The following is a 115,343-nucleotide window of genomic DNA, read 5'->3' as shown; positions in this document are numbered from 1 at the left end:
ACATCGAAAAATTACAGAAGCCGATTTGATTGAACCACCAATTGGAATCATTACTGAAAATGGCGTTCGAAAAAATATAAATGTTGGAGTATTGTATTTGGCTTCATGGCTGAACGGGCAAGGTGCCGCCGCATTGCACAATTTGATGGAAGATGCCGCAACGGCCGAAATTTCGAGATCGCAATTATGGCAATGGCTTCAAAATAAAGTGATTTTGGATAATGGACGAAAATTAGATTTGGCTTATTATCACAAATTGGCTTTAGATGAATTCAGAAAAATCAAGGAAGAAATAGGAGAGAAAAATTATGAAAAACAACAATTTCCACTAGCCGAAAAAATGCTGGAAAGATTAGTAGTAAACCTGCACTTTGTGGATTTCTTGACGATTCCGTGCTATAAATATTTATAATTTATTTGAAACACATAGAAACATAGATTTTAATTTTTTCTTTAAAAAGGAAAAAGAAAAAAACTAGTTTTTCACACATAGTCCCGAGGCTTCGAGATGTATTGAAACAAGTGAAACGCCTTTAGCCACAAGGATTAACTATGTTTCTATGTGTTTAAAAAACGTATCCGGTTAAAAACTGAAAACTTTTAACTGTGAACTGAAAACTATTCTTTACTAACCACTTAAACTATACTTATGAAAACAACAGAAGACAGAATTCAGGAATTGGTTAATGATTGGATTACGAACCCGAGATGGAAAGGAGTTGAGCGTCCTTATACTGCGAGCGAAGTAGTAACGCTTCAGGGTTCTTATAAAATTGAGCATTCTATTGCAAAAATGGGAGCTGAGAAATTATGGAGAAAGTTAAAAAGTCAGGATTATGTTGCGGGTTTGGGAGCGTTGACTGGAAATCAGGCGATTCAGGAAGTTGATGCAGGTTTAGAAGCGATATATTTAAGCGGATGGCAGGTTGCTGCTGATGCAAATCTGGCCGGAGAAATGTATCCTGACCAATCGCTTTACCCAGTAAACAGCGTTCCGATGGTGGTAAAAAAGATCAACAACGCTTTATTGCGTGCCGATCAGATTCAGATTGTAAATAATATTGGAGATAAAAAAGATTATTTAGTTCCGATTGTAGCTGACGCTGAAGCAGGTTTTGGCGGGAACTTAAATGCTTTCGAATTGATGAAATCTATGATTGAAGCAGGAGCTTCTGGAGTTCATTTTGAAGATCAATTAAGTTCTGCTAAAAAATGCGGGCACTTAGGCGGGAAGGTTTTAGTTCCAACGCAAGAGGCGATTAATAAATTAATTGCGGCACGTCTGGCTTCAGATGTTATGGGCGTTTCAACTTTAATAGTTGCTCGAACAGATGCCGATGCAGCTAATTTACTAACAAGCGATGCGGATCCAAGAGATAGAAAGTTTTTAACTGGAGAAAAAACTGCCGAAGGTTTCTTCTATGTAAAAAACGGAATTGATCAGGGAATTGCAAGGGGTTTAAGCTATGCACCTTATGCTGATTTAATTTGGATGGAAACCAGTAATCCAGATTTAGATTATGCAAGAAAGTTTGCAAAAGCAATGAAAAAAGAATTTCCAGATAAAATGCTGGCTTATAATTGTTCTCCGTCTTTCAATTGGGCAGCAAAATTATCAATTGACGAAATGGAAACATTTAGAGAAGATTTAGCAGCAATGGGATATAGTTTCCAATTCATTACTTTGGCAGGATTCCACGCTTTGAATACAAGTATGTTCGAATTGTCTAAAGCGTACAAAGAACGCGGAATGGCTGGATATTCTGAATTGCAGGAACGCGAATTCGCTTTACAAAAAAATGGATTTAGAGCAGTAAAACATCAAGCTTTTGTAGGAACTTCTTATTTCGACGCCGTTCAAAATACAGTAATGTTAGGAAAATCAGCCATAACAGCAATGAAACATTCTACAGAGGTTGAGCAATTTTAATTCAAAAGAAAAGCCACTTCATTGAACTGGCTTTTTTATAGCCACAGATTTCACAGATTAAAAGGATTAAAAAAATGTTGCCACGAATTACACAAATTTTCACAAATTAAATTAAAATGAAATTCGTGAAAATTTGTGTAATTCGTGGCGAAAAAAAATCCTTCTAATCTGTGAAATCTGTGGCTAAACCTTTTATTTCTTCAAAAGCCTAGCTTTCATTTTGCTGAAAAATTCGGGCGTTACGCCAATGAAAGAAGCGATTTGTTTTTGAGGAACTTTGTGAACCAATGTTCCGTATTTTTTAGTGAATTTTTCAAAGCGTTCTTCCGCAGGTAAACTCAAATTATCCATTAATCTCTGCTGATTTGCAACCAATGAATTTTCAATTAAAATTCGAAAAAATCGCTCCAATTTTGGAATTTCAAGATACAATTGTTCTTGATTTTCTTTCGATAACGAAACTACTTCGGCTTCTTCCAAAACTTCAATAAAAAGCTGTCCTGGTTTTTGCGAAAAAAAGCTGTACATATCGCTCATCCACCAGCCTTCGCAAGCAAAAGAAAGAACATGTTCTACAATATTATCGTTGATATTGAAGCTTCTCAGAATACCTGAGTTTACAAAATACGAATGTTTACAGACTTCGCCAGCGTTCAGTAAAAGTGTTTTGGCTTTGTAAGTATTGGTTTCTAGTTTAGATAAAAAAAGTGCCTGTTCTTCTGGTGTCAGAGAAACGTGTTTAGCAATGTTTTCAAGAATTAATGCCATTATTTTTTATCATCGATTAAAGTGAATGAAGTAGCGATAAATCGGTTTCCTTTGATTTCTCCCGTTACCGAAGCTTTTCTGATAGCATTGCAGAATCCATCTTCAGCATGTGCGTCACCATGTTCGTCAATTTTTGTTCCATCAACGAAATACGATTTTCCATCAATACGAACTGCTAAATCACAGCTTTTGCCTTTCATTCCAAATTTACATTCTCCGCAAGAAGCTTCTACAATGGTTGGTTTGTCAAATTTCTTTTTGGTCTGAGCTTGTACCGCGATTCCAATAAAAAGGAATGTGGCTAATATTATATTTTTCATAATTTAAGAATTTACAGTTATTAATTTTGCTGTTTCTTTGGCGCGTTCTGTTACTTCTTTAATTGGGGTTGAAAGTACATCATGACTTAAAACAACACCCATTCTGCGATACGGTCTAGAAGTTGGTTTTCCGAAAATTCTAAAATCAGTTTTGGGTAAAGCGGCTACTTTTTCGATTCCGCTAAAAGTTGAATTTGTTGAATCTTCCAATGCTAAAATTACAGCACTTGCTCCAGCTTTTTCTAAAGTAATTTCGAAAATAGGAAGACTTAAGATTGCTCTTAAATGCAGTTCAAATTCGTTGAAATTCTGCGTTCCTGCCAAAGTTACCATTCCGGTATCATGCGGACGTGGAGAAAGTTCAGAGAAATAAACGCCTTCTTTGGTTAGGAAAAATTCAACACCAAAAAGTCCGGCACCGCCAAGTGCTTCGGTAATTTTTTCGGCCATATCCTGAGCTTCGTACAAATCTTTTTCTGAAACTAAAGCAGGCTGCCAGCTTTCCTGATAATCGCCTCTTTCCTGTCTGTGTCCGATTGGAGCACAAAATAAAGTTGGATTATTATTTTGTGTAATCGTTAAAAGTGTAATTTCAGAATCAAAATCAACAAAAGCTTCAACAATCACTTCAATAACATCACCACGCGAACCTGCAACGGCATATTGCCATGCTTTTTCGATATCGCTTTCTGTTTTGATTGTTGATTGTCCTTTTCCTGATGAAGACATTAAAGGTTTCACTACGCACGGAATTCCAACTTCCTGAACAGCTTTTTGTAGTTCTTCTGCGGAAGTTGCGTATTGGTATTTGGCTGTTCTTAATCCGAGTTCTTTCGAAGCCAAATCGCGGATTGCTTTACGATTCATAGTAAAGTTTGCCGCTTTCGCTGAAGGGACAACAGTAATTCCCTGTTTTTCGTAATCGTAAAAACGCTCGGTACGAATGGCTTCTATTTCAGGAACGATAAAATCTGGTTGGTGTTTGGCTACGATTCGGTCAAGGGCCTCGCCGTCAAGCATGTTGATGACTTCAAATCCGTGTGCAACTTGCATTGCCGGTGCGTTTTCGTAACTGTCAACTGCAATTATGGTTTGTCCGATTCGTTGTGCGGCAATGACAAATTCTTTGCCCAATTCGCCTGAACCTAGGAGTAGTATTTTCATTTTGGAGTGTTGTAATGTTTGAGTAGTAAAAGTAGCGAAAAAGCTTTTTTTAACCGCAAAGTTCGCAAAGAATTACACGAAGAACGCAAGTTTTTTGTTCTTAAGTTAAAAAAGGAGCCCAAAGAATTTCTCACGCAGATTTTGCAGATTCGGCAGATTTTGATCTAATTGAAATTTTAATTTTAAGATAAAGTAACCGCAAAGTTTGTCATTTCGACGAAGGAGAAATCTCCACAAGTGGCTCTACAAAGATTGGCTTATTGGAACGGAGCTACTTGCGAAGATTTCTCCTTCGTCGAAATGACAATATTGAGGAAATTGTAATAGCAAAAATTCTTATGGAACCGTTTGCTTGAGGGATAGAAGTGGAAATCCCACAGCCTGACGAAGGAAGTGCGAGGACTTGTAACGGATGGCCCGATTCGCCGCGGCGAAACACGCCCAAAATAAAAAAACCGACACTTTAAAAGTATCGGTTTTGTATATTAATGAAAATGATCTTCTTCAATCTCAAATTCAGCATCTTTTTCCCAGATTTCCATTTCGCAGGGTTTGCAGTTGAATTTTAGTTTGTATTCCAATTCTCCCTGTTTTAATACTAATGGTTCTTTTACCTTAACACCTACGATGTCTTTCTGGTGTATCGGACATTTTTTCAACTCGTATTTAATGCAATATTTGGTTGTCATTACACGAGATTTTCCTGGATCCCATTGTAATTCGAATGCTTTTTCGATTTCGGTTACACCGTGGCGTTCGTAGAATTTACGAGCCGTTTTGTTCGAAACGTTGTACATGAAATCCAGTTTGGTTTCTGGATACGGATGTGACGTTTTTACCAATTGATGTTCTTCACGAACGTAATTTGCCAAACGAATTTCTGATAATTGTTCGAAAACATTTCTTCTCATTTCGTTGATTTTTGAAATAGGAAGGAACCAGTTTTCAGAGAACATTATATTGATTTCATCGGCGCTGTAAGGTGTAAAACCTGTTTTTGCCAATTGAACTTTGATGTTTTCTTCGATTGACTCACCTGTTTTCGTTTTCTCTTTCGGGTGCTCTAATTTTATTGTACTTACGTTTCCGTCTTCGTCGGTTGCAATTAATTCAAAACCGTTTTCGTTTTCGGTAAGTAATAAAGTTGTTCCAATTTTACGGATGGCACTGTCTTCTCTTTCTACAATTTTAATGAAGGCAGCGTCGTTATTTCTATAGATGAAAGTTCCGTCTTTTATTTCTTTAAGAACGTTTGGATAAACTTTTCCGTTTTCGGCTTTGTTTACATAGATTCCATCAGCTTCATTATTTTCGTTGATGAAGCAAAGTCCGTCACCGTTATTTAATAATTCACCGTTTTCGATTTCGTAAGCATTTCCAACAGTTCGGATTAATTTTCCAATATATTGACCTTTTGATTTCGGACTTTCCCAAGAACCAATAGAACTATGTCTTTCGTTGACGAAATAATCCGTGTAACCGCGGTTGAAAGTTCTGCTTAAAGTAGAATCAAAAGTATACGTACATTTTCCAGAAGAAGCTTTTGTGTATTTATCACTTCCTTCTAAATAACTGTCTAATTTTTGACGTAAATAAGAAACGTTGTTTTTAACGTAAGCAACGTCTTTTAGCCTTCCTTCGATTTTGAAAGAAACAATTCCAGCTTCAATTAAATTTGGGATCTGATCAGAAACATCTAAATCTTTAATCGAAAGCAAATGACTATTTCTGATTAAAGTATCTCCGTTTCCGTCAATTAAGTTATAAGGCAAACGACAGTTTTGTGCACAAGAACCACGGTTGGCGCTACGTTCTCCGTTTGCTACACTCATATAACAGTTTCCGCTGAAAGAAACACATAATGCTCCAGTTACGAAAAACTCTAATTCAACATCAGCGTGGTCGTATATTGTTTTAATTTGATGCAGATTCAATTCGCGTGCTAAAACGACACGCTTGATTCCTGCATCTTTAAGGAATTTAATTTTATCTGCATCACGGTTATTAGCTTGTGTACTGGCGTGAAGTACGATGGGAGGTAAGTCCATTTCCATAATCGCCATATCCTGAATAATCAATGCATCAACACCAATATCGTACAACTCCCAAATCATAGCGCGGCAAGTTTCTAATTCGTTGTCGTACAAAATGGTATTCATAACCACAAAAACCTGAGCATTAAATAAATGCGCGTATTTTACAAGCTCAGCAACATCTTCGATTGAGTTGTTGGCATTAGAACGTGCTCCAAATTGTGGTGCACCAATATATACTGCATCGGCACCACTATTAATGGCTGCGATTCCTCCAATTAAATCTCTAGCAGGAGCTAATATTTCGATTTTCTTCTTCATTTCTAAAACTTTAGACTTTTGTGGTATTCCCGAAAAAAAGTGTGCAAAGGTCTAATAAATTATTCGAGTTTGCTAGTGATGAAGCGATTTTTTTGAAATTGTTAACTTAATATGGAATGATGATAATTTATTTAAGATATTTTATAGTTCGCGACGTTTCGGATTGTTTAGTGAGTTTGCCATCTCTTATTACGGAATATTTTTCTTTAATCCAGTTTCCAAATTTGTCGTATGATATCTCTTTTTCGTAGTTATCTGATTTAATTATATCGCCATGTTCGTTTACAATATCATTAGGGTTCATTTTTGATGAATCAATAATGCTTGTTTGTGAACTAACTAATTCATCATTTTTATTGAAGTATTTAGTAATCACTTTATTTTTATCGTAATCATATTCGTTTTTTTCTTTTCCAATAATCTCTTTCCCGTTGAAATTTATTATCTCAATAGGATCTCCTTTATCATTATTAATGAAATTAGTGCTCCTAAAATTTTGCCCTTTTTGATTTTTGTCTGAAGCATTTGTTAAGAAACCTTTAGAGTCGTAGGTATAAATTGCTGTTTCGATTGAATGACCTAAATACCTGTGCCAATTCTCTAATTTTCGGGCTAAACAAAGTGTTCCAGTGCTGTCATAAATTCGAGTTAAGCGTTGTTTTAAATTATTGTCTTCATCATATCGAAGTTCAGCAATAACGTTATTTTGAGTATTATAAGATGTTATTTCTTTGGTGCGCTCTATAGTGCCACTGCGATTATAAAAAGTTCTATTTGTGACAGTTTCAGAAACTAGTTTGCTTGAATGAAAATCAGGATTTTTTTTATTTAAAGAAGTTTGAGTGCTCTGAGAATAAGTATTAATCTTAAAAGACAAGAGTATAATAAAAAGTAATTGTTTCATATTTTGTAAATTTTAAAATAGTACTGGACTTTATTTAAGATTTATTTTTAAACTAATCTAAAGGAAAGTTATATCCAACTGCAAATACTCCAGTTGATTGTTTTGCACTTGGATGAAAATACCCTGAAATCCCGATTTCAAAATTATTATGCCTGCCTACTGCCAATCCGATACTAAATGGAATATGTAATAAAATAGTGCTTTTACTAAAATTAACTTTTGGTGTAAAGGTTTCGAATTTGCCTATTGAAGTTCCAATACCTCCTTCTATAAATGGTGCAACCCATGGAATTGGAGCGCAAAAACGAACTTTTCCTCCCATTAAAAAAGCATTAGTTGTTACTTTATATTGAGGTTGATTTTGTATATTTTGATTTTTGTCAACAGATTCAAAAATGCCACCAGCGTAAGGTCTTATACTAAACCACGATTTTAGTCCTATAATATACTCACCCTGAAGATAAAGTCCTCCTCCCATAACATCAACTTCATCTTGACTTCCATAATCTTCAATGTAGTAAGAACTGCTAGATCCATAACCTATTGAGGCTTTGATGAAATTGCCAGATGTTTGTGCTTGTGTTAATGAAGAAAATAAAATTGCGAATAGTAAAATAATATAACAGCGTAAAGTTAATGTCATATGGTTTTTTAGTTTTTTGGTTGCGAATTGGTTGAAACGAATGTAAGATTTATTTTCAGTTTAACAAATAAAAAAAACTGCTCAATCCGAAGACCGAGCAGTTCTCAAAAAAAAAGCATGAATCGATCGATCGATTAATTCACTCTCATTTTAATTTGTGATAAAGTATTTTGAATACTGTTTAATTGTTTAGAAACAACATAAACTTGGCTGTGTTCCAATTCATTTTCTTCGAGTGCTTTTTTGTATTTTTCAATTGCAGCTTCTTCTCCTGTAATGCAGGCATTAATGATAGCTTCTGTATCGCCTCCTGTAAATGATGATTTGATATCAATCCAAGTTCGGTGCAAAGCTCCAAGTGGTCCGCCACCAGAAGTTTCTGTTGATTTCCCGAGTTTATTGATTTCGTCTTGTAATTCAACAATAAATAAAGCTCTTTCTCGTGCATATTCAAGGAAGTCAGTTTTCATTGCTGGGTTTTCTACATGCTCGGCTGCATTTGTATATCCTAGTTTTCCATCTTCAAGAATTGAAATTAATCCTTCTAGAGTTTTAACTGCTTCTTTTGTGGTTTCATCTGTATGTATCATGACGTAATAGTTTTTAAATTAATACATTACAAAGTTGGTGATTTCTAAAGCATTATGTCTTACAGGATTATAGTTGAGGTTTTACAATATTGTAGAATGGGAATTTTGTAATTTTTTTGTTTCACGCAGATTTAGCAGATTTTAGCAGATTTATTTCTTTTGAAAATGAATTTTTCTTGTTTAACGTTTTGCGTGAGGGATAGGAGCGATATCCTTTTATGGCGGGGTTCGCCATAAAAGATATAGCGGATAGCCCGGCCGAAGGACACGCCCATAAAAAAAACAGCTTAAAGTATAAAAGTGATGAAACTTTTGAACCTTAAGCCGTTTTTATAAAAACTTAGAATATTGTTATGCAGTCAAAGCTTCTTTGATTCTGCGTAATGCTTCTTTTAAAATATCGTTGCTTGTTGCGTAAGAGAAACGAATACAGTTTGGATTTCCAAAAGCGTCACCCGTTACTGTTGCAACGTTTGCTTCTGCCAAAAGATACATTGAAACATCGTTTGCATCTTTGATTTCGTGTCCTTTTAAAGTTTTTCCAAAGAAAGATGAAACGTCTGGGAATACGTAAAAAGCTCCTTCTGGAACGTTGATTTTTACTCCTGGAATTTCTTTTAATAATCCGACAACTAAATCTCTACGTCCGTGGAAAGCTTGAACCATTTCGTTTAATACGCTTGGATCTGCATCTACAGCTGTAATTGTAGCTCTTTGTGCAACTGAATTTGCTCCAGAAGTTACTTGTCCTTGAATTTTTGTACACGCTTTTGCGATGAATTCTGGTGCTCCAATATAACCAATTCTGTATCCTGTCATGGCAAATGCTTTTGCAACTCCGTTTACTGTGATTGTTTTTTCTAACATTCCTGGGATAGAACCGATACTGCAGAAAGTTCCTGAGAAATTGATGTGCTCATAAATTTCGTCTGCAACCACGTAAATATTTGGGTGTTTTTCTAAAACTTTTGCAAGTGCTGTTAATTCTTCTCTGCTGTAAACAGATCCAGATGGGTTACATGGAGAAGAAAACCACATCATTTTTGTTTTAGGTGTGATAGCCGCTTCTAATTGTTCTGGAGTAATTTTGAAATCTGTTTCAACAGAAGTTGGAACTTCAACAGGAACTCCGCCAGAAAGTTTTACGATTTCGAAATAAGAAACCCAGTAAGGTGCTGGTAAAATAACTTCGTCACCGTCGTTTAACATTACTTGTGCAATGTTGTATAATGATTGTTTTGCTCCTGTAGAAACTACAATTTGAGATGGTTTGTACTCTAAATCATTGTCTCTTTTGAATTTTCTGCAGATAGCTTCTTTTAAATCTTGGTATCCATCAACTGGAGAATAGGTGCTGTAATTATCGTCGATTGCTTTTTTTGCAGCTTCTTTAATAAAGTCTGGTGTATTGAAATCTGGCTCGCCTAAACTTAAGCTGATAATATCTTTTCCTTGTGCTTTTAATTCTCTTGCCAAAGCGGCCATTGCTAATGTTTGCGATGTCGCAAGATTGTTGATTCTGTCCGAAAGAATATGATTCATTATAAAAATTTTGAATGTCCTTAAATTTGCTGTGTTGTTTAAGGAAGGTTATTATTAATAGATTTTTTTTTAGTTTTTAAACTGATAACTCTGGTTTCATTCCCAATTCACGTAAATGTTTGAAGTGAGCTACAATGGCACTTCTCATTGTTTTGTATTCGTAATATGGTAAATTGCATTCTTTTGCAGTTTCTTTTACGATTTTTGCAATTTTACCATAATGAATGTGACTAATATGTGGGAAAATATGATGCTCGATTTGATGGTTTAATCCGCCAGTGTACCAATTTACGATTGCATTTTTTGGTGCAAAATTAGTTGTAGTGTACAATTGGTGAATAGCCCAAGTATTATCCATTTCGCCTAAATCATTTGGAGTTGGATTTGTGGTATGATCAACAACGTGTGCCAATTGAAATACAACACTTAATATTAAACCAGTTGTATAATGCATTACAAAAAATCCAAGAAGTACTTTCCACCATGTAATTCCGATTAACATTGGTAAAACAATCCAGATTGAAACATAAATAATCTTGGTAATTATTAAAGTTGTCCAAAGAATTTTTGGGCTTTTTGGTTCTCCGTAAGATAATTTTCTTTTTAGGTAATTACGCATTTGTTTGAAATCGGTTGTAATTGCCCAGTTGAAAGTTAAAAGACCATATAAAAATACAGAATAATAATGCTGAAAACGGTGAAAACTATGCCATTCTGCATGTTCTGTAAAACGGATAATTCTCCCTGCGTCTAAATCTTCATCGTGTCCAGGAATATTTGTATAAGTATGGTGTAATACATTATGTTGTACTTGCCAGTTATAAACATTTCCAGCCAAGACATAGATAGTGCCTCCCATAAATTTATTAATCCAGTTTTTATTAGAATAAGAACCGTGATTTCCATCGTGCATTACGTTCATTCCAACGCCTGCCATTCCGATTCCCATAACTATAGATAAAAGTAACATTACCCAAAAAGGCATATTAAGTGTAAGAATCAAAAAGTATGGCGTAAGGAAAACCGCAAAAAGAATAACAGCTTTTAAATGTAACTTCCAGTTTCCAGTCTTCTGAATGTTGTTCTCCTTGAAGTAATTGTTTACCCGTGAGTTAAGTGTTCTGAAAAACTTCAGATTGTCTTGCCTAGCAAAAATTGGAGCGTTGTTATTCATAATTAATTTAAATAGTTTTCAAAGGTAATTATTATAAATTTTCAATTTGCAAAATTGAGTTAAATATTTCAATCGTAAAGTAGTACTTTTGTTAAAAATTTACAGCAATGGATGAGATATTGAAATATTTTCCTGATTTGACCGATCTTCAAATCGAACAATTTCAAAAATTAGACTTTTTATACCACGATTGGAATGAAAAAATCAATGTGATTTCACGCAAAGACATTGATTCTTTATATACAAAACATATTTTACATTCGCTAGGAATCGCTAAAATTATGAAGTTCGAACCTGGAACAACTGTTTTAGATGTTGGAACTGGAGGCGGTTTTCCAGGAATTCCGTTAGCGATTCTTTTTCCTGAAACGCGTTTTTATTTGATTGATGTTATCGCAAAAAAAATAAAAGTAGTGCAAGGTGTTGCTGATGCATTAGAATTAAAGAACGTAAAAGCAGAACAAAAACGTGCAGAATTGGTAAAAGGTGACTTCGATTTTATTGTAAGCCGTGCTGTAACCAATATGCCAGATTTTGTTTCTTGGATTAAAGATAAAATCAAAAAACAGCATAAGCATAAACTAAAAAATGGAATTCTTTATTTAAAAGGTGGTGATTTAGCCGAAGAATTAAAAGATTTTCCAAGCGCTACTTTATACAATTTGACAGATTATTTTGAAGATGAATTTTTTGAAACTAAAAAAGTGGTACATCTTCCTTTAAAGTTTAAGCCTTAGATTTTATATAACAACCCGATCATAAATTTTTTGATCGGGTTATTTTTTGAATTAAAATAAACAATTGCAATTAAGATGCTTTTTTTGAAAAGTTTAAAAAAGAATTTGCTTTATGATCTAAATTGTCAATGAAATTATGAAGCGCATTTTCTGAGGCGTCGATTGTATAATTAAATTCAGAGTCAAAGAAATATTCGCGAGAGATTACAGGTTCATTTGACGAATCATAGATAGCTTCGTCAGTTTCATCCAATTCGCTATTTTTATATGAATTTGGATGTGTATGCATTAAATCTGAAATAATTTCGCTAAACCAATTATCAAATTTTTTCTTTCTAGGTGTAATATGTCTAGCTAACAAAACCAATCCCACAAGTTCATTTTGTAAATAGTGAGAGCCTTTTCTGTATCTCACATCAATCATTCTTACATTCATTAAAGCAATCCATAAAGCTCCATTTACAGAACCAGTAGCTGGTGTCTGAAAGTCTGTGTCAAATAATAAAGGATTTGTTTGTTCTTTGTTGTTAATAGAGCACCATAATGCTTCGATACGTTTTTGAGTATCGTTTGTAGCTTGAGTGTATCCTGTAAAGCGCCAGTAAATCCATTCTAACAAAGCAGCCGTTAAACCTATAGAACCTTTATGGTTAATTTGCTTTAGTATATTTTCTAAATCGTCATTTCCTTCAATTGGATCTAGCAAATCATTTATTTTCTTTTTTGTCCATTTATAGTTAATTGGATGTCCAATACTTTTTGATTCCATTATTACTTTTGGAACATTGTTTAAATTTCTCATGTCTTATATTATTTTATTTTTTTCAACTTATTTAATAAGACAAAATTATAACGATGAGGTTATCAAAATGGGAACTAAAAGTCTAAAAAATAACAGAATAAGGTTTTTGATTTACCTAAAGTATTGGTTTTTAGTAATATAAGAAAAGTATTACAAAATATAATCATAAGTGCATGGAATATAAAAGCAAAAAGCCGAATCTAATGAAAGATTCGGCCTTTTGTATGTCGACAGGTCAAAAAACTTGAAACCTGAAACTTCAAACAAAATTATCCTAAGAAAGGATATCTGTAATCTTCTGGAGTTACAAAAGTTTCTTTGATAGTTCTCGGAGAAGCCCAACGTAATAAGTTCAATGCAGAACCTGCTTTGTCGTTAGTTCCAGAAGCTCTTGCTCCACCAAATGGCTGCATTCCAACAACTGCTCCAGTTGGTTTGTCGTTGATGTAGAAGTTACCAGCAGAGTTTTGCAATTTAGTTGTAGCAACTTCAATAGCATAACGATCTTGGCTGAAAACTGCTCCAGTTAAAGCATACTCAGAAGTAGTATCAACTAATTCTAAAGTTTCTTCCCATTTAGCATCTTCATAAACATAAATAGTAATAACTGGTCCGAACAACTCAGTTTCCATTGTAGTATATTTTGGGTTTGTAGTTACAATAACAGTTGGCTCAACAAAATATCCAACAGATTTATCGTAATTTCCTCCAATAATAATTTCTGCGTCAGCATCTTTTTTAGCTTGGTCGATATAACTTGCTAATTTATCAAAAGAACCTTCGTGAATAACTGCTGTAATAAAGTTTCCAAAATCTTCTGGAGAACCCATTTTCATAGATTTTACATCAGTAATCAATTGTTCTTTTACAGCTGGCCATAAACTTTGCGGAATATAAGCTCTAGAAGCAGCAGAACATTTTTGTCCTTGAAATTCAAAAGCTCCACGTGTAATTCCTGTAACTACTTGTTTTACGTTTGCGCTTGGGTGAGCAATGATAAAATCTTTACCACCAGTTTCACCAACGATTCTTGGGTAAGTTTTGTAATTGTGAATGTTAGCTCCAATTTTTGCCCAAATATCTTTAAATACGTGAGTTGAACCTGTAAAGTGAACACCAGCAAAATCACGGCTTTCTAAAACAGTATCTGTAATCATTAATGCGTCTCCAAAAACTACATTGATAACTCCATCAGGAACTCCAGCCTCTTTGAATACTTCTAAAATAATTTTTGTAGAAAATACTTGACTATCACTTGGTTTCCAAACCACAACATTACCCATCATTGCGGCACTTGCAGGAAGGTTAGCAGCGATAGCTGTAAAGTTAAAAGGAGTAATTGCATAAACAAAACCTTCTAAAGGTCTGTATTCTACACGGTTCCAAACAGTAGAATCTGATTTTGGCTGATCGTTGTAGATTTGAGTCATAAACTCAACATTGTAACGTAAAAAGTCGATTAATTCACAAGAAGCATCAATTTCTGCTTGGTGAATATTTTTAGACTGACCGATCATTGTTGCTGCATTAATACGAGCTCTATATGGTCCTGCAATAAGTTCAGCAGCTTTTAAGAAAATAGCAGCACGTTGTTCCCATGCCATATTTGCCCATGCTTTTCTTGATTCAAGTGCATTTGCAATTGCTTTTTCAATATGTTGTTTTTCAGCCAAATGATATTTTCCAACAACATGCTGGTGATCATGTGGCGCGGTAATGTTTCTTGTGTTTCCAGTTCTAATTTCTTCGCTTCCAATATGTAATGGAACGTCAATTTGAGAATTCCACATTGTGGTGTAAGCTGCCTGAACAGCTGCTTTTTCTGGCGAGTTCGGTGCGTAGCTTTTTACAGGCTCGTTTACCGCTTTTGGTACATGAAAGAATCCTTTTAACATGGGATAAATTATTTTAAAATTACGATTTGTTTAATTTTTTACAAAAGTACAAATGATAATTTGAATATATCACAATACAATATTAAAAAGTTGTATTTTATTGTACAACAAGTTTATGTTGACTATAAATTAACAAATTGCTTATACAAAAGATTACTCTTTTTGAAAAAAGTTAAGATAAACGGAATAATAAAAAGAAACTGCTGCTTAACTAAAAATTAGTTTAAGGCAAAAGGAGCGCACATTCTAAAAGTAGGCACAATTACTTTGAATATTTTTGTAGTAGTAAAATTGATCATATTAAAATGACCTTTCATTGCTCCATAAGGAGATGATAATAAACAGCCAGAACTGTAAGTGTGATTTTCTCCAGGTTTTAAAACTGGTTTTTTGCCAATTACACCTTCGCCATCTACAACTTCTAAGTCATTAAGAGAATCGAAAATTTCCCAATGACGCGATGTTAACTGAACAGAATCTTTACTATGATTTTCGATTGTAACTACATAACTAAAAGCAAAATGAATCTTGTAGTTTTTGAAGTAAGTGCCTTCAAAACTAGTCAAAACTGATATTTTTATGCCTCGTGTTATCTGAGAAACCATACTAACGCAGTATATATGTGAGTGTTATAGTGGCAAAGCTACAAAAAAAAATCATTTAATCTAGAACCTTAACATTTGTTTTAGTTGACTATATTGATAGAGTTTGCATTTCCTTTTCCGATTACGCGCTGGTAGCGGTCTGTTGCCTCTTTATAATAGACCAAAATGGTGTATTCATTTTCAGTTTGATAGAAGTTTCCATCAATAGCATTTTCATAATCAATAACTCCTTTTTTGTCGGCAACTGTGTACTGAAAATTGGTAAAACCTTGTTTAATCATAATCGCTTTTTCAAAAACGCCTTTATCAGTATTATAATCCATTTTATATTCTGGCGACAGACTGTAATTGTTAAACATTCCTGTAATATAAATGTCTTTGTTCAGCCTGAAAGCGGGTGCAGAAAGCGTAAAATAAATCCAAGCATAATCTGCTTCAATATCGTTGTTTGAACCATTGATGTTTTTAACGACAAAATTTCCGTTTACATCTTCATACAATGTGTAAATCTGATTTCCTCGCGCCGCATTTGTGTACAAATATGCATTATAAATGTCATTATTTGAACCTATACGCGCTACAAAATTATTTGCTGCTCGAATGTCTTTATTTTCAAAATATAAAAATTCATTTCCAGCCCAAAACTGTGTTTCTTGATCGTATTTGTAAATCAGCTGATTGCCAAGTGTGTATTGCGGAACAACATTTTTTATTGCAGAATTAAAGTTTCCGTTTTGCAGCAAAAGCACTTTTACATTTTGCAAAGGTGTTTGAAAAACGATATCATTTGAAAATATTGCAAAATCAAGATTTTGTTTAAAATTGATATTGTTTAAATTTCGCGTTCTTTTTACTTGGGCTGTAACGGTTGAATGATTTTCATACAAAACAAATTTTCTTGAAAGAATTACTTCCTTATCTTCATTTAGAATTCGAAGCATATAATTTCCTGAGAGTCGCAACTGAGTCGTAAATTGATTCGGAAAAGAAAGATTGTAATGAGAATAAACTTGTAAAGTGTTAAATGAATTAGAATAGTCCATAATTCGTTGATTATCCTGACCGTAAATATAATCTGTTTTCGGAATCTCAGTTGGTTTCCAATTGTAATCGCAATGAATTACCTCAAAATAATAATTTGCTTCACTTCCAAATAAATCATCAAACTGAAATGTAAAACTAGAACCTAATTCGAAAATTGGAACTACATTACTGCCATTCTGAACAAAAGAAACGGTTTTAATATTGTAAGGAGGATCAATTTCTTTTTCTTGCGCTTTCGCGAAAGTGATAATAAAAAGAAAAACAAAGCTTGTATATAAAAATTTTGACATCTTATTACGTTGAAAGATTGTAAATATAACAATTTTATATAACGAAAAAGATGCCAAACTATTGGATTTAACTATTAAGAACCCAAAATATATTCCAGATTACTTTCGATTTCATCGTTAATATAACTTTCTTCTAAAAGCGAATCTGATAACAATTTTTTGTTTTCCTGCAGTTTAATGATTTTTTCCTCAACCGTATTTTTCGAAATAAAACGAATCACATTTACTTTATTCATTTGCCCAATTCTATGCGCTCGTCCCACTCCTTGTTTTTCTGCGAAAGGATTCCACCACGGATCTAAAAATAAAACGTAAGAAGCTTTCGTAATATTTAAACCGACTCCTCCCGCTTTAAGCGAAATAAAAAATAACAACGGATTTTCTTTTTCCTGAAAACGCTTTACTTCTTGTTCTCGTTTGCTTGCAGGCGTTTCTCCAGTAATTTCACAAAAATCAATTTTATTTTCTTTACACCAATCGGTATAAAAATTAAGATTGGTAACAAACGAACTGAAAATGATTACTTTTTGTTTCGCTTTAATCAAATTTTCAAGATAATTTGTAACCGCAATATATTTTCCAGAATCAATTTCTGATTCTGCATCTACCATTTTTGGGTGATTACTCAACTGACGCAATTTCATCAAAGTATTAATAATACTGATTTTATCAGGAGATCCGTCAGTTTTAAGCAAGAAATTACGAGCCTTAGATTTTTCTTTTTCGTATAATTTCTCCTGTTCTGGATCCATATCGCAATAATAAATCTGTTCGGTCAATTCTGGTAAATCTTTTAAAACCTGTTCTTTAGTTCGTCGTAAAATATAAGGTTGAATAAGATTTTTTAATTCCTTTAAAACTTCTTCATTTTGCTTTTTCTCAATCGGATTTTTGAAGTTTTCCATAAAAAAAGCATAACTGCCCAAGATATCCGGATTTATAAATTGCATTTGCGACCATAAATCGTCAAGCGAATTTTCGATTGGCGTACCGCTTAAAGCGATTTTATGACCTGTACTAATTTTATTTATGGCCTTAAAAATCTTAGAATTTTTGTTTTTAATGTATTGACTTTCGTCTAAAATCAGATAATGGAAATCGTATTTTTCTAAAATGGAAATATCACGATGAACAATACTATAACTTGTAAAAATTAAATCGGTTGAATCTAATCTGCTGGCCAGTAATTTTCTGTCGTTGCCAACATATTGCATTCTAGAAAAGTGTGGCGTAAACTTTCCAGCTTCGTTAAACCAGTTAAAAACCAATGAAGAAGGTAAGACAATCAAAGCTTTAAGAGGTTCTCTTTCAATCGTAGTTTCGTTTGCAAACAAATCAAAATTGGTTGTTTTGGTCGTGAAACCCAATTGTTCTTGCACAGAAACCAGAACAGACAAAGTTTGAAGTGTTTTTCCAAGTCCCATATCATCGGCAAGACATGCGCCCATATTGGAATTGAAATGACCTAACAGCCATTTTACGCCATCAATTTGATAAGGTCTTAAAGTTGCTTTTATAAGATCTGAAGCGGTAAATTCAGCTTTGTGAATTTGATCTAAATCATTGTCGATTTCTGAAATTCCGTCCAAAGCAGTAAAATTGCTTTTGCGTAAAAGTAATTCGCCATTTTCGATTTTAGCCAATTTAGCCAAAGAACCGTATTTGCTAAACCATTCTAACGGAATTAAAAAGTAGTTTCCGTCGGGCAATGCAAAAAGCCTTTCTTTACTTTTTATGTTCGGAATTATTTCACTGAAATTAATCTTATAATTGCCAACCGTAATTATAATTTTAATATCAAACCAATCTGCTTTTGTCTCTTTTGCAATCGAAATTGTATTGCTTTCTGTAATGATTTCCTTGCTTTCGAGTTTTAAATTTTGAATGGTAAAACCTAAACTTTCAAGTTTTTCTTTATGATCAATAATCAATTGTATATTAACGTAAGGATCAGAGGTTTCTAAATCAGAATTTAATCCAAATAATTCATTTTTGATTTTTTCTAAACCAATTTCAACTAATTTTTCGATATATAAATTCTCATCAGCATTTCTCTTAAACTGAATAATTTTAGGTTCATTCGCTATCGCGAAATCAACAAACGAATGTGTTTTTTTGCTTTTGCTGGCATCAAAAATATAACCGTTATAATCAAAATAAAGATTGAGATAATAACAGTTTTTAAAGAAATCAAAAAAAGGCTGAATTGTACAGGAAACAATTTGGTCGCGAAGTTCAATTTCAAAACCATTTGCTTCAATATCGATTTTTTTGGCTATAGCTGGAATAAAATTTTTAAAATAATCATCGACTAATTTTGAAGGAATTTCGATCGATTTTTTCTTCAAAAAAGGAGTTAGTTTTTTAGCATTCAATTCTTTTAATCGGCCTAATTTCTTGTCGATAATTAACCAGCCAGGTTCGTCTAAAAGAATATCAGCAGTTTTATTCATTGGAAGAAATGTAGTTTCATTTTCTTTTAATGAAAGGGTATAAGTGATTCCTTCAGCATGTTTGTCAAATTGAATCTGAGGTTCAAAATCCAACGGATCGATGCTAATTCTAGAACGATAAAAATCCTTTTCGGGTCCTAAATTTAAAGAAAGCGGAAATTGTTCCTTTACAATCAAATCGTAAAACGGACTTAAATTAAATTGTAAATGCTGGCGAATCGCAAAATCAATTTTGGAATCTTTTTTTAAATCGGCAATCGTTTTAGCCGATTTAATTTTTGCACCAAATTTTTTAAAAATAAATTCAGGTTTTAAAGATTCGCAAATAGTGAGAATCCTTTTAGAATTAGAATCTAAATTTTCGAAATCAATTCCGAAACTTTCAAGCACGCCTTTTGTTGCTTTTTTGTCTAGATATTTGATTTCAATAGTATTTTCAGCAATATACGCTGTGGGAATATAGGCATTCAGATTTTTTTCAAAACTGATATCAAAACAGAACTGAAATGATTTTGTAGGTTGCAAAATTTAAAAATTTGGTTAGGCTTATAATTTAGATTTGGGCAAAAAATAAAAGGAGTTTTCAAAATAATAATAATTTGAAAACTCCTTTTAAATGAACTTGTATCACTTATATAGTGAAAAAATTAGTTTTCCTGTTTAAAGCAAAGCGGAATAATTTCGCCTTTTGCCAAACAGTATTTTTCTACCAATTCTGGTGTAATTTTGTTAGTGTAATCTTCTTCAATAACAATAAAACCTATGCTTCTTAATTTATCAAAATAATCACGGCCGTAAACACGAACGTGATCGTATTGTCCGAAGATTTTTGCGCGTTCTTTCTGATCTGTAATCGAGTCATCTGCAAAAGTAACTTCGCGAGATAAATCTTGTGGAATTTGAAGAATTGCCATTCCGCCAGGTTTTAAAACACGATATAATTCCTGCATCGCTTTTGTATCGTCTGGAATATGTTCTAAAACGTGATTACATAAAATAACGTCATATTCATTGTCTTTGAAAGGTAAATTACAGATGTCTGCTTTTACATCGGCCAAAGGCGAAAGTAAATCGGTCGTGGTGTAATCAAGATTTTTCTGTTTGCGAAATCTTTTGTAAAAAGCTTGTTCTGGAGCAAAATGCAATATCTTTTTTGGTGCAGTAAAAAAATCTGTCTGATCTTTTAAATATAACCAAAGTAAACGGTGTCTTTCTAAAGAAAGTGTACTTGGTGAAAGTACATTATTGCGTTGTTTTCCGTATCCGTAAGGTAAAAAAGATCTAAAACTTCTCCCGTCAATAGGATCAGTATATTTGCTTCCTTTTAGAGATAATGCTAAAATCGGACGCGCCACATAACTCAAACGAATTAATAATGGACGTGGTATTGTATTAAGGACTAATTTAAATAGTTTCTTCACAGTTAAATAAATTTGAACACGAATTTCACAAATTTACACGGATTAATGTTGTGGTGAAATTTCACGAACTTTTGATTTGGTTTAAAGTATTATTCTTTTGTATTTAAGGCTGTCTTCTCCAAAATTGACTAATAAGCCTAATTTATTTTTTGATGCCGCTAAATAATTTAATGTTTGCTTGATTTCTCCTGTTGTTAATGTTGCAATTGCTTTTAGTTCTAATATAATTTCACCAAAAATAACAAAGTCTGCAAAATAATAACTTGGTAATATGATGTCTTTGTAGGCAATATTATATCTTAATTCTCTATTATAAGGAATATGATTTCGTTGAAATTCATATTCTAAAGCGTCGCCATAAACTTTTTCACTATGTCCTTTTCCTAATATTTTATGGACTTCCATACAAATCCCAATAATTTTATAGGACTCTTCTCTTAAATACAATTCACTCATTATTTTTATTTCGTTTTAGTGTAATTTTTACTGTAACACTAATCCGTGATAATTCGTGAAATTAGTGTTATAGAATAAGTGGTATTTGTCTGAATTCGTCTTCTTCGTTGCTTTCGATTCCTAACGCTTTGTAGATGTATTGGAAAGTCGATAATAATTCTGGTTTTCCATCAACTAAAGCTACATCGTGCTCAAAATGCGCGCTTGGTTTTCCATCAGCGGTCAGAATTGTCCAGCCGTCTTTAAGTTGTTTGATGTTTCTTGTTCCCATGTTAATCATAGGTTCGATGGCAACCACCATTCCTTCAACAAACATTTTTCCTCGTCCGCGTTTTCCGTAGTTTGGCATTTCTGGTTCTTCATGCATTTTTTGCCCAACACCATGTCCAACCAATTCACGAACAACTCCGTAACCGTGAGCTTCGGTATATTTCTGAATCGCATTTCCAACATCTTCCACGCGATTTCCAGCTTTAAATTCTCTAATTCCAACGTAGAGAGATTCTTTAGTAACACGCAAAAGTTTTTTAACTTCTGGTGCAACTTCTCCAATTTCGAAACTGTATGCGTGATCTCCGTGGAAACCATTTTTAAAAGCACCACAGTCAACCGAAATAACATCGCCACTTTTAAGAGGAACATTATTAGGAATACCGTGAACAACCTGAGCGTTTGGACTCATGCAAAGCGAATTCGGAAAATCGTACAATCCAAGAAAACTTGGGACAGCACCGTGATCACGAATAAATTCTTCCGCTAATTTGTCAAGATATAATGTTGTAACTCCTTCTTTAATTTCAGAAGCAATCATTCCTAATGTTTTTGATACGATTAAAGCACTTTCGCGCATTAATTCGATTTCCTCTCTAGTTTTTTGGATAATCATATTTTTTCCATTTTTCAGTTCGCAAAAGTACAATTTTTAATTAAAATTTTTCGCCACGAATTCACGAATTATCTCGAAACAAAAATTTTAAAAAAGATATTTCACAAATCAATTAATTAATTTTTGAAGAAAATTCGTGAATTCGTGGCTATCAAAAGAATCAATTGAGTTAAACTGTTTCAGAAAAAAGCCATAAATTAGTAGTAAAAACGTTTATAATCATGGAAACTATTATAGATCACGATATATCTAAAGTTAAAGCTCTGAAGAAAATGAAGAGAAATGCTTTGGCTCTTTTAGGTTTTGCGGTACTGTTGTTTATCATCGCAATTTATTTTAAAATCTCAATACTTCAGGCTTTTAGCGAAGCAGCGATGGTAGGCGGAATTGCCGATTGGTTTGCTGTTGTGGCTTTGTTCCGCCATCCGATGGGAATTCCGATTTGGCACACCGCAATTATTCCAACCAAAAAAAATGAAATAGGAGAGAATCTAGGAAATTTTGTTTCTGAGGAATTCCTGAATCGAGAGAAATTAGAAATTAAATTGGACGAATTCAATTTTGCAACTAAAGCTTCAGATTGGCTTTCGCAAAAAGAAAATGCCGATAAAATTGCGAATGCTGTCGCTGTAAATATTATTCCAGGAATTTTAAGAACGATAAAAGATGAAGATGTTAAGAGGTTTATTCAAGTTCAATTCAAAGAAAAAATGGAAGGAATAAACTTTGGAAATTGGGTTGCAGTTGCGTTAGAACCTTTGCAGAAAGGCGATTTGAAAAATCAAATGCTGACCAACCTTCTTGAAGTAATGAGTGCAGAATTGACCAATAATAAAGATTTAATCAGACAGAAAGTGAAAGCTTCAACTCCACTTTTAAGCTTTGGATTGGCTGATAAAAGCATTACAGAAGGCGTATTTAATGGTTTACAGGATTTCTTAAACGAAGCTAAAAAGCCAGAAAGTGCTGTAAGGCTGAAAATTGATGAGTATATTTTTAATTTCTTAGAAAAAGTAAAAAACTCCGAAGAAATGAGAGTTAAAATCAACGATATGATTTTAGGTTTTGTCGGAAAAAAAGAAGTTCAGGATTACATTAACGGAATTTGGGACGAAATAAAACTTTCAATCTCAAATGATTTGGATAAAGGAGAAGAATCTTCAATAAAAAATAGTATTTCAAATTTAATTCAAACTTTTGGAAACGGAATTAAAGAAGATTCTGTTATGATTGACAAAATCAACAATTTTATTAAAATTGATTTGTTGTCAGTTCTTCTAAATAATAAAAAAGTAATTGGAGATTTAATTTCGTCAACTGTAAAATCTTGGGATGGAAAAGAAGTTTCAGAAAAATTAGAATTAGAAATCGGAAAAGATCTTCAATATATTAGAATCAACGGAACTTTGGTTGGAGGTTTTATTGGACTTGTGATTTATGGAGTTGAACAGCTTTATCATTATGTTTTTTAAACCATATAAGTGATATAAGTAAATATAAATTCGTAGTTTTTTCTTTGCGAAAATAAAATCACAAAAGAAATTATGGGACTCGAACATTTTTAAGCTTTACAATCTGCTACAAAATAGTTCTCGCAAAGTCGCAGAGACGCAAAGTTTATAAATTTCTTTGCGACTTAGCGTCTTTGCGAGATTTTTTTAAGTTCTATTTAAATGAACTTATATCACTTATATGGTTTGAAAAATTATAATAAAGAATGACAAGTCATTGCATTTGGCTGCTGAACGCCCATCAATTCTAAAATTGTTGGAGCAATATCACCTAAAACACCATCTTGAATGTTTTTCAATTGTTTGTCAACTAAAATAATCGGCACTGGGTTTGTGGTGTGCGCTGTATTTGGAGAACCGTCAGGGTTGATCATCGTTTCACAGTTTCCGTGATCGGCAATTACAATTGTTGTATAATCGTTTGCAAGAGCGGCTTCGATAACTCGTTTTGCGCAAGCATCAACAGCTTCACAAGCTTTAATGGCAGCTTCCATAATTCCGGTGTGACCAACCATATCTCCGTTGGCAAAATTCAAACAAACAAAATCAACTTCGCCTTTGTTTAATTCAGGAACAAGAGCGTCTGTAAGTTCGTAAGCGCTCATTTCTGGTTTTAAATCGTAAGTTGCAACTTTTGGAGAGTTTCTCAAAATTCTTTCTTCACCAACAAAAGGAACTTCTCTTCCGCCAGAGAAGAAGAAAGTTACGTGAGGATATTTCTCCGTTTCAGCAATTCTGATTTGTTTTTTGCCTGCTTTTTCTAAAACTTCACCAAGCGTTTCTGTAATATTATCTTTGTTGTAAACTACTTTTACGTTTTGGTACGTTTCGTCGTAGTTCGTCAATGTTACATAATACAAGTTTAATTTGTGCATGTTTTGCTCGTGGAAATCATGCTGAGAAAGTGCTTCTGTAAGTTCACGACCTCTATCTGTTCTAAAATTAAAAAAGATAACAACATCGCCTTCAACAATTGTAGCAAGCGGTTTTGCATTTTCATCAACAATAACAACGGGTTCGATAAATTCGTCGGTTACATCTTTTGCATAGCTGTCAAGTACACTTGCAACAGCATTTCTTGATGGAGTTCCAACACCGTTAACAACAAGGTCGTAAGCTAATTTTACACGCTCCCAACGTTTGTCACGATCCATTGCATAGTAACGTCCAACGATAGAAGCAATTTTTACTGGAGTATCTTTAATATAGTCTTCTAAATCGTGAATGTATTTTCCGCCAGATTTAGGGTCAACGTCACGTCCGTCTGTAAAAGCGTGAACATACACCTGATCTAAACCATATTCTTGAGACGCATCAATTAATCCGCGAAGGTGTGAAGTATGTGAGTGAACACCACCGTCTGAAACTAATCCTAAAAAGTGTACTTTTTTATTATTGTCTTTAGCGTAAGTAAAAGCATCAATTAGCACTTGTTCCTTTGCAAGTGTTTTATGTTCTACTGCTAAATTTATTTTGGCTAAATCCTGATATACAATTCTTCCGGCACCAAGGTTCATGTGTCCAACCTCGCTGTTTCCCATTTGACCTTCAGGCAAACCAACATTTAATCCGTCGGTTCTAAGTTGTGCACTTGGGTAATTTTTGTATAGACTGTTTATAAAAGGAACATTTGCATTGTCTATTGCAGATACTTTAGGGTCGGGAGATTTTCCCCAACCGTCTAAAATCATAAGGATAACTTTTTTGTTCATTACTTTTTGTTTTCTACAAATATAAGGCATTTCTAAACTTTGAAGAGAAAGCTTTGTGACATTTATATTTTATAAAATGAAGTGTAACAAAAAATATTAAATTAATTATAGAAATCTTTATTTTTTAAAATTTATTCACGCTAAACTCTTTTTCTGACTTTATTTTTGACGGCGTTATAGTCAATAAAATATTTTACGCTGATAGAAAAAATGTGTTTTAGAGCGTCATTATTTAAAAGCCCAGAAACATTGTGTTTAAAATCTTTATCTATAATTCGTTCAAAATTAGCAGCATTATTTCTGTACAAAGCAGAAAGCTGACTTCCAGGTGCAAACCACCAAGAATAAGATAAATCTGCATTCCAGGAATAAAAGCTTGAGTTTTTATTGTTTGTATATTGCGGATAAGAACTTAAATCGCCATTTGGCTCTAACATTAAAATATCTTTATTATCTGCATACGACCAATATTGGCGAATAGCAAGATTAATTGTCATAGTACTATTTACAGCATATTTTCCGCCTAAAGTGTTAGAATAGGTAATTACATTTCGGTTGGCAAAAATTATATCATTTGGTGTGTTTGAATTATTGTCATCGTCTATTTGATCGATATAACCCTTGTTATTGTTTTTTCTAAAAAAGCTAAAGAAATAGGTTAGCAATAATTTGTCGCTAAAACGGTATCTCGGCCCAATATCAAAACCGTATGAAATTCTTTCAGATTCATCAAAAACATTAAAAGTTCCGTTTAAGTCTATTGCAAATGCGTGATTATAGTTGGTTGAAATACTTCCCCAAGTTTCTATTCTTCTCGGAATCGCAACATATCTGTTGTCGGTACGAGGCTCATAATAATCATAGGTCTCAAAAGGGTAAAAAGTGATTCCAGTTCCGTAATAATTGTTTTTTATGGTTGTTAAATTCAAATTTGCATTAATACTATTGTCTTGTAATTTTCCAGATTCTTTATTGAATTCCGTATACATATTATAGTTTACCCGAAAAGTATTGAAACGCTTAGTTGGATTAAGAATTCTATAGTTGGCATTTCCGTAAAAGTTGTAATAATTAGTGTAGAAATTAATTCCCAAATCATTGGGATCGAAATCTTTAGTTACAAAATCAGTTCCAAAACTATATCGGTAATTTCCGCTAGTTTCTGCAAAAGTTACCGTAGAATATAAACCGGTTTTGTCTTGAACATCATTTATGAAACTGTATTTTACGTTTCCAAACAAACTATAAGTATTGGCTTTTGTGTTTAAATCCCAAGCCAAACCAGTCACATTTGCATCTCTAAAATGACCGTTTCGGCTAACATTTGTATTAATTAAAGTAACCGAAGAATTTTTTCGAAAACGCTGATCCAAAACCAAAACATTATAATTGGTAAGTGGTTCTACAACTTCTCTTCTGGTTTCTCCGGAAATAGTGTCTTTTATAACGGCAAAAGTTTTTTCGGTTACAGCATTTAAAATCCCAATTCCTAATCCGCCTTTGGTTCTGCCTGATAATTTTAAAGCGTTTAAAAGATTAACAGCTTGTGGCATTTCGCTGATTTCTTCGTTTTCGTTTAATTCCGGATCTACCGAAGGCACTCCGCCAATTCTTCTAGAATAGAACATTTTTCCTTTGCTGAATAAATCGGTTCCTTCTGTAAAAAAGGCTCTGTTTTCATTAAACTGCTGTTCAAAAGGTCCAAGATTTAATATTTGATCGTCATATTTTGTTTGTCCAAAATCTGGAATTAAAATCGCATCTACGGTAAAAGCATCATTAATTCCGTATTTAATATCAATTCCTCCCTTAATAGTTCCGTATGTTTTTTGGCCGTCAGCTGCGTTCAAATAATACGATGCATAAGGCATTAAAAACAATCGAGTAGGAGGTTTGATGTTTTCAATTCCTTGTAAAATTCCTGCTTGTTGTGTAAAACTGCCTATTTTTCCGTCTACAAAATTCCAAGTGTATTTGTAACGTTCGCGTTTTATTTCTCTAAAAAAATTAATCCCCCAAGTTTGTTTGTTTTCTGGCGAAAAACGTAAGGCAGAATACGGAATTTTAATTTCAACAATCCATCCGTTTTCAGTTAATGAAGCTTTGCTAATCCAAACGGCGTCCCACGAATAATCTTCGCCATTTGCGTCTGTCATAATGCAATCTCCTTGAACATCGGCGGCAGAAACATAAAACATAAAATCCTGCTGTCCGTCGTTAAATCCGTTTATGAAAACGCCAAATAAATCTGCCGTACCAAAATTGTCCCGTTGCGAAATTTCTTTTAATATTTTAGAAGGCTCGTTATCATACATCATCGCACCGATATAGACCGCATCATTATCATATATCACTTTAACTTCTGTTCTTTTTTCTTGCGGAATTGCTTTTCCATTGTCTGGATCCAACATCACAAAATCTGTAGCAATTGGCGCATTTTGCCAAGCAATTTCGTCTAGTTTTCCGTCAATAGAAATGCTTTGTGGAGTTAGTGTGGCCTGAATTGTTTTTTTCTGGCCGTAATTCCAAATTGAGAATAAAATAAAATAAAAGACAATTACTTTTTTCATTAAAGTTTTTGATGCAAAATACCTTCACAGGCACATTAATTTATGAAATATAGACTTGATTTTGTTTTACTTGTTACAGTTTAAGTTTCAAAATTCCCACTTTTTTTTGAATTTCTTAAGAAAATTCCTCAAAATGTTAAGTTTTTAACCATAAGAAAAAATCTTACAGAATCGGCATATTTATGTTAATAATGTTAAAGTTTAGGCAAAAAACGCCTGAAAATCAGGGTTGTATTTTGCAAGGGACGAATTTTTTCTACTTTTGCCTTACCCAAATTTTTGTTTAACCTAAAGAATTTCAATGATTTACAAGATTTATCCGTTATTTGTGTTTTTGCTGTTATCTTTTGCAAAAGATTCTAAAAACACTGCCGATCTAAAAAAGAACGCGACTGAAAAAACGATTGCTAAAGTTGAAAAAGTAACTGTTGATTCAAAAATCGAAAGCGTTTACAGTGCCCTAAATTCAAACAATTTTAAAATGCCAGAACTTAAAACTTTTTCGGAAGCTTTAAAGGGATTTTATTTGTTGAAAGAGAGAGGAGTTATCAAGAAAAATATCTTGACTCTTATTGATTTTAGTTTGTCATCAAATACAAAACGTCTGTGGGTTATTGATTTGACAACAAATACCATTTTATACAATTCGCTTGTTGCACACGGTAGAAATACTGGAGAAGAATTTGCTTCAGCATTTTCAAATCTTAATTCTTCTTTCAAAAGCAGTTTAGGATTTTATGCAACGGGAGAAATCTACCAAGGAAAACATGGTGCATCTCTTCGTTTAGATGGTTTAGAAAATGGTGTAAATGATAATGCTCGCGAAAGAGGTGTTGTAATGCACGGTGCAGATTATGTATCTGAGTCATTTATTAGAGATCATAAAAGATTAGGAAGAAGTCAAGGTTGTCCTGCGCTTCCGGTTGAGTTGACAAATGAAATCATTCAATTAATAAAAGATAAATCGTGTTTATATATTTATCATCCATCAAGAAGTTTCGCGATGGAAGAGAGGCTAATTTCTTAATTTAGCATATAAATCCGAATCTAGATTATAAATATCAGCTCTAAAAAGGAGCTGATTTTTTTTGCTCCAAGCTGTCCAATACCACTGATATAATGCATATTTTTTAGTGATTTTAAAGCTCATTGTTTTTTTAGTCGCTATGATGGTGTCAATTCTATCTTGTGGCCAGTTACCATCTACATCCAAAATGTGTTGCGCCAATTCTAGCGGATTTTCAACACGTACACATCCAGAACTCATAGAACGATTATTTCGTCCAAAAATGTTACGATGATTGGTGTCGTGAAGATAAACGCTATGATGATTTGGAAATAAAATTTTCATTAAACCTAACGAATTAGAATACCCAGGACTTTGGACGTAGCGATAATTGTTTGGTTTGTTTTCGTTCCAATTAACAGGATCGACAACATTTCCAGAAGAATCATAAATAGTGATATTCTTTTTAGATAAATAATTTCGATTTCGTTTCATTGCAGGAACAACATCTTCTTTCAAAATTGTTGGAGGAACTGTCCAAGTCGGATTAAAAACCACTGTTTTTAAAACCGAAGTAATAATAGGTGTTCTTCTTTTGCTTGTTCCAACCACAACATTTCGAACTAAAGTAGTGTCTTGATTTTCTACAACATTAAGGCTGTAATCGGGAATATTTATAATGAAATAATTCTCTGCAAATTCATTTGGGTACCATCTCCAACGCTCTAAATTGGCAATAATCTGTTCTTTTCTTTGTTCTTTCGAATAATTCAATGCTTTAATTGTTCCAACTCCAATAACTCCGTCTGCGGCCAAACCGTGTCTTTCCTGAAATTTTTTAACAGCTTCAAAAGTTTTGCTGTCATATATCTTTGTAAGGCTATCTCTTCCGGTAAGATCGTTCCAATAGCGTAATCTTTTTTTAATATTTATTAAAGCGGAATTGGTATCGTTTAAAACAATTTTTTCTACCGATTCGATTGTTTTGATCTCATCGTCAGGAAAAGCATTGATGATTTCAAGTGCTTTTAAAAGCTGTTTGTAAGTTTGGGTTTTTGGCTGAATATTGTCAACAATGCTGTCTAATTTGTTTTTATTAAAAGCTTTAATTAAAACATTATTTACATCAAATGCCTTTTCATCGAGATCCCAATTACCATAAAGTTTCTTAGGATCTAGTTTTCCTCTGTATAAATCATTTAGGTATTTTTCAAAATTATAAGTCAGCAAAATATCATAAGTTGCTAAATCTTTATCGCTTAGAGAACTTATTCTAGTTTCAAATTTTTTCAGTTGAGATGCCTTATAATCTTCAGGATTTAAACCTAATTCTTCTGATTTTTCTAATTGAGCTAAAACGTATTTTCTCTTCTGAAGATTGCCCCAAACGGTTTGGTTTTCAGAAGCGATATAAAATTGTTTCAGAGTTTCGCTTTTATAAGCGCCAATTATAGCGGTATCAATATCTACTTTTCTTTCATCAGTAAGTATAATTGCTGGTGCTTTTTTAGGGGCAGCAGGAACTGGTTTGGGCGTGTCTTTTTTACAACCCATAACAATACATATTACCAATAAAAAGTAAAGTTTTTTCATTCTTGTAATTTTTTAAACATCAAATAATGTTCGCCGACGTCCTTAATATCAAATGATTTATCTGGGGGTTGATAATTCAATTTTTGATAAAAGCCAACAGCTGCCGTTCTGGCGTTAAACCAAATCAAATCAACTTTGTTTGCATTGCAGTAGGTTTTGCAATGTTTGACGAAAGTCTCTCCAAATCTCATTTTTGATGCGTTTCTAAAACTGGCATTCCAAGAATTTGGTCTTGATTTTGCTCGGCAAATATAGTGTTGATTTTTTGAAACAAGGAAGTAATTCCTATTAATTTTTTATTAACAAATTATCCGAAAATAATGTATTGTTTCTAAATCATCTCCTTCGAAGATACGGCTTTCTATTGGTTTTTCTGCTTTTAAAAATAACTAACGAACAATAAAAGTTTCTTTTGATGTAATTTCTTTAATTGTAATCATGATTTTTTTTGAAAAATATTACTTTTATAACTTTTTAATTTTAAATAAGTTATAAATAATTGTTGTTTTTTCTTGAATTTTTTTGCGAAAAAGCTTGTTTTGAACTGAACTTTCTTTTTATATTTGCACCACCAATGCGAAAGTAGCTCAGTTGGTAGAGCTCCAGCCTTCCAAGCTGGTTGTCGCGAGTTCGAGCCTCGTCTTTCGCTCTAAAAATAAATAATTTTTAGATTTTTATTTTTTTAAAGATTAAAATTGTTTATATTTGCACCCTGTTAATGCGAAAGTAGCTCAGTTGGTAGAGCTCCAGCCTTCCAAGCTGGTTGTCGCGAGTTCGAGCCTCGTCTTTCGCTCTTCAAAAGCCTCAAACAATGTTTGAGGCTTTTTTGTTTTTATTCTTTTTTTAAACCATGTAAGTTATTTAAGTAAATTAAGTTTTGGTTCAAACCTTTTTTAAATGAACTTATATAACTTACATGGTTTAGATATTAGTTCAGGTTGCTTAAATCACTTTCAGCTTCTAGTTCAATTGGAGTTTTATTTTGTTGGAATAAACGCGCTGACAAATCTCCTTTCAAAGTGATTTTTTCTCCTTTAACTTCTAGCCAGCTTCCTTCTCTTAAACCTAAAACGGGAATCGAATTAAAAGCATGAAATTCTTTAATTCTAGTTTCGCGGGTTTCTCCCATATGTTTAGATTGCAAATCTGCGTCTAAATAATGCGGATTTAAGTTGAAAGGGATTAATCCTAAAGTCTGGAAACTTGGCGGATAAATGATAGGCATATCGTTTGTGGTTTGCATCGATAATCCGCAAATATTGCTTCCGGCGCTTGATCCTAAATAAGGCGTGCCATTTTTTACAGTTTCAGAAAGTAACTGCATGATATTGTTTCTGTAAAGCTGAGTAACCAATAAAAATGTGTTTCCTCCGCCTGTAAAAATTCCTTCTGCATTTTTTACAGCATCTTGCGGATTTTCAAATTCGTGAATTCCTTTAACTTCGATGTCTATTTTTGCAAATGCTTCTTTAGCTTTCTGTGTGTATTCGTCGTGCGAAATACCGCTAGGACGCGCGTAAGGAATAAACAAAATGCTTTTGCAATTTTTAAAATGCGATTGTAAAACAGGTAAAATGTATTCTAAATATCCACCTCCGTGCAAAGTTGAGGTGCTTGCGATGATAATGCTTTTCATGATTTATAAAATGGTAATTTGTTTGTTAAAGGTATTAAAAAGTCTGTTTTTATGTGGATTTTCAAAATTTTAATTAACATTTTTTTACCAAGTCGTTAATATTAAATTTGGAGCGTATTGAGATATTTTTACCGTTTTAAGAATATTTTTAATTTATTTCATTTTGATTCAGAAAATTACTTTCTTTTTAGTTGTTTTAGTGGCGCAAACTTGTATCTCTCAAGTACAAGATCGATCTGTTATAAATGGAAAAGTCGAATCAAATACTTCAGATTTGAGCGGTATCTATGTAATTAATGCTCAGACAGAAGAAACTGTTACAACAGATACTTCTGGATCTTTTTCGATTTTAGCAAAACCAGATGATGTTTTGGTTTTTTCTTCTATAAGTTATAAAGAAAAAAGAGTTTTATTAAAATCAGAAGATTTTTCGAATCTTAATTTTGCTGTAAAACTAAATATGGTCATGTATCAGCTGCAAGAAGTTGTTATTAAAAAATATGATAATATCAGTGCAGAAAGTTTAGGTGTAATACCTTATGGTCAGAAAAAATATACTGAAGCAGAAAGAAAATTGCATACGGCAACGGCATTGAATGCAACTGCAAATGGAGGCGGAATGGTGGGTGGATCTATTTCTGCTGATCCTTTGCTTAATTTTTTCTCAGGAAGAACAGCGATGTTAAAAAAGGAAGTGGCTGTAGAGAAAAAAGAGTTTTTAATGAGGCTTTTAGAAAATATGTTTAGTTTGGAACATTTTATTGACAGATTAAAAATTCCTGCGGAATATGTAAAAGGATTTGAATATTATGCAATAGAAAACGACAAGTTTACAGTAATTTTAAATTCGAAAAATAAAACTTCGACAGAATTCTTGTTGGGCGAGTTAGCGGTAAAATATAAAGAAATGCTTGCCGTTGGAAACAAGTAAAGCCATATCTGCTGTTTTTTTTCTGTTTTTTGTTCAAACTGGTTTTGGACAGACAGAATTAAAGCTGTTGCATGGAAAGATAGTTTTAAGTTCTAAACCAGTTGAAGGGGTTAATGTAATCAATAATAATTCGCAAATATCTACGATTTCAGATTCGCAAGGTGATTTTTCAATTTCAGTAAAAGAAAATGAAATTTTGGTTTTTTCAGCTGTTAATTTGAATCCTTTAAAAAGACGAATTACAAAAGATGATTTAAGATCTTCAGAATTGTTAATCGAAATGACAATAAAAGAGCTTGAATTGCAAGAAGTTATTGTTGACGAAAATACTGCTATAACGGCTGAAAATTTAGGTATAATTCCTAAAGGACAGAAAAAATATTCGCAGGCAGAAAGGCAATTAGCGACAGCGGGAGATTTTAAACCGATAATGTTATTAGGTCTTTTAGGAGGATCGATGCAGCTTGATCCGTTAATCAATAAAATTAATGGAAGAACAAAACGATTAAAAGCAAATGTAGAGATTGAGAAAAAGGAAAAAAATCTTCTCAAATTAGGTTATTTGTTTGATGATGTCTACTTTGTTCAAAAGTTGCAAATAGCCAAAGAAAATGTAAATGAATTTAAACTTTTTGTGATTGAAAACAACGAATTTTGCACGGTTTTAAATTCAAAAAATAAAACTTCGACGGAGTTTCTTCTAGGAGAATTGGCTGTCAAGTATAAAGAAATAATTTCTAGTGAAAATAAGTAAAAACATATCTATAATTGTTCTGGTTTTATTAGTTCAAATCTGTTTTGGACAAAAAAATGATTTAAAACAGCTGGTTGGGAAAGTAGTAGAACATTCTACACCAATTGAAGGAATTAATATTATCAATAACGCGACTCAAGTAGCAACCGTTTCAGATTCTGAAGGTAATTTTTCGATGCAGGTTAAAGAAGGAGATGTTTTGGTTTTTTCTGCTGTAAACCTTGAACCATTGAAACATAGAGTTGTATCTGGCGATTTTTATCCTAATATTTTAATTGTTAAAATGACAGCGAAAGAAGTCGAATTGAAAGAGGTTGTAGTTAATGAAAATGCAAATATCACAGCTGAAAATTTAGGAATAATTCCATACGGACAAAAAAAATATACTCCAGCAGAAAGAAAAGTTTATACGGCAACTTCTACTTCGGTAGATAAACTCTTGAATGCCATTTCAGGTCGAACTACTATGCTGAAAAAAGAAGTAAATGTGGAGAAAAAAGAAGCGCTTTTTAGAAAACTAGAATATCTTTTTGAAGAGAATTATTACACGGATAGATTGAAGATTCCGGTTGCTGATATAAAAGGATTTCAATTATTTTGTGTGGAAGATGCCGATTTTGCTGTATCTTTGAATAGTAAAAACAAAACAATGAGTATGTTTTTAATCACAGATCTAGCAAGAAAATATCTAACAATTCTCGAAAATGAAAAATAAATTAGGAATACTCGTTGTCTGCTTATTTTGTCAAATTGTATTAGGGCAAAACGGTTCAAGGAAGCCATTACATGGTCAAGTTTTAAATGACTTTTTAGCCATTGAAAGTGGTTACGTAATGAATATTAATGCCAATGTCAGAACATTTATTGGTTCAGGTGGTTTATTTGATATTATGGCGCGGCCAAAAGATACATTGTTGTTTTCTGGTTTGGCATTTCAATCAAAAAAAATCATTTTAACAGAGAAAGATTGTGCTGAGGTGCTTTTTAAGGTAAAATTAGATTTAGTAAATAATCAGCTTAAAGAAGTTGTTGTTCATAAAGAATTAAAAGTCAAAGCGCTTGGAGGCGGTTCGCAAGGTATTGTAGATATGCAGTTTGAAGATGATAAGCAATCTACAGCAAAAAACAATGCGATGATGTCAGATCAAACGATAAAATACGGAATGGATTTTGTTCGTATTTTTAAAGATGTCAAAAAACTTCTTAAGAAAAAAGATGACATAAAAGACGAAGAAATAACGGATATCGCTTTTGTGGAATATGCGAAAGATAATTTTACAAAAGACTTTTATACCAATACATTAAGTCTTAAAGAAGATGAAATCGAATTGTTTTTAATGTATTGTTCCAACGATCCGCACTCAAAACAAATGGTTGATCCAGATCAGAAATTCCAATTGATAGATTTCATGATTAACAAGAATAAAGAATTTAAGAAAGCGGCTTCTGCTCAAAAATGAAAAATAAATTAGTTTACTGTTTTCTTGCGGTTGTATTTGTATTGTCTTCCGCATTTACTTTTCACAAATTTTATGTCGGAGTTTTTCAGGTAAATTATGTTGCCGAAAAAAAGATGATTCAGATAACTTCGCGCATTTTTATTGATGATTTGAATAATGCGATGGAAAAAAAGTACCATAAAAAAACTTTTGTAGGTACCGAAAAAGAAACACAGGCAGATCTCGATTTATTCGAAAAATATCTTTCAGAAAACTTTTTGATAAAAGTAAATGGTCAATCAAAAAAAATAACTTTTTTATCTAAAGAAGTCGAAGCGGGCGATGTTCTGGTTTGTTATTCTAGAATTAAGGATATTGATAAGTTTAAAACATTAGAAATTTCGAATACAATCTTAGTGGATTGGAACTCAGAACAGCAAAACATTACACATATTTCAGCATTTGATACCAAAAAGAGTGTTCTTTTTACACAATCTTCAAGGAAAGAAGTGTTAAAATATTAAATGAAGTCGTGAAATTATGTATTAATTACTATTTTCACAGCCTGACAAATTACCATTTAACTTTTTATGAAAAAACTTTCATTATTATTGCTTTTTCCTGCATTTTTAGTTGCACAAGAAAACGCAGGAACTGCCCCTGTTAGACAACAAGGAAAATACGATACCAACAAATTTAGCCAGATGTACGATTTATTGGCTACTCCAAATATGTTTCGTACCGCTTCTGGTGCTCCAGGACCAGCTTATTATCAGCAACAAGCCGATTACAAAATTGATATTGAATTAGACGATAAAAATTCAAAATTAAGCGGATCTGAGGTTATTACATATAGCAATAATTCTCCAGATTCTTTAGAGTATCTATGGATTCAATTAGATCAAAATCAGGCTAGAGCCAATACACAAACTTCACTAGCAGAAAGTGATAAAATTAGTCAGGTTTTGCCACTTGATGGGTTTTCTTCTAAATATTTAAAGAAGGATTTAGAACGCGGTTTTAATATTGAGCAGGTAAAAGATGCAAAAGGAAATGCGATGTCGTATACGATCAACGAGACAATGATGCGTATTAATTTGACTTCGCCTTTAAAACCTGGAGAAAAAATTTCTTTTTCAATAAAATGGTGGTACAATATCAATAATTACAGAAAAGAAGGCGGTCGTTCTGGATATGAATTATTCGAGAAAGACGGTAATAAATTATATGTAATTGCGCAATTCTATCCAAGAATGGCAGTTTATAATGATGTTGAAGGATGGCAGAATATGCAGTTTTGGGGAAGCGGAGAGTTTGCTCTTCCTTTCGGAAATTTTGATGTAAACATTACAGTTCCTGCGGATCACGTAATTGATGCGACTGGAGAATTGATGAATAGAAGCGAAGTTTTTACAGCAGAACAAGTAAAAAGATACGAACAAGCTCAAAAATCATTTGATAAACCAGTTGTTATTGTAACGCAAGCAGAAGCAGAAGCGGCTGAAAAAGGTTTTTCTGAAAAGAAAAAAACTTGGAAATTTAGTGCTAAAAATGTTCGTGATTTCGGAATTGCTTCTTCAAGAAAATTCATTTACGATGCAATGGCTGTAAAAATCGGAAACAGAACTGTTATGGCAGAATCTGTTTATCCGAAAGAATCAAATCCGCTTTGGGGAGAAACGTCTACAATGGTTGTAGCGCATACTTTAAAAAGCTATTCATCTCATACTTTTGATTATCCTTATCCAAAAGCAGTTTCAGTTTCTGCAGAAGATCAAGGGATGGAATATCCAATGATTTGCTGGAATTATGGTCGTCCAGACGAAAATGGCGTAACGAGTAAAGAGGTTAAAAACGGAATGATTGGCGTTGTTATTCATGAAGTTGGACATACTTTCTTTCCTATGATTGTAAATTCAGACGAGCGTCAATGGACTTGGATGGATGAAGGTTTAAATTCATTTTTAGAATATTTGGCAGAACAAGAATTAGATTCTAATTTTCCTTCTAGAAGAGGACCGGCAAAAAATATTGTTCCATACATGAGTGGTGATCAAAAGTTCTTGGAACCAATTATGTCGAATTCAGAAACAATTCACCAATTTGGAAATAACGCTTACGGAAAACCAGCTACAGGTCTTAATATTTTGAGAGAAGTAGTTATGGGGAGAGAATTGTTTGATCACGCTTTTAAAACGTATGCAAACAGATGGAAGTTCAAACATCCAACTCCAGAAGATTTCTTTAGAACGATGGAAGACGCTTCGGCAGTAGATTTGGATTGGTTTTGGAGAGGTTGGTTCTACTCAACAGATTTCGTAGATATCGGAATTAAAGAAGTAAAACAATACTATGTTTCAGAAACGCCAACTGCTGATCTTAAAAATGTAAAAGTTAGAAAAGGCCGTTTTGGTTTTGAAAAAGGACCTTTTGTTTATTTAGTTGCTGGAGATAATGCAGAAGTAAAAGCCTCTTCTAAAAAGGCATTACAAGTTGAAGAATTTAAAACTTTAGCTGATTATGTAGATCAGACTTTTACAGCTGAAGAAAAAGCAAGTATCAAATCGCCTAAATATTTCTATGAAGTAGAGTTTAATAAACCAGGCGGAATGATTATGCCAATTTTAGTTGAAATTACATACGAAGACGGTACAAAAGATAATTACAAATATCCAGCGCAAATCTGGAGAAAAGGGAATGAATCTGCTAGAAAAGTATACGCTACAACTAAAGCAATTAAGAGTATTCAAGTTGATCCAAAATTGCTTACGGCAGATATTGATGTAACAAATAATTCTTGGCCAAAAGTAGAAACAAAGTCAAAATTTGACTAAATAAATAAAAAGTTAGAGAAAAGTTCATTGGGTATAAAAAGCCTAATGAACTTTTTTCTTTTTTAATAAATGCATTTTAAAGGACTTTTTAAGTTAATTTTAAAACTCTAAGGTGCAAAATTTAATATCTTTGCGTCAACAAAAATAAAAGTTATGTTTGGTATAGGAGGAGGAGAATTAGTTTTTATACTGTTTATAGTACTAATGCTTTTTGGTTCAGATAAAGTTCCAGAAATTGCTCGTACAATGGGAAAAGCTATGGCTCAGTTAAAAAATGCAACTAATGATATTAAAAGTGAAATTCAAAAAGGAGCTGAGGCCAACGGTCTCGATTCTAAATCTTTGACTGATATCACAGGAAATATTAATGCAGAAATTAATAATGCAAAATCTAATTTACTCGGAGATACAGGAAATCTTTTAGGAGATACAACCAATGAAATCGAAAAAGTAAAAGAAGATATTGATACACTTTCTGGACCTATTAAACGCCAAAGATAATGCTTGAAACAATAAAGGAATTAGATAAAAATCTCTTAATATATCTTAACGGATTAGGTTCTGAAACTTATGATAAACTTTGGCTGATTATTACTCAGCAGTTGTATTGGACACCATTTTTTCTATTGCTTTTTTATCTTATTTATAAAAAAATAGGAGGTAAGCAGACTCTGTATTTATTGCTTTTTATAGCAGTTCTGATTGCTTTTACAGATCAGACTTGTAATTTATTTAAACATACTTTTCAGCGTTTACGACCTTGTAATGATCCAGAAGTAAATACAATTATCAGAGTTGTGGATTCTAGAAAATCGTTTAGTTTTTTCTCTGGACACGCTGCAAATACAATGGCAGTTGCAACTTTCTTATTTTGGGTTTTAAGACGTTATTTTAAATATATTGGCTTCTTGTTTTTATGGCCTTTAATATTTGCTTACAGCCGAATTTATTTAGGTTTGCATTTTCCAGGAGATATTCTTGCTGGATATTTCTTTGGAGCACTTTTCGGATCGCTTATTTATTTAGTGTACAGAAAATTGAAACCGCAATATTTTCCGGGATAGATTTTAAAGGAGCTAAGTTTCTGAGATGCTAAGCTTCGAAGGTTTTTCTTTTGGATTTTAAAAAATTATATAATTGAATTGGCTCCAGCTTTAGCTGGAGTTTTTTTATTATAATAATGTTAAAAAGGCTTTAGCCAAAATACAAATGAGTATTTGGCTAAAGCCTTATCTTTTATGAAAAACCATTATCTCCAGCTAAAGCAGGAGGCAAATCAAAATAAGTTTAAATCAATTTATACCTTAGAAGCTTAGCATCTCAGAACCTTAGAACCTCAAAAAATTAAAGAACTCTACTAACCGTCAATCCATCACGAATTGGCAGAAGAACAGTTTCGACTCTTGGATCATCTTTTAAAAGCTGATTGTATTCTAAAAGTACTTTTGTGCTAACATCATTTGGATGAACTGGCTCTAAAATTTTTCCGCTCCATAAAACATTATCCGATAAAATAATTCCGCCTTTATTCATTTTTGGAACAATCATTTCCCAATAATTGAGGTAGTTTTCTTTATCCGCATCAATAAAAACCAAATCAAATTTTACGTCTAAATCTGGAATGATATTTACAGCTTCACCCAAATGCTGAAAAATTTGTTTTCCCCAAGGCGATGCATCAAAATATTTTCTTTGGAAATCAACTAATTCTTCTTTGATGTCAATTGTGTGCAATTGCCCGTTTTCCTGCATTCCTTCACATAAACACAATGCTGCGTAACCTGTGTAAGTACCAATTTCTAGAATATTTACAGGACGAATCAATTTAGATAACATACTTAAAACACGACCTTGGAAATGGCCGCTTAACATTCTTGGTAAAAGTATTTTTTGGTAGGTTTCTTTATTGAGTTTAGCCAACAATTCTGGTTCATTTTCCGAATGCTGTTCGATGTAATCTTCTAATTCTTGTGATATAAAATGCATGTTGTAGTATCTTGTAATTTGAAGACAAAAATACAAAAAATATTGGCGAACTATTTGGCATAAAAAAACCATTCGTTTATGGCGAATGGTTTCCGTTTGTTAGTTTTTAATTTGCTTATTTTTTCAAAGCTTCATTTACTTCTTTAGCTGTTTTTACAGTTCCGTCTTTTGCAGCTTTTGCAGCATTTTCAACTTTTTCTGCTCCTTTTTTAGTCGCATCTTTTACGTCTTCAGCAGCTTTTTTAGTAGCGTCTTTAACGTCTTGAGCTGCAGTTTCAGTCGCATCTTTAGCTTTAGTCGCAGCGCTTTCAGCTTTACTTACAGCACTATCTTTAACTTCTTCAATATCCGTTGTCAATGAGTCAACTTTGTTTCCAAGAGTTAATTCGTCTTCAGCAGGTTTTGTTTCTTTTTTCTCGCATGACTGAACAGCGAATGCTAATAAAGCGATAACAGCTAAACTTAAAATCTGTTTTTTCATAATTTCAATTTTTTTAGGTTGATAAAACTTAAAGGTTAATGGCTGAAAAATAAAAATACAAATTTTAAAATGATTGAGCTCTTTGTAAGATTATTTTTCTTTCGAGAGCAAGACAATTCTTATGCCAAAATTTTTCAATTCTGAATAGAGAAGATAATTTTTTTTAATTTTTATATAAACTGAAATTTATAATAATATCATCTTTTACTTTTATAAGACCAGCCATTTTTACCGGAGCTTCTAATTCGATATCAGAGAATTTTAAATTTAATGTTCCTTGAATCTTATCGTCGGAATTGTATAAGATGAAATCTTTGTATTTCAGTGTTTTGTCGGTAATGTAAAAGTTTAGCGTGCATTTGTAATTTTTACCATCTTTTTTAATATCAGTAATACTTACTGTGCTGTTTGGAAATTTTTTCACCTTTACAGTTCCTTGCAAATCCTTTGTCATTATTTTGTTGCCACAATCGAAATTTGACATTTTAATATCGGTATTGAAAGTGTTCTTTTTAGCACAATTTACATAAACGGTGTCCTTTATATTAAAGGTGTTAGAGCAATTGTACTTGCCAACTGTAGATAGTCCTGTGATTTCTATTTTAATTTTATTTATTACCACAGCCGTATCTTCTGGTAAAAAAGTGGGTTTAGCACTTCCTAAGAAAAAGAAAATTGCTAAACCCATAATTAATATTGAAAATCTCGTTTTCATTTTTTTATATATTAGAATGCAATTACTGCTTCGAATACTAAACCATTAAACTTACCACCATAAAAGTTATTTACATTTCCAGTAGCAGGATCTCCTGTAAATTGTGAGTAGTTTTTATAGTTTTGATTAACGTAGTTTAATTTAGCTAAGATGTTTTTAGTCATAAACCAACCAGCACTTGCTTCAAATTTATCTACAGTAACTTCTTTAGCATCGGCATTAGATAATTTTCCAGATACTGTATTGTATTTTCCTCCTAGATAGAATTGTTCTGTTTTTCCAAATCTGTAAATAAGCTCTGAAGCATATTGATTAGCAGTACGTTTGTCATCAGTTCCTGCTTTGTCTCCTCCTGAAGCTAATTCGATCGTTCCGAAGAATTCAAGTCCTTTATATTTTATAAAAGGGTTAATCATGTATGTTGTAGCCCAATTTTTGAAATTAGGATTGAACGTTGCCTCTGGAGTAGATGTTTTGCTAAAACTAGTAGCAACATCAGTAGTAGTTGTAGAAATAACATTTCCGTTAGCATCGGTCTTAGTAATAGTATTTTTATAAGCATTATTATTCAAGATACCCCAATAACCAAATCCTGATCTATTTGCAGAATAGATGTTTGCGTTACCAAGATTTGCATTATGGTAGTAAGAACCAGTTAATCTTATTCTTAAATCTTCATTAATCTGTTTGTCATAACCAAATTTAGCTAAGATTGAAGGGCTATGTGTTGTATTTGCGTTCGGACCAGAAGGGTAAAAAACTTCTTCATTACTTTGATTTAAATTACCATTTGTAACACCTAACATACTTACCCATCCGCTTCTGTTGTAGTAAACCTCCATACCCATTTCTGTAGAGAAAGAATACATAATATTGTTTCCAACAAATGCATTTTTGATTGTGTTACCATTATCAGAACCTCTAAAGTGAGCATCACCAAAATTGTTCTCCATTTGTCCAATTTTAATTGTAGCATATTTCATTACATCAGCCAAGAAATCTTTTTTGATGAAGTCTAACTTGTCAATTTGTAAGTAGCCACCTTTTACATAAGAATCATTGTGGTGTCTTGACGCTAAATAAACATCTAAATTTACTCTTACTCCGTCAAACAATTGAGCACCAATGTACATATCTGCAGCAGGTAGCGTAAAATTGTTTTCAGTATTCATTAAACGATATCCTGTAATTGTTCTAGTTGTAGTCCCGGTAGGTGTTGTAGTGATAGTAGTAGAACTAGCAGGCTGGTCGTTGAATGAATTTGTTGCTTGAAAATCCATATTGAAAGCCCCACCAAAGTCAATGCTAAGACCTTTAAATTCTCTGTTGTCTTTTTGTACGTCGAAAACGTTGATACCATCTTTTCCTCTAGAAATTTGGTTTTGCATGTTTCCAAAACTAACTTGTGCCTCAACAGCAAACGTACTTATTAATGTAATAAATAGGATATAAATCTTCTTCATGGCAATTATAAATTAAAGTTTAAATTAAATTTTATGGTTAGGTCTTGTCCTGTTTTAATGGTGCCAAGCATTGCAGTTGGCGATTTCATTCCGAAATCTGTAAAAGTGATTTTGTTTGATCCTTGCAGATTTAAACCATCTTTTGTAACAGCTGTTTTTACAGTCGTTTTGTATACTTTGCTAACTCCAGCAATGGTATAAGTTCCTGTAAGTTCCCAAGTTGTTTCGTTTACTTTTTCAGCAGATTTTAGAACGTATTTGATATTTTTGTTTTTATCAGTTTTTAAAGTTTCATAAGCTACTTTATCCATGCTCTTTTTCTCGCTTTTTACAGTTTCAGCAGGAAGATTTATTGTTAATGCTTCGATATCTGTTAGTTTTCCGTTAGCGATATTAAGTGAAGCAGTTCCAGTTCCAGAAGCCGACTTCATTTCCCAGTCATGAAGTGTTGAGGTTCCAGCGACTGAGAAAGTAGATTTGTCTAAAGCGTAAGATTTTTGTGCTGTAGCAATTGTTGTAATTCCTAAAAATGCAGTAACAACGGCTAAAAATTTTAAGGTATTTGTTTTCATTTTGTCATGTTTTTATTTTAAAGAATGAGTTAATGTGTCGGCCAGTTTCTAATTAGTACTAAGAATGTTGTTTTAATTTGTATCAAAGATCCTTCTATATATCAATTCAAGACATGATAAAAATCATTGTTAAAATTTTATTAAATAGGTATTTAATAACTACAACGTTTTCATTTTTTGTAAAACCGATCACTAAGACAAAAAGCGGTGTCGAATTTTATTAAATTGTTAGTTTTTAACATTTAGTTAGAGAAAATAAAAACTTAAAAAGTGTATTTATTTTAACATTAGAATTGATTCTTTTTAGCTTAAAATGATATTGAAAATCACTGTTAAATCTTTGCCCGCTTTTACAACTCCAAGTGCCGCTTTTGGAGGAGTCATTTCAAAATCGCCAAACGTGATTTGGTTAGAACCCTGTAAAGTCAAAGTTCCATTAGAGAATGTTATTCTTACTTGAGTTACAAATTCTTTACTTACGCCAGCAATAGTATAAACTCCAGTTAAGTTCCAAGTTGTTTCGTCTGCTTTTACTGCTGATTTTAAAGTGTATTCAATAGTTTGATGATTTTCAGTGTCAAGAGCTTCATACGCTACTTTATCCATACTGGTTTTGTAGCTTTTTAAACTTTCGGCTAATAATGATATGTTTAAGCTGTTAATTCCTACCAGCTTAGAATCTTTGATGGTTAAGTTGGCTGTTCCGGTTCCTTCTGTAGATTTCATTACCCAATCGTGTACGGTAGAAGTTCCTGCAACTTCAAATGTCGAATTTGCAGTTACATTGTAAGTTCTTTGTGCATTTATTTGTAATGAAGCGGTTGTAAAGATTACCGTTAATAGGATTGATTTAATTGTTTTCATCTTGATTATGTATAGGTTAATTTTAATCAGGTGAGTTCGATAGTGGTTGAGAACTAACCTTGGTTTCTTTGATCAAAATTATTGTTCACATTAGCCAAAAGGAATGATAAAAATCATGGCAAAAGTTTTATTAAATCTTTACTGTAAAGGATGAATAGATTAATTCAAACTCAATTCAATTTTTTTGTGAAGAATAATTCGATTGTAAATATTTGTCTATTATTATGTTATGTGTTTTTTGCGAAAGCTTTAATAATTCGTCTTTTTTCAAGTAGATTTTAAGAATGTATTTAAAAAGCTAAGAAAAATGACAAAAGTGATTAACTTTGCAGCATGCAAATGGAGAAAAAAGACATACGCGCCTTATCAAAAGACCAGCTTCGCGATTTTTTTGTTGAAAATGGAGATAAAGCTTTTCGCGGAAATCAGGTTTATGAATGGTTATGGAGCAAAGGAGCTCACAGTTTTGAAGACATGACAAACGTAGCAAAGTCTACGAGATCAATGCTTGAAAATAGTTTTGTAATCAATCACATTAAGGTTGATACAATGCAGAAAAGTAGCGACGGAACTGTAAAAAATGCCGTAAGACTTCACGACGGACTTGTGGTTGAATCTGTTTTAATTCCGACTGAAACTAGAACTACTGCTTGTGTGTCGAGTCAAGTCGGGTGCAGTTTAGATTGTAATTTCTGTGCGACTGCAAGATTAAAAAGAATGCGTAATCTAGAACCAGGCGAAATTTACGACCAAGTTTTAGCTATCGATAAAGAAAGTCGTTTGTACTACAATCATCCGCTTTCGAATATTGTTTTTATGGGAATGGGAGAACCTTTAATGAATTATAATAATGTCATTAAAGCGATCGATATGATTACTTCTGAAGAAGGTTTAGGAATGTCTCCAAAACGAATCATGGTTTCGACTTCTGGAATTCCGAAAATGATCAAAAAAATGGCAGATGACGATGTGAAGTTTAAACTAGCCGTTTCTTTACACTCGGCAATTGATGAAACTCGCGCACGTATTATGCCTTTCAGTAAAAACTTCCCATTAAAAGATTTACGAGAAGCATTAGAATATTGGTATAGAAAAACAAAAAGCAAAATTTCTTACGAATATGTAGTTTGGAAAGGAATAAACGATGATAAAGCTTCGGTTGATGCCTTAGTGAAATTCTGTAAATATGTACCGTGTAAAGTCAATTTAATTGAATACAACCCAATTGATGACGGTGAATTCCAACAAGCTTCAGAAGAATCGATTATGGCTTACATAGAAGCATTAGAAAATATCGGAGTAGTAGTAAAAGTGAGAAGAAGTCGAGGAAAAGATATCGATGCCGCTTGCGGACAATTAGCCAATAAAGAAGCAGAATAAAAATTTACCACAAATATTCCGTTAGGAAGTTTAAACTATAAGCTCGGCAGAAAAATTATCAGAATATATTCCGTTAGGAATATCTCATCGGTAGAAAATAATATTGACAATGTTGATACATGTCCCTTCGGGACATTTGAATATTACAAATAAAAAAAAGCATTAAAAACGAGAATATTTCTGGTTTTTAATGCTTTTTTCTTGGGCAAAAAGGATATTATTTTTTCAAATCTATTTCTTCTGTAACTCCGTCTTTTGTTACTTTCGCAAGCGTGTCGCAATCTCCGTTTCCGTAATCTATGGTTGCCGAAGCACCATTTTTGGTAATAGAAACAATTCCTTTTACGGCAAAAGATTTTCTGCAAGAAGCATTAAATTCTAAAGGAGTAGTAATTTCTGCCGAAAAAGTATCTCCATTCGGGAAAGTTGTAGAACCGCTTCCAGTTACTACAAAAGCATTATCATCCCAATCAAACCAAGTATCGTAACCAGATGTCATTTCTTTTATCAAAGTTCCCTTTCTGGTATAAACACCACCGTCGTCAAAAGTAATGGTCAAATCTATCGAAGCCGTTGAAACCGGATGCGCAGTTACCAAAATATTAGTTTCTTTAATTGTTCTCACAATACTTTTGCTTCCCTGAATTTTTTTACCATTATGATAAAATCCTTCAAAAGTGTAGCTGATTGTTTGTGTCGAAGAACTAAAATCATTCGAAAAAGAAACGACCATTTTTCCTTTTACTGTATTTCCGTTATTTAAAGTACAGCCTTCAACGCCAAAATCCACCGTTTTTGTCCAAGTATTATTGGTTAAAACTGTTGTAATTGTAGCGCAGCTTGGCAAGAAATTCTTTATTGGTCCGCCTGGTTTTGCATTTACATTGAGTTGTGCACTAAATTGATCTTCAGCAATATTTGTCACATCTTCTACAGAAGCGTCGATTTTGGAATTGGTTATAATTTCTTCGTTCGTAATCGCTTTTCCTGATCCATCATTTGTTTTTTCATCAGAACTACAGCCGATAAAAAAAGACATAGTAATAAAAGTACCAATTAATAAAAATTTTGTTTTCATATAATAAATAGTTTGGGTTAATGAATTCAAATCAGTATTAGTTAGAACTATTTTTGGTGTTTTTTTCAGGTTGAAGGATAAATTATTTAAATCCTAACCTAAAATACACAACGTTTTTTTATTTAAAATAGTATATTTGGTGTTTAAATGAATATTACGTCTCAAATAAAGCAGCCTATTTTTAACGAAATGGAACTTTTCGAAAAAAAGTTCCATGAATCGATGACTTCAAAGGTTGCATTACTAAACCGAATCACTTATTACATCGTAAACCGCAAGGGAAAACAGATGCGTCCAATGTTTGTTTTTCTTACTGCAAAAATGGTTTCTGGCGGTATTGTAAACGAAAGAACCTATCGTGGAGCTTCGGTAATCGAATTGATTCATACCGCAACTTTAGTTCATGATGACGTAGTAGACGATAGTAATCGCCGTCGCGGATTTTTCTCCATCAACGCGCTTTGGAAAAATAAAATTGCTGTTTTAGTTGGAGATTATTTACTTTCAAAAGGTTTATTGCTTTCTATAGATAACGGCGATTTCGATTTATTGAGAATTATTTCTGTTGCTGTTCGCGAAATGAGCGAAGGTGAATTGCTTCAAATAGAAAAAGCCCGCCGACTTGATATTACCGAAGACGTTTATTACGAAATCATCAGAAAGAAAACCGCAACACTTATTGCAGCTTGTTGTGCGCTTGGCGCGAAAGCCGTAATCGAAGACGATATTCAGGTAGAAAACATGCGTAAATTCGGTGAACTAATCGGAATGGCATTTCAAATTAAAGACGATTTATTCGATTACAGCGAAGAAGCCATCGGAAAACCAACCGGAATAGATATTAAGGAGCAAAAAATGACTTTGCCTTTAATTCACGTTTTAAATACTTGTACTCCGCAAGAAAAAAAGTGGTTGATAAACTCCATCAAAAACCACAACAAAGACAAAAAACGCGTAAAAGAAGTTATTGCCTTTGTAAAAAACAATAATGGTTTGGCTTACGCCGAAAACAAAATGGTCGAATTCCAGCAGGAAGCACTTGCATTACTTCAAAACTTTGAAGATTCTGAGTTTAAAGATGCTTTGACTTTGATGGTAAACTACGTAATCGAAAGAAAAAAATAATCTTTTTAAATTAGATAATAAGAAAATGTGTCAATTAGATAATTGGTTATACTTTGTTGTAAATCAATTATCTAATTGGCTAATTTTCTAATTGTTTAATTATTTTTTTTCTCCCGTGCAACCATTTTAAATCGACAATCGTCTATGCTAATAGAAGTCTGTTTCTAAAACCAAAACCGAAAAGCTTATTAATGAAAATTATCCAGTTACATCAAGAAGAAACCAAAATCATAAAGCTGGCTGTCGAAAATAATCGTCAGGCGCAGCAGCAGATTTATAGTAAGTTTTCTTCTAAAATGTTGAGTGTATGTCGACAATATATAAAAGACATTCAATTGGCCGAAGATGTAATGATAACCGCTTTCATGAAAGTGTTTACGAATTTGAAAAACTTCGAACACAAAGGAAGCTTTGAAGGCTGGATCCGCCGAATTATGGTTAACGAATGCATTTCGTATTTAAGAGTTCAGAAAAAAGTAAAATTTGCCGAAGATGAATTTTTTGTTGAAGAAAGTTTTAATGAAATTGACAGCCAGTTTACGGTAGAACAGATTCAATATTTAATTGATGCTTTGCCCGACGGCTATAAAATGGTTTTCAATTTATACGCCATTGAAGGTTACAAACACAATGAAATTGCCAAGATGTTAGGCATTAATGAAGGAACATCGAAATCGCAATTATCGCACGCTAGAAAAATGCTGCAAACACAAATTACTATTCTAAAAAAACAAGATAATGGAACCGAATAATTTTGAAAAGGATTTCCGTGAAAAACTAAACGAACGTAAAATTGAACCAAGCAACAAAGCTTGGGATCGATTGGACGCTATGTTGAGTGTAGCCGAAGAGAAAAAGCCAATTAAACTTGATTCGAAGAAATCAAAAAGAAAATGGCTTTATATCGCCGCAAGTTTTATCGGTTTTTTATTGGTTGGAACTATTTTTTTCAATCAAAATAAAAATACTGCAGAACCAACAAAAACAATCGTTGTTGAAAAGGAAATCGAAAAAGAATCAACGACTAAACCAATTTTAAACGAAGTTGATTCGAAAAAAAACGAAACTGTTGTTGCTGAAAAAACTTCGGAAGAAACTTTAAATAAAAAAGAAAAAGTAGGGAATCAAATTTCAAATAAATCTATAAAAAATGAATCAAATCAAATAGCGGAGTCTTCAGTCATCATCAAAAACAATCAAGAAAAACAATCATCAAATAATGAAGCAGTAATTGCAGAAATTTCTAAAAAAGAAAATGTCGATCAATTACTAGAAACGGCTGAAACTAAAATTTTAGCAGAAAATACGGTTAAATCAAAACCAAAAGTAAAAATTAATTCTAACGACTTATTAGATCAGGTAGACGGAGAATTGGAACTTTCATTTAGAGAAAAAATGATTGCAAAAATCAACAAAAGCTATCATACGGTAAAAGTGGCAGTAGAAAATCGAAATGTTAAAAATTAAATAATCATCAATCAAATCAATCAAACTAAAACAACAATCATGAAAAATTTTACCATTTATTTATTTCTCTTAGTTTTCTTATTCGTCACTAAAGTAGTAGGGCAAGAAACTTTTGAGAACAAAGCGAAAACAATTGCTGTTGCTATTGAAAATATAACAAATGAAGAGAAAGCAGCTTTAAAAAAGGAAGTTGATGAGGTCAATAATCAATTAGTCGAAGGAACAATTTCAAAAGAAGAAGCTGAAAAAAGGAAAAAAGAGTTTGCGGAAAAAAGAGCTCGTAATATTGAAAATAGAGTTGCCATCGAACAGGAAAAATTACAAGAATTGGTTCAAGAAAAAGTAGACGGCAAAGTGAATTACAATAAAACAAAAGAAGGGACGGTTTTGGTAATTGGCACTAGCAGTGACTCAATCAATCCGCATAAAAGGGAAATAAATATTCCTGCAATGAAGGTCTATAAAGGAGAAGATGACAAAGTAAAAAGAGAATCTAAAAGAACGACTTCTCAATTTGTATTTGCAATGGGTTTAAATAGTACAATGATCGATGGTGAACTGCAGGATTCAAATTATAATTTTATCGGATCGCATTTTTACGAATGGGGTTTAACTTTTAATTCCAGAATTTTAAACGATAATAATTTACTGCATGCCAAATACGGACTTTCATTAATGTACAACAATCTTCGACCAACAGATAATCGCAGTTTTGTTGTAAATGGTGACCAGACAGATTTAGTGACCAATCCGATACATTTAAAAGAATCTCGTTTTAGAAATGTGTATTTAGTGGCGCCAGTTCATTTAGAATTTGATTTTTCGAAAGATGGTAATCATGACGGGAAAACATATTTTAGAACGCATAGAGGATTCCGAATGGGATTTGGAGGATATGCGGGAATCAATGTAAAATCGAAACAGATTTTGAAATTTGAAGACAATGATTACAAAACCACACAAAAGACCAAAGGCGATTATAATGTTAATAATTTTGTTTACGGATTAAGCTCTTATATAGGTTATAAAGAAATAAGCTTGTATTTGAAATATGATTTAAATTCAGTTTTCAAAAATAATACTGTTGATGAAAATAATATTTCGTTAGGTATTCGCTTCGATTTCAATTAAGAATGAAATTAAGTTTAGTTAGTGAAAAAGGCATCTCCATCGAGATGCTTTTTTGTTTTAAAAAGCTGCAAAATTACGATAGGATTTACGTATTTTTGCAAGCTCTCAACTTTTAAAACCGCACACACATTGATTTCGCAAAATACCATTGATTCTGTTTTTGAAACTGCTCGAGTAGAGGAGGTTATTGGCGATTTTGTGAATTTGAAACGTGCAGGAAGTAACTTTAAAGGTCTGAGTCCGTTTTCCGATGAGCGTTCTCCTTCGTTCATGGTTTCTCCAGCAAAAGGAATCTGGAAAGATTTTAGTACTGGAAAAGGAGGAAACTCGGTTAAGTTCTTAATGGAGCATTCGCAATTTACTTATCCGGAAGCGATTCGATATTTAGCGAAAAAATACAATATCGAAATTGAAGAAACCGAACAATCGGAAGCAGAAAAAGCAAATACAGATATTCGAGAAAGTATGTATCTGGTTTCTGAATTCGCGGCCAAATATTTTCAAGATGTTTTGATAAACTCTGAAGAAGGAAAAGCAATTGGATTATCTTATTTTAAAGAAAGAGGATTTACAAACGAAACCATCAAAAAATTCAATTTAGGATATTCGCCAGAAACTTGGGATGCTTTGACGAAAGAAGCCTTAGGAAAAGGATATAAATTAGAATTTTTAGAAAGCACAGGTTTAACAATCGCTAGAGAAGATCGTCCGTTTGACCGATTTAAAGGCCGTGTAATGTTTCCAATTCAAAGCATGTCTGGTCGTGTTTTAGGTTTTGGTGGACGTATTTTAACGAATGATAAAAAAGCGGCAAAATACCTGAATTCGCCAGAAAGTGATATTTACCATAAAAGTAAAGTGCTTTACGGAATTTATCATGCTAAACAAGCTATTGCCAAACAAAACAATTGTTATTTGGTAGAAGGTTATACAGATGTTATTCAGTTCAGTCAAACCGGAATTGAAAATGTTGTAGCTTCTTCTGGAACAGCTTTAACGCCAGATCAGATTCGTTTAATAAACCGTTTGACAAGAAATATCACTGTTCTTTTTGATGGAGATGCGGCTGGTTTGCGTGCTTCTATTCGAGGAATCGATTTGATTTTGGAAGAAGGGATGAATGTGAGAGTTTGTTCTTTTCCTGATGGAGAAGATCCTGATAGTTTTGCTCGAAAAAATTCTCATGAAGATTTAGTTGCCTATTTAGAAAATAACAGTAAAGATTTTATACAATTTAAGGCTTCGATTTTAATGGGCGAAGCCAAGAATGATCCGATAAAAAAGGCAGATCTGATTCGTGATATGGTTACGAGTATTTCTAAAATTCCAGACCGTATTCAGCGTGAAGTTTATATTCAGGAATGTGCTCGAATCATGGATATTTCGGAGCAGGTCTTGACGAGTACTTTGGCGCAATTGATTCAGAAAGATATTGCTGAAGCAAATAAAAAACAGAAACAAGAACAAAGACCTTTTGAAGTCCATAGAAATCAGCCTCCGCAAGCAGGTACATTTTCTGGAGGAGATCCAGAAGATCCAAGAAATGGTCCGCCAGATGATTATCCAGGTGATCCAGGATATTATCCGCAAGAGCAAGCTCAAAAAGTAGATATTTTATATGGTTTCGAAAGAAAAGTCATTGAGGTTTTACTTTTGTACGGAAATCTAGTAGAAGATTTTGAAGATGTTTTCTTGAAAGCAGATGAAGAAGGAAATGTAAAAGAAGTTTCGGAAAAAAGACAGTATAAAGTATTCGAAAAAATATATTTAAGCCTTCAGGAAGATGAGATAGAATTGTCGAATGTTTTATTTCAGAATATTTATAGTAATCTTATCGATTTTTATAATCAGAATGAGACTTTTAGTTTAGATAAGTATTTGATGCATTTGCAGCCTGAATTTGCTCAGGAAGTAACCAATATCTTAATGGAAGATGAAAGATTAACCATTCATAATTGGGAAGGGCAGAATATTTTTCCAAAACAAAAAAGTGAAACGATCGAGCAGAATGTTTCGGAGACCATATTTGCTATGAGATGGTATTTGGTGTCTGCAATAATTGCGGAATTAAAGAATTCTTTATTAACAGATCCGCAAGAAGATAATTCGGAAGTTTTGAGTATGGTTATAGATTATTCAAAATTACTAAATAATTTTTCTAGGAAATTAGGTCGTGTAGTTGTGCCGTATCACTAAAAAGGAAAAAACTCTATCTTATCTGATAAATCAAAAAAGATAGAGTTTTATAGTTTCTCGAATTTCTTAAAGATTAAGATTTTCGAATTGTAATTAAATAATTTCTAAAGTCTTCGCTTTGTTAACCAAGTCAACTAAATTAGTAACATTCAATTTAGTTAATAATCTCAGTTTGTAAGTACTGATCGTTTTTTCGTTCAGATTTAAGATTTTAGAGATTTCATTATTTTTCTTACCATCACTTAAATAACGTAAAACCTCGATTTCACGGTTAGAAAGTTTTCTGTACAGACGCTCGCTTTTGCTTTGTTTCGCAATAAGTGCCATGTTTTTGCGTACTGTTTCGTTGATGATAATTTTTCCTTCGTGTACTTTAATAATAGAATGACCTAATGTTTCAAGTTTTTCTGTTTTGTGTACATACCCAGAAACTCCTGCTTTAATTGCGTTTGGAGCGTACATTTGCTCAGCAAGATCACTGAAAATAACAATTTTTGTTTTTGGGAAATTTTTTAAGATAGATTTAATTTCAAAGATACTTGAAAGGCCTTCTAACTCTAAATCTAAGATTAGAATGTCGATTTCCTTCGTCTGAAGAATATCTCTAACCATTGAAAAATTGCCTACGTTGGCAACAATTGAAATTTGATCGTGGTCTTTGAAATAAGACTTAACGCCAAAGTGCGTAACAGGATGATTGTCTGCTAGACATACTTTAATCATAATTTTTACCTTTTTTAGAATTGTTCATGTTTTTGGAGTGGTAAAATTAATAAATAAATTCTGTAATATCTTTCTTAGAATGTTAAAATCTTTTATTTTAACGTTTTTGGTATCAAACAAACCGGAATTGGGTCCATTTTATGCTTGTTGCTGGTGTTTAATCGTTTATAAATTTCGAAGACAGATTTTTCTCTCCCGTCGAAGTCAGTTGCCGTATTTCCTGACTCCGCAGCCAACATTGCCCACTCTAATTCGTCATAACTAGCTCCTAATTGGTCTTCATCTGTACGGTTATCTCCAAATAATCCATCGGTCGGTGCAGCTGTTAAAATTGATTGTGGAATTTGCAAAAAATCTCCTAAAGCATAAACGTCAGATTTCATTAAATCTGCAATTGGACTCAAATCGACACCGCCATCTCCATATTTTGTATAAAAACCTACGCCGAAATCTTCCACTTTGTTTCCAGTTCCGGCAACCAATAAACCATGAATTCCAGCTAAATAATATAAAGAAGTCATTCTGATGCGCGCACGAGTATTGGCTAATGCTAAATTTACTTTCGCTTCATCATCTGTTTTAGGAACAGCACTTTTGAAAGATTCAAAAACAGCAGTTAGATCTGTTTGAACATCAGAAACATTTGGAAAACGCTTTTTCAGCTGATCAATATGTTCTTTCGCTCTGCTAACTTGGCTTTCTGCCTGATGAATAGGCATTTCAACACATAAAACTTTCAGTCCTGTCTGCGCGCATAAAGTTGAAGTTACAGCAGAATCAACTCCTCCTGAGATTCCTATTACAAAACCGTTTACTTTTGCATTGTTAGCGTAATTTTTTAGCCACTCTACAATATGCGTATTTACTTTTTCTGTCTGAATTGTGCTTTTTTTAGCCATAATAGTTTAAGTTTTAAAGTACAGGGATGTATATTTGCAGAATTATTTTGAGTATACAACTACTTTAAATTCTGATAACACAAATCTAATTAAAATAAAATGAAAATTTATCGCTTTGCAGTGGTTCTATGCCTGTTTTTTTTGTCCTGCAATCAAAAAAGTAAGGTCGAAAAAGCAGTAGAAGAAATCCCTGTTGATATTAAAGTAGAGCGTTTTGATAAGGTGTTTTTCGAAACTAAACCCCAAGACCTCGCACAGGTAAAAAAACAATATCCATTCTTTTTTCCTGCGGGTAATGATGATAATGTCTGGTTGCAAAAAATGAACGATCCTATTTGGAAAGAACTTTATGATGAAGTACAGAAAAAGTATGGTAATTTTGAACCTGTTCATAAAGAGTTTGATGCGCTTTTTCAGCACGTAAAATATTATTTTCCTAAAACTAAAATTCCAAAAGTAATTACCGTAATTGGAGAAATGGATTATAATGCAAAAGCAATTTACGCAGACAGTCTTGTGATTGTGGCGCTGGAATTGTACTTAGGAAAAGATCATAAGTTTTACGAGTTTCCGAATTATCTAAAACAAAATTTTGAAGAAAGACAGATTATGCCAGACGTGGTTTCTAGTTTTTCTTATCGTAATATTCCAGATTCTCCAGATAGAAGTCTGGTGGCGCAAATGGTTTTTGAAGGAAAACAGCTTTACGCTAAAGATTTATTGCTTCCAGATTATACAGATGCAGAAAGAATGGGATATACTCCAGAACAAATAAAGTGGTGTGAAGAAAATGAAGCTTACATCTGGAGGTATTTTATAGAAAACGAAATGCTTTATAGCGATGATCCTAAATTGAGAACTCGATTTATGACACCAGCACCTTTTTCTAAATTCTTTCTAGAAATTGATAACGATTCTCCAGGCCGAATTGGAGCTTGGATTGGCTGGCAGATGGTACGTTCTTACATGAAAAATAATAGTGAAGTTTCTTTGGCAGAATTATTTAAAATTGATGCAAAAGAAATCTTCGAAAAATCAAAATATAAACCCAAGAAATAATGGCAAATATAAACTCAGAGATAAGATTCAATGTTGAATTAGATGAAAACCGTGTTCCAGAAAAATTAACGTGGAGCGCGCAAGACGGCGGTGTACAAGCTGAAGAAGCAAAAGCAATTATGCTGTCTATTTGGGACAGCAAAGCGAAAGAAACAATGCGTATCGATTTATGGACAAAAGATATGCCTGTAGATGAAATGAAGATTTTCTTTCATCAAACTTTAGTTGCGATGGCGGATACGTTCAAGCGTGCAACAGATGACGAAAAAATGTCTGATACTATGAAAGATTTCTGTGACTACTTCGCAGAAAAATTAGAGCTTACTAAGTAAGAAGAAGCTTAAAAATCAATAAAAAAAGTCCCAAATTTCATCCTTAAAAGTGAGATTTGGGATTTTTGTGTTTTATTTGCAATATCATCCCCAAAATTAATAACATGCTATTTCCTTTTCTGGTAAGCCTCGTAGGATTGTTTTTTTTACTTGCCAATGCAATTAGGTTTTATATTACTTGCAAAAAGAGAGATGTGCTATATCGCATTGTTACAGCATATTTGGTTCTTTTGTTTTGTGTGGAATTACTTTGCAATATTATCGGATTTCTCTATCCGAATTCCAATTTTTTTCTTTCGCATTATTATTTCAATTTTCAGTTTATATCATTGAGTTTCTTTTTCTATAATTCCTTTGAAAATAAAATATTAAAGAAAACTATATTGGCAGTGTTGATTTCTGTTTTACTTTTTTTAAGCATTCAATATTATAGAACTCCGTCACTTTATTGGGAATTTAATTTGATTGAAATAGCAATAACTTCGATTCCGTTGCTTCTTTATGCTTTTTATTATATTGTTTCGAATTTGAAAAATGTTAAGCACGACTACTTCTATTTTTGCAACGGACTCATTATTTACTTAACAAGTAGCGCGAGTATTTTTTTATCTGGAAATACAGATTCGGTAATTTTTACGGAACCTTTTATACTTGATTTGTGGTTTTTTAATTCTCTGTTCTATATTCTTTATCAGGTTTTAATTTATAAAGAATGGAAATCTTTAAACTTTAGAAGAACAGCAAAGAAAAGTATTGAAAGTAAAATGGCAGAGTAAGAAAAGCCCAAAAATAAAAAATCCCAAAATCCAATTGTAGTTGGAATTTGGGATTTTTTTATTGCTTTTTTATTTTTTAAAAACCTGAATTGTTTTTAAATACTTCCTGATTTACTTCGTCAATATAAGATAGAACTTGTTCTTTTCCAGTTAATTCTGTAGATGAGGTTACAAAATATTGTGGCATTTCAGCCCAATTATTAGCGTACATTTGTTTTTTGTAAGCAGCAATATGAGAGTCAATTTTTGTTCTGCTAATTTTATCAGCTTTTGTAAAAATAATACAAAACGGAATTTCGCTTTCTCCCATATAAGACATAAATTCAATGTCTATTTTCTGCGCTTCATGACGAATATCAATTAAAACAAAAGCACAAACTAATTGTTCTCTATTTTCAAAATAATCAGTAATAAATTGCTGAAAAACAGATTTTGTTTTCTTAGAAACTTTCGCATAACCATAACCAGGCAAATCGACCAAAAACCAATTGTTATTGATTTTAAAATGATTGATTAATTGTGTTTTTCCAGGTCTGCTAGAGGTTTTTGCTAAATTTTTATTGTTGGTAAGCATATTAATCAAAGATGATTTACCAACGTTTGATCGGCCTATAAATGCATATTCCGGCAAGAATTCAGTCGGGCATTTTGAAGCATCAGAATTACTGATAATAAATTCGGCGGTATTAATTTTCATGTCTTTTGTTTTTAAAACCTCCTTAAAATCGAAAGTTTACTATAATTTCTGCTCAGTAAGCCATTTCTCCAGAATTTCGTTAAATTCATCTGGATGTTCCATCATTGCAGCGTGTCCGCATTTGTCAATCCAGTACAAAGTAGAATTTGGCAATAATTTATCAAATTCTTCGGCAACATTTGGCGGTGTTACAGAGTCGTTTTTACCCCAAATAATGCAGGTTTCTACATTCATTTTTGGTAAATCTTTGGCCATATTATGACGAATTGCACTCTTGGCAATCGTCAAAGTTTTGATTAATTTTATTCGGTCATTTGCTGTTGCATAAACTTCATCAATCAATTCAGGAGTAGCGATTTTAGGATCGTAAAATACATCTTCAGCCTTCTTTTTAATGTATTCGTAATCGCCTCTTCTTGGGTAACTATCGCCCATTGCGCTTTCGTAAAGTCCAGAGCTACCAGTTATTACAAGTCCCGCAACTTTCTCAGGGTAAAGTTTAGTGTGATACAAAGCGATATGTCCTCCAAGAGAATTTCCTAAAAGAATTACTTTGTCAAAACCCTTAAAAGTGATAAAGTCTTTTACGTATTTCGCGAAACTTTTTACGTTCGTTTTTAAAATGCTTTGCGTGTATATTGGCAAATCAGGAATAACAACTTTATATCCTTTTGTCGGGAAATATTGTGCTACACCATCAAAGTTACTAAGACCTCCCATTAATCCATGCAGAATAACAATTGGAGTTCCTTCTCCAGCTTCAAAATAGCTGTATTTGCCTTCTTTTTTATAGTGTTTGTCCATCTAATCTAATGCCAATTTCAATTTCGACAAATATAGGGTTAAATAAATAAAAATGAATTTTTGCTGCCATTTTTTAACTAGATAATTTTAGTAGAAGTTGTAAGCGGTTAAAAATCAGTAATTAATGTGGTTTTTGGTAAATTATGTAAATGTTAAGAAAACTGCATTATAATCAAATTTTTAAGAAAATTAGCGCATTATTTTTTTGAATGATTAATGTATTTGTAAATCTGTTAATTTATAGTTAAGGTATTGATTGATTGTGAATTATAGAAAGTGGTGGCGAAGTGGTTAAACTTATTAACAAAGTGGTATAAAGTGGTAAAATGTGGTATTTTTTTTTATATTTTTGCTGTATAACATGTTAACTAGTTTTTTTTGAACACAATTGTTGGAACATATGAGTGTAAAGTCGATGCTAAAGGAAGGCTAATGATGCCTGCGCCTTTAAAAAAGCAATTGACGGCTTCTCTTCAAAGCGGATTCGTTTTGAAGCGTTCTGTTTTTCAGCAGTGTTTAGAATTATATCCTATGGAAGAATGGGATTTAATGATGAAAAAAATCAACAAGCTTAATCGCTTTGTGAAAAAGAACAACGATTTCATTAGAAGGTTTACGGCTGGTGTTAAAGTGGTTGAGGTTGATGCATTAGGGAGATTGCTGGTTCCAAAAGATTTGGTAACGTTTGCGAGTATTTCTAAAGATGTAGTTTTTTCATCTGCGGTTAATATAGTAGAAATCTGGGATAAGGATTTATACGAAAAATCAATAAGCGGCGAAGATATGGATTTTGCAGATTTAGCCGAAGAAGTAATGGGAAATATTAATGACGACGAAGATGGAATATCATAATCCGGTTTTGCTTTATCCAACTGTAGATGGTTTAGATATTAAACCTGATGGGGTGTATGTAGATGTTACGTTTGGAGGCGGTGGTCATTCAAAGGAGATTTTAAGAAGATTAGGGCCAAACGGAAAGCTGTTTGCATTTGATCAAGACGAAGATGCGCTTGCTAATGCTTTGCCAGACGAAAGGTTTACTTTGATAAACGAAAATTTTAGGTTCATAAAAAGATTTTTACGTTTTCACGGAGTAAAAGCAGTTGATGGAATTTTAGCTGATTTAGGCGTTTCATCACATCAGTTTGATGTTCCGGAAAGAGGTTTTTCTACAAGATTTGATGCCGAATTAGATATGCGGATGAGTCAAAAAAATGATTTGAGTGCTTATCGAGTGGTTAACGAATATGAAGAACAGGATTTACGTCGCGTTTTTTTTGATTATGGAGAATTGAAAAACGCGCCAGTTTTAGCAAGAACAATTGTTGAGGCGAGAAAAGATTATCCGATCAAAACGACAGATGAATTGAAAGACGTTTTGAAGAAATTTTTACCTGAGAAAGTTCGAAATAAAGTATTGGCTCAAATATATCAGGCAATTCGAATTGAAGTAAATCAAGAAATGGATGTTTTAAAAGAATTTATTGAGCAATCGTTAGAGATCTTAAAACCAGGCGGAAGATTTTCGGTGATCTCATATCATTCTTTAGAAGATAGATTGGTAAAAAGGTTTATAAAAAACGGAATGTTTGAAGGAGAACCAGAAAGAGATTTTTACGGAAACTTTTCGGTTCCATTTAAAACTATTGGAAAATTGATTGTTCCAGACAACGAGGAAATCAAAATTAATAATAGAGCAAGAAGTGCCAAATTAAGAGTTGCAGAAAAGCTATAATATATATTAAGGTAGAAAATAATGAAAAGTGGTGTATTTAGCATATTAAAAGCAAGATTCCTGATTCATGATGATGCAGTAAAAAACTGGCGATTTATCGTCTTTATAATTCTGCTGGCCATTTTGATGATTGCCAATACACAACGATACGAACAAAAGGTTTTTGAAATCGCAAAGTTGAATAATGAAACAAAAGAATTGCGATCTGAATTTGTAGATCGACGTTCAGAATTAATGAAGCTAAAAATGGAGTCAACCATTTCGGATAAAATGTTAGAAAAACAAATTTTTCCGTCGACGGTTCCTCCAGTGAAAATAGAAGTTAAAAAAGAAGAAGAAAAAAGTTTCTTTAAAAGAATATGGCAGTAGACGATAAACATATATCCTACAGAATTTACCTCGTAGCAGTTTTCATCTTTGTGATGGCAATTGCTATTGTTGTTAAATTAACCAATATTCAATGGGTTGATGGAGATTATTACAGAAAACTGGCAAAACAGCGTACTGTTAGAAACTTTGTAATTCCGGCCAATAAAGGAAATATTTATTCTGCTGACGGAAGTTTATTAGCTACGTCAATTCCGAATTACGAGATTCGTTTTGATGCAAAAGCGCCAAAAACAGAAACTTTTGAGAAATATGTAAAACCATTGTCAGATTCGTTGGCAACAGTTTTGGATAAGCCAAGCAGTTATTTTCAAAAAGAATTAAGAAAAGCGCGTGAGAATAAAAATCGTTATTATTTGATTGCTCGTAAGCTGAGTTATACTGAATATGTAAAAATAAAAAGTTTTCCATTGTTCAATTTAGGCGCTTTTAAAGGCGGAATTATTGTTGAACAAGAAACGGTTAGAAAACATCCAATTGGAAAAATTGCTGAAAGAACCATTGGTTACGACAAAATTGATCCAGCAACCGGGGTAGAGGTTGGAAAAGGAATTGAATGGGCTTTTAAAAATTACCTAAACGGAAAAGATGGTAAAATTCTAAAGCAAAAAATTGCAAAAGGACAGTGGAAGCCTATTCGTGATGTAAACGAAGTTGATCCAATTGACGGTTATGATGTAATTTCTACGATAGATGTTTTTATTCAGGATATCGCGCACCATGCTTTGTTGAAACAATTGCAAGATTACGAAGCAGATCACGGTTGTGTAGTTGTTATGGAAACGCAAACGGGACATGTAAAGGCAATTTCTAATTTAGGAAGAGCAGAAGACGGATCGTATTACGAAACAACAAATTATGCAATTGCAGAATCTCACGAACCAGGATCGACTTTTAAATTGGTTGATTTGATGGCGATTTTAGAAGATAAAGTAGCCGATACAAGTACGGTTTATGATAGTCACAATGGTATTGTAAAATATTACGGAAGATCAGTACGCGATTCGCATAATGGTGGTTACGGTAAAGTTTCTTTAGCACGCGGATTTGAACTTTCGTCAAATACAGTTATGGTTCAGGCAGTTTATGAAGGGTATAAAAGCAATCCATCAAAATTTGTCAATCATATCAATAGTTACGGATTAAATAAGACATTAGGATTGCATTTTAAAGGAGAAGGAAGGCCGTATATTCCACAGCCGGGAGACAAACATTGGTCTGGAGTTTCACTTCCGTGGATGGCATTTGGATACGGAGTTTCTGTGACGCCAATGCAGACTTTGGCATTCTACAATTCGGTTGCAAATGACGGAGTAATGGTAAAACCGCAGTTCGTATCAGAAATTAAAGAATGGAATAAAACCATCAAGAAATTTGATGTTGAAGTGATAAATCCAAAAGTTTGTTCGCCAGAAACATTAAAGAAAGTGAAAGCGGTATTGCTTAATGTGGTTAAAAAAGGAACGGGTTCTAAATTGTATTCGAAAGATTTTTCGATGGCAGGAAAAACAGGAACGGCTCAAATGAATTATGGTGGAAAAGAAGGAAAATCAGCATTGTATTATGCATCATCTTTCGTAGGTTATTTTCCAGCTGATCATCCAAAGTATTCTTGTATTGTAGTGGTTCATAAGCCAAATACAGCTAAGAATAATTATTACGGAGCAGATGTGGCAGGACCAGTTTTTAAAAGAATTGCTCAAAAGATTTTTACAGATGCACCTTCGACAAATAAAATTAAAAAATTAGATACTAGGATTCCAAAGCAGGATGATAGTTATAATAAATATACTGTTGAAGCTAATAAAAAGAGTAATCAGATTCCGAATTTAAAAGGAATGCCAGGAATGGATGCAATTGCTTTACTGGAAAATTTAGGTTTGAAAGTAAAAGTAAATGGAATGGGGAAAGTGAAGAATCAATCTATTCAAGCTGGAACTAGTATAAGCAAAAACACAACAATTGTATTAGAATTATCGTGAAAGTATTAAAAGACATATTATATAAAGTAGCTATCGAATCTGTAAAAGGTTCGACAGATATTGCTATTCATAAAATTGAATTCGATTCACGTAAAGTAGAATCAAATGATGTTTTTGTAGCTATTCGTGGTTCACTTTCAGATGGACATGATTACATTGAAAAAGCGATTCAGCTTGGAGCAAAAGCAATTATTTGTGATACGCTTCATGAAAATACTATTGCTGAAGTAACTTATATTCAAGTTAAAGACACCAATGCGGCTTTGGCTTTTATGGCAGCTAATTATTTTGAAGATCCGTCTGCGAAATTAAAATTAGTTGGTGTAACAGGAACAAATGGTAAAACAACAATTGCGTCATTATTGTTTCAATTGTTCGAAAAAGCAGGTTTTAAAGTTGGTTTATTATCAACAGTAAAAATTGTAGTAGATAAAACAGAATACCCAGCAACGCATACAACACCAGATTCTTTGACAATCAATCATTATTTAAATGAAATGGTCGAAGCTGGAGTTACACATTGTTTTATGGAAGTTAGTTCGCATGGAATTCACCAAAAACGTACAGAAGCATTGCATTTTGTAGGCGGAATTTTTACGAATCTTTCTCACGATCATTTAGATTATCATCCAACATTTGCTGAATATAGAGATGTTAAAAAGTCATTTTTTGACTCGCTTCCTAAATCAGCTTTTGTGTTATCAAATATTGATGATAAAAATGGTTCTGTGATGCTTCAGAATACGGTGGCTAAAAAATTGACTTACGCTTTAAAATCGTATGCAGATTATAGAGCTCAGATTTTAGAAAGCCAATTATCTGGATTATTACTGAAAGTTAATGATAATGAAGTTTGGGTAAAACTGATTGGTACTTTCAACGCATACAATGTTTTAGCTATTTACGGAACGGCTGTAGAGCTCGGAATTGATAGTCTTGAAGCGTTGCGTTTATTGTCTGATTTAGAAAGCGTTTCGGGACGTTTTCAGTATATCGTATCAGATGGCGGAATTACCGCTGTCGTAGATTACGCCCATACGCCAGATGCCCTTGAAAATGTTTTGAAAACAATCAATGACATTCGAACAAAAAATGAACAGTTAATTACTGTTGTTGGATGCGGAGGAAACAGAGATAAAACAAAACGTCCGATAATGGCAAAAATCGCTTCAGATTTAAGTGATAAAGCAGTGTTGACCTCTGATAATCCGAGAAATGAAGATCCAGAAGTTATTTTGGATGAAATGGAGCAGGGAGTTGAGCCTCAGAATTACAAAAAAATGCTGAGAATTACAGATAGAAAACAAGCTATAAAAACCGCTTGTCAATTGGCTCAGCCAAAAGATATTATTCTAATTGCAGGAAAAGGACATGAAACATATCAAGAAATAAATGGTGTTCGCCATCATTTTGATGATATGGAAACCATAAAAGAGATTTTAGAACAACTAAATAAATAATAAAAGATTTTTTAAGTTCAAATGCCACCACACAATTGGAATTTGAAATTTCAAAATTGGAATTTAAAAAAATAAGGAAATATGCTGTACTATTTATTCGAATATTTTGATAAAACATTGGACCTTCCTGGAACGGGAGTTTTCCAGTACATCACATTTAGATCAGCTTTGGCATTTATGCTTTCGTTGCTTTTGTCGACTATTTATGGTAAAAGGATAATTAACTTTTTGCGTCGTCAGCAAGTAGGAGAAACAGTTAGAGAACTTGGTCTAGCAGGTCAAAATGAAAAAGCTGGTACGCCAACAATGGGTGGATTGATTATCATTTTTGCAACCTTGCTGCCTGTTTTGTTATTTGCTCGATTGCATAATATTTACATCGTTTTGCTGATTGTTACTACGCTATGGATGGGAACAATTGGTTTTGTGGACGATTATATCAAAATATTCAAAAAAGATAAACAAGGACTTAAAGGTATTTTTAAAGTAATTGGTCAAGTTGGTTTAGGAATCATCGTTGGAGCAGTTCTTTATTTTAATCCTGCGGTTACGGTAAGAACAGATACAGGTCGTACAGATGTTTTTAGAACAGCAGCAAATACTACTGTTGTACTTCCAGCGCCAGTTGAGGAGAAATCTACAGCAACAACAATCCCTTTCGTAAAAAACAACGAATTTGATTATGCGGAAGTATTGTCTTTTATGGGAGATGGATATGAAAAATGGGCTTGGTTGATTTTTATTCCAGTTGTAATTTTCATTATTACAGCAGTTTCAAACGGAGCAAATCTAACAGACGGAATCGACGGTCTCGCCGCAGGAACCTCGGCAATATCTGTTCTCGCGCTCGGAATTTTTACGTTTGTTTCTGGAAATATCATTTTCTCGAATTACCTTAACATCATGTACATCCCAAATTCGGGAGAAATGACGGTCTTTATATCGGCATTCGTAGGAGCGTTGATTGGTTTCCTTTGGTATAACTCTTATCCAGCTTCGGTTTTTATGGGAGATACGGGAAGTTTAACAATTGGAGGAATTATCGCAGTATTGGCAATTGCAGTTAGAAAAGAAATCTTGATTGTATTATTCTGCGGAATTTTCTTAGCAGAAAGTGCTTCAGTAGTTATACAAGTTTTTTATTTTAAATATACAAAGAAACGTTTTGGCGAAGGTAGAAGAATCTTTTTGATGGCGCCTCTTCATCATCATTACCAGAAAAAAGGATATCACGAAAGTAAAATCGTAACCCGTTTTTGGATTGTTGCCGTAATGTTAGCCATTTTATCAATCATTACACTAAAATTAAGATAGATGAGGCTAGTAGTTTTAGGTGGAGGAGAAAGTGGTGTAGGAACCGCGATCCTCGGTAAAAAACAAGGATATGAGGTTTTTGTATCGGATTTTGGAAAGATAAAAGAGAGTTACAAAGAAGTTCTTATCATTAATAAAATTCCTTGGGAAGAAGAGCAGCACACAGAAGATCTAATTCTAAATGCTGATGTGGTAATGAAAAGTCCAGGAATTCCAGATAAATCTCCGATAGTAAAAAAGCTTATTGCCGCTGGAGTAAAGGTGATTTCGGAAATTGAATTTGCAATTCCTTACACAGAAGCAATGACAATTGGAATAACAGGAAGTAATGGAAAAACAACCACGACAATGCTAACACATCATTTGCTGAAATACGCAGGATTGAATGTTGGACTTGGAGGAAATATCGGAAAGAGTTTCGCCTGGCAGGTTGCAGAAAATAAATATGATGTTTACGTTCTTGAATTAAGCAGTTTTCAGTTAGACGGAATTATAGATTACCGACCGGATATTGCCATTATAACAAACATTAGTCCGGATCATTTAGATCGATACGAATATAAATATGAAAATTATATCAATTCGAAATTTCGAATAACGATGAACCAGACCGAAAGCGATTATCTAATTTATGATGCAGATGATGAAGCGAGTACAGAATGGCTAAAAAAGAACAAAACAAAAGCAAAATTAATTCCTTTTTCATTGACGAAATCATTCGATGAAGGGGCTTCTATAAATAACAACAAAATGGAAATTAAGATCAACCAAGAAGAGTTTACAATGGACACAGAACACATTGCGTTAGAAGGAAAACATAACATGAAAAACGCAATGGCAGCAAGCTCTGTAGCAAAATTGATGCAAATTAGAAATGCAACAATTCGCGAAAGTTTATCTAATTTTCAAGGTGTTGAGCACCGTTTAGAAAAAGTATTAAAAATTCAAAACGTTCAATATATCAACGATTCAAAAGCAACTAACGTAAATGCTACTTTCTTTGCTTTGGACAGTATGAATGTTCCAACAGTTTGGATTGTTGGAGGTGTTGATAAAGGAAATGATTACAACGAATTAATGTCATTAGTTCGCGAAAAAGTAAAAGCAATTATTTGTTTAGGAGTTGACAATCGCAAAATTATCGATGCTTTCGGAAATGTTGTTGATATTATGGTTGAAGTTAATAATATGAATGATGCTGTGAAAACAGCTCAAAGATTAACAGAAAAAGGTGATGCAGTTTTATTGTCTCCAGCCTGCGCAAGTTTCGATTTATTCGAAAACTACGAAGACAGAGGAAAACAATTCAAACAAGCGGTACATAATTTATGATTTTAGATTTTAGATTTTAGATTTTCTCTAAACTTTGAAATTTTAGATTATTAAATATTTTAAGTTCTTTTTTATGACGACGGATGAAATGAAGATGAGAACAAAAAAGTTCTCTTTAATGATAATTGAATTGGCTGAAAAAATGCCAAACACAAATGTGATTAGATCGATAACTAATCAAATAGTGAGGAGCGGAACATCTGTTGGAGCAAATTATCGAGCAGTTTGTCGAGCCAGAAGTGATAGAGAATTTGTAGCCAAAATGAATATCGTTTTAGAAGAATCAGACGAAACTTTATTTTGGTTAGAAATAATAAAAGAAAAAATGTGGATTGCTAAAGAAGAATTAGAAGCATTGTTAAAAGAAGCAAATGAATTAACAGCAATTTTTGTGAGTAGTTTAAAAACAGTAAATAATAGAATCAATCAATAAAAACCGAAGGTTTTGGAAAATAATCTAAAATCTAAAATCAGAAATCTACAATGAAGCAATTGGTAAACAAACTAAAAGGAGATAGGGTAATATGGTCATTCGTGGCTTTATTGGCGTTGTTTTCGTTTATGCCTGTTTTTAGTGCGAGTAGTAATTTGGCATATATTGGTCACGGAACAGGAAATACTTTGGGGTATTTGCTAAAACATTTGGCTCATATTTGTATCGGTTTCTTGATTATTTATTGGGTTCACAAAGTACCGTATCATTATTTTAGAGCTATTTCTAAAATTGCGTTGCCTATTGTTTGGTTCTTATTGCTTTATACGTTATTGAAAGGAACTGTAATTGCAGGGGCAAATGCAAGTCGTTGGATTCAGGTTCCTTTTATCGGAATCACGTTTCAAACATCGACATTAGCGTCAATCGTTCTTTTTATTTATGTAGCAAGATATTTATCAAAAACCAAAGAAGAAAATGAACCTTTTCAAACGTCATTAATTCAGCTTTGGATTCCGGTATTTATTACATTAATGTTGATTTTACCAGCAAACTTTTCAACCACAGCGTTGATTTTTGCAATGGTTTTAATGCTAACGTTCATTGGAAAATATCCTTTAAAATATATCGGATTTATTATTGGTTCAGGAATTGCAATGTTGGCATTTTTCCTTTTGGTAGCCAAAGCCTTTCCGGATTCGAGATTCTTTAGCAGGGTTTCTACTTGGGAAAGTCGTATTACCAACTTTACAACCGATAAACCAGACGAAGACGATTATCAGATAGAAAAAGCAAAAATTGCAATTGCATCAGGAAAATTAGGAGGATTAGGACCAGGAAAAAGCGTTCAGAAAAACTTCTTGCCACAATCTTCTTCCGATTTTATTTATGCGATTATTGTTGAAGAATACGGTTTGGTTGGTGGAGTTTCAATTGTAATTCTTTACTTATTGCTTTTATTCCGATTTGTAATTGCTTCGCATAAAGCGCCAACTTTATTTGGAAAGCTAGTAGTTGTTGGTGTTGGATTTCCGATGATATTTCAAGCAATGATCAATATGGCCGTTGCAGTTGAATTATTGCCAGTAACCGGACAAACATTACCATTGATAAGTAGTGGAGGAAGTTCAATCTGGATGACCTGTTTGGGACTCGGAATTATAATCAGCGTGACGAAAAAAGAAGAAGAAATCGCGGAAGAAAAATTAGAAAAAGAAAAAAGAAAAGAAGCTTTACAGCGTTTGATCGATAAAGAATTGGCAGAAGATGATGTGATTCCTCAAGAAGTATATGATGAAGAACCTGCTTATTCTATAGAAGATAATTCGAGAAATCCGATGAATGCGGTTTTAAGTAAATAGAGTTAAAATATAAAAGTTTTTTAAAAAGTTGTAATTTTTAGAAAGATGACAAAGTATAAATTCATACTTAGCGGAGGAGGAACAGGAGGACATATCTATCCTGCAATTGCTATTGCAAATGAATTGAAATTACAATTCCCAGATGCTGAATTTCTTTTTGTAGGTGCCAAAGATAAAATGGAAATGCAAAAAGTGCCTCAAGCAGGTTACGAAATAAAAGGTCTTTGGATTGCTGGTTTACAACGAAAATTGACTTTACAAAACTTGATGTTTCCGTTAAAATTGGCAAGCAGTTTATTGGAGTCAAAAAGGATAATTAAAAAATTTAAACCGAATGTTGTAATCGGTACAGGTGGTTTTGCAAGCGGGCCTTTGTTGCAAGCGGCGGGTTCAGCGGGAATTCCAACTGTGGTTCAAGAGCAAAATTCTTTTCCTGGAATAACCAATAAATTATTGAGTAAAAAAGCCAATGCAATTTGTGTGGCATATCAGAATTTAGAGCGTTTTTTTCCAAAAGAGAAAATTGTATTGACTGGAAATCCAGTTCGTCAGGATTTGATTGATATCGAAAGTAAACGTGACGAAGCAATTGCTTTTTACAACTTAGATCCGAACAAAAAAACATTATTGGTTTTAGGAGGAAGTTTAGGAGCAAGAAGAATCAATCAGTTAATTGAAAAAGAATTGCAGAATTTCCTTTCGCAAGATGTTCAGGTAATCTGGCAATGCGGAAAATTATATTTTGAAGATTATAAAAAATACAATCAGCCGAATGTGAAAGTGGTTGATTTTATTGAGAGAATGGATTTTGTTTACGCAGCATCGGATGTAATAATTTCACGTGCGGGAGCTTCGTCAGTATCAGAATTATGTATTGTTGGAAAACCAGTGATTTTTATTCCATCTCCGAATGTGGCCGAAGATCATCAAACCAAAAATGCGCAAGCAATTGTAGATGCAAAAGGTGCTATTTTGTTGAAAGAATCTGAGCTGAACGAACAATTTAGTATCGTTTTTGAAGCGCTGCTGAAAGATGATGGCAAACAAAAACAATTAAGTGATAATATTAAAAAACTAGCAAGACCAAAAGCAACACAAGATATTGTGGCTCAGATTGTGAAGCTTATTAAGCTATAGGCTATAAGCAGTAAGCTTTATGCTGATTAAAAGAATATAAGAGAATCAAATAATATAAAGACAAAAGTCAGAAGCTTAAAGCTTAAGGCTTAATGCTTAAAGCAGAAAAAAAAATGAATTTAAATCAAATACAAAACGTTTATTTTATTGGTATCGGAGGAATCGGAATGAGTGCCTTGGCTCGTTATTTCAAGTTTATTGGAAAACAAGTTTCAGGTTACGACAAAACGCCTTCTATGCTGACTAATGAATTGATTGAAAGTGGTATTGACATTCATTTTGAAGATAATATTAGTTTAATTCCGACTGATTATTACGTAGAGAATACGTTGGTAATATATACGCCAGCTGTTCCAAAAACTCATTCAGAATGGAATTATTTTATAGAAAGACATTATGAGGTTAAAAAGCGTGCTGAAGTTCTTGGAATCATAAGTAGAGATACTTTCTGTTTTGCAGTTGCAGGAACGCACGGAAAAACTACAACATCTAGTATTTTGGGGCATATTTTGTTTCAAAGTGGTGCTGATGTAACAGCTTTCATCGGAGGAATTGTAGAAAATTACAATTCAAACTTAATTGGAAGCGGTAAAACAGTAACGGTTGTAGAAGCAGACGAATTTGATAGATCGTTTTTGCATTTGCGTCCAGATATCGCATGTGTAACTTCGATGGATGCAGATCATTTGGATATTTATGGAACAAGTGATGCAATTGAAGCTTCTTTTAGAGAATTTGCTTCAAAAGTTGAGGATAAGAATAATCTCTTCATTACAAAAGAATTGCCTTTAGAGGGAGTTCAATGTGCTGTAAATGAAGATGCTGTTTATAAGGCTTTTAATGTTCGCATTGAAGATGGGGCTTATGTTTTTGATGTGCAGACGCCATCAGAAATTATGAAGGATTTGCGTTTCGGATTGCCTGGAAGACACAATTTAATGAATGGATTGATGGCTATTGCAATGGCCAAGACATTCGGCACCCCGACCGATTCTATTGCAAAAGCCATTGCTTCATTCAACGGAATTAGAAGACGTTTTTCGTATCAAATTAAGAGTGAAAATTTAGTATATATTGATGATTATGCACATCATCCGACAGAAATAAATGCTGTTCATCAGGCAGTTAGAGAATTATATCCAGGACGTAAAGTTTTAGCAATTTTCCAGCCGCATTTATTCAGCAGAACAAGAGATTTTGTGGACGGATTTGCGGCAAGCTTATCACAGTTTGATGAAGTGTTTTTGATGGATATTTACCCAGCAAGAGAACTTCCGATGGAAGGTGTTAATTCTGAGTGGCTTTTGGGTAAAATGACAAATACGAACAAAAAAATTGTTGCAAAAGAAGATTTATTAGGTGAAATTAAAGCCAGTGATGCACCTATTATTGTAACAATTGGAGCTGGTGATCTGGGAGAAATGGTTCCGTCAATTAAAAAAGTTTTAAATGAAAATATTTAATTGGACAAATATTCGATTAGTACTCATTATTGGACTTGTTCTTTTTCTATATTCTTTCGCACAACATCGAAATGGAGATAGAAAATTGAAAAAATCTATGGTTGTTTTTGTAGGAGAAAATACGCTTTTTGTGAAACCAGAAACGGTTAATAAATTGTTGATAGAAAATAAAAGAGACGCTTCCAGTATTAGAAAAGATGAACTAGATTTGAATAAGATAGAGAAAACCCTCGATACACAAGAGATGATTGAAAAGTCAAATGTTTTTGTAAGTATCGACGGAGTTCTAAAAGCAGTAGTAAAACAGAAGACGCCCATAGCAAGAGTTTATGACGGCGGTTCTTCTTTTTATATTGATTACGAGGGTAATAAAATGCCCTTGTCGGACAATTTCACTGCGAGAGTTCCTCTTGTTTCAGGGGCAATTAATGAAAAAAATAACGAAGATTTAGCAGCTTTATTTCGCACAATTTATGACGATGCGTTTTTGAAAAAAAACATCATTGCTATAGAGATTATGCCGAATGGAAGCTTAAAAATGTTTAACCGTAACTATGATTACTTCATAGATTTTGGTAGAACAATGAATGTTGATAAGAAATTTAGAAACTATAAAGCGTTTTTTCAAAAAGCAGTTTTAGATAGTTCGTTATACAAATACAAAAAAATTGACCTTAGGTTTACGGAACAAGTAGTTTGCACTAAATAATAGAAAATGGAAAAAGATAATATTGCAGTAGGTCTAGATATTGGAACAACCAAAATCGTTGCCATGATCGGCAAGAAAAATGAGTATGGTAAGTTGGAGATTTTGGGCATTGGTAAATCCAAAAGTTTGGGTGTTGCCAGAGGAGTAGTAAACAACATTACGCAGACGATTCAATCGATTCAACAAGCGATAATCGAAGCAGAAAATAATTCAGGTTACAAAATTAAAGATGTTGTTGTTGGAATTGCAGGTCAACACATCAGAAGTATTCAGCATACAGATTACATCAGCAGAAATAATCCTGAAGAAGTAATTGGCGAAAATGATATTCAGCTCCTAATCGATCAGGTAAATAAACTGGCGATGTTACCAGGAGAAGAAATCATTCACGTTTTACCGCAGGAATTTAAAATCGACGGACAGTCTGAAATTAAAGAGCCAATCGGAATGTACGGCGGAAGATTAGAATCTAGTTTTCACGTTGTAGTTGGTCAGGCATCTTCAATCAGAAATGTTGGAAGATGTATTCAAAGTTCAGGAATTGAATTGTCTGGATTGACATTAGAACCATTGGCTTCGGCAGATGCTGTTTTAAGTCAAGAAGAAAAAGAAGCTGGTGTGGCGCTTATTGATATTGGTGGCGGAACAACAGATTTGGCAATTTTCAAAGATGGTATCATTCGTCATACAGCTGTAATTCCTTTCGGAGGAAATGTAATTACAGACGATATCAAAGAAGGATGTTCTATTATTGAAAAACAGGCAGAGCTTTTGAAAATCAAATTTGGATCTGCTTGGCCGGGAGAAAATAAAGACAACGAGATTGTTTCTATTCCAGGTTTAAGAGGAAGAGAACCAAAAGAGATTTCATTAAAAAATCTATCAAAAATTATCCACGCTCGTGTTGTGGAAATTGTTGAGCAGGTTTTTGCAGAAATTAAAGCATACGGTCACGAAGATCCTCGCAAAAAACTAATTGCAGGTATTGTATTAACAGGTGGTGGAGCACAATTAAAGCACATCAAACAATTGGTTGAATACATTACGGGAATGGATACAAGAATTGGATATCCAAATGAGCATTTGGCAGGAAATTCTGGCGAAGAAATTTCTAGTCCTTTGTTTGCAACAGCAGTTGGATTAGTGATGAACAGTATCGAAAACAGCTCACAAAGTGCTGTTAGAATGGAATTGGTTAACGAGCAGCCAAAAGTAGTTTACAGAAACGCTCCTCCAACTCCAGTACAGCGATACGAAGTAGAAGAAAATTACGTTGAGAAAGTAGATACAATCGAAGAAGAAAGAGAAGTTGTAAGTCAGAAAGCTTCTAAAAATGAATCTACAGAAACAAAAATAAGACGATCGTTTTTTGATCGTTATGTCGACAAAATCAAAGAATTTTTAGACAACGCAGAATAATTAGAATAAAACAAGAAGAAGGAAATTACTTTCTTGCCCCAAGTCAAGAAGTAAAAAATGTACTTAATAAGAATTTCAAAAAACCAAAAAGATGATGAGCAACTCAGAATTTGGAAGTATTTCATTTGATTTACCAAAAAATCAATCAAATGTAATCAAAGTCATAGGTGTTGGTGGAGGCGGTAGTAACGCAATTAACCACATGTTTAAACAAGGTATTAAAGGCGTAGATTTTATCGTTTGTAATACCGATTCACAAGCGCTTCAAAATAGTTCGGTTCCAAATAAAATCCAATTAGGAGTTAATTTGACTGAAGGATTAGGAGCGGGAGCAAATCCAGATGTTGGACAGCAATCTGCTATCGAAAGTATTTCTGATATTGAAAAAATGTTGGATAGAAATACTAAGATGGTATTTATCACTGCCGGTATGGGTGGAGGAACTGGAACTGGTGCAGCTCCGGTAATTGCTCAATTAGCAAAAGAAAGAGAAATATTAACTGTTGGTATCGTGACAATTCCGTTTCAATTTGAGGGGAAAGTACGTCAGGAGCAAGCGATTATTGGAATCGAAAAATTGCGTAAGCAAGTAGATTCTTTAATCGTAATCAACAATAATAAATTAAGAGAAGTATACGGAAATCTTGGTTTCAAAGCAGGATTTTCTAAAGCGGATGAAGTTTTGGCAACTGCCTCAAGAGGTATTGCTGAAGTAATTACGCACCACTACACTCAAAATATCGATTTACGTGATGCAAAAACTGTTTTATCAAACAGCGGAACTGCTATCATGGGATCTTCTGTGGCAGCTGGTGAAAACAGAGCGAAAGATGCAATTATCTCAGCTTTAGATTCTCCGTTGTTAAACGATAATAAAATTACAGGTGCCAAAAACGTATTGTTGCTTATCGTTTCTGGAACTAACGAGATTACTCTTGATGAAATCGGAGAAATCAACGATCACATTCAAGCCGAAGCGGGTTACAATGCAAATATCATCATGGGAGTTGGTGAAGACGAAACCCTTGGTGAAGCAATCGCTGTAACGATTATTGCAACAGGATTTGATGTAGAACAACAAAATGAAATTGTAAATACAGAACCTAAAAAAATCATTCATACGTTAGAAGATGAGCAAAGAAGTGTTCATAATTTAACAAACAAACCACTTTCTTCTTTCGACTTAACAGTAGATACTCCTACAGCAAAAGTTGAAGATAAAGTAGTTTTTGATTTGACGGATGATGAAGATGAAACATTTGCTCCAACTCCGGTTCAAGCTGTTGCTCCAGCAATCAATCAGGAAGAATTGGTGGTAATGTCTGAGTTTATCAAAAATCTAGATGTAACTTTCGAAATTGTTTCGCCAATTACAGATATTGATTTTACAATCTCTGCTCCAGAAGTGCCTGTTCAGCAAATACAACAGCCAGTACAGCAACAAAGAGTATTTGAAAAAGAAGAACAAACAACTTTTTCTTTTGATCTTCCTTTGTTTAAACAAGAGCCTGTAAAAAGAGAGCCAGTTGTAGAAGATAATAGAGTTTTATTCGAATTGACAAATGAAACTCGTGAAATAAAAGTTAATGATCCTGTTCAGTTTGTGCCTGTAACAGAAGTTTCAGATAACGGAGTTGTAAGATATTCTCTAGAAGAATATATGGAAGTAGAGAACGATTTATTGGCTTCTAAACCAGTTGAAAAAGTGGTTGAAGATGTTGTTCCAGAAGAATTAAACATCACTTTGAAACCAAGAGTTGATTTTGCTAGCCAGCCAGATTTTTCTACAACTTCTGAAGTTTCTCCTTTAGAATTAACTATTGAAGAAACATTGCGTTTAAGAGCTGAAGAAAGAAGAAAGAAACTAAAAGAGTTTAACTATAAATTCCATAATAATGTTTCTAGAATTGACGAGTTGGAAAAAGAGCCAGCTTACAAAAGATTAGGAATTGACTTGTCTAATTCGCAATCTAATAATGCAAATTCTAGAATTTCTGTTGGAACAGATAGTAACAACGATTTACAAATACGTTCAAACAATTCATTTTTGCACGATAACGTAGATTAATTTTTAGCATCATAATATTAGGATAGCCCGAAAATTGGATTTAATTTTCGGGTTATTTTTTTTATCTTCGCACAGAATTTAAAAATTTGACTTTTAAGATAGTATTTTAAAAACAATATTGTCACCCTGAGCGAAGTCGAAGGGCTTTTTGTCTTAAAGGGCTTCGACTTCGCTCGGCCTGACAAACTAGAAATATTTGTTTTAATTAAAACACCTAGTTCATACATCAATTAATAAGCATTGCTTATTTTAAATACAACATAAACATGAGTTTACAAACACAAATCATGGACGAGATCAAAACAGCCATGAAAGCAAAAGATACTGTTGCTTTAGAAGCTTTAAGAGCAGTAAAATCTGAATTGTTATTGGCTTCAACTGCTTCAGGATCTAAAGAAGATTTATCAGAAGACGAAGAAATTAAATTACTTCAAAGACTGGTTAAAACTCGTAAAGAAAGCGCAAGAATCTTTACAGAACAAAACCGTCCTGATTTGGCTGAACCAGAATTGGCTCAGGTTGCGGTAATCGAGAAGTTTTTACCAGCTCAATTAAGCGAAGAAGAAGTAGAAGCTGTAATCGCAAAAATCATTGCTGAAACAGGTGCTTCAGGAATTGCTTCAATGGGTAAAGTAATGGGATTAGCATCTGCTCAATTAGGCGGAACTGCTGAAGGAAAAACCATTTCTACAATTGTAAAAAAATTACTTTCGTAAATAATAATTTTAGATTTTAGACTGTAGATTTTATATTCCAATCAGTAATCTAAAATCTAAAATCATAAATAAACTGACCTCGTAGTTCAACTGGATAGAATATCAGATTTCGGCTCTGAGGGTTGGGGGTTCGAACCCCTCCGGGGTCACTAAAAAAGCCTGTTTCGTTTTGAAATAGGCTTTTTTATGTTTTGTCTCGTCCTAAAATAAGTTGACTGAACAATTTTTTAATAAAGAGAACTAAATAAAGTTATCTTATTTTTTTATTAGACTTAGTACAACTGTTTTATTTTTCCATCTTTTACGATATACAACCCATCTTCACACATGATATATACATTAAATTTGGTTTTTTTAATATTTGTAAACCAACCTGGAAATTTATATTGTTTCAATGTTTTATCATCTATTAACTGCCCATAATACCCATATTGTTTACCCGTTTTTTTATCTGTTCCAGTTCCTGAAATATGTACCACTTTATCTTTTTGAACTATTTCTCTAGCTTCACTGCATAAATCTAAGTAAACCAACGTGTCCGTTTTATTCTTACTTTTTTTATAAAGCTTCATGCTATCACTTTCATCATTTATTCCATATGGATAATCAACTACATCTCTTGTATATTCCGCTTCTGGTATCGTTTTTACATATACCCAGTCTTTCTTATAATCAGTCCCTTGAAATTTATAGACCTTATTTTCAGCTGTACGAACATAAAGCTGTTCCTTTGGACTTGAAATTACTTCCATTGGAAAAAATTTTCTAGTATCAAAAGTTATTGTTTCCCAAGAATTTCCAAAATCTTTTGAAATATGTATTCGTGAATAATCCGATTCGTGAATTCCCATCCAACTATCAATTCCAACAAGAACCTTTTTATCAGTAAAAGTTATATCTTTAAAAATCAATGATGTTTTAATATTTTTCCAAGTTTTTGCGCCATTTGTCGAATACATTAATTCAAAATACCTACAGGCAATAACTGAGTCTTTTGAAATATCAGTAATATTATTAACATATCTATTTTCCTTTTTTGAAAGTTTAGCAGTTGTATCACCTATGGTTTTTACTATATCAGCTGTACTTTTTAAAGTGTCTTTTTTAACTTCCAGTTTGTCGATTGCGTTCTTTTTACAACCAATTGCAAAAAACAAAATAACAAAATATATTACGTATTGTCTTTTCATAAAATATGATTATTTTTAAAAGATAAAACTAATAAACATTATTCAATATTTTTAAATCTTCTCGTAAATGGTTCGAATTCTGCACCGTCAAGGTCACATTACAAAAAGCGCAAGCCAATAAAATAAGGCTTGCGCTTTTTGATTTATATAATTCCTGTATGTTTCTTGAGAATATTAAAACAAATGAAATAACTTTACTTACTATATTTTTCAAAGAGTTTAATAGCTTCCGTTTTTAAGTCACTATAATTTAAGTCATCATTAAATCCTATTCCTGAGTTGTAATGTGTGTTCCCTTTACTGGCGCAAAGGAGATATTTTGTCCCGCCCAATTCGATAGAAACTGGTGAAAACTCGGTTTGTACTCTCAAGATAATTTGACCTGAATTGTCAATTAAATAAAAGACATGTTTGTTATAAATATTTCCTTTGTTTTTATTTTCGTAGCGTTCAAATGCTTGAACCTGATAGCCATTCCATTTAAATTGGTCATAACAAAACATATCTTTTAAATTGTCTTTTAATTCTCCCTTTGCATACGCCTCATAGAGCTTATCTTTGTAAGGTTTTGCTTTTTCATATTCTTTTTTATGATAATAAATTTGAATGAGTTTTGCATAGGAGTGATAATCAGTGGGATCTAATTGAATAAGTTCCATAAAAACGGGCTCTGCTTTTTCGTAATTTCCTTTTAAAGATTCTAAAAGTCCAATGTTAAATAAGACATTTATGTATGAATCAGACTCTTTTGAGATTTTTGATTTCGCTGTATAATATGCTTCTAGTGCTTTATCATTTTCTTTTTGTTCGTAATAAATTTGAGCTAACATCAAATAAGGTCTGTTTGGACATTCCTTTTGGAGTGTTGCTTTCTTATAATTTTCAAGTGATAAATTAATCTCTTTGATTTGATAATAAGAATCCCCAAGTCCACTATAAGATTCTGCATCATTTGGATTTAAATTGATTGCGTTTTGAAAATAAGTTATAGCTTCATTGTATTTACCCATATAGTTTAATGTAGAAGCTTTTATATAAGCGGGCGCAGGATCTTTGCTGTCTTTATTTATAGATAAATCCATGAATTTAATACAATTTGCATCGTCTTCTTTCATATAATAAGCAAGTCCAATATAATAGAGGGATTTTGCTGATAAATCTTTATATTCAGAAGTGTATTGACTAATTATTTTGTCAAATTGCTGAGTGTCTGATAAGTTTTTCAGTTCATTTGTTACTTTATCCTGAGCGAGAATCACTAAGCTGAAAAAGATTAAAATGAATGTTAAGGTATTTTTCTTCATATATATTAGATTATCGCATTTCCAGTTTTAATTTCCCCATTTCGGATATAATTAGCTAAAATTACTCCAGTTGTGGTGACAGTGCTTTCAATTAAAGAAAATGCAGACGGATCAGCTTTATCATCAAAAAGCTTTTTTCCTTTTCCAAGTAACAAAGGATGAATTTTTAAGCGAAGTTCGTCAACTAAATTATTTTTTAATAATAAATGAATGAGTTCGCTACTGCCCCAAACGTGAATATCTAAACCATCAGAATCTTTCAATTTCTCTATTTCAGCAAGACTTTCTATGAAAATAGAATTTTTCCAATCTGATTTTTTTCTGGTTTTAGAGAGAACATATTTATTTCCGTTATTAATTTCAGGCCAAAATTCAGAATGTTCAGGCCAATAATTTTCCCAGATTTCAAATGTTTTTCTGCCTAAAAGATAATCTGCGGGTTTTAATTCTTTTTGAACGGCATCATCATAAGCTTTGTCGCCGTAAGGCACAGTCCAGCCTCCAAATTTAAAACCGTCAGATGTGTCTTCTTCTGGACCACCTGGAGCTTGCATTACGCCATCTAATGAAATCATTGACAAAACAATTATTTTTCTCATAATTTCTAGTTTTGTTTTTTATAAATTTAGATTTATGCCTTTTCTGACTTTATATAACTTCAAATAACAAACTGCTTGAGCTGCTTTTGTAAAAAAACAGTGTTATTTTTTAGCTCTTTTTGTGAAGTTTTTAATTAAAACAAAAATTGAAAATACAAAAACTATAATATAAACAATTGCCAATGCCGGTTTTTCGAATGTTAACGTATTAAAATCGAATTGTTTATATAGCACTACGCCTAAAATGATTGCTACAATACTAAAAGTAAATACTGGTACATTATTTTTATTCTCCATGTTATAGATGTTTTTATAGAATTAAAGGATTTTGAAAATCGTTATATTAAATTTATAATTTGTCTTGTGCTCCACGCAGCATTTCTGCAATATTTTCGTTTTTAAAATTTTCCATAAAAGTATGAATTAAAGGCACAGTCGGGCTGTTTGGGTATTTTTTTAGAAAACGGTTAAACTCCTCAATATTTTCTGGATAAATGTACTTTTCGTCTGTCGCTCTTTCATAAGTTGGGGTATTATCTTCTCCGATTAAATAATCTAACTGATACATTTTGTACTCATCTTTTACAGATTTCATTAATTTTGAATTTGGATATTTATTCATAAAATTTTCCCATGAAACTACGCGATCTCCTAAATCTTTAAAAGAAATAATAAGTCCGGCATCTGCAGAATAAGGCTGTTTGTTTTCTTCGCTTTGCAAAAGCAAATATTCTTTGTAATCTCGAGTCACATAGTTTTTAAAAAGCGAATAATAAAAATCTGGTTTTGTGGTAATTTCAACAATACCTTCTCCTAATTCATCAAATTGCAATTGATGTTTTAAGAGTTTATCATTTAAAGACTTGATTTCTTTTTTATCGGCATCTTTTTCGCTGTAAAAATTTTGCAGTAAACGATCTTCTTTTTCGTCTATTTTATGTAGTAAATAACCATTTTCTTCATGATATTTTTCATATAAAGTATTAGCTTCTTCAGCAGAAATAGATTTTAATTTTAACACAATTTCGTCTTTCTTTTTAGTGAATAAATCCAAAAGTGATCCAGAATCTGAAATCACTTCAGATGCAGAATGATCGGCAGAAATACTATCGTTTTTTATTTCTGACGAATTTGAAACAGTTGTATTTTCAGATTTTTTGCAGGCAGAAAATAAAATGATTATGGCTAATAAAGTAATAAGTTTTCTCATTTATTTTAATTAATATGTATTGATAATGATTTTAGCTTTAAAAGAGATAGGTTTATGTTAAAAAAGGACAAAAAAGATAGAATTCTTCTTTGTCCTTTTAGAATCTGTTTGAAGGAAAATATAAAATCTATTTAGGTTTAAATTCTTTCATTCCTCTATATTGTTTAAATTCTGAATATAACTCAATGCCTAGAATTTTCCATTTTCTAGTACCTGTGACTGAATATTGATAGCTATCTTTTTTTTCCAATTTATTTACAAAGATATTATGAGTCTGCCATTCTGTACCGCTAACAAAGCCACTTCTGGTAACCACTGCTGAAATTGCATTTTCATCATCATGAAGAACACCCAACTGTATTTTTGTTGCCAAATCGTCTTCTAGAGTAATCTCTGAGAAATGCGTGTTACGATTTATTTTTTGGCTTACTTTCTTATTTTCAAACTCAAATTTTTTATACTCTGAGCTATTGCCCGGTTTTGTAATAAAAGACAAAGCAAAAAATGAAAAAAGAACAGCAACAAAAAGTCCCATTTTCTGGCGAATTTCAACTGCTTTTTTTATGCAAAAAGCGATAAATCCAAAAAATGCCGTAATGTTTAATATTCCCCAGATAAGCTGTATCATAAATTTATTTTAGGTATATCAAAAATACATTTTTTTTGCTTTATAAATAAGAGAATACTTATTTTAATTGCTCTTCAATAAGCTCAGCTATATTAGTATTTGAGTTATCATAAGCTAGAATACTTCCATTTTTATCAATTACAATACGTGTTGGAATAGCTTCAATCTTATAATTTGTGACCACTTCTTGTTTAGAATCAAAAATAACATTAAAGTCAAATTTTTTCTCGGTGATATAGCCTGTCACTTTTTTAAATATTTCGTCTTCTTTGCCATTTTCCCAAGTATTTACAAATAAGAAAGCGACGTCTTTTCCTTTATATTTGGTAACTAAATCCTGCATTTTAGGAAAAGATGCTTTGCATGGCCCGCACCAAGTAGCCCAAAAATCAAGGACAACAATTTTGCCTTTATAATCTGAAAGTTTAATTTCTTTTCCTTCCATATTTTTAAGAGTAAAATCGTAAGCAGTTGCGGTTCCAAATTTTGAAAGAAGATCTTTGCTCTTGTTTTCTTTTGCTAATAAATCTGTTTTCTGCTGAATGGCATCAAATTCGGCCATAGGCAATTTCTTTTCAATGTAAATTTCTTTAAGTTTAGAAAGAAATGCAGGTGATGTATTGCCTTTACCAATTTCGTCTTCAATATAAGCTTTTACTTCATCTTTACTTTTTACTTTATCCAACATTGCTAAATAGCGTTCTTTTCCGCCATCATCCAATCCGTTTAGTGCTTTAACTCCGCTTTGGTATTTAAAAGCTTCTTCATATTTGCCTTGTTTATAAAGCAGGAGCGCATAAGTATCAGCAAACATATTGAATTTGCCATTATAATCAGGAGTGTAACATTCTTTTCGTTTTGCTTCAAGAATGTCTAATGATCGTTTAGAAACTTTTGTAGCAAAATCAATATCTTTTACTGGCATTGTTAGATCACCGCCAGATTGGCCCCAAGCAAAATTATTGTATGAGTCTTCTGGAAGATTTAAATAAGGTTCGCAGGCTATAGCCTTATCCAATTCTCCTTTGTCTAGGTATATAGGCACCAAAGTAGAATAAAAATAGCTTATTGACCTCTTAGAAGTATCGTTAGAATATTTTGTTTTAAAAGTAGTAAGGCTTTCTAAAATAGAAGCTTCTGTTTTATTAGGCTGATCATAGAATTTTCGAATAAAATCCATTGCATCAATTCTATTTGCAGGATACTTTTCTGAAATTTCTTTTCTCAATTTTACAGCTTTATCTTGCGTATCATTATTAGAACTATAGATATTATAAGCAGCAGTCAAATATTCTTCAGTATTTTTTTGTACACATTTATCGGCAAAAGATAGAAGGTCTTTTTCTCCTTGTTCTCTGTTGAGAGACTTTTTAGTGTATAAATATTCTAAAGAAACGATATCATCTCTTAATTTCGGATATTTTGCGAATATGGCATCATATTCAGCAATTAAATCTTCTCTTTTTGGATCTGATTTTAGTCTAAAAAAGTAACCTCCATTGCTTCTAACATATATTTCGTTTATCAGACTTTTTCCTAATTCAGTATCATTTTGTGTTTTTAAAAGTACAGAATAACCTTTTTCATTATTGCTGTCTGCAATTTTTTGTGAATCGTTTATTGTTACTAGAATTACTCTGACAGAATCAGGAACTTTTGCGGTAAACTCATAACGTTTTCCACTTTTTTTCAGCGGACTTATGTCAGAAGAAAAATCAGTAGGCGTAATGTAGAGAAAATTTGCTTTAGCGTTTTCTTCTATTACAAGACCTTTCGGAGGTTCGTAAACATACGTATTGGGTTTGCCAATGTTGAATTTTGAGTTTTTTAGATAGATTTTTCCGTTTTGAGAAAATAGATTGCTAACAACGGCAAAGAATAACAAAAGGTAGATTTTTTTCATCTTTTTGTGGTTTTTTATTTGTTTATTTCTTAATTGTTTAACGAATTGTAAAAGTAAATATTATATCATCCGTTGTTTTTTTATTAAGAAAATATTAGCAAAAAACACAAAATTATTTTGAAATTTTTATATCGAAAGTATATCTTTTTAAATGGTTTACTTTTTTACACCAATCGCAGTTCTGTAAAATTCATAACCTTTTTCAGATCGTTTTTTGAGAAATTTTTCACGATATTCATTGGCGCCCAAATCTTCTAAAAGTTCAATATCAAACTGCTTTAAATAATTTTGAAGTTCTTCGGGAAGAAAGCCAAATGTCCAATGTTCTTCAAGGTTTTCAAGATCTTCCAGAAGTTTTTTACAGCCCAAAAAAGATTCTGGATTCAAGAGAATATTTTTATGTATGTAAGTAAAAATAATATGACTGTTTACAGCGAATTTTGAAATAAAAGAAAAAGTGTTTTTTACAGCATCTTCGGTTAGATAATTTGTTACACCTTCCCAAATTATGGCAGTTGGTTTAGAAAAGTCTAAATTACTCTCCAGTGCCAATTGTTCTAGATTTTGGTTGTTAAAATCAATTTGAAGAAAACGTATGTTTTGAGGAATTTTCCCAATCCTGTTTTTATAAACTTCAGCTTTGAAATTTGATGTATTCGGATGATCAATTTCTATTACAGGAACATTTTTTAGAAAATCAAGACGAACGGCTCTCGTATCAAAACCCGCACCTAAAATTATAACTTGTTTTACACCGTTTGAAACTGCATTTTTAAGCAAATCATCAATATATTTTGTTCTTGCAATTCCAGAAGACAAAGCTCCTGGAATCTTTTTTTGGATAATATTGTCAATATATTTTGCGACAATTGGAAATTTATATAATTGAGTTGCAAGTCTTAATTTTGAATCTATAAAATGGATGGCATAAGGATCTGAAAACAATCTTTCTTTACGTTGTGTTTCCAATGCACGAAAGAACGCCATATATTGTGCCGTTCTACTTGTTTTTTCCGCTTTCATTTTAAATCTATTTTCTAGAAAACAAATTCTCTACAACCCAAGCAGGTCCAATTAATAAAAACTGTAAATCTTTAAGAAAAGATGGTTTTTTACCTTCAATATTATGCCCGTAAAATTGTCCGATCCAGGCAATAACAAATACGCCAATTGAGAAAGCCCATAACGGAACAAATTGTCCGATGTAGTAATTTATAACCAAACAAAGCATAGAAAAAATAGCAATTTTTATGGCCATTGCAATTGATAATCTGATATAGAAAATAAGAACAAAAAGCAAAACGATAAAAGCCCAATTTTCGATAATTGGCGCATTTAGTTTTAACGTATTTGAAATTATCGAACTCGGAATACTCATTAACAATCCTACAATCGAAAAGAAAATTGCTGGTACACAAATGTAGTGTATGGCTTTGTTTTTTGGGTTTTGGTGGCTCACAGCATATTCTGCAAACCATTGGTCTAAGGTTCTCATTTTTGTGGTTTTATAGTTAGGTTGCAGTAAATCTAATGAAATTTCTTTTACGTTAATCGGAGAACCATAAACGAAAAACTAACTGGCAAAAAACTATTTCTGATTATATTGAAAAACATTATCCCACAATTCGTCAATTGTAACAAGAGCTTCGTTTAAAGACAAAACAGACCATTTTCCGTTATTTTCTAAACCAAGTCCAATACTTTTTAATTTTAATAAAGCATCATTTACGTCAAAATCGAAATCGGTATTTAGTTTTGTTTTAAACCAAGATTCGATTTTATTGTCAAGATCCTCAGCCGTTAATGGTTTTTCACTTTCGTGTAAAAAAGTATAAGCTAGAATAGTTTCTTTTAAAGCTTCTTCTTCAGACGAATTTAAAAGCGAGTAGAAAGCTCCGCTGTTATTCCCGACATTTTTAAAATACAAACTGTCAGAGAGAGTTTTAGAATACCTGATTTTCTTATTTATGAAATTATTGTATTGACGAAAGCAATAAACAGCCAAGATTCCCAAAGCGATTAAACCTTGATTTAAGGAAGTTTTGCTGTTAAGTAAATCGATAGTTTCTCCAGTTTGATACGCGTCGTACATATTAATAAGAGCTGGAATTACTTTGGCGCTTAATAACGAAATTCCACCAAAAACTGCTGGAATCCAAAGAAGCATTTTGTCTTTTAAAGACATTTTAGGAATTGCATTCGGAAAAATGGTTTCAAGATCGTTTTTAGGAACCCGTTTGAAAATTTTCAATCCAATAGAACCTGGATCAATTGGCATTTTTCCTAATTTGACTTTTTTGCTTTTAAGATAATCTGCGTCGCTGTAATTTAAATAAATTAAGACACGATCGTAATATTCAATTTCGACCTCTTTTTTCCAGAAGAAATATTTTTTAATTTTTTCCTTTGTTTTGTGATGGCCTCTTGCGTAAAGTTCATAATCTTTAAAAGCATTAAAATCGATAGAAAGATTTAAGCCAATCAAATCAGATTCTTTAAAAGCTTTGTCCAAAGCATTCTGATCAATTCTGTAATAATTTCCACGTTCTAAAACCTTCAAAAGCGTTTCTTTAAAAACAGGAAAATCACTTTTATTGATAAACTGTTCGCGTTCTTTTTCGCTTAAATCTGGATCGTAAAGCGCATAATTCTGTTTTATATTTCGATTGAGATTAAAAGATTCATAATGATAGTAATGCTCGACAATATCGAAAAGTTTTTTAAAATCTTCTGATTTTTTTAGCATCTTCAGCGAAAGCGGCAATTTGCTGTTCGAGTAAAAATTCTTTGTTAAACGGAATATAATGTTCTCGCTTCATGTCGATTTTGGGCTTTAATTTCGTGGCGTTTATTGAGCGCAAAAATACTGCTTTTTTCTTAAGTGCAAAGGTGCAGAGGAATCCAGTTTGTCATCCTGAGGAACGAAGGATCACATAAGTAGCTCCGTGAAGAGAATCGCCAATCTTTGTTGCTTTCCGCGTGCGATCCTTCGTTCCTCAGGATGACAAAGTAAGATGAGTATTTTTTGCCTTTTGAGTAAGCACAAAAAAAAGTGAAATTTCATATCGGTACCAGCGATTTGAAATTCCACTTTCTGTGTTCCAAAAAAAGTGACAAAAAATTTAAAAGCCTTCTAGGAGAAAACCTTATTCTAAACTAAAAATTATTCACAGCAAGTTTACGCCAAAATAAAATCATGGCTATACGTATTTATACCTGTTTTTTGTTTTTAAGGTGCAGAGGTGCAAAGTGATAAAGTTGCAAAGGCTTTGTTTAGTTTAAAGTCGACTTTTTGAGATTGATAACTCCTTGAATGTATTTTATTAATTCTTCTTTTGTTACCGAAAAATTGGCTTTTTCAGCTTCAGTATTTAGGTATAAAGTGGCAATACTTTCGGCATCCATATTTTGAGTCAGATAATGATGCTCTGCATATTGTATTAGAGAATCAACAAAAAGTTCGCGTTGTTTACCTTTTTCAATTGTTTCCTGATCGCCTTCTTTTATTTTGTCGATTACAGATTCTGGTAAATCTATTGTTAGATACATGCAGTCTACGGCAACTTTAGAAAGCATTTCTTTTTGTACTCTTCCCACGGCGTCGCAATAGGCGCATGGAGCAGGAACCCATTTTAATTGTCGGTTTAATCGAATGATATCTTCCCAGTCAACAAATCCTTTTCCAAGACATCTCGGACATTCTATATCTGATTTTCTAAAAAAATTAAAAATTCGCATTGGTTATAAAATAATCTTAGTAGTTGTGTCGCGCGAATTTAAATAAATAAGTAAGAAAAATTACTCGTATAAGTATATTTTTTAAGAAAATAATTCACAAAATTTCATATAAGTATATTTTTATTTGGTATAAATTAAAAACATATAACGTTTTCGTAAATTTGAAATACCTTGTAATTACTGGGAATACAGGGTTTTGATATTGTATTAGATTTAGTACAAAAAGATTTTATTTTTTTAATTTAATATTGTAGGAAAAATAATTCTTTATTTAATTTTAAAATTATAAGTGAGATTTTTGTTTAATGTGGATTGAACAAAAATTTTTTAGTTTTGTTAAAGCGAAACACTAAGTCGTCGTTTTTATGCGTTCAAACAGTAATTCAAAATCTGTTCTTTTCATATCTCTAATAATGTAAACTAAAGAAAGTTTAGCAATCCTAGATTTAGTATTAATAATTTCTTCTTTTATTAATAAAGGACTATCAGAGCAATAAACAAAAACGAAAGCAAATTTTTTACCTGATTTGAATATTTGAATAAATTCATCTTCCGAAATGTCATTTAGCTGACCATTAATATTCAAAGTTAAAGAATTTCCATTATAATGTTTATCACATATACTTTTGTAATAAGATTTTAATCCTGCATTATTCTCTTCATCTTTAAAGTAGGTTAAATAGCGAGCAGCATTGTTAATTTGACTGATTAATGCTCTTGTGTCTTGGCCTAGTCCTTTTTTAACATGATACAAGTAGATTTTAGCATCAGTAACTTTGATAATGTCGGCCATTTCAATAAGATTCAAATATGCTCGATCACCAACTATGAAATCTTGACGATTTTTATAACTTTCATTATACAATCCCTCTGATTCTTGAGTCCAAGATTCAAGCTTGTTAATAGTAGTGCTATTTTCAAAATCAAAATTTAAGAGGAAGGAGTTTAAATGCTCGTCTAAACTATGCCTGTAAAAATACCATGAGCTATCTAACTTAAAATATTTTTTATCGTTATATTCTACTTCACCACAAAACCATTGGTCAAGGCTTACACCAACGCTAAAATCTTCATTTTCATTTGCCCTGTAATGACCAAAAGTATTTCGTAAAGATTCTACAAAAGTATCTTCGGTTGCAACATTTATTAATTCCTTCTCTACAAGTTCATTCATGATATTTATATATCCAAAAGAAGAGCAGAATTGAATATCCTTGAAAATTCCATCCTTATTATAAAATCTTACCTCAGTTGATCGTAAATACTCAAAGACATTTGGGCTGTAGAAATCAATGGTTTCATTATTGATATAGCAATTGTATGCATAGCTTAATAAATTTTCATTTAAACTATCTTTTATTGGGCTTAATTCAGATGTGGGTAATCTGTAAAACTGATTAAATTCGACGCCATCAGTTTCAAGTACTTCTTTAATTTTTATTATTCTCTCAACTAATTCTTCATAATTGAAATTTGAAGAAACTTCAAGAGATGAACTTCCTGTAATTGATAATTTTTTTGTAGAAGTTCGTTTTTGTATAATACCTAATTTTTCAAAATCATCTTCTTCTATAGAGGCGAGCATTGTTTTATATATCTTGCCAAAATCATCTTCAAAAGCAAGATTGTAATTTTCTCTAAAATAACGTTGAGAGCCAATTTCAGTTCCAAACAAACCTCTTTCTTCAATTTGTTTAATTTCAGTTGAGCTTTTGTTTACCAATCGAGATAATACTTCCAATCCAAAGAAAGTATCAATGTATTCTTCTAGAAGAAAATGTCCGTAATATCCTTTAGAAATAACAAAAATAGAATTATCACTGTAAACAAAAAGAACGAATGAAGAGTATTGGATTTTAATCTTTTCTAAATCTTGTTCATTTTGTACAATATCAGATAAAAAATCCTGCCAGTGAGGTGGTTTTGCTTCAGTTGTAAAAATGTATAATTTTGCAAACCATGTATCTATATTAGAAGTTTCGGAAAGTTCAATTTCTGAAAATTTGTTTCCAGTTTTTAAATTATAAGTATGAACGATATCTTCAATTAATTTTTCGTTATCATTTCTTTCTTGAGTAATTGAATCTTGAATTTTATAAAGTTTTGCATTAACTGTTTTTGCCATAATTATAATTAAAATTTGTTATTTGCTAAATAAAATCAAAGATTACAATTTTAGTGCTTCAAGTTTTACGGAAATTCATAATCTTAATAAATTTATTTACAGGCAATTATATTGATAAAAAACTACATTATATTAAGTAGTTTTACGGGATTTTACAAAATCAATAAAAACACAAAAGCTCAACTTTTGGTTGAGCTTTTCAAAAATTATCTAATTATCAAATTACTTAATTGGAAAACCATCCAACAAAATCTGATATTTTCTCCCAACAGGAACAATTTCTCCATTGCTCATTGTTAAGGTTTTGTTGATTACTGAAGTTATTTCCTTCGTATTTACAATAAACGAACGATGAACCTGAACAAAATGCGAACAGTCTATTTCGGTAGAAATGCTAGCAAGCGAACCGTAAATAATAATTGGAGATTTCAATTTTCGGCTGTATAATTTCATATAATTGCCAAGACTTTCTATATATAAAATATCAGTCAACGGTGTTTCTATTGTTTGTCCATTCGAACGATATGAAAGCACTTTTTCGTTGCTGTTGTCTTCCTTTTTAAGATTATTTCCAGAATGAAAGGTTTTGGCTTTTTCTATTGCTTTGGCAAATTTATCGGGAGAAATAGGTTTTAGGAGATAATCTATAGCATCGTTTTGATAAGCAGAAAGTGCAAAATCTGAGTACGCTGTTGTTACAATTGTAAGCGGACGATTAGGCTGTAATTCCATTAATTCTACGCCCGAAATTACAGGCATATTAATGTCGAGAAAAATAATATCGTATTGGTTTTCGTTTAGCAGTTTAATAGCTTCCATTCCATTAAAAGCACTTCCGGAATGTTCCAGTTCGTCAAACTTTGAGATGTGCGAAATCAAGGCTTTGTGCGCCGGCGATTCGTCATCAATTATAAGACAGCGGTAGGTAAGTGCCATATGGATAATTTTACGGTAAACATATTTTTCTCTTTTTTACAACTCAAGTCGTGTTTTAAGCCATAAACTTCTAAACGTCCTTTTAGGTTTTCAATTCCAATTCCGGTACTCGAAAGACGTGATTCCGAATCCAAACAATTGTTTTTCAAAGTAAAAATTACACTTCGACATTTTACTTTTAAATCTAAATTGATGAAAGGTTCAGCAGTTTCAGCAGAAAATTTTACAGCATTTTCAACTAAAGGTAAAAAGAACAATGGTGGAATTTCGATTTCATCATGTAATCCTTCGATATCTTGGCTTACAATAAGTCTTTCGTTTCTAAAGGTGTAATATTCGATATATTTTTTAATGAAAGCAATTTCTTCTTCCAATAAAACATAATCTTTTTTCGAAGCCTCAATCTGATAACGCAGCATGTCTGAAAGATTAAGAATTCGATCGGGAACCTTATCCGGTTCTGCTAATGCTTCTCCATAAAGATTATTCATCGCATTCAGCAAAAAATGTGGATTTAATTGCTGTTTTAAAAACGAAAGTTCCGATTTGAAATTCATAATATCTTTATCGGCATCCATGATTTTTTTCGTAATCACGACATGAATAAAATAGAAAAACATTCCGTTGATAAGAAGCGATAAAATCTGCAATGTTTTGAAATTTCCGAAACCAACCAAAGGAAAAAACCAATTGATAAAAAAATAGAAAGATGTCCAGTAAGTTAAAAACAGCAGAAAAAAAACTTTTACCTTTCTTTTGAATAATAACTTTTTAATTACAAATAGATTAAAAACAGTAATCCAAAGAATACATGGAAAATATCCTATTGCAATTTTACTGACCATATAACAAAAGTCATGACCAGCCAGACGAAGTTCGTCATAAACACAGGCAAAAATCACCAATAGTATAAAGGTGTGTACGATGAGATTTCTGAGAAAGAAATTTTGGTAAATTTTGAGAATTTTCATGACGGCAAAAATAATATAATCGTATAGTTTTTAACCATTTGTAAAGAATAATTTATACCAACGCCGTTCGTATAAATCATACGCCATTGGTATAAAATTGCTGTTGTAATAACGGTTTGTGATATATTTTTGAATTGAGTTTTGATGATAAATTTATAAGTGCAATTCAGATTTTTGACATTTCTAAAAAAGAAGAATTTACTTAAATTTAAAATGCTTTATTGAAAGTTTTTACTTAATTTTAACTTTTCAAATCAAAGCAGAATTTATGATCAAAAAGAAAATATGTAAAAATTTTTAACCCTAAAAATATTGTATAATCTTTTTAATCAAAGTGATATGTACCAGTTTAAAGAATTAAAAGAGGCAGATATGGTTGTGGAGATTTTTAAAACAAATGTTCAGAAAGAATCTGATAAAAATTATGTAATTGCAGTTATACAATCTCAATTTCCTGACTATAAAATTAATTTTGATTTAGAAGATTGCGATAAAATACTCCGAGTAGAAGGTATTGATTTACAATGTGAAAACATTATGGATTATGTGCATTGTTTAGGTTATACTTGCGAAAAAATAGATTAATAAATAGCTCAATAAAATAAAAAACAGGTGTAAATACGCTACGACATTTGATTTATTTGTAAGTATTTTGCGGTAAATTTATTGTTGTAGAATTAAATTTATAAAATGACAGATATTATTCTTTCGATTTTTCTTTTTGTTTTAAAACAGTTGGGATAATTACCACTGTTTTTTCTTCTTCTATTGCGAATGATACTTTTTTATTACAGAAAGGTTTGTCCTTTTTTTGCATATAATTTTTCTAATTTTGTGCCTTATGAAAAAAGCATTCCAACTCTTCGATTTCTCTCAAAAGATTAATTATAAAAATGAAATTTTAGCGGGTTTTACCGTTGCCATGACCATGATTCCAGAATCTTTGTCATTTGCAATTTTGGCAGGATTTCCGCCACTAGTCGGATTATATGCCGCTTTTATAGCAGGTCTGGTGACTGCTATTTTTGGAGGAAGACCAGGAATGATTTCGGGCGGAGCGGGAGCAACCGTTATCGTTCTTATTGCGCTGATGAAATCTCACGGAATAGAATATGTTTTTGCAGCCGTTGCACTTGGCGGTGTGGTGCAAATTTGTATCGGACTTTTTAAACTCGGAAAATTTATTCGTTTAGTGCCACAGCCCGTTATGTTTGGTTTTGTAAACGGATTGGCGGTTGTGATTTTTATGTCGCAATTAGAACAATTTAAAACCATTGTAAACGGACAGGTTTCTTGGCTTCAAGGTATTCCTTTGTATATTATGCTTGGTTTGGTTGCACTTACTGTTGCTATTGTTTTGGTTTTTCCTAAAATCACAAAAGCGGTTCCAGCATCTTTGGTTGCTATTATGGTTGTTTTTGCTTTGGTAATTATCTTTAATATCGAAACCAAAACGGTTGAAGATATCGCTTCTGTACAAGGCGGATTTCCTCCTTTTCATATTCCAAATATTCCCATTTCTTTTGAAACTTTAAAAATTATATTTCCCTATTCTATAATTGTCGCAGCTGTTGGTTTGACCGAAGGTTTGCTCACGCTGAATTTAGTTGACGAAATTACCGGAACTCGTGGAAACAGTAATCGCGAATGCATCGCACAAGGAAGTTCGAATATTCTAAACGGTTTTTTTTACGGAATGGGAGGCTGCCCGATGATTGCGCAAACTTTAGTAAATCTTGGTGCGGGTTCTAGAGCTAGACTTTCGGGAATAATAGCAGCTTTAACCATTTTAGCAATTATACTTTTTGGCGCGCCTATAATTGGGAAATTGCCAATGGCAGCTTTAGTTGGTGTTATGATGATGGTTGCAATCACAACATTTGAGTGGGCAAGTTTCAAGATTATTAATAAAATGCCTAAACATGATATTTTCGTTGGAATCCTAGTTGCTTTAATTACAATTGTATTGCATAATCTGGCGTTAGCAGTTTTAATTGGTGTAATTATTTCAGCTTTGGTTTTTGCTTGGGAAAGTGCAAAAAGAATTCGTGCCCGAAATTTTATTGATGAAAACGGAATAAAACATTACGAAATTTATGGTCCGTTATTCTTTGGTTCAGTGACAACTTTTCTTGAAAAATTCGACATAAAAAACGATCCAGATCATATTATTGTCGATTTTAAAGAAAGTAGAGTTTCAGATATGTCGGCAATTGAAGCGCTAAACAATCTGACTAAAAAATATAATCAGGAAAATAAAACAATAGAATTACAACATTTAAGTCCAGATTGCAGGCAATTGCTTAAAAATGCCGATGCTGTTATTAATGTTAATGTAATTGAAGATCCTACTTATAAAGTGGTTTCTTAATAATGGTTAATTATTAATTGTTAATTGTGAATTAATTTTACACGTCCCAATTTTCTGTAGAGACTCACAGCAGTGCGTCTTACGCAACGAAACCACAATATTTGATATACGAGACGTAGACGCACAGCTGTGCATCTCTACAGATATGCATTGTGTTTTATCATTTTTTAATTATAAAAAAAACTCTAAAGATTGTGAGACTGAGCGAAGTTGAAGCCCTTATGCCAATTGGAGCGCCCTTAACTTCACTCAGGGTGACAATCCGTTAATTATCAAATTTTCTAATTATCAAATTGACACATTCGCAAATTATCTAATTAACTAAAGATTGATTTTTGTAACTTTGTAAAATGAAACTAACAGAAACCTTAGAAGATTTTTACACGATCAAAGTAAACGGAATGCCCGAGAATCTTAAAAAAGAAATCGGACATTTTAATGTTTTTAAATTGGATGATTTTGTTGGAAGTATTTGCAAACCATTTCCTTATACGAGAAAAGACTTTTATAAAATAAGTTTGATTATCGGAAAAAACAAAGTGCATTATGCAGATAAAGTAGTTGGTATTGAAGAGCAAGCTTTATTTTTTGCTAATCCGCAAATTCCGTATAATTGGGAGCAGGTTGATGAAAATCAAACTGGATTTTTCTGCATTTTTACCGATGCTTTTTTTAGTCAATATGGAAATTTAAAAGAATACCCTTTATTTCAGCCAGGCGGAAATCCGATTGTTCCAATCTCATTAGAATTAGCAGAATCTCTAAAAGCTGTTTATCTAAGAATGTTTGACGAAATCAATTCTGATTATGCTTTTAAATATGATGTTCTTCGAAATCTAGTTTTCGAAATTATTCATTTGGCATTGAAAACCCAAACTGTAACTACCTCATTATATAGTAAATCAAACGCTACGATTCGAATTTCTTCTTTGTTTCTAGAATTATTAGAACGTCAATTCCCAATAGAATCGATTACTCAGCAAATTAATTTCCGTTCGCCTTCAGAATATGCAAGCCAATTGAATGTTCATGTGAATCATTTAAATAAAGCTTTAAAAGAAACTACTGGAAAAACTACTTCACAGATTATTTCTGAAAGAATTGTGCAGGAAGCTATGATTCTTTTGAAGCAAACCAATTGGAATATTAATGAAATTGCCTGGTGTTTAGGCTTCGAAGAATTGTCTCATTTTATCAATTTTTTCAAGAAAAATGTTCAAGTTTCGCCTAAAAACTATCGTTTGGCTGAAATTGTTTGATTTTTGCAACTTCTTGTTTGATTGCTTTAATATTTGAGAAACACTTCAATAATATCTTTGTCCTGTAATTAAAACGTAAAAATTAAAATCATGGACAATAAAAAAGTTTGGTTTATCACAGGTGCTTCAAAAGGCATCGGATTAGAATTAGCTAAAAAATTATTAGCAGAAGGTTATAAAGTTGCTGCAACATCAAGAATTGAAGCGTCTTTAATAAAAGAATTAGGAAATACATCTGAAAGTTTTCTTCCTCTTGAAATGGATTTGGTAGATGAAAAAAGCGTGAAAAATGCAATTGATAAAACTATAAATCATTTTAAAACAATTGATGTTTTAGTAAATAACGCAGGCTACGGATTATTAGGAACACTTGAAGAATTAACTGATACAGAAGCAAGAAAAAATTACGAAGTAAATGTTTTCGGATTGTTGAATGTCATTAGAAACACAATGCCAATTCTTCGTGCCAACAAAACGGGGCATATTTTTAATATTTCTTCTGTTGGAGGTTACTACGGAGAATTTCCAGGTTGGGGAATTTATTGCTCTACAAAATTTGCTGTTGCAGGTTTAACAGAATCATTAGCCGCAGAAATAAAACCATTCGGACTTCATGCAACAATCGTTTACCCAGGTTATTTTAGAACAGATTTCTTAAAAGACAGTTCTTTATTATTGCCAGAAAACCCAATTGCAGAATATAAAAATGTAAGGGAGTCTGAAAGTGCTCACAAAGATGATATCAACGGAAATCAACCTGGAGATCCAGTTAAATTAGCTGAAGCTTTAATAAAAGTAAGTCACGATCAAAACCCGCCACTGCATTTGTTTTTAGGCGAAGATGCGTATAATATGGCAAATCAAAAAATAACAAGTGTTCAGAGTGAATTAGAAGGATGGAAATCTGTTTCTGTTTCGACTGGTTTTTAATTTCAATTTGATAATTTGATAATTTGTCAATTAGAAAATTAGATAATGATTTGACGTCCAGCATATATCTGTAGAGACGCACCGCAGTGCGTCTAACATAACGCAACCGCAATATTTATTCGCACATTTTTTTTAATGTAATAAACCCGACAGATTTTTAAAATCTGCCGGGTTTAATATATTGTGCAATGTTGCGTATAAGAAGCACTGCGGTGCGTCTCTACAGAAAATAGGAATGAAAAATTAATTATCTAATTTTCTGATTGACAAATTCTCTAATTAGCGAAGCATCGATTTTACATCGCTTAACTTTCCATCAATTTCACCTGTTTGCAATCCTAAAATATGGGCAATTAAAGGATAAACAGAGATGTTTGGGAAAGTTTTGACTGTTTTGTCAACTTTAAAAGCAGGACCTTTCGCATAAAAAATAGCGTGCATGTCTTTGTTGTCGTTATCATAACCATGAGTTCCACCTTTAATATGCGTGCTTTCTTTACTTACTAAACTATATCCTTTTTCTGCTTCAATGACAAAATCATGCGCACGGGGATTAGTTCCATAATGAAGTCTTTCAGGAACTTCAGCAGCTTTCCAGAATTTGATATTTGGTACTTTTTTTAAAGCATTTGCAATCGAATCTTTGAATCCGTCTTTTGCTTGTAAACTCATAATTGGGTTGATTACATCTTTGTATCCGAGCCATTCTGGTTTTAGGTAATCTAAAACAGCTACTTTTTTATCATTAGAAATATCTGCCATTCCATGATCTGAAACAATAATCAAATTGATTTGTTTTCCGATTGGTAATTGGTCCAATCTTCTGGATAATTCACCCATTATTGAATCCATTTTGATTGCGGCTTTTTTAGTTTGCGGAGAAAGCGGACCAAAATTATGACCTGAATGATCGGGTTCATCAAAATACAAAGTTACCAGATGAGGTCTTTGTTTTTCTGGAAGCTGCAGCCATTTCATAACCGTATCAATTCTAGCCTCGTATGGAATTTTGCCATTGTAATTTTTAAAATAACTTGGGTTTCTTTTGTCAATATCAGAACCCGGCCAAAAGAACGAAGCGGTTTTTACACCTTGCTGTTCGGCTAAATTCCAAATAGGGTTTCCTCCATAAAAACGAGAATCATTTTTTGCTTCGCTTGATAATGAAAAAGATTGATTTAATTCAGCATCATAAAAAACATTATTTATAATTCCGTGATGATCAGGATAAAGACCGGTCACAATAGTGTAATGATTTGGAAAAGTTTTCGTCGGATAAGAAGGTTTCATTGATTTGGCGTGAACACCTTCTTTCGAAATTTGTTTAAGATTAGGAAGATTGAATTGCTTGCCGTAATCCCAGCGAAATCCATCCATTGAAACTAAAACTACATAATTGTCTTTAGTGTTTTGGGCTTGTAAAACGAATGAAAGTGAAAGAAAAAATAAGGATAGAAGTGAGGTAAAATGCTTTTTCATTTTTAATATTATTGTGAAGCCACAAAGGTAGAGATTACAGATTTTTTAAAGAAAAAGAGAATGTTAAATAAAAAAGATAGCCACGACTTGACCATTGAGAATGGCCACGAATTCACGAATTATTTTTTTATAATCTGTATCTATATTTTTATTAGTCACAGATTACACGGATTAAAAGGATTGTAATCTGTGGTAATCTTTTAATCTGTGGCAAAAAAATAAACACACAGATTTAAAAATATAATTTGTGAATTCGTGGCTAAAAAAAACGCCAGACATTAATCTGGCGCTTTAATTTTTAAGAAGAGAATGAATTACATCATTCCTGGCATTCCGCCTCCCATTGGCATTCCGCCTCCAGCATTTTCTTCTTTAATATCAATTAATGCACATTCTGTAGTAAGAATCATTCCAGAAACAGATGCAGCATTTTCAAGAGCCACACGAGTTACTTTTTTAGGATCGATAATTCCAGCAGTAAGCATGTCTACATATTCGTCAGTTTTTGCATTGTATCCAAAATCACCTGAACCTTCAGAAACTTTAGCTACAACAACAGAACCTTCAAGGCCAGCGTTTTCAACGATAGTTCTTAATGGAGATTCAACAGCGCGAGAAACGATTTGAATTCCTGTAGCCTCGTCAGCATTATCAGCTTTTAAATCAGCTAAAGCAAGTTTAGCTCTTAATAAAGCTACACCACCTCCAGCAACGATTCCTTCTTCAACAGCGGCACGAGTTGCGTGTAAAGCGTCATCAACTCTGTCTTTTTTCTCTTTCATTTCAACCTCAGAAGCAGCACCAACATAAAGAACAGCAACACCACCAGCTAATTTAGCCAAACGCTCTTGCAATTTTTCTTTATCGTAATCAGATGTAGTAGTTTCCATCTGACCTTTAATTTGGTTTACTCTGTTTTTGATGATATCAGCCTCGCCAGCACCGCTTACGATAGTTGTATTGTCTTTATCGATAGAAACTCTTTTTGCGTTTCCTAACATTTCGATAGTTGTGTTTTCTAAAGTATAACCTCTTTCTTCAGAAATTACAGTTCCACCAGTTAAGATTGCGATATCTTCTAACATTGCTTTTCTTCTGTCTCCAAAACCTGGAGCTTTTACAGCAGCAATTTTAAGAGCACCTCTTAATTTGTTTACCACTAAAGTAGAAAGCGCTTCACCGTCAACATCTTCAGCAATAATCAATAATGGTTTTCCTGATTGAGCAACTGGCTCTAAAACTGGAAGTAATTCTTTTAAAGAAGATACTTTTTTGTCGTATAATAAGATGTATGGAGAGTCTAATTCAACTTCCATTTTCTCTGGATTTGTTACAAAGTAAGGAGAAAGGTAACCTCTGTCAAACTGCATTCCTTCAACAACGTCAACGAAAGTATCAGTTCCTTTAGCTTCTTCCACAGTAATAACACCTTCTTTTCCAACTTTAGCGAAAGCTGTAGCGATTAATTCACCAATAACTTCGTCATTGTTTGCAGAGATAGAAGCAATTTGTTTGATTTTGTCAGAATCACTTCCAACCACTTTAGCTTGTTTTGCTAAGTCTGCCACGATAGTTTCAACAGCTTTGTCGATACCACGTTTCAAGTCCATTGGATTTGCACCTGCTGCAACGTTTTTAAGACCTTCTTTTACGATAGCTTGCGCTAAAACTGTAGCAGTTGTAGTTCCGTCTCCAGCTAAATCATTAGTTTTAGAAGCTACTTCTTTTACCATTTGCGCACCCATATTTTCTAGTGCGTCTTTTAATTCGATTTCTTTTGCAACAGAAACACCATCTTTAGTAACAGTTGGTCCACCAAATGATTTTCCGATGATTACGTTACGACCTTTCGGTCCAAGAGTTACTTTTACAGCATTTGCTAATGCATCAACACCACGTTTTAATCCGTCACGTGCTTCAATATCAAATTTTATATCTTTTGCCATTCTATTTTTGCTTTAGGCAGTAGGCTTTAAGCTTTTTCTACTGCTGTTAATAATTTTTTTTATGCTTTAGGCAGTAGGCTTTAAGCTTTAGGCTTTTCTACTACGGGTTTTAGTTACAGTATAGCGCTTATTGCCTATGGCTTACAGCTTATTGCTGAACTAATACTTGCTTTAATTTGTAAATTTTGCTTTTTATGCTATTGATTTTTTCTATCTGTTTTTCTGCAATTTCATTGTTTAAATATTGCAAATCTTTAGCTAAAATCAATAAATATTCTGTCTCATTTGCAGAACCCAAAGCAATGTTGAGAAATTGATTAAACTCTTTGTCACTACTTCTTCCGCATCCTTCACTAATATTGGTTGGAATTGAAGAAGACGCCCTTCTAATTTGACTTGTTAATCCATATAACTCTTCTTTTGGAAAGCAAGAAGTCATTTTATAAATTTCTAAAGTTAATGAGTGGCTTAGTTGCCAAATGTCGTATTTTTTAAAATCTCTCATTTTTTGTTGGCTTTAAGCTTTAGGCAGCAGGCTATAGGCATTTTGTGAAAGCTTATAGCTTAAAGCTTACGGCTTATAGCTCTTTTAAATAATTGCTAAAATATCATCCTCGCGCATGATTAGGTAATCAGTGCCTTCTAATTTTAATTCTGTTCCAGCATATTTACCGTACAAAACAGTATCACCAACTTTTACAGTCATTGTATGATCTTTAGTTCCGTTTCCTACTGCAACGACAGTTCCTTTTTGTGGTTTTTCTTTGGCAGTATCTGGAATAAAAATACCTGAAGCAGTTTTGGTTTCAGCTGCAACAGGCTCAATAAGTACGCGGTCTGAAAGCGGTTTAATGTTTAAAGCCATGATTTTATATTATTATAAGTTATACATTTTTTTATGTTCTATAAACTTTCAGAAATTGTGCCATGCTGGTAAAACTGACATTATTTCTTAAAAAAAATGCCAGCTTTGACAGGCTGGCATTAGATTTTTTATATTGAACTAAGATTATTTAGTTGCTGGTGCTGCCGGAGCAGGAGTAGTTCCTTGTGCCGGAGCTGCAGGTGTATTTACAGGAGCTTCTGTTTTGTCAATAAGTTTAGAATCTGTGTCGCTTAAAGCTCCAGAAAAACTTAAGCTAGAAAGTAAAATTAACACAATTAGAACAGTAGCTAAAGTCCAAGTACTTTTATCTAAAAAGTCAGTTGTTTTTTGTACTCCACCTAACATTTGTGTTCCACTAATAGTAGAAGACAATCCGCCTCCTTTAGGGTTTTGTACCATGATAACGATGATCAATAGAAAACAAACTATTGTGATTAAAACTAAAAAAATTGAAAATGTGCTCATTACTTAATTATTGTTATTGTTATTTTGTTGTAAAATCTTTATATCCGATATGCGGTCTGCAAAGAAAGTAATTTTTTCTGGATATTTCAAAATTAATATTTCATAAGCTTGAATTGCTTTTGTATATTTCTTTTGTTCCAGATAAACTCTGGCCAAAGTCTCTGTCATCAGATAAGAATTGTCCTCAATATTGCTCTCAATTTGGACTACTGGAGCACTTGTTCCAGGTTTTATTGGAGAGATTTTCGGATTGTTTTCGATAAATTTATCTATAATTTCAGCCTTTTTTTGTCTTTCTTCTTCTTTTGCAGCTTCAATTTTAGCTTGTTCCTCTGGAGAAATTTCGTTCGAGCGGTCAATTGGTTCTGTTCGAGATAATTGAAGCCATTCTTGGAATGAATGTTTTTCGCTAAGAGAAAAATCTAATGGTTTTCCAATTTCTAAATGTTCTGCAGCTGTTTTTGCAGGTTCATTAGATTCTTCTTCCTCGATTATTTCTTCAATTGGCTCTTCATTTTCTTCCTTGATTTCTTCTTCATCCTTCTCTTCAGCTTTTACAACTTCTTGAATTACTTCTTTTGGTGCTTCAGGTGTTTTTATTTCGGCTTCTTTAATTGAAGAAAGAATAGATCGCTCAACAGGATTCATTTTAAATTCTGGAATGATCATTTCCTCGATAACACTGTCATCGTCTTCGTCTTCATGCGAATTTTGAGAAGGCTCTTCTATAATAGGTCCTTCTTTTACTTCTTCAATTTTTGAAAGCTGTTCTGCATTTGCAGATTCTGCTTCTTTGATTGAGCTTAAAATCGAATTTTCAACACGATCAAATTTTTGTTCTTCTGTTGCAATTATAGCTTCAGATTCTTTTACAGAAGGTGTCTCAGAAACTTTAATCGAACTTAAAATAGAGTTTTCAATACGATCAATTGTAGGTTGTTCCGTTTTTGTTGTTTCTGTAAATGATGCATTTTCAGTTTCTTTTGTGGATTCTAAAATAGACTCTTCAACAACAGTTGCATCATTTTCTTCTTCAGCAACAGGTTTTTCATACGTTACCAATTGCGCCTGTTTAATTGTGTCAAAAATAGATTCGTCAATTACTGGAAGTGTTTTTGGTTCTTCCGTTTTTATTGGTTTCTCAAAAGTTATAGACTGAGCTTCTTTAATGGCAAGAAAAATTGATGGATCTATTTCTGGAACCTTTTTAACGTCTTCCGTTTTAACAGGATTTACAATATTAGCAGTTTCAGTTACTTTTATGGTTTCTGAAATAGGCTGTTCTTCAACTTCTGTTTTTACTTCAATTGCTTTTCTAATTTGTTCTGGTGAAATTATTTCACTTTCAAAAACAGTAATTTCAAGAAGATCTCTTAGTTTTTGTTCGTAAAAATCGTTTTGAATAGAAGTAAAAATTTCCGATGTAATAAAATCAAATAAAACCGAACGATCAGATGTGTGTGCTGCTGTAACTTTTAGAGCATAATTATACTTAAAGCTATTTTGATTGTAAAGTCCTTTTAACCGTAAAGCGCGAGCACTTTGAAAATAAGGAAACTCATTCAAAACACTTCCTAATGCGTCCGCCTGCTTTTCTGTAATAGCATCGGGTTTGTTCATTAAGTAGGTATAATCGGTAACGTTCATTTTTTTTGTTTAATCGGTTAATTGTTTAATCGGTTAATTGTTTACTTGTTTTTTTCGAATAAACGGTTCAACGATTAAACGATTCAACAAATAAAGTTTACCATTTTGCCAAAGATTCATTAAAGATGTCTTGGGTAATTCTTTCGAAAATAGTTTTTATAGCGTCGTTTAGAACTGTTCCTGTTGGAAGCTGCTGTCCTGAAAAGTCATAATAGAATTCGAAAGATTTTTCAAAATCATCTTTTTCTTTCTTTTTATTGGTAAAACGTACATTAACGCGAATAGTTAAACGGTTTTGTGCGGCACCAACCTCACCATTTGCACCAACAGCTGTTGCGGTCATTGGAGTGGTTCTGTAATCGGTAATTTCTCCTTCGTAAACTAAGTCACCTCCATTTGGAACCAAGTTTAAGTTGGTTTGATTCATAATCAGATCTTGCAAAGCCAATGTGAAAGTTCTATCAATTCCAGGCTCAATCAAATCTGCATTGTTATGGAAGAAATTAACTTGAAATGTTTTGCCATCAATTGTACCAGTTCCGGTAAAATTGTAAACCGAACAGCCACTCAACATAAAAAGGCTCAAAAATGCAAAAAGAGAATATATTTTTTTCATAATGTTTATTAATCAAATTCCAAGTGTTTTGAAATTTCAAATTCCAAATCTTGCCAAATATACCAATTTGGGATTAGGTCCCGAAGCCTCGGGATAAATATTTGAGATTTATTATAGGTCGAATTGTTTGATTTTGCGGTATAAGGTTCTTTCTGAAATTCCTAATTCATCTGCAGCAGCCTTACGTTTTCCTTTGTTTTTTTCTAATGATTTTTTGATCATTTCTATTTCTTTCTGTTCCAAACGTAAAATTTCCTCTTCTTCTATTGTTTCAGCAAATAAATAGTTATCGTCTGGAATTTGATAATTTTCTTCGCGAACAGTTGGTGTCATAACCGCAGTTCTTGGTTCTTCTTCAAAATCAATTTCGCTATCGTTTTGCTGATTTCCGTATATTTTCTGAATTAAATTCGGATTAATGTCTTGAACTTTAGAAGCTCCATTTTTCATTAATTCCAGAGTCAGTTTTTTCAAATCATTAAGATCACTTTTCATATCAAAAAGTACCTTATATAATATGTCTCTTTCTGTGCTGAAATCACTTTCTTTTTTGCTGTCGTTGATTACAGAAGGCAAGTTGCTTCCTTCGGCAGGCAAATAAGATTGTAAAGTTGCTAAAGTAATATCACGATTGGTTTCTAAAACAGAAATCTGTTCGGCAACATTTCGAAGCTGACGAATATTTCCGCTCCATCTAAATTTTTGCAAAAGCTGAACGGCATCATCATCCAATCTTAAAGGAGGCATTTTGTATTTGTGAGCAAAATCGGCAACAAATTTTCTAAACAATAAGTGAATATCGTCGTTTCTTTCTCTTAAAGGAGGTAAAGTAATTTCTACCGTACTTAAACGATAATACAAATCCTCACGGAATTTTCCTTTTTCGATTGCATTAAATAAGTTCACGTTTGTTGCAGCTACAATTCTAACATTGGTTTTTTGAACCTGCGAAGAACCCACTTTTATAAACTCACCATTTTCTAAAACACGAAGTAATCTTACTTGAGTTGTCAATGGTAATTCACCAACTTCATCAAGAAAGATGGTTCCGCCGTCGGCAACTTCAAAATAGCCTTCACGTGTGCTAGTTGCACCTGTAAAAGCTCCTTTTTCGTGTCCGAAAAGTTCACTGTCAATAGTTCCTTCCGGAATTGCACCGCAGTTTACGGCAATATATTTACCATGTTTTCTGTGCGAAAGCGAATGTATAATTCTAGGAATATTTTCTTTACCAACACCACTTTCCCCAGTTACCATAACCGAAATATCAGTTGGAGCAACCTGAATGGCTTTTTCGATAGCACGATTTAATTTTGGATCATTTCCAATAATCTCAAATCGTTGTTTTATTGCTTGAACTGTTTCCATATAGATTTTGTTTCAAGTTTTATTTGTTTCAGGTTTTGCCTAAAACTTTGGCTTGTATTTTTTGTTTGCCACGAATTTCTCGAATTTCACAAATTTTTGAAAAGTGGTCAATGAATAACTCTTTTGTGCTGTAATGTCTTTTTGTTAAAATTAACGATAATTCCTAAATCACTATCAGCTAATTTTAAATAATTTATTGTTTGAGCAGTATATTCATCAATGATTTCTTTTGATGCTTTTACTTCTAAAATGATTTCATCATAAACCACGAAATCAGCATAGAATTTATGCGCTAAAACAATTTCTTTATATTGAATGTTATATTCTTTTTCACGTTCATATGGAATATTATGTTTTCTAAATTCATATTCTAATGCATCTTTGTAAACAATTTCCAGAAGGCCACCTCCTAATATTCTATGAACTTCCATGCAAATTCCAACAATTTTATAATATTCGTCTTTTCTATATAATTCCATAATTGTTTTTTAAAACAAATCTATAGAAAATCTTGAAAGAAAATTCGTGTAAATTCGTGGAATTTGTGGCGAAAAAAAATTAATTCATGCTACTAAGCCCAACCGCTTCACCTTTTAAAGTTCCACTTGTACAACTTGTAATTTTTACGTTTACGAAATCTCCAATTTTGTAATTCTCTTTTGGGAAAACTACTGTTATGCTTTGAGAATTTCTTCCAGAGAATTCTTCTTTAGATTTTTTAGAAACTTTTTCTACTAAAACTTCAACCGTTTTTCCAACAAACTCTTCGCTTCTAAACCAAGCATGTTTTTGCTGTAAATCAACAATTTCCTGTAATCTTCTAGCTTTAGTTTCTTCCTCAACATCATCTTTCATTTTTCTTCCAGCCAAAGTTCCAGGACGTTCAGAATACGAATACATATAACCGAAATTATATTTTACATATTCCATCAAACTCATTGTATCTTGGTGATCTTCTTCAGTTTCTGTTGGGAAACCAGCAATCATATCTTGAGAAATTGAAGCATCTGGAACAATTGCTCTGATTTTGTCAATTAAAGCCATATATTCTTCGCGAGAATGCAGACGATTCATTTCTTTTAAAATTCTATTACTTCCAGATTGAACCGGCAAGTGAATGTGTTTGCAGATATTTGGATATTTAGCTATAACATGCAAAATACTTTCATGCATATCCTGCGGATTTGAAGTCGAAAATCGAATACGCATTTTAGGAAAACCGACAGCAACCATTTCAAGTAATTGATCAAAATCAACCGCTGTTGCTTTTTGCATTTCAGAAGCGTTTACAAAATCTTTTTTCAATCCGCCTCCGTACCAAAGATAACTGTCAACGTTTTGCCCAAGAAGAGTGATTTCTTTAAAACCTTTACTCCACAAATCTTGAATTTCGGCCATAATACTTTGAGGTTCACGACTGCGTTCGCGTCCGCGTGTAAAAGGTACAACGCAGAACGTACACATATTATCGCATCCGCGAGTGATGGAAACCAAAGCGGTAATTCCGTTACTCATTAAACGAACTGGCGAAATATCTCCGTAAGTCTCTTCTTTCGATAAAATTACATTAATGGCGTCACGTCCTTCTTCAACTTCCGCCAATAAATTCGGAAGATCTTTATAAGCATCAGGGCCAACAACAAGATCTACTATTTTTTCTTCTTCTAAAAACTGACTTTTCAAACGCTCAGCCATACAGCCTAAAACGCCCACTTTCATTTTTGGATTTGTACGTTTTACAGCATTATATTTCTCAAGACGCTTACGAATAGTTTGTTCTGCTTTATCACGAATCGAACAAGTATTTACCAAAACCAAATCGGCTTCTTCTAGAACAGAAGTGGTGTTATATCCTCCGTCAGACAAAATGGAAGCTACGACTTCACTGTCCGAAAAATTCATCGCACAACCGTAACTTTCTATAAAAAGTTTTTTAGTATTCTCAGGTTTATTTTCTAAAACAAGACTTTCGCCTTGTTTGCTTTCTTCAATAATCTTTTCCATTATAAAAATTCAAAGTGCAAAGATAGCGTAATTGAAACGAATATGACAAGATGTCAGATAAAGAATTAACAATGTTTTAAAAATTATAATTTTAGATTTATGCCTTATGAAAACCTAAAACTTTTTTTCTTCGTAAGTAGTTAATCTAAAATAGAGACCGAAGTTTTAATATTAAAACTTAAAATAAAGTGATTTCTCCGTGATAAATCATTTAAAAGTTATACCTATATATATTATAGAGAATAATACAGATAAATCTGCAATTTTAAGTTTCATAATATCAAAATACTTCAAAAATGCATTCGTAAGGTTAATATTTAAAAAAAATAAATACTTTTGTTGCAGAAAAATAGAGCAATGGCAAAGAATTTAGTAATAGTGGAGTCACCTGCAAAGGCGAAAACGATCGAGAAATTTCTTGGGAGTGATTTTCAGGTGGAGTCAAGTTATGGTCACATAGCAGACTTACCATCAAAGGAAATAGGAGTAGATGTAGAAAATGGTTTTAAACCTAAATATGAAGTTTCTCCGGATAAAAAAGCCTTGGTAACGAAACTAAAATCACTTTCTAAGAATGCCGAAACGGTTTGGTTAGCATCCGATGAGGACCGCGAGGGAGAGGCTATTTCATGGCACTTGGCGGAAGAATTGAAACTGGACACAAAAAAAACGAAAAGAATTGTCTTTCATGAGATTACAAAATCTGCGATTCTTAAAGCGATTGATAATCCGAGAGAAATTGATTATAATTTAGTAAATGCGCAACAAGCTAGACGTGTTCTAGACCGTTTAGTAGGTTATGAATTGTCTCCAGTTTTATGGAGAAAAATCAAAGGCGGACTTTCGGCAGGTCGTGTACAATCTGTTTCTGTACGTTTGATTGTAGAAAGAGAACGCGAAATTCAGAATTTTAATGCAGTTGCAACTTATTCAATTGTTGCAGAATTTGTAAATGAAGCGGGAAAAGCATTCAAAGCAAAACTGCCTAAAAACTTCAATACTAAAAAAGAAGCCGAAGATTTCTTGAATAAAAATATCGGTTCTAAATACAAGGTAGCAGATTTAGAAACTAAACCTACCAAAAAATCTCCAACATCACCTTTTACAACTTCTACATTGCAACAAGAAGCTGCAAGAAAATTGTATTTACCGGTTGGAATTACCATGCAATTAGCGCAACGTTTGTACGAGGCAGGACTTATCACTTATATGAGAACTGACTCTGTGAATCTTTCTAAAGAAGCAATGGACGCTGCTGAAGCTGAAATTATCAAGTCTTACGGGAAAGAATTCTCTAAACCGAGAGTTTTTGCTAATAAAAATAAAGGAGCACAAGAGGCGCACGAAGCAATTCGTCCGACTGATATGTCACGTCACACGGTAAATATCGACCGTGACCAAGCTCGTTTGTACGATTTGATCTGGAAAAGAACTTTGGCTTCGCAAATGAGTGATGCACAATTGGAAAGAACAAACGTAAAAATCGAAGCGGATAATCATGATGAAGTTTTTACTGCTTCTGGTGAAGTTTTGCTTTTTGAAGGTTTCTTAAAAGTTTATTTAGAAGGTCACGATGACGATGAAGAAGAACAAGAAGGAATGCTTCCAGCTTTAAAAGTAAATGAAAAACTAGCTAATAATTATATTACAGCTACAGAAAGATATTCAAGACCGCCGGCACGTTACACTGAGGCATCTCTAGTTAAAAAATTAGAGGAACTTGGAATCGGACGTCCGTCAACTTATGCGCCAACAATTTCTACAATTATCAATAGAAATTATGTTGAAAAAGGAACTCTTGAAGGAGTAGAGCGTAATTATACACAGCTTACTTTGCAAAATAGTAAAGTTGGAGAAAAGCTATTAAAAGAAAATACAGGTTCAGATAAAGGAAAATTGGTTCCTACAGATATCGGAACTATTGTTACTGATTTCTTGGTAAAGAATTTTGGAAACATTTTAGATTATAATTTTACTGCTAAAGTTGAGCAAGACTTTGACGAAATTGCTGAAGGAAATATTGACTGGGCAAAAATGATGCAGGATTTCTACAATAAATTTCACCCGAATGTAAAGGAAGTTGAAGCAAATGCAGAACGTGAAAGTGGAGAAAGAATTTTAGGGAAAGATGCAGATGGAAGACAGGTTTCTGTTCGTTTAGGAAAATTTGGACCAATGGCTCAAATTGGAGAAGCGGATGATGAAGATAAAAAGTTTGCCAGCTTAATGGCAGATCAAAATATTGGAAACATTACTCTTGAAGAAGCTTTAAATTTATTCTTGCTTCCGAAAAGTTTAGGTGAATATAAAGGAGAAGAAGTAGAAGTAAATAACGGCCGTTACGGTCCTTATGTACGTCACGGAAGTGTGTTTATTTCGTTGCCAAGAGGAGAAGATCCTTTAGGTGTTTCTAAAGAAAGAGCTCAAGAACTAATTGACGAAAAAGCTCTTGCTGATGCACCAATTGCTGTTTATAAAGGAGAAGCTGTTCAAAAGGGAGTGGGGCGTTTTGGTCCATTCATCAAATGGAACGGTCTTTTTGTGAATGTTAATAAGAAATATAATTTCGACAATTTATCACAAGCAGATGTAGAAGAGCTTATTGAAGAGAAACTTCAGAAAAACATTGATAAGGTTATTCATAATTGGGAAGAAGAAGGAATTGTAGTAGAAAAAGCGCGTTGGGGACGCTCTGTAATTTTAAAAGGAAAAATCAAAATTGAACTAAGCAAAGATGTTGATGCAACACAGTTAACATTGCCACAAGTTCAAGAAATGATTGCTGCTAAAACACCAGCAAAGAAAACCGCAGCTAAAAAAACAACAACGGCTAAAAAAGCTCCAGCTAAAAAAACAGCTGCTAAAAAGAAATAAAATAGATGGAATTTGATTTTCTAGAACCAGTTAATGATGCGATTGTAAAATTCGTCGGAGGACTGTCTTCGCAAGAGCTTGGAAGTAAAATTGTTTTTCATACACAAGAACAATTTCCAGATATAGAGCAAATTAATATTGCTATAATTGGTGTTTTAGAAGATCGTACAAACATCAATATGGTTAATGAAGTTAATCTTACTGCTGTTCGTAAAAAATTATATAGTATGTTTCCAGGCAATTGGGACGCTTCAATTGCCGACTTAGGAGATATAATTGCTGGTGACTCTGTTGAGGATACTTACTTCGCATTAAAAAAAGTTACAGCCTCTTTAATCAAGAATAAAGTGATTCCTATAGTCCTGGGAGGTTCTCAGGATTTAACCTATGCTTTGTATCGTGCTTACGATGACTTAGAGCAAATGGTTAATTTAGTTGCCGTTGATAATAAATTTGATTTCGGAAAGGAAAATGAATCAGTTTCAGCTAATTCTTACCTAACTAAAATAATTATTGATGAACCAAATAATCTTTTTAATTACTGTAATATAGGATATCAGACCTATTATAATTCGCAAGAAGAAATCGACTTGATTGAAAAGTTGTTTTTTGATGCTTATCGATTGGGTGAAATTTCCAATAAAATCACTTTGGCAGAGCCTGTTTTTAGAGATGCAGATTTGGTGAGTATAGATTTAAATTCTGTAAAATCGTCAGCTTCAGGAAATACAGTAACATTTGAGCCAAATGGATTTAATGGTAAAGAAATTTGTGCTTTAGCAAGATACGCTGGTATTAGTGATAAAGTTACTTCTTTTGGTATTTTTAACCATAATAGTACAATGGCAGAATCTGTAATTATTTCGCAGATTGTGTGGTATTTTATCGAAGGATTTCATTACCGCTCAAAAGAATATCCTTTTGGAAGTCGTGCCAATTATTTGAAGTACATAGTGCCGCTTGAAGACGAAGAACTTATATTTTATAAAAGCGACAAAACGGATCGTTGGTGGATAGAAATTCCATTTGAATCAAATGGCAGCAATAAATTAAAAAGAAATACGTTATTACCCTGTTCTTATGATGAATACTTGGCCGCTTGCAATCAAGAATTGCCAGAAAGATGGTGGAAAGCGCAGCGTAAAAATGCTTTGTAATTTGAAAACTTAAGGTAAATCTTAATTTTTTAAAAAATAAGAAAAATAGTTAAATTGAATTAGTGAGAAAATGATTACATATGGTAAAAATTAACGTTTTACATCGATTTTTTGACACAGTTTATCGATAAAATATTTTTTTTTTATTTTATTTAACATTATTTTTGAACGGTAAAATAAATTTCGCAAGTAGTATTGTTTTTTAGATAAATAATAAATACGTTTACGGACTTTTAATAATGAATAGATAATCCAAATTTATATGAAGAAGTTTATTGCATTTGCAGCAATGTTAACACTGGTAATTGGCTGTGGTAAGTCAGGTGACAAAGGTGAATTAGTTGGTGTTACAGGAGGGAAATGGCATCCTGAAAAACCTTATGGAATGACTTTGGTTCCGGGTGGATCTTTTATTATGGGTAAATCAGACGCGGATTTAGCTAATGTGGAAGATGCTCCAACTAAAACTGTAACTGTTCGTTCATTTTATATGGATGAAACTGAGATTACAAATAGTGAGTATCGTCAATTTGTAGAGTGGGTAAAAGATTCTACAATGAGAGTTCGTTTAGCAATCTTAGCAGATGAAACTGGACAAAAAAGTACTGGAGATAAAGGTAAAAAAGGCGGAAGTATTGCTGATTACGCTTTTAATGACTCTGATCCAGAAAAAATGACAGCTTATGATAAATATATGTATGATAACTATTATAGTGTTGGTACAAAAGATGATCCGTATGCTGGAAGAAAATTAAACAAAAAAGTAAAGTTAATTAAAGATACTAAAGCATATCCAGATGAATATTATGCTGAAGTAATGGATTCTATGTACTTGCCAATTGAAGAATCATACAATGGATTAAGAACAATTGACGTTAATAAATTGAAATTCCGTTATTCTTGGATGGATATTCAAGCTGCTGCAAAAGCTAAAGTTGGAAAAAGAAGTGACTTCGTAAAAACAGAACAGGTGAATGTATATCCTGATACTGCAGTTTGGATTAAAGATTTCGCTTATTCATATAATGAACCAATGCATAATGACTATTTCTGGCACAAAGCTTATGGGGAATATCCTGTAGTTGGTGTGACTTGGAAGCAAGCAAAAGCTTTTTGTGCTTGGAGAACTTTAAACAAAAATAGCTACATAAAATCTAAGAAAAAAGGTCGTGATCTTGTAAATGCTTTCAGATTACCAACTGAAGCAGAATGGGAATATGCGGCTAGAGGTGGTCTTGAATCTGCAACTTACCCTTGGGGAGGTCCTTATACTAAAAGTGATAGAGGTTGTTTCTTAGCAAACTTTAAACCAAGTAGAGGAGATTATGCTGCTGATGAAGCTTTGTATACTGTTGAAGCAAAATCATACGAAGTAAACGGTTATGGATTATACAACATGGCAGGAAACGTTTCAGAATGGACAGATTCAGCTTACAATCCAAACGCTTACGAATATGTTTCTACAATGAATCCAAACGTAATTGATGGTAAAAACCAAAGAAAAGTGGTTCGCGGAGGTTCTTGGAAAGATGTTGCTTATTTCTTACAAGTAAGTACTCGTGACCACGAGTATGCTGATTCAGCTAGAAGTTATATCGGTTTCAGAACTGTACAAGATTACATGGGAACTCAAGTAACTGGTAACGGAAACGGAAGCAAAAGAAAGTAATTTTATAATTTTATCAATATCCAACAAATCTATTTAAAACCTAAAAAAAAGTATTATGGCATTATTAAGTAAAAAAGCAATGAATTTCGCTTATGGTATGGGAGCGGCAGTGGTAATTATTGGAGCATTATTCAAAATTACTCACTTTGAACTTGGACCTTTAACAGGAACAGTTATGCTTTCAATTGGATTGGTTACTGAGGCATTAATTTTTGCTCTTTCTGCTTTCGAACCAGTTGAAGACGAATTAGATTGGACTTTAGTTTATCCAGAATTAGCTAACGGACAAGCTAGAAAAAAAGAAGCTAAAGCTGAAAACCCAACAGAAGCTCAAGGATTATTATCTCAAAAATTAGATTCATTATTAAAAGAAGCTAAAATTGACGGTGAATTAATGTCAAGTTTAGGAAATAGCATTAAAAACTTCGAATCTGCTGCTAAAGGAATTGCTCCTACTGTAGATTCAATTGCAGGACAAAAGAAATATTCTGAAGAATTATCTGTTGCTGCTGCTCAAATGGAATCATTAAACAGTTTATATAAAGTACAGTTAGAAAGCGCTTCTAGAAACGCTGAAGCTAACAAAGAAATCGCTGAAAACGCTTCTAAATTAAAAGAACAAATGGCGTCTATGACTGCAAACATTGCTTCTTTAAACAGTGTTTACGGTGGTATGCTTTCTGCAATGAGTAACAAAGGATAATTAGTTTTTAACTAATATTAAATTTATTAATAAAGAACTAATTAGAAAAAAATGGCAGGAGGAAAATTAACCCCTAGACAGAAGATGATTAACCTGATGTATCTGGTTTTCATCGCGATGTTAGCAATGAACGTATCAAAAGAAGTTATTTCTGCTTTTGGTTTGATGAATGAGAAATTTGAAAGTGCAAATACTACTTCAACAGAAACAAACGCAGGTTTATTAACATCTTTAGATCAAAAGGCTGCTGAAGCAAAAGGAGAATTTGCTATTGCAGCAGTTACTGCTCACAAAGTAGAAACAATTACAAAAGATTTTTATGATTATATAGCTACTCTAAAAGCTCAGGCTGTTAAAGGTTTTGAAGTTGAAAAAGAAACTGGAAAAATGCCTTATGAGTCTATGGATAGAGGAGATAATATCGACGACTGGTTTACAGGAGACGGTTACACTAAAAAAGGTAACGAAATTATTTCTAAAATCGAAAAATACAAAGCTGATATTAAAGCTGCTTTAGGAACAGATAAAAAATACGCAGCAATTATTGCTGAGGTTGAAAAGAAATTTGATGTTTCTGATGTAAAAAATAAAGAAGGAATTAAAGAAAAGTATTTAGCTTATCACTTTAAAGGATTCCCTGCAATTGCAACAGCTGCAAAATTATCAACTTGGCAAAATGATGTTAAAAAGACTGAAGCTGACGTTTATAACAGTGCATTAGGAAAAGCTGCGGTTGCTGCTGCTTCTTACAGTAACTATCAAGCGATTGTTGTTTTAGATAAAAACGCATATTTCCAAGGAGAAAAAGTTACAGGTAAAGTTGTTTTAGGTCGTTATGATGAAAACACAAAACCTACTTCATTCCAAGGTCCAGGGCAAATCGTTAACGGACAAGCTGTTATTTCATTAACTGCTGGTGGAGTTGGAGAGCAAAATATCAATGGACAATTTACATTCTTAGAGGATGGTAAAAATATTCCTTTGAAATTTGCAGGAAAATATGTTGTAGTTCCAAGACCAAATTCTGCTACAATTTCTGCTGATAAAATGAATGTAGTTTATAGAGGTGTTGTTAACCCAATCTCTGTATCATTCGCTGGTGTTGCTGATAATAAAGTGGTAGCTAGTGCTCCAGGATTATCTTCAGCTGGAAAACCAGGAAAATATAACATGAGCCCAGGACAAGGTACTGAAGCTACAATTTCTGTAACTGGTACATTGCCAAACGGTGAAAAAGTATCAGACAAGAAAACATTCAGAATTAAAGGTATTCCTGGTCCAACAGGAACAATCAGAGGTGAAATGGGAGTTGTTAAAGGTCCTAAATCTAACTTAGAGATTGCTACTATTGGAGCTAAATTACTTGATTTTGATTTTGAAGTTGGTTTAGATGTTGTTGGATTCAACATGAAGATTGCTGGACAGCCTACAGTTGTTGTTACAGGAAACAAAATGAATGCACAATGTAAACAAGTACTTTCAAGAGCAGGTAAAGGAGACCAAGTTACTATTTCTGAAATTAAAACTAAACTTGTTGGAGCTGGTAGTTATTTATTACCAAGAACTGCTCCGGTAATTTACGAAATACAATAATAAAGTAGTGAAAACTACATTCAATATCTTATAATGATACCACGATGAAAGTAAGAAATTTTTTAATAGCTATTGTTTCTATCGCTGGAGGTTTTGCTTCTAATGCGCAATCTAATTTGCTTAATGCTAAGACGCCGGCTCAGATTGGACTTAAAACTCCTGCTCAATTGATATCTGATAATGATAAGCCGTTGGCTTATGGTTATGTAGATGATAGAGATATTTTGATGGGAAAAACTACATGGGAAATAATTGACTTAAATGAAAAAATCAATTTTCCATTATACTTTCCGGTAGATACAGCTAATATTGGTGCTAATAGACGTTCTTTATACGACGTTTTAACTAAAGCTATTAAAGGTGGAAAAATAACTGAAGTGTATACAGATAGTTATTTCAATACTAAAAAATCTATGAAAGACATCGAAGGATCTTTATCTCGTATTGATACAACAGATGCTGGTAGAGAGTTGATTAACCAATATCCAGATGACTACAAATCACGTGTTGTGAAGAAAAAGGTGGTTTCAGGTAAAGGAAAAAACAAAAGTGTATCTTATGTTGAAGAAACAGTTGGACCAACAAGAACAGTTCCTGCTGAATATATCTTGAAACAAGATTTAACTGCAGCTGATGTTACTCAGTATAAAGTAAAAGGATACTGGTATTTTGACAAACGTCAAAGTGAATTGAAATATCGCTTACTAGGAATTTGTCCTGTTACTCCAGACGTTTATACTATGAATAGTGATGAAAAGGATTATATTGAATTGTTCTGGGTTTTCTTCCCAAATGCTAGAGAAGCTTTGCATGAGGCAAAAGCTTTCAATGACAACAATTCAGCTCTTCCAATTTCATTTGATCAGATTTTGAATTCAAGACGTTTTAATGCTGTTGTTTACAAAGAGGAAAACCTTTATGGAGATAGAGCTATTAGCGATTACATGAAAGACAATGCACAAAACCAGTTGTTAGAATCTGAAAGAGTGAAAGAAAAAATTCGCAATTTCGAACAAGATATGTGGAACTACTAAGTTGATACATAGCATAATAATTATAAAAACTCTTATTACCTTTGTAGTAAGAGTTTTTTTTTGTTTAAAAAAGTCGCCCCAATTTTAATCATCGTTTTTAATAATTTTCTATATTATTTTTTATGTAGGAAAAAGAACACAATATATTTTAAAAAGTTACGTTTAATTTCTTGTAATATAAATCATGATGAAAATAAAAGTTTTTTTAATAGCTATTGTTTCTGTTGTTGGGAGCTATACTTCTAAAGCACAGTCTAATTTACTTAATGCTAAAACTGCTGACCAAATTGGAATAAAAACGGCGGCACAGTTAGTATCTGATAATGATAAACCATTGGCTTATGGTTATGTAAACGATAGAGATATTTTGATGGGAAAAACTGTTTGGGAAATAATTGACTTAAATGAAAAGATCAATTTTCCTTTATATTTTCCTGTAGATACTGCGAATATTGGTCCTGATAGACGTTCACTTTATGATGTTTTGACAAAAGGAATAAAAGATGGTAAGATAACTGAGGTTTACACGGATAGTTATTTTAATACAAAAAAATCTTTGAAGGATATTCAAGGAGCTTTGTCTCGTGTGGACACAACTGATGCGGGGAGAGAATTAATCAATCAATATCCGGATGATTATAGATCTCGAGTAGTTAAGAAAAAAGTAGTAACCGGAAAAGGAAAAAATAAGAGTGTATCTTATGTTGAAGAAACGGTCGGACCTACAAGAACAGTTCCTGCTGAATATATTTTGAAACAGGATTTAACTTCGGCAGATGTTAGCCAGTACAAGATTAAAGGATTTTGGTATTTTGATAAACGAGAAAGCGAATTGAAATATCGTTTACTTGGAATTTGTCCTGTTACTCCAGACGTTTATACGATGAATAGTGATGAAAAGGATTATATCGAGCTTTTCTGGGTTTTCTTTCCTAATGCACGTGATGTTTTGCATGAAGCGAAGGCATTTAATGATCAAAATTCAGCACTTCCTATTTCATTTGATCAGATTTTGAACTCCAGAAGATTTAATAGTGTTATTTACAAAGAAGAAAATGTTTATGGAGATAGAGAGATTAAGGATTATATTCGAGATGATGCTCAAAGTCAATTATTGGAATCTGAAAGAGTAAAAGAGAAGATTCGTAATTTTGAAGAAGATATGTGGAATTACTAAGACAGTAACTAAATTATAACCAAAACTCTTGCTACCTTTGTAGTAAGAGTTTTCTATTTTATTTATACACTTCAAAATGCTTGATTATTTAATCGTTGGATCTGGATTGGCAGGAATTTCTTTTGCCGAAGTTGCCCTGAAAAACAACAAAACTATTTTACTTATAGATGATGAATCTCAGAATTCTTCACGAGTTGCTGGGGGATTATACAATCCAGTTATTTTAAAGCGTTTTAGTGAAGTTTGGAATGCTAAAGAGCATTTGGTTTTAATGAATGAATTCTATGATCAAGTTGAGGAAAAATTAAAGGAAAAGTTTAATTATAAAATGCC

The 115,343-nt window shown here is 32.8% G+C and carries 103 protein-coding genes, 3 tRNA genes and 1 pseudogene (2 of these 107 running past the window's edge); 51 read left to right on the top strand and 56 right to left on the bottom strand.

All coding sequences use genetic code 11. From position 1 onward, the window contains the following. A protein-coding gene (aceB, locus tag P0R33_RS09115) for a malate synthase A (protein ID WP_276175136.1) crosses the window boundary here: on the top strand, positions 1–412 show its 3' portion. The gene continues 1,190 nt to the left of window position 1, outside the view; the window shows 412 of its 1,602 coding nt (coding positions 1,191–1,602); its start codon lies off the left edge, out of view; its stop codon occupies positions 410–412. Positions 413–649: 237 nt separating this feature from the next. Next, positions 650–1,930 carry an isocitrate lyase gene (gene aceA / locus P0R33_RS09110; protein WP_276175135.1) on the top strand — a complete coding sequence of 427 codons (1,281 nt, stop codon included), beginning with the start codon at positions 650–652 and terminating at the stop codon, positions 1,928–1,930. 192 nt (positions 1,931–2,122) lie between these two features. Here aceA and P0R33_RS09105 read toward each other — a convergent pair whose 3' ends face one another. The 9 genes and pseudogenes from P0R33_RS09105 to P0R33_RS09065 all read right to left on the bottom strand — a co-directional run bounded on the left by P0R33_RS09105 (position 2,123) and on the right by P0R33_RS09065 (position 11,389). Further along, the gene (locus tag P0R33_RS09105; RefSeq protein WP_073407828.1) at positions 2,123–2,698 is read right to left on the bottom strand and encodes a Crp/Fnr family transcriptional regulator; all 576 of its coding nucleotides are present in this window, start codon (positions 2,696–2,698) and stop codon (positions 2,123–2,125) included. Next, positions 2,698–3,018, bottom strand: a complete 321-nt coding sequence (locus P0R33_RS09100; RefSeq protein WP_276175134.1) for a DUF6370 family protein — start codon at positions 3,016–3,018, stop codon at positions 2,698–2,700. The genes P0R33_RS09105 and P0R33_RS09100 overlap by 1 nt, the downstream gene beginning before the upstream one ends. Positions 3,019–3,021: 3 nt before the next feature. After that, positions 3,022–4,194: pseudogene (gene purT / locus P0R33_RS09095) on the bottom strand (formate-dependent phosphoribosylglycinamide formyltransferase); the annotation flags it as partial. A gap of 473 nt (positions 4,195–4,667) precedes the next feature. Next, complete coding sequence (locus tag P0R33_RS09090; protein ID WP_276175133.1) at positions 4,668–6,536, bottom strand: U32 family peptidase; 1,869 nt, start codon at positions 6,534–6,536, stop codon at positions 4,668–4,670. A 127-nt stretch (positions 6,537–6,663) separates the two neighbouring features. Next, positions 6,664–7,440: a hypothetical protein gene (locus P0R33_RS09085; RefSeq protein WP_276175132.1), complete on the bottom strand. Its 777-nt coding sequence runs from the start codon at positions 7,438–7,440 to the stop codon at positions 6,664–6,666. Between the two features lie 52 nt (positions 7,441–7,492). Continuing rightward, complete coding sequence (locus P0R33_RS09080; protein WP_276175131.1) at positions 7,493–8,083, bottom strand: hypothetical protein; 591 nt, start codon at positions 8,081–8,083, stop codon at positions 7,493–7,495. A gap of 134 nt (positions 8,084–8,217) precedes the next feature. After that, complete coding sequence (locus tag P0R33_RS09075; RefSeq protein WP_276175130.1) at positions 8,218–8,673, bottom strand: PA2169 family four-helix-bundle protein; 456 nt, start codon at positions 8,671–8,673, stop codon at positions 8,218–8,220. A gap of 351 nt (positions 8,674–9,024) precedes the next feature. Next, positions 9,025–10,215 (bottom strand): pyridoxal phosphate-dependent aminotransferase, encoded by a 1,191-nt coding sequence (locus P0R33_RS09070; RefSeq protein WP_012023823.1) that lies wholly within the window; start codon positions 10,213–10,215, stop codon positions 9,025–9,027. A gap of 76 nt (positions 10,216–10,291) precedes the next feature. After that, positions 10,292–11,389: an acyl-CoA desaturase gene (locus tag P0R33_RS09065; protein WP_276175129.1), complete on the bottom strand. Its 1,098-nt coding sequence runs from the start codon at positions 11,387–11,389 to the stop codon at positions 10,292–10,294. 107 nt (positions 11,390–11,496) lie between these two features. Here P0R33_RS09065 and rsmG point away from each other — a divergent pair, with 107 nt between their 5' ends. Then, positions 11,497–12,126, top strand: coding sequence for a 16S rRNA (guanine(527)-N(7))-methyltransferase RsmG (gene rsmG, locus P0R33_RS09060; RefSeq protein ID WP_276175128.1), 630 nt, complete (start codon positions 11,497–11,499; stop codon positions 12,124–12,126). A gap of 70 nt (positions 12,127–12,196) precedes the next feature. On the opposite strand, the gene P0R33_RS09055 is transcribed toward rsmG, so the two are convergent. The 8 genes from P0R33_RS09055 to map all read right to left on the bottom strand — a co-directional run bounded on the left by P0R33_RS09055 (position 12,197) and on the right by map (position 21,978). Continuing rightward, positions 12,197–12,928, bottom strand: a complete 732-nt coding sequence (locus P0R33_RS09055) for a hypothetical protein (protein ID WP_276175127.1) — start codon at positions 12,926–12,928, stop codon at positions 12,197–12,199. 269 nt (positions 12,929–13,197) lie between these two features. Beyond that, positions 13,198–14,823 (bottom strand): L-glutamate gamma-semialdehyde dehydrogenase, encoded by a 1,626-nt coding sequence (gene pruA / locus P0R33_RS09050; protein ID WP_276175126.1) that lies wholly within the window; start codon positions 14,821–14,823, stop codon positions 13,198–13,200. 218 nt (positions 14,824–15,041) lie between these two features. Beyond that, positions 15,042–15,428: a Co2+/Mg2+ efflux protein ApaG gene (apaG, locus tag P0R33_RS09045; RefSeq protein ID WP_110348906.1), complete on the bottom strand. Its 387-nt coding sequence runs from the start codon at positions 15,426–15,428 to the stop codon at positions 15,042–15,044. 80 nt (positions 15,429–15,508) lie between these two features. Next, on the bottom strand, positions 15,509–16,762 hold the full coding sequence (locus P0R33_RS09040) for a DUF5103 domain-containing protein (protein ID WP_276175125.1): 1,254 nt from the start codon (positions 16,760–16,762) through the stop codon (positions 15,509–15,511). A gap of 74 nt (positions 16,763–16,836) precedes the next feature. Next, positions 16,837–19,740, bottom strand: a complete 2,904-nt coding sequence (locus tag P0R33_RS09035) for a DEAD/DEAH box helicase (protein WP_276175124.1) — start codon at positions 19,738–19,740, stop codon at positions 16,837–16,839. Positions 19,741–19,862: 122 nt separating this feature from the next. Continuing rightward, a complete protein-coding gene (locus P0R33_RS09030) occupies positions 19,863–20,636 on the bottom strand; it encodes a class I SAM-dependent methyltransferase (protein WP_276175123.1) in 774 nt (257 codons plus the stop codon). A gap of 81 nt (positions 20,637–20,717) precedes the next feature. Further along, positions 20,718–21,092, bottom strand: coding sequence for a GxxExxY protein (locus P0R33_RS09025; RefSeq protein WP_229354419.1), 375 nt, complete (start codon positions 21,090–21,092; stop codon positions 20,718–20,720). A gap of 67 nt (positions 21,093–21,159) precedes the next feature. Next, on the bottom strand, positions 21,160–21,978 hold the full coding sequence (map, locus tag P0R33_RS09020) for a type I methionyl aminopeptidase (protein WP_276175122.1): 819 nt from the start codon (positions 21,976–21,978) through the stop codon (positions 21,160–21,162). A gap of 221 nt (positions 21,979–22,199) precedes the next feature. On the opposite strand from map, the gene P0R33_RS09015 reads away from it, so the two are divergent. After that, positions 22,200–23,450, top strand: a complete 1,251-nt coding sequence (locus P0R33_RS09015) for a DUF445 domain-containing protein (protein WP_276175121.1) — start codon at positions 22,200–22,202, stop codon at positions 23,448–23,450. A gap of 233 nt (positions 23,451–23,683) precedes the next feature. Here P0R33_RS09015 and gpmI read toward each other — a convergent pair whose 3' ends face one another. Next, positions 23,684–25,201 (bottom strand): 2,3-bisphosphoglycerate-independent phosphoglycerate mutase, encoded by a 1,518-nt coding sequence (gene gpmI / locus P0R33_RS09010; RefSeq protein ID WP_276175120.1) that lies wholly within the window; start codon positions 25,199–25,201, stop codon positions 23,684–23,686. Positions 25,202–25,341: 140 nt separating this feature from the next. Next, entirely contained in the window at positions 25,342–27,771 is a 2,430-nt protein-coding gene (locus P0R33_RS09005) for a DUF5916 domain-containing protein (protein ID WP_276175119.1), read from the bottom strand. Positions 27,772–28,072: 301 nt separating this feature from the next. On the opposite strand from P0R33_RS09005, the gene P0R33_RS09000 reads away from it, so the two are divergent. Further along, positions 28,073–28,798 carry a murein L,D-transpeptidase catalytic domain family protein gene (locus tag P0R33_RS09000; RefSeq protein WP_276175118.1) on the top strand — a complete coding sequence of 242 codons (726 nt, stop codon included), beginning with the start codon at positions 28,073–28,075 and terminating at the stop codon, positions 28,796–28,798. Here the strand turns inward: P0R33_RS09000 and P0R33_RS08995 are convergent. Continuing rightward, a complete protein-coding gene (locus P0R33_RS08995; RefSeq protein WP_276175117.1) occupies positions 28,787–30,370 on the bottom strand; it encodes a L,D-transpeptidase family protein in 1,584 nt (527 codons plus the stop codon). The genes P0R33_RS09000 and P0R33_RS08995 overlap by 12 nt on opposite strands. Positions 30,371–30,946: 576 nt before the next feature. On the opposite strand from P0R33_RS08995, the gene P0R33_RS08990 reads away from it, so the two are divergent. Together P0R33_RS08990 and P0R33_RS08985 are read left to right on the top strand one after the other, a co-directional pair. After that, positions 30,947–31,019, top strand: a tRNA-Gly gene (locus P0R33_RS08990). A 71-nt stretch (positions 31,020–31,090) separates the two neighbouring features. Beyond that, a tRNA-Gly gene (locus P0R33_RS08985) sits at positions 31,091–31,163 on the top strand. 135 nt (positions 31,164–31,298) lie between these two features. Here P0R33_RS08985 and pepE read toward each other — a convergent pair. Beyond that, positions 31,299–32,006 carry a dipeptidase PepE gene (gene pepE / locus P0R33_RS08980; protein ID WP_276175116.1) on the bottom strand — a complete coding sequence of 236 codons (708 nt, stop codon included), beginning with the start codon at positions 32,004–32,006 and terminating at the stop codon, positions 31,299–31,301. A gap of 163 nt (positions 32,007–32,169) precedes the next feature. Here pepE and P0R33_RS08975 point away from each other — a divergent pair, with 163 nt between their 5' ends. The 8 genes from P0R33_RS08975 (at position 32,170) to P0R33_RS08940 (ending at position 39,028) form a co-directional block, all read left to right on the top strand. Beyond that, positions 32,170–32,937, top strand: a complete 768-nt coding sequence (locus tag P0R33_RS08975; protein WP_276175115.1) for a carboxypeptidase-like regulatory domain-containing protein — start codon at positions 32,170–32,172, stop codon at positions 32,935–32,937. After that, positions 32,924–33,691, top strand: a complete 768-nt coding sequence (locus tag P0R33_RS08970; protein WP_276175114.1) for a carboxypeptidase-like regulatory domain-containing protein — start codon at positions 32,924–32,926, stop codon at positions 33,689–33,691. The genes P0R33_RS08975 and P0R33_RS08970 overlap by 14 nt, the downstream gene beginning before the upstream one ends. Further along, positions 33,678–34,406, top strand: coding sequence for a carboxypeptidase-like regulatory domain-containing protein (locus P0R33_RS08965; RefSeq protein ID WP_276175113.1), 729 nt, complete (start codon positions 33,678–33,680; stop codon positions 34,404–34,406). Before P0R33_RS08970 ends, P0R33_RS08965 begins: the two co-directional genes overlap by 14 nt. Beyond that, positions 34,396–35,151 (top strand): hypothetical protein, encoded by a 756-nt coding sequence (locus tag P0R33_RS08960; RefSeq protein WP_276175112.1) that lies wholly within the window; start codon positions 34,396–34,398, stop codon positions 35,149–35,151. The genes P0R33_RS08965 and P0R33_RS08960 overlap by 11 nt, the downstream gene beginning before the upstream one ends. Beyond that, entirely contained in the window at positions 35,148–35,654 is a 507-nt protein-coding gene (locus P0R33_RS08955; protein ID WP_276175111.1) for a DUF6702 family protein, read from the top strand. The genes P0R33_RS08960 and P0R33_RS08955 overlap by 4 nt, the downstream gene beginning before the upstream one ends. 66 nt (positions 35,655–35,720) lie before the next feature. Next, complete coding sequence (locus P0R33_RS08950; RefSeq protein WP_276175110.1) at positions 35,721–37,964, top strand: M1 family metallopeptidase; 2,244 nt, start codon at positions 35,721–35,723, stop codon at positions 37,962–37,964. Between the two features lie 153 nt (positions 37,965–38,117). After that, positions 38,118–38,465 (top strand): twin-arginine translocase TatA/TatE family subunit, encoded by a 348-nt coding sequence (locus P0R33_RS08945; protein ID WP_229354399.1) that lies wholly within the window; start codon positions 38,118–38,120, stop codon positions 38,463–38,465. After that, the gene (locus tag P0R33_RS08940) at positions 38,465–39,028 is read left to right on the top strand and encodes a phosphatase PAP2 family protein (protein ID WP_276175109.1); all 564 of its coding nucleotides are present in this window, start codon (positions 38,465–38,467) and stop codon (positions 39,026–39,028) included. The genes P0R33_RS08945 and P0R33_RS08940 overlap by 1 nt, the downstream gene beginning before the upstream one ends. A 280-nt stretch (positions 39,029–39,308) precedes the next feature. On the opposite strand, the gene P0R33_RS08935 is transcribed toward P0R33_RS08940, so the two are convergent. From P0R33_RS08935 to P0R33_RS08910, 6 genes are all read right to left on the bottom strand, one after another. Next, the gene (locus P0R33_RS08935) at positions 39,309–39,950 is read right to left on the bottom strand and encodes an O-methyltransferase (protein WP_111284805.1); all 642 of its coding nucleotides are present in this window, start codon (positions 39,948–39,950) and stop codon (positions 39,309–39,311) included. A gap of 115 nt (positions 39,951–40,065) precedes the next feature. Then, a complete protein-coding gene (locus P0R33_RS08930) occupies positions 40,066–40,431 on the bottom strand; it encodes a hypothetical protein (protein WP_276175108.1) in 366 nt (121 codons plus the stop codon). A 163-nt stretch (positions 40,432–40,594) separates the two neighbouring features. Further along, on the bottom strand, positions 40,595–41,146 hold the full coding sequence (locus P0R33_RS08925) for a hypothetical protein (protein WP_276175107.1): 552 nt from the start codon (positions 41,144–41,146) through the stop codon (positions 40,595–40,597). Positions 41,147–41,157: 11 nt separating this feature from the next. After that, positions 41,158–42,609 (bottom strand): hypothetical protein, encoded by a 1,452-nt coding sequence (locus P0R33_RS08920; RefSeq protein WP_276175106.1) that lies wholly within the window; start codon positions 42,607–42,609, stop codon positions 41,158–41,160. A 5-nt stretch (positions 42,610–42,614) separates the two neighbouring features. Beyond that, complete coding sequence (locus P0R33_RS08915; RefSeq protein ID WP_276175105.1) at positions 42,615–43,181, bottom strand: YceI family protein; 567 nt, start codon at positions 43,179–43,181, stop codon at positions 42,615–42,617. A gap of 303 nt (positions 43,182–43,484) precedes the next feature. Then, positions 43,485–44,045, bottom strand: a complete 561-nt coding sequence (locus P0R33_RS08910; protein WP_276175104.1) for a YceI family protein — start codon at positions 44,043–44,045, stop codon at positions 43,485–43,487. Positions 44,046–44,378: 333 nt separating this feature from the next. Here P0R33_RS08910 and rlmN point away from each other — a divergent pair, with 333 nt between their 5' ends. Further along, the gene (gene rlmN / locus P0R33_RS08905; protein ID WP_276175103.1) at positions 44,379–45,425 is read left to right on the top strand and encodes a 23S rRNA (adenine(2503)-C(2))-methyltransferase RlmN; all 1,047 of its coding nucleotides are present in this window, start codon (positions 44,379–44,381) and stop codon (positions 45,423–45,425) included. 217 nt (positions 45,426–45,642) lie between these two features. Here the strand turns inward: rlmN and P0R33_RS08900 are convergent, their stop codons facing one another. Beyond that, positions 45,643–46,503, bottom strand: coding sequence for a hypothetical protein (locus P0R33_RS08900; RefSeq protein WP_276175102.1), 861 nt, complete (start codon positions 46,501–46,503; stop codon positions 45,643–45,645). 147 nt (positions 46,504–46,650) lie between these two features. On the opposite strand from P0R33_RS08900, the gene P0R33_RS08895 reads away from it, so the two are divergent. From P0R33_RS08895 to dnaG, 5 genes are all read left to right on the top strand, one after another. Then, entirely contained in the window at positions 46,651–47,628 is a 978-nt protein-coding gene (locus tag P0R33_RS08895) for a polyprenyl synthetase family protein (protein ID WP_276175101.1), read from the top strand. A gap of 191 nt (positions 47,629–47,819) precedes the next feature. Then, a complete protein-coding gene (locus tag P0R33_RS08890) occupies positions 47,820–48,380 on the top strand; it encodes an RNA polymerase sigma factor (RefSeq protein WP_276175100.1) in 561 nt (186 codons plus the stop codon). Then, positions 48,367–49,095, top strand: coding sequence for a hypothetical protein (locus P0R33_RS08885; RefSeq protein ID WP_276175099.1), 729 nt, complete (start codon positions 48,367–48,369; stop codon positions 49,093–49,095). The genes P0R33_RS08890 and P0R33_RS08885 overlap by 14 nt, the downstream gene beginning before the upstream one ends. A 39-nt stretch (positions 49,096–49,134) precedes the next feature. After that, positions 49,135–50,226, top strand: a complete 1,092-nt coding sequence (locus P0R33_RS08880) for a hypothetical protein (RefSeq protein WP_276175098.1) — start codon at positions 49,135–49,137, stop codon at positions 50,224–50,226. Between the two features lie 129 nt (positions 50,227–50,355). After that, positions 50,356–52,422 carry a DNA primase gene (dnaG, locus tag P0R33_RS08875; RefSeq protein WP_276175097.1) on the top strand — a complete coding sequence of 689 codons (2,067 nt, stop codon included), beginning with the start codon at positions 50,356–50,358 and terminating at the stop codon, positions 52,420–52,422. Between the two features lie 93 nt (positions 52,423–52,515). Here the strand turns inward: dnaG and P0R33_RS08870 are convergent, their stop codons facing one another. Continuing rightward, on the bottom strand, positions 52,516–53,145 hold the full coding sequence (locus P0R33_RS08870) for a response regulator transcription factor (protein WP_008467169.1): 630 nt from the start codon (positions 53,143–53,145) through the stop codon (positions 52,516–52,518). A gap of 92 nt (positions 53,146–53,237) precedes the next feature. After that, a complete protein-coding gene (gene nadE, locus P0R33_RS08865; RefSeq protein ID WP_276175096.1) occupies positions 53,238–54,044 on the bottom strand; it encodes an NAD(+) synthase in 807 nt (268 codons plus the stop codon). Positions 54,045–54,143: 99 nt separating this feature from the next. On the opposite strand from nadE, the gene gldB reads away from it, so the two are divergent. Both gldB and gldC read left to right on the top strand, forming a co-directional pair. Beyond that, on the top strand, positions 54,144–55,103 hold the full coding sequence (gene gldB / locus P0R33_RS08860) for a gliding motility lipoprotein GldB (protein ID WP_276175095.1): 960 nt from the start codon (positions 54,144–54,146) through the stop codon (positions 55,101–55,103). Next, positions 55,103–55,435: a gliding motility protein GldC gene (gldC, locus tag P0R33_RS08855; RefSeq protein WP_276175094.1), complete on the top strand. Its 333-nt coding sequence runs from the start codon at positions 55,103–55,105 to the stop codon at positions 55,433–55,435. The genes gldB and gldC overlap by 1 nt, the downstream gene beginning before the upstream one ends. Before the next feature lie 852 nt (positions 55,436–56,287). Here the strand turns inward: gldC and yihA are convergent. Next, complete coding sequence (gene yihA, locus P0R33_RS08850) at positions 56,288–56,908, bottom strand: ribosome biogenesis GTP-binding protein YihA/YsxC (RefSeq protein WP_276175093.1); 621 nt, start codon at positions 56,906–56,908, stop codon at positions 56,288–56,290. 39 nt (positions 56,909–56,947) lie between these two features. Next, positions 56,948–57,712, bottom strand: coding sequence for an alpha/beta hydrolase (locus P0R33_RS08845; RefSeq protein ID WP_276175092.1), 765 nt, complete (start codon positions 57,710–57,712; stop codon positions 56,948–56,950). A 378-nt stretch (positions 57,713–58,090) separates the two neighbouring features. On the opposite strand from P0R33_RS08845, the gene mraZ reads away from it, so the two are divergent. From mraZ to P0R33_RS08765, 16 genes are all read left to right on the top strand, one after another. After that, the gene (mraZ, locus tag P0R33_RS08840) at positions 58,091–58,564 is read left to right on the top strand and encodes a division/cell wall cluster transcriptional repressor MraZ (protein ID WP_184157698.1); all 474 of its coding nucleotides are present in this window, start codon (positions 58,091–58,093) and stop codon (positions 58,562–58,564) included. Then, the gene (rsmH, locus tag P0R33_RS08835; protein ID WP_276175091.1) at positions 58,539–59,447 is read left to right on the top strand and encodes a 16S rRNA (cytosine(1402)-N(4))-methyltransferase RsmH; all 909 of its coding nucleotides are present in this window, start codon (positions 58,539–58,541) and stop codon (positions 59,445–59,447) included. The genes mraZ and rsmH overlap by 26 nt, the downstream gene beginning before the upstream one ends. A gap of 21 nt (positions 59,448–59,468) precedes the next feature. Then, entirely contained in the window at positions 59,469–59,816 is a 348-nt protein-coding gene (locus P0R33_RS08830) for an FtsL-like putative cell division protein (protein WP_276175090.1), read from the top strand. Further along, the gene (locus P0R33_RS08825) at positions 59,807–61,816 is read left to right on the top strand and encodes a penicillin-binding protein (RefSeq protein ID WP_276175089.1); all 2,010 of its coding nucleotides are present in this window, start codon (positions 59,807–59,809) and stop codon (positions 61,814–61,816) included. The genes P0R33_RS08830 and P0R33_RS08825 overlap by 10 nt, the downstream gene beginning before the upstream one ends. After that, entirely contained in the window at positions 61,813–63,276 is a 1,464-nt protein-coding gene (locus P0R33_RS08820; protein WP_276175088.1) for a UDP-N-acetylmuramoyl-L-alanyl-D-glutamate--2,6-diaminopimelate ligase, read from the top strand. The genes P0R33_RS08825 and P0R33_RS08820 overlap by 4 nt, the downstream gene beginning before the upstream one ends. An 81-nt stretch (positions 63,277–63,357) precedes the next feature. After that, the gene (mraY, locus tag P0R33_RS08815; RefSeq protein WP_276175087.1) at positions 63,358–64,590 is read left to right on the top strand and encodes a phospho-N-acetylmuramoyl-pentapeptide-transferase; all 1,233 of its coding nucleotides are present in this window, start codon (positions 63,358–63,360) and stop codon (positions 64,588–64,590) included. Beyond that, positions 64,591–65,922 (top strand): UDP-N-acetylmuramoyl-L-alanine--D-glutamate ligase, encoded by a 1,332-nt coding sequence (gene murD / locus P0R33_RS08810; RefSeq protein ID WP_276175086.1) that lies wholly within the window; start codon positions 64,591–64,593, stop codon positions 65,920–65,922. It abuts the gene before it with no gap. Positions 65,923–66,016: 94 nt separating this feature from the next. Continuing rightward, positions 66,017–66,355 (top strand): four helix bundle protein, encoded by a 339-nt coding sequence (locus P0R33_RS08805; protein WP_276175085.1) that lies wholly within the window; start codon positions 66,017–66,019, stop codon positions 66,353–66,355. A gap of 50 nt (positions 66,356–66,405) precedes the next feature. Beyond that, on the top strand, positions 66,406–67,716 hold the full coding sequence (locus P0R33_RS08800) for an FtsW/RodA/SpoVE family cell cycle protein (protein WP_276175084.1): 1,311 nt from the start codon (positions 66,406–66,408) through the stop codon (positions 67,714–67,716). A gap of 45 nt (positions 67,717–67,761) precedes the next feature. Further along, on the top strand, positions 67,762–68,853 hold the full coding sequence (gene murG / locus P0R33_RS08795) for an undecaprenyldiphospho-muramoylpentapeptide beta-N-acetylglucosaminyltransferase (RefSeq protein WP_276175083.1): 1,092 nt from the start codon (positions 67,762–67,764) through the stop codon (positions 68,851–68,853). A gap of 113 nt (positions 68,854–68,966) precedes the next feature. Further along, the gene (gene murC / locus P0R33_RS08790) at positions 68,967–70,316 is read left to right on the top strand and encodes a UDP-N-acetylmuramate--L-alanine ligase (RefSeq protein ID WP_276175082.1); all 1,350 of its coding nucleotides are present in this window, start codon (positions 68,967–68,969) and stop codon (positions 70,314–70,316) included. Then, complete coding sequence (locus P0R33_RS08785; protein ID WP_276175081.1) at positions 70,303–71,025, top strand: cell division protein FtsQ; 723 nt, start codon at positions 70,303–70,305, stop codon at positions 71,023–71,025. The genes murC and P0R33_RS08785 overlap by 14 nt, the downstream gene beginning before the upstream one ends. A gap of 6 nt (positions 71,026–71,031) precedes the next feature. Beyond that, complete coding sequence (gene ftsA / locus P0R33_RS08780; RefSeq protein WP_276175080.1) at positions 71,032–72,444, top strand: cell division protein FtsA; 1,413 nt, start codon at positions 71,032–71,034, stop codon at positions 72,442–72,444. A gap of 91 nt (positions 72,445–72,535) precedes the next feature. Then, positions 72,536–74,512, top strand: a complete 1,977-nt coding sequence (gene ftsZ, locus P0R33_RS08775; RefSeq protein WP_276175079.1) for a cell division protein FtsZ — start codon at positions 72,536–72,538, stop codon at positions 74,510–74,512. Between the two features lie 266 nt (positions 74,513–74,778). After that, positions 74,779–75,228, top strand: a complete 450-nt coding sequence (locus P0R33_RS08770) for a GatB/YqeY domain-containing protein (protein WP_198854339.1) — start codon at positions 74,779–74,781, stop codon at positions 75,226–75,228. A 75-nt stretch (positions 75,229–75,303) separates the two neighbouring features. After that, positions 75,304–75,377: transfer RNA gene (locus tag P0R33_RS08765), tRNA-Arg, on the top strand. A gap of 123 nt (positions 75,378–75,500) precedes the next feature. Here the strand turns inward: P0R33_RS08765 and P0R33_RS08760 are convergent. From P0R33_RS08760 to P0R33_RS08695, 14 genes are all read right to left on the bottom strand, one after another. After that, entirely contained in the window at positions 75,501–76,418 is a 918-nt protein-coding gene (locus P0R33_RS08760) for a hypothetical protein (protein ID WP_276175078.1), read from the bottom strand. 194 nt (positions 76,419–76,612) lie between these two features. Then, a complete protein-coding gene (locus P0R33_RS08755) occupies positions 76,613–77,722 on the bottom strand; it encodes a tetratricopeptide repeat protein (RefSeq protein WP_276175077.1) in 1,110 nt (369 codons plus the stop codon). A 5-nt stretch (positions 77,723–77,727) separates the two neighbouring features. Beyond that, a complete protein-coding gene (locus P0R33_RS08750) occupies positions 77,728–78,321 on the bottom strand; it encodes a dihydrofolate reductase family protein (protein ID WP_276175076.1) in 594 nt (197 codons plus the stop codon). Between the two features lie 102 nt (positions 78,322–78,423). Beyond that, positions 78,424–78,618 (bottom strand): hypothetical protein, encoded by a 195-nt coding sequence (locus tag P0R33_RS08745; RefSeq protein ID WP_229354357.1) that lies wholly within the window; start codon positions 78,616–78,618, stop codon positions 78,424–78,426. A gap of 52 nt (positions 78,619–78,670) precedes the next feature. Next, the gene (locus P0R33_RS08740) at positions 78,671–79,531 is read right to left on the bottom strand and encodes a hypothetical protein (protein ID WP_276175075.1); all 861 of its coding nucleotides are present in this window, start codon (positions 79,529–79,531) and stop codon (positions 78,671–78,673) included. A 127-nt stretch (positions 79,532–79,658) separates the two neighbouring features. Beyond that, positions 79,659–80,159: a hypothetical protein gene (locus P0R33_RS08735; RefSeq protein WP_276175074.1), complete on the bottom strand. Its 501-nt coding sequence runs from the start codon at positions 80,157–80,159 to the stop codon at positions 79,659–79,661. A gap of 58 nt (positions 80,160–80,217) precedes the next feature. Next, positions 80,218–82,062, bottom strand: a complete 1,845-nt coding sequence (locus tag P0R33_RS08730; RefSeq protein WP_276175073.1) for a TlpA disulfide reductase family protein — start codon at positions 82,060–82,062, stop codon at positions 80,218–80,220. Positions 82,063–82,218: 156 nt separating this feature from the next. After that, positions 82,219–83,085: a class I SAM-dependent methyltransferase gene (locus P0R33_RS08725; protein ID WP_276175072.1), complete on the bottom strand. Its 867-nt coding sequence runs from the start codon at positions 83,083–83,085 to the stop codon at positions 82,219–82,221. Positions 83,086–83,092: 7 nt separating this feature from the next. Then, positions 83,093–83,557: an Mpo1-like protein gene (locus P0R33_RS08720; protein ID WP_276175071.1), complete on the bottom strand. Its 465-nt coding sequence runs from the start codon at positions 83,555–83,557 to the stop codon at positions 83,093–83,095. Positions 83,558–83,650: 93 nt separating this feature from the next. Next, positions 83,651–84,808 carry a TMEM143 family protein gene (locus P0R33_RS08715; protein ID WP_276175070.1) on the bottom strand — a complete coding sequence of 386 codons (1,158 nt, stop codon included), beginning with the start codon at positions 84,806–84,808 and terminating at the stop codon, positions 83,651–83,653. Between the two features lie 527 nt (positions 84,809–85,335). Then, a complete protein-coding gene (locus tag P0R33_RS08710; RefSeq protein WP_276175069.1) occupies positions 85,336–85,800 on the bottom strand; it encodes a hypothetical protein in 465 nt (154 codons plus the stop codon). Positions 85,801–86,149: 349 nt separating this feature from the next. Next, positions 86,150–87,925 carry a DUF6119 family protein gene (locus P0R33_RS08705; protein ID WP_276175068.1) on the bottom strand — a complete coding sequence of 592 codons (1,776 nt, stop codon included), beginning with the start codon at positions 87,923–87,925 and terminating at the stop codon, positions 86,150–86,152. Positions 87,926–88,147: 222 nt separating this feature from the next. Beyond that, positions 88,148–88,861 (bottom strand): response regulator transcription factor, encoded by a 714-nt coding sequence (locus P0R33_RS08700; protein WP_276175067.1) that lies wholly within the window; start codon positions 88,859–88,861, stop codon positions 88,148–88,150. Continuing rightward, positions 88,834–89,832 carry a histidine kinase gene (locus tag P0R33_RS08695; protein WP_276175066.1) on the bottom strand — a complete coding sequence of 333 codons (999 nt, stop codon included), beginning with the start codon at positions 89,830–89,832 and terminating at the stop codon, positions 88,834–88,836. The genes P0R33_RS08700 and P0R33_RS08695 overlap by 28 nt, the downstream gene beginning before the upstream one ends. 339 nt (positions 89,833–90,171) lie before the next feature. Here P0R33_RS08695 and P0R33_RS08690 point away from each other — a divergent pair, with 339 nt between their 5' ends. From P0R33_RS08690 to P0R33_RS08675, 4 genes are all read left to right on the top strand, one after another. Further along, positions 90,172–90,417, top strand: a complete 246-nt coding sequence (locus P0R33_RS08690; RefSeq protein WP_276175065.1) for a hypothetical protein — start codon at positions 90,172–90,174, stop codon at positions 90,415–90,417. A 256-nt stretch (positions 90,418–90,673) separates the two neighbouring features. Beyond that, positions 90,674–92,203, top strand: a complete 1,530-nt coding sequence (locus tag P0R33_RS08685; RefSeq protein ID WP_276175064.1) for a SulP family inorganic anion transporter — start codon at positions 90,674–90,676, stop codon at positions 92,201–92,203. A gap of 350 nt (positions 92,204–92,553) precedes the next feature. Further along, positions 92,554–93,462, top strand: coding sequence for a helix-turn-helix transcriptional regulator (locus P0R33_RS08680; RefSeq protein ID WP_276175063.1), 909 nt, complete (start codon positions 92,554–92,556; stop codon positions 93,460–93,462). A 90-nt stretch (positions 93,463–93,552) separates the two neighbouring features. After that, positions 93,553–94,392 (top strand): SDR family NAD(P)-dependent oxidoreductase, encoded by an 840-nt coding sequence (locus P0R33_RS08675; protein ID WP_276175062.1) that lies wholly within the window; start codon positions 93,553–93,555, stop codon positions 94,390–94,392. 279 nt (positions 94,393–94,671) lie between these two features. On the opposite strand, the gene P0R33_RS08670 is transcribed toward P0R33_RS08675, so the two are convergent. The 10 genes from P0R33_RS08670 to miaB form a co-directional block, all read right to left on the bottom strand. Next, on the bottom strand, positions 94,672–95,871 hold the full coding sequence (locus P0R33_RS08670) for an ectonucleotide pyrophosphatase/phosphodiesterase (RefSeq protein ID WP_276175061.1): 1,200 nt from the start codon (positions 95,869–95,871) through the stop codon (positions 94,672–94,674). A 314-nt stretch (positions 95,872–96,185) separates the two neighbouring features. Further along, on the bottom strand, positions 96,186–97,817 hold the full coding sequence (gene groL, locus P0R33_RS08665) for a chaperonin GroEL (RefSeq protein ID WP_177210785.1): 1,632 nt from the start codon (positions 97,815–97,817) through the stop codon (positions 96,186–96,188). Between the two features lie 148 nt (positions 97,818–97,965). Further along, entirely contained in the window at positions 97,966–98,322 is a 357-nt protein-coding gene (locus tag P0R33_RS08660; protein ID WP_276175060.1) for a four helix bundle protein, read from the bottom strand. Between the two features lie 84 nt (positions 98,323–98,406). Continuing rightward, complete coding sequence (locus P0R33_RS08655) at positions 98,407–98,682, bottom strand: co-chaperone GroES (protein WP_008467105.1); 276 nt, start codon at positions 98,680–98,682, stop codon at positions 98,407–98,409. A 144-nt stretch (positions 98,683–98,826) separates the two neighbouring features. After that, entirely contained in the window at positions 98,827–99,168 is a 342-nt protein-coding gene (gene secG, locus P0R33_RS08650; RefSeq protein WP_229354331.1) for a preprotein translocase subunit SecG, read from the bottom strand. A 3-nt stretch (positions 99,169–99,171) separates the two neighbouring features. Beyond that, entirely contained in the window at positions 99,172–100,815 is a 1,644-nt protein-coding gene (locus tag P0R33_RS08645; protein ID WP_276175059.1) for a hypothetical protein, read from the bottom strand. Between the two features lie 97 nt (positions 100,816–100,912). Then, positions 100,913–101,431 (bottom strand): LptE family protein, encoded by a 519-nt coding sequence (locus P0R33_RS08640; protein WP_276175058.1) that lies wholly within the window; start codon positions 101,429–101,431, stop codon positions 100,913–100,915. 111 nt (positions 101,432–101,542) lie between these two features. After that, complete coding sequence (locus P0R33_RS08635; RefSeq protein WP_276175057.1) at positions 101,543–102,799, bottom strand: sigma-54 dependent transcriptional regulator; 1,257 nt, start codon at positions 102,797–102,799, stop codon at positions 101,543–101,545. A 107-nt stretch (positions 102,800–102,906) separates the two neighbouring features. Further along, complete coding sequence (locus tag P0R33_RS08630) at positions 102,907–103,278, bottom strand: GxxExxY protein (RefSeq protein ID WP_276175056.1); 372 nt, start codon at positions 103,276–103,278, stop codon at positions 102,907–102,909. Positions 103,279–103,357: 79 nt separating this feature from the next. Then, positions 103,358–104,803 (bottom strand): tRNA (N6-isopentenyl adenosine(37)-C2)-methylthiotransferase MiaB, encoded by a 1,446-nt coding sequence (gene miaB / locus P0R33_RS08625; RefSeq protein WP_276175055.1) that lies wholly within the window; start codon positions 104,801–104,803, stop codon positions 103,358–103,360. A gap of 357 nt (positions 104,804–105,160) precedes the next feature. Between miaB and topA the strand changes: the two genes are divergently transcribed. From topA to P0R33_RS08585, 8 genes are all read left to right on the top strand, one after another. Then, positions 105,161–107,677 carry a type I DNA topoisomerase gene (topA, locus tag P0R33_RS08620; RefSeq protein WP_276175054.1) on the top strand — a complete coding sequence of 839 codons (2,517 nt, stop codon included), beginning with the start codon at positions 105,161–105,163 and terminating at the stop codon, positions 107,675–107,677. A gap of 5 nt (positions 107,678–107,682) precedes the next feature. Beyond that, positions 107,683–108,834 (top strand): formimidoylglutamase, encoded by a 1,152-nt coding sequence (locus P0R33_RS08615; protein ID WP_276175053.1) that lies wholly within the window; start codon positions 107,683–107,685, stop codon positions 108,832–108,834. 262 nt (positions 108,835–109,096) lie between these two features. Then, positions 109,097–110,503, top strand: a complete 1,407-nt coding sequence (gene gldK, locus P0R33_RS08610) for a gliding motility lipoprotein GldK (RefSeq protein ID WP_276175052.1) — start codon at positions 109,097–109,099, stop codon at positions 110,501–110,503. A 55-nt stretch (positions 110,504–110,558) separates the two neighbouring features. After that, entirely contained in the window at positions 110,559–111,206 is a 648-nt protein-coding gene (gldL, locus tag P0R33_RS08605) for a gliding motility protein GldL (protein WP_276175051.1), read from the top strand. Positions 111,207–111,257: 51 nt separating this feature from the next. After that, entirely contained in the window at positions 111,258–112,799 is a 1,542-nt protein-coding gene (gene gldM / locus P0R33_RS08600; protein ID WP_276175050.1) for a gliding motility protein GldM, read from the top strand. 44 nt (positions 112,800–112,843) lie between these two features. Continuing rightward, the gene (gene gldN, locus P0R33_RS08595; protein ID WP_276175049.1) at positions 112,844–113,833 is read left to right on the top strand and encodes a gliding motility protein GldN; all 990 of its coding nucleotides are present in this window, start codon (positions 112,844–112,846) and stop codon (positions 113,831–113,833) included. A 187-nt stretch (positions 113,834–114,020) separates the two neighbouring features. After that, entirely contained in the window at positions 114,021–115,010 is a 990-nt protein-coding gene (gldN, locus tag P0R33_RS08590) for a gliding motility protein GldN (protein WP_276175650.1), read from the top strand. A 76-nt stretch (positions 115,011–115,086) separates the two neighbouring features. Next, positions 115,087–115,343, top strand: the 5' end (the start) of a protein-coding gene (locus tag P0R33_RS08585) for an FAD-binding oxidoreductase (RefSeq protein WP_276175048.1). 817 nt of this gene lie beyond the right edge of the window; the window shows 257 of its 1,074 coding nt (coding positions 1–257); it begins with the start codon at positions 115,087–115,089; its stop codon lies beyond the right edge, outside the window.

It is taken from the genome of Flavobacterium sp. YJ01, from assembly GCF_029320955.1.
Lineage (GTDB): Bacteria > Bacteroidota > Bacteroidia > Flavobacteriales > Flavobacteriaceae > Flavobacterium.
This window is presented reverse-complemented; position numbering and strand designations above follow the sequence as displayed.

What these genes read in the sequence shown, in the direction of transcription:
- murG (WP_276175083.1), top strand. Translation starts at nt 67,762, where the DNA reads ATGACAAAGTATAAATTCATACTTAGCGGAGGAGGAACAGGAGGACAT.
- P0R33_RS08635 (WP_276175057.1), bottom strand. Translation starts at nt 102,799, where the DNA reads ATGGAAACAGTTCAAGCAATAAAACAACGATTTGAGATTATTGGAAAT.
- yihA (WP_276175093.1), bottom strand. Translation starts at nt 56,908, where the DNA reads ATGAAAATTAATACCGCCGAATTTATTATCAGTAATTCTGATGCTTCA.
- P0R33_RS09025 (WP_229354419.1), bottom strand. Translation starts at nt 21,092, where the DNA reads ATGAGTGAATTGTATTTAAGAGAAGAGTCCTATAAAATTATTGGGATT.
- gldN (WP_276175049.1), top strand. Translation starts at nt 112,844, where the DNA reads ATGAAAGTAAGAAATTTTTTAATAGCTATTGTTTCTATCGCTGGAGGT.
- P0R33_RS08615 (WP_276175053.1), top strand. Translation starts at nt 107,683, where the DNA reads ATGGAATTTGATTTTCTAGAACCAGTTAATGATGCGATTGTAAAATTC.
- gldL (WP_276175051.1), top strand. Translation starts at nt 110,559, where the DNA reads ATGGCATTATTAAGTAAAAAAGCAATGAATTTCGCTTATGGTATGGGA.
- P0R33_RS08630 (WP_276175056.1), bottom strand. Translation starts at nt 103,278, where the DNA reads ATGGAATTATATAGAAAAGACGAATATTATAAAATTGTTGGAATTTGC.
- P0R33_RS08915 (WP_276175105.1), bottom strand. Translation starts at nt 43,181, where the DNA reads ATGAAAACAAATACCTTAAAATTTTTAGCCGTTGTTACTGCATTTTTA.
- P0R33_RS09040 (WP_276175125.1), bottom strand. Translation starts at nt 16,762, where the DNA reads ATGTCAAAATTTTTATATACAAGCTTTGTTTTTCTTTTTATTATCACT.
- P0R33_RS08735 (WP_276175074.1), bottom strand. Translation starts at nt 80,159, where the DNA reads ATGATACAGCTTATCTGGGGAATATTAAACATTACGGCATTTTTTGGA.
- murD (WP_276175086.1), top strand. Translation starts at nt 64,591, where the DNA reads ATGAGGCTAGTAGTTTTAGGTGGAGGAGAAAGTGGTGTAGGAACCGCG.
- mraY (WP_276175087.1), top strand. Translation starts at nt 63,358, where the DNA reads ATGCTGTACTATTTATTCGAATATTTTGATAAAACATTGGACCTTCCT.
- P0R33_RS08690 (WP_276175065.1), top strand. Translation starts at nt 90,172, where the DNA reads ATGTACCAGTTTAAAGAATTAAAAGAGGCAGATATGGTTGTGGAGATT.
- P0R33_RS08715 (WP_276175070.1), bottom strand. Translation starts at nt 84,808, where the DNA reads ATGCTAAAAAAATCAGAAGATTTTAAAAAACTTTTCGATATTGTCGAG.
- P0R33_RS09000 (WP_276175118.1), top strand. Translation starts at nt 28,073, where the DNA reads ATGATTTACAAGATTTATCCGTTATTTGTGTTTTTGCTGTTATCTTTT.
- P0R33_RS08725 (WP_276175072.1), bottom strand. Translation starts at nt 83,085, where the DNA reads ATGAAAGCGGAAAAAACAAGTAGAACGGCACAATATATGGCGTTCTTT.
- gldC (WP_276175094.1), top strand. Translation starts at nt 55,103, where the DNA reads ATGGCAAATATAAACTCAGAGATAAGATTCAATGTTGAATTAGATGAA.
- gldM (WP_276175050.1), top strand. Translation starts at nt 111,258, where the DNA reads ATGGCAGGAGGAAAATTAACCCCTAGACAGAAGATGATTAACCTGATG.
- P0R33_RS08920 (WP_276175106.1), bottom strand. Translation starts at nt 42,609, where the DNA reads ATGAAGAAGATTTATATCCTATTTATTACATTAATAAGTACGTTTGCT.
- pepE (WP_276175116.1), bottom strand. Translation starts at nt 32,006, where the DNA reads ATGAAAAGCATTATCATCGCAAGCACCTCAACTTTGCACGGAGGTGGA.
- P0R33_RS08755 (WP_276175077.1), bottom strand. Translation starts at nt 77,722, where the DNA reads ATGAAGAAAAATACCTTAACATTCATTTTAATCTTTTTCAGCTTAGTG.
- topA (WP_276175054.1), top strand. Translation starts at nt 105,161, where the DNA reads ATGGCAAAGAATTTAGTAATAGTGGAGTCACCTGCAAAGGCGAAAACG.
- P0R33_RS08730 (WP_276175073.1), bottom strand. Translation starts at nt 82,062, where the DNA reads ATGAAAAAAATCTACCTTTTGTTATTCTTTGCCGTTGTTAGCAATCTA.
- P0R33_RS08940 (WP_276175109.1), top strand. Translation starts at nt 38,465, where the DNA reads ATGCTTGAAACAATAAAGGAATTAGATAAAAATCTCTTAATATATCTT.
- gldK (WP_276175052.1), top strand. Translation starts at nt 109,097, where the DNA reads ATGAAGAAGTTTATTGCATTTGCAGCAATGTTAACACTGGTAATTGGC.
- secG (WP_229354331.1), bottom strand. Translation starts at nt 99,168, where the DNA reads ATGAGCACATTTTCAATTTTTTTAGTTTTAATCACAATAGTTTGTTTT.
- nadE (WP_276175096.1), bottom strand. Translation starts at nt 54,044, where the DNA reads ATGGCTAAAAAAAGCACAATTCAGACAGAAAAAGTAAATACGCATATT.
- P0R33_RS08950 (WP_276175110.1), top strand. Translation starts at nt 35,721, where the DNA reads ATGAAAAAACTTTCATTATTATTGCTTTTTCCTGCATTTTTAGTTGCA.
- P0R33_RS09100 (WP_276175134.1), bottom strand. Translation starts at nt 3,018, where the DNA reads ATGAAAAATATAATATTAGCCACATTCCTTTTTATTGGAATCGCGGTA.
- P0R33_RS08685 (WP_276175064.1), top strand. Translation starts at nt 90,674, where the DNA reads ATGAAAAAAGCATTCCAACTCTTCGATTTCTCTCAAAAGATTAATTAT.
- P0R33_RS08830 (WP_276175090.1), top strand. Translation starts at nt 59,469, where the DNA reads ATGAAAAGTGGTGTATTTAGCATATTAAAAGCAAGATTCCTGATTCAT.
- P0R33_RS08660 (WP_276175060.1), bottom strand. Translation starts at nt 98,322, where the DNA reads ATGAGAGATTTTAAAAAATACGACATTTGGCAACTAAGCCACTCATTA.
- P0R33_RS08750 (WP_276175076.1), bottom strand. Translation starts at nt 78,321, where the DNA reads ATGAGAAAAATAATTGTTTTGTCAATGATTTCATTAGATGGCGTAATG.
- P0R33_RS08845 (WP_276175092.1), bottom strand. Translation starts at nt 57,712, where the DNA reads ATGGACAAACACTATAAAAAAGAAGGCAAATACAGCTATTTTGAAGCT.
- P0R33_RS08720 (WP_276175071.1), bottom strand. Translation starts at nt 83,557, where the DNA reads ATGAGAACCTTAGACCAATGGTTTGCAGAATATGCTGTGAGCCACCAA.
- P0R33_RS08770 (WP_198854339.1), top strand. Translation starts at nt 74,779, where the DNA reads ATGAGTTTACAAACACAAATCATGGACGAGATCAAAACAGCCATGAAA.
- P0R33_RS08740 (WP_276175075.1), bottom strand. Translation starts at nt 79,531, where the DNA reads ATGAGAAAACTTATTACTTTATTAGCCATAATCATTTTATTTTCTGCC.
- P0R33_RS08700 (WP_276175067.1), bottom strand. Translation starts at nt 88,861, where the DNA reads ATGGCACTTACCTACCGCTGTCTTATAATTGATGACGAATCGCCGGCG.
- rsmG (WP_276175128.1), top strand. Translation starts at nt 11,497, where the DNA reads ATGGATGAGATATTGAAATATTTTCCTGATTTGACCGATCTTCAAATC.
- pruA (WP_276175126.1), bottom strand. Translation starts at nt 14,823, where the DNA reads ATGTTAAAAGGATTCTTTCATGTACCAAAAGCGGTAAACGAGCCTGTA.
- P0R33_RS08995 (WP_276175117.1), bottom strand. Translation starts at nt 30,370, where the DNA reads ATGAAAAAACTTTACTTTTTATTGGTAATATGTATTGTTATGGGTTGT.
- P0R33_RS08655 (WP_008467105.1), bottom strand. Translation starts at nt 98,682, where the DNA reads ATGGCTTTAAACATTAAACCGCTTTCAGACCGCGTACTTATTGAGCCT.
- P0R33_RS08705 (WP_276175068.1), bottom strand. Translation starts at nt 87,925, where the DNA reads ATGGCAAAAACAGTTAATGCAAAACTTTATAAAATTCAAGATTCAATT.
- P0R33_RS08955 (WP_276175111.1), top strand. Translation starts at nt 35,148, where the DNA reads ATGAAAAATAAATTAGTTTACTGTTTTCTTGCGGTTGTATTTGTATTG.
- rlmN (WP_276175103.1), top strand. Translation starts at nt 44,379, where the DNA reads ATGCAAATGGAGAAAAAAGACATACGCGCCTTATCAAAAGACCAGCTT.
- gldB (WP_276175095.1), top strand. Translation starts at nt 54,144, where the DNA reads ATGAAAATTTATCGCTTTGCAGTGGTTCTATGCCTGTTTTTTTTGTCC.
- P0R33_RS08900 (WP_276175102.1), bottom strand. Translation starts at nt 46,503, where the DNA reads ATGAAAACAAAATTTTTATTAATTGGTACTTTTATTACTATGTCTTTT.
- gldN (WP_276175650.1), top strand. Translation starts at nt 114,021, where the DNA reads ATGAAAATAAAAGTTTTTTTAATAGCTATTGTTTCTGTTGTTGGGAGC.
- gpmI (WP_276175120.1), bottom strand. Translation starts at nt 25,201, where the DNA reads ATGAACAAAAAAGTTATCCTTATGATTTTAGACGGTTGGGGAAAATCT.
- rsmH (WP_276175091.1), top strand. Translation starts at nt 58,539, where the DNA reads ATGACGACGAAGATGGAATATCATAATCCGGTTTTGCTTTATCCAACT.
- P0R33_RS08895 (WP_276175101.1), top strand. Translation starts at nt 46,651, where the DNA reads ATGAATATTACGTCTCAAATAAAGCAGCCTATTTTTAACGAAATGGAA.
- miaB (WP_276175055.1), bottom strand. Translation starts at nt 104,803, where the DNA reads ATGGAAAAGATTATTGAAGAAAGCAAACAAGGCGAAAGTCTTGTTTTA.
- P0R33_RS08880 (WP_276175098.1), top strand. Translation starts at nt 49,135, where the DNA reads ATGAAAAATTTTACCATTTATTTATTTCTCTTAGTTTTCTTATTCGTC.
- groL (WP_177210785.1), bottom strand. Translation starts at nt 97,817, where the DNA reads ATGGCAAAAGATATAAAATTTGATATTGAAGCACGTGACGGATTAAAA.
- P0R33_RS08645 (WP_276175059.1), bottom strand. Translation starts at nt 100,815, where the DNA reads ATGAACGTTACCGATTATACCTACTTAATGAACAAACCCGATGCTATT.
- P0R33_RS09085 (WP_276175132.1), bottom strand. Translation starts at nt 7,440, where the DNA reads ATGAAACAATTACTTTTTATTATACTCTTGTCTTTTAAGATTAATACT.
- P0R33_RS08745 (WP_229354357.1), bottom strand. Translation starts at nt 78,618, where the DNA reads ATGGAGAATAAAAATAATGTACCAGTATTTACTTTTAGTATTGTAGCA.
- P0R33_RS08785 (WP_276175081.1), top strand. Translation starts at nt 70,303, where the DNA reads ATGAAAATATTTAATTGGACAAATATTCGATTAGTACTCATTATTGGA.
- P0R33_RS08675 (WP_276175062.1), top strand. Translation starts at nt 93,553, where the DNA reads ATGGACAATAAAAAAGTTTGGTTTATCACAGGTGCTTCAAAAGGCATC.
- P0R33_RS08925 (WP_276175107.1), bottom strand. Translation starts at nt 41,146, where the DNA reads ATGAAAACGAGATTTTCAATATTAATTATGGGTTTAGCAATTTTCTTT.
- apaG (WP_110348906.1), bottom strand. Translation starts at nt 15,428, where the DNA reads ATGGTTTCTCAGATAACACGAGGCATAAAAATATCAGTTTTGACTAGT.
- P0R33_RS08910 (WP_276175104.1), bottom strand. Translation starts at nt 44,045, where the DNA reads ATGAAAACAATTAAATCAATCCTATTAACGGTAATCTTTACAACCGCT.
- P0R33_RS08805 (WP_276175085.1), top strand. Translation starts at nt 66,017, where the DNA reads ATGAGAACAAAAAAGTTCTCTTTAATGATAATTGAATTGGCTGAAAAA.
- P0R33_RS09090 (WP_276175133.1), bottom strand. Translation starts at nt 6,536, where the DNA reads ATGAAGAAGAAAATCGAAATATTAGCTCCTGCTAGAGATTTAATTGGA.
- P0R33_RS08825 (WP_276175089.1), top strand. Translation starts at nt 59,807, where the DNA reads ATGGCAGTAGACGATAAACATATATCCTACAGAATTTACCTCGTAGCA.
- P0R33_RS09005 (WP_276175119.1), bottom strand. Translation starts at nt 27,771, where the DNA reads ATGAAAAAAGTAATTGTCTTTTATTTTATTTTATTCTCAATTTGGAAT.
- P0R33_RS08890 (WP_276175100.1), top strand. Translation starts at nt 47,820, where the DNA reads ATGAAAATTATCCAGTTACATCAAGAAGAAACCAAAATCATAAAGCTG.
- P0R33_RS08760 (WP_276175078.1), bottom strand. Translation starts at nt 76,418, where the DNA reads ATGAAAAGACAATACGTAATATATTTTGTTATTTTGTTTTTTGCAATT.
- P0R33_RS08670 (WP_276175061.1), bottom strand. Translation starts at nt 95,871, where the DNA reads ATGAAAAAGCATTTTACCTCACTTCTATCCTTATTTTTTCTTTCACTT.
- P0R33_RS08930 (WP_276175108.1), bottom strand. Translation starts at nt 40,431, where the DNA reads ATGAAAAAACAGATTTTAAGTTTAGCTGTTATCGCTTTATTAGCATTC.
- P0R33_RS08870 (WP_008467169.1), bottom strand. Translation starts at nt 53,145, where the DNA reads ATGATTAAAGTATGTCTAGCAGACAATCATCCTGTTACGCACTTTGGC.
- P0R33_RS08710 (WP_276175069.1), bottom strand. Translation starts at nt 85,800, where the DNA reads ATGCGAATTTTTAATTTTTTTAGAAAATCAGATATAGAATGTCCGAGA.
- P0R33_RS08800 (WP_276175084.1), top strand. Translation starts at nt 66,406, where the DNA reads ATGAAGCAATTGGTAAACAAACTAAAAGGAGATAGGGTAATATGGTCA.
- P0R33_RS09080 (WP_276175131.1), bottom strand. Translation starts at nt 8,083, where the DNA reads ATGACATTAACTTTACGCTGTTATATTATTTTACTATTCGCAATTTTA.
- P0R33_RS08680 (WP_276175063.1), top strand. Translation starts at nt 92,554, where the DNA reads ATGAAACTAACAGAAACCTTAGAAGATTTTTACACGATCAAAGTAAAC.
- P0R33_RS09065 (WP_276175129.1), bottom strand. Translation starts at nt 11,389, where the DNA reads ATGAATAACAACGCTCCAATTTTTGCTAGGCAAGACAATCTGAAGTTT.
- P0R33_RS09075 (WP_276175130.1), bottom strand. Translation starts at nt 8,673, where the DNA reads ATGATACATACAGATGAAACCACAAAAGAAGCAGTTAAAACTCTAGAA.
- P0R33_RS08885 (WP_276175099.1), top strand. Translation starts at nt 48,367, where the DNA reads ATGGAACCGAATAATTTTGAAAAGGATTTCCGTGAAAAACTAAACGAA.
- P0R33_RS08935 (WP_111284805.1), bottom strand. Translation starts at nt 39,950, where the DNA reads ATGCATTTTATATCACAAGAATTAGAAGATTACATCGAACAGCATTCG.
- P0R33_RS09105 (WP_073407828.1), bottom strand. Translation starts at nt 2,698, where the DNA reads ATGGCATTAATTCTTGAAAACATTGCTAAACACGTTTCTCTGACACCA.
- map (WP_276175122.1), bottom strand. Translation starts at nt 21,978, where the DNA reads ATGATTATCCAAAAAACTAGAGAGGAAATCGAATTAATGCGCGAAAGT.
- P0R33_RS08960 (WP_276175112.1), top strand. Translation starts at nt 34,396, where the DNA reads ATGAAAAATAAATTAGGAATACTCGTTGTCTGCTTATTTTGTCAAATT.
- P0R33_RS09015 (WP_276175121.1), top strand. Translation starts at nt 22,200, where the DNA reads ATGGAAACTATTATAGATCACGATATATCTAAAGTTAAAGCTCTGAAG.
- ftsA (WP_276175080.1), top strand. Translation starts at nt 71,032, where the DNA reads ATGGAAAAAGATAATATTGCAGTAGGTCTAGATATTGGAACAACCAAA.
- P0R33_RS08945 (WP_229354399.1), top strand. Translation starts at nt 38,118, where the DNA reads ATGTTTGGTATAGGAGGAGGAGAATTAGTTTTTATACTGTTTATAGTA.
- P0R33_RS09070 (WP_012023823.1), bottom strand. Translation starts at nt 10,215, where the DNA reads ATGAATCATATTCTTTCGGACAGAATCAACAATCTTGCGACATCGCAA.
- P0R33_RS08640 (WP_276175058.1), bottom strand. Translation starts at nt 101,431, where the DNA reads ATGAAAAAAATATATTCTCTTTTTGCATTTTTGAGCCTTTTTATGTTG.
- P0R33_RS08695 (WP_276175066.1), bottom strand. Translation starts at nt 89,832, where the DNA reads ATGAAAATTCTCAAAATTTACCAAAATTTCTTTCTCAGAAATCTCATC.
- ftsZ (WP_276175079.1), top strand. Translation starts at nt 72,536, where the DNA reads ATGATGAGCAACTCAGAATTTGGAAGTATTTCATTTGATTTACCAAAA.
- aceA (WP_276175135.1), top strand. Translation starts at nt 650, where the DNA reads ATGAAAACAACAGAAGACAGAATTCAGGAATTGGTTAATGATTGGATT.
- murC (WP_276175082.1), top strand. Translation starts at nt 68,967, where the DNA reads ATGAATTTAAATCAAATACAAAACGTTTATTTTATTGGTATCGGAGGA.
- P0R33_RS09055 (WP_276175127.1), bottom strand. Translation starts at nt 12,928, where the DNA reads ATGAGAAATTTAAACAATGTTCCAAAAGTAATAATGGAATCAAAAAGT.